Origin of the sequence: Acidovorax benzenivorans (assembly GCF_028680575.1) — a bacterium.
GTDB lineage: Bacteria > Pseudomonadota > Gammaproteobacteria > Burkholderiales > Burkholderiaceae_C > Acidovorax > Acidovorax benzenivorans.
The window spans coordinates 112,429-226,383 of the sequence record NZ_JAPCKI010000005.1 but is presented as its reverse complement, the minus strand read 5'-3'; the positions used below and the strand labels follow the sequence as shown (position 1 = coordinate 226,383).

98 protein-coding genes and 3 pseudogenes (2 of these 101 cut by a window edge) are annotated in these 113,955 nt (G+C 64.1%); 55 read left to right on the top strand and 46 right to left on the bottom strand.

The features are described 5' to 3' along the window. On the bottom strand, positions 1-877 hold the 5' portion of the coding sequence (gene rodA / locus OIN59_RS11285) for a rod shape-determining protein RodA (protein WP_274110296.1). 299 nt of this gene lie to the left of the window's left edge; 877 of the gene's 1,176 nt are visible here — the first part of the coding sequence; the start codon lies at positions 875-877; the stop codon falls past the left edge of the window. Positions 878-906: 29 nt separating this feature from the next. Then, entirely contained in the window at positions 907-3,345 is a 2,439-nt protein-coding gene (locus OIN59_RS11280) for a serine/threonine protein kinase (RefSeq protein WP_274110294.1), read from the bottom strand. Positions 3,346-3,459: 114 nt separating this feature from the next. On the opposite strand from OIN59_RS11280, the gene OIN59_RS11275 reads away from it, so the two are divergent. Beyond that, positions 3,460-4,044, top strand: a complete 585-nt coding sequence (locus OIN59_RS11275) for a YqiA/YcfP family alpha/beta fold hydrolase (protein WP_274110292.1) — start codon at positions 3,460-3,462, stop codon at positions 4,042-4,044. 30 nt (positions 4,045-4,074) lie between these two features. Here OIN59_RS11275 and OIN59_RS11270 read toward each other — a convergent pair whose 3' ends face one another. Beyond that, a complete protein-coding gene (locus OIN59_RS11270; protein ID WP_274110290.1) occupies positions 4,075-5,667 on the bottom strand; it encodes a Wzy polymerase domain-containing protein in 1,593 nt (530 codons plus the stop codon). A gap of 91 nt (positions 5,668-5,758) precedes the next feature. Here OIN59_RS11270 and OIN59_RS11265 point away from each other — a divergent pair, with 91 nt between their 5' ends. The 4 genes from OIN59_RS11265 (at position 5,759) to mtgA (ending at position 10,462) form a co-directional block, all read left to right on the top strand. Then, positions 5,759-7,834: an RNB domain-containing ribonuclease gene (locus tag OIN59_RS11265; RefSeq protein WP_274110288.1), complete on the top strand. Its 2,076-nt coding sequence runs from the start codon at positions 5,759-5,761 to the stop codon at positions 7,832-7,834. A gap of 33 nt (positions 7,835-7,867) precedes the next feature. Beyond that, positions 7,868-8,728, top strand: coding sequence for an energy transducer TonB (locus tag OIN59_RS11260; RefSeq protein ID WP_274110286.1), 861 nt, complete (start codon positions 7,868-7,870; stop codon positions 8,726-8,728). 117 nt (positions 8,729-8,845) lie between these two features. Continuing rightward, positions 8,846-9,709, top strand: coding sequence for a shikimate dehydrogenase (aroE, locus tag OIN59_RS11255; RefSeq protein WP_274110284.1), 864 nt, complete (start codon positions 8,846-8,848; stop codon positions 9,707-9,709). Between the two features lie 18 nt (positions 9,710-9,727). Beyond that, entirely contained in the window at positions 9,728-10,462 is a 735-nt protein-coding gene (gene mtgA / locus OIN59_RS11250; RefSeq protein ID WP_274110282.1) for a monofunctional biosynthetic peptidoglycan transglycosylase, read from the top strand. A gap of 27 nt (positions 10,463-10,489) precedes the next feature. Here mtgA and OIN59_RS11245 read toward each other — a convergent pair whose 3' ends face one another. After that, positions 10,490-11,929, bottom strand: a complete 1,440-nt coding sequence (locus OIN59_RS11245; RefSeq protein ID WP_274110279.1) for a cytochrome P450 — start codon at positions 11,927-11,929, stop codon at positions 10,490-10,492. Between the two features lie 76 nt (positions 11,930-12,005). Between OIN59_RS11245 and OIN59_RS11240 the strand changes: the two genes are divergently transcribed. From OIN59_RS11240 to ruvC, 4 genes are read left to right on the top strand one after another with little or no spacing between them, the layout of a single operon-like run. Next, positions 12,006-12,917, top strand: coding sequence for a helix-turn-helix domain-containing protein (locus OIN59_RS11240; protein ID WP_274110277.1), 912 nt, complete (start codon positions 12,006-12,008; stop codon positions 12,915-12,917). A gap of 54 nt (positions 12,918-12,971) precedes the next feature. Then, positions 12,972-13,736 (top strand): lysophospholipid acyltransferase family protein, encoded by a 765-nt coding sequence (locus tag OIN59_RS11235; RefSeq protein WP_274110275.1) that lies wholly within the window; start codon positions 12,972-12,974, stop codon positions 13,734-13,736. Positions 13,737-13,796: 60 nt separating this feature from the next. Then, positions 13,797-14,789 (top strand): phosphatidate cytidylyltransferase, encoded by a 993-nt coding sequence (locus OIN59_RS11230; protein WP_116750148.1) that lies wholly within the window; start codon positions 13,797-13,799, stop codon positions 14,787-14,789. A 57-nt stretch (positions 14,790-14,846) separates the two neighbouring features. Beyond that, the gene (gene ruvC, locus OIN59_RS11225) at positions 14,847-15,395 is read left to right on the top strand and encodes a crossover junction endodeoxyribonuclease RuvC (protein ID WP_274110272.1); all 549 of its coding nucleotides are present in this window, start codon (positions 14,847-14,849) and stop codon (positions 15,393-15,395) included. Positions 15,396-15,737: 342 nt separating this feature from the next. Here ruvC and OIN59_RS11220 read toward each other — a convergent pair whose 3' ends face one another. Continuing rightward, positions 15,738-16,223 carry a CZB domain-containing protein gene (locus OIN59_RS11220; RefSeq protein ID WP_274110271.1) on the bottom strand — a complete coding sequence of 162 codons (486 nt, stop codon included), beginning with the start codon at positions 16,221-16,223 and terminating at the stop codon, positions 15,738-15,740. Positions 16,224-16,427: 204 nt separating this feature from the next. Here OIN59_RS11220 and OIN59_RS11215 point away from each other — a divergent pair, with 204 nt between their 5' ends. Beyond that, positions 16,428-17,456 carry an LLM class flavin-dependent oxidoreductase gene (locus OIN59_RS11215; RefSeq protein ID WP_274110269.1) on the top strand — a complete coding sequence of 343 codons (1,029 nt, stop codon included), beginning with the start codon at positions 16,428-16,430 and terminating at the stop codon, positions 17,454-17,456. A 15-nt stretch (positions 17,457-17,471) separates the two neighbouring features. Here OIN59_RS11215 and OIN59_RS11210 read toward each other — a convergent pair whose 3' ends face one another. Beyond that, positions 17,472-18,221 carry an SDR family NAD(P)-dependent oxidoreductase gene (locus OIN59_RS11210; RefSeq protein WP_274110267.1) on the bottom strand — a complete coding sequence of 250 codons (750 nt, stop codon included), beginning with the start codon at positions 18,219-18,221 and terminating at the stop codon, positions 17,472-17,474. A 255-nt stretch (positions 18,222-18,476) separates the two neighbouring features. On the opposite strand from OIN59_RS11210, the gene gspF reads away from it, so the two are divergent. The 3 genes from gspF to OIN59_RS11195 all read left to right on the top strand — a co-directional run bounded on the left by gspF (position 18,477) and on the right by OIN59_RS11195 (position 21,541). After that, positions 18,477-19,709 carry a type II secretion system inner membrane protein GspF gene (gene gspF, locus OIN59_RS11205; RefSeq protein ID WP_274110266.1) on the top strand — a complete coding sequence of 411 codons (1,233 nt, stop codon included), beginning with the start codon at positions 18,477-18,479 and terminating at the stop codon, positions 19,707-19,709. A 270-nt stretch (positions 19,710-19,979) separates the two neighbouring features. Further along, positions 19,980-20,906 (top strand): 5'-nucleotidase, encoded by a 927-nt coding sequence (locus OIN59_RS11200; protein WP_274110264.1) that lies wholly within the window; start codon positions 19,980-19,982, stop codon positions 20,904-20,906. A gap of 185 nt (positions 20,907-21,091) precedes the next feature. Next, entirely contained in the window at positions 21,092-21,541 is a 450-nt protein-coding gene (locus OIN59_RS11195) for an EF-hand domain-containing protein (protein WP_407655090.1), read from the top strand. 289 nt (positions 21,542-21,830) lie between these two features. On the opposite strand, the gene OIN59_RS11190 is transcribed toward OIN59_RS11195, so the two are convergent. The 3 genes from OIN59_RS11190 to OIN59_RS11180 all read right to left on the bottom strand — a co-directional run bounded on the left by OIN59_RS11190 (position 21,831) and on the right by OIN59_RS11180 (position 25,528). Continuing rightward, entirely contained in the window at positions 21,831-22,262 is a 432-nt protein-coding gene (locus tag OIN59_RS11190; protein WP_274110262.1) for a hypothetical protein, read from the bottom strand. A 437-nt stretch (positions 22,263-22,699) separates the two neighbouring features. Beyond that, on the bottom strand, positions 22,700-23,200 hold the full coding sequence (locus OIN59_RS11185) for a cyanophycin metabolism-associated DUF1854 family protein (RefSeq protein WP_274110260.1): 501 nt from the start codon (positions 23,198-23,200) through the stop codon (positions 22,700-22,702). Positions 23,201-23,221: 21 nt separating this feature from the next. Further along, a complete protein-coding gene (locus OIN59_RS11180) occupies positions 23,222-25,528 on the bottom strand; it encodes a cyanophycin metabolism-associated ABC transporter (RefSeq protein WP_274110258.1) in 2,307 nt (768 codons plus the stop codon). Positions 25,529-25,765: 237 nt separating this feature from the next. Between OIN59_RS11180 and OIN59_RS11175 the strand changes: the two genes are divergently transcribed. The 3 genes from OIN59_RS11175 to OIN59_RS11165 all read left to right on the top strand — a co-directional run bounded on the left by OIN59_RS11175 (position 25,766) and on the right by OIN59_RS11165 (position 31,138). Continuing rightward, positions 25,766-27,970, top strand: coding sequence for a cyanophycin synthetase (locus tag OIN59_RS11175; RefSeq protein ID WP_274110256.1), 2,205 nt, complete (start codon positions 25,766-25,768; stop codon positions 27,968-27,970). A 94-nt stretch (positions 27,971-28,064) separates the two neighbouring features. After that, positions 28,065-30,644 carry a cyanophycin synthetase gene (cphA, locus tag OIN59_RS11170; RefSeq protein WP_274110254.1) on the top strand — a complete coding sequence of 860 codons (2,580 nt, stop codon included), beginning with the start codon at positions 28,065-28,067 and terminating at the stop codon, positions 30,642-30,644. Further along, the gene (locus OIN59_RS11165; protein WP_274110253.1) at positions 30,641-31,138 is read left to right on the top strand and encodes a CreA family protein; all 498 of its coding nucleotides are present in this window, start codon (positions 30,641-30,643) and stop codon (positions 31,136-31,138) included. The genes cphA and OIN59_RS11165 overlap by 4 nt, the downstream gene beginning before the upstream one ends. 123 nt (positions 31,139-31,261) lie before the next feature. Here OIN59_RS11165 and OIN59_RS11160 read toward each other — a convergent pair whose 3' ends face one another. Both OIN59_RS11160 and OIN59_RS11155 read right to left on the bottom strand, forming a co-directional pair. Further along, positions 31,262-31,909, bottom strand: coding sequence for a DsbA family oxidoreductase (locus OIN59_RS11160; RefSeq protein ID WP_274110250.1), 648 nt, complete (start codon positions 31,907-31,909; stop codon positions 31,262-31,264). Between the two features lie 327 nt (positions 31,910-32,236). Next, positions 32,237-33,208, bottom strand: coding sequence for a helix-turn-helix domain-containing protein (locus OIN59_RS11155; RefSeq protein ID WP_274110248.1), 972 nt, complete (start codon positions 33,206-33,208; stop codon positions 32,237-32,239). A gap of 161 nt (positions 33,209-33,369) precedes the next feature. On the opposite strand from OIN59_RS11155, the gene OIN59_RS11150 reads away from it, so the two are divergent. The 7 genes from OIN59_RS11150 to OIN59_RS11120 are packed head-to-tail and all read left to right on the top strand — an operon-like array spanning position 33,370 to position 40,015. Then, complete coding sequence (locus OIN59_RS11150; RefSeq protein WP_274110246.1) at positions 33,370-34,599, top strand: ABC transporter substrate-binding protein; 1,230 nt, start codon at positions 33,370-33,372, stop codon at positions 34,597-34,599. After that, entirely contained in the window at positions 34,596-35,405 is an 810-nt protein-coding gene (locus OIN59_RS11145) for an ABC transporter ATP-binding protein (protein ID WP_274110244.1), read from the top strand. The genes OIN59_RS11150 and OIN59_RS11145 overlap by 4 nt, the downstream gene beginning before the upstream one ends. Beyond that, on the top strand, positions 35,402-36,121 hold the full coding sequence (locus tag OIN59_RS11140) for an ABC transporter ATP-binding protein (RefSeq protein WP_274110242.1): 720 nt from the start codon (positions 35,402-35,404) through the stop codon (positions 36,119-36,121). The genes OIN59_RS11145 and OIN59_RS11140 overlap by 4 nt, the downstream gene beginning before the upstream one ends. A gap of 3 nt (positions 36,122-36,124) precedes the next feature. Next, positions 36,125-36,994 carry a branched-chain amino acid ABC transporter permease gene (locus OIN59_RS11135; protein WP_274110240.1) on the top strand — a complete coding sequence of 290 codons (870 nt, stop codon included), beginning with the start codon at positions 36,125-36,127 and terminating at the stop codon, positions 36,992-36,994. 3 nt (positions 36,995-36,997) lie between these two features. Next, positions 36,998-37,960, top strand: coding sequence for a branched-chain amino acid ABC transporter permease (locus tag OIN59_RS11130; protein ID WP_274110238.1), 963 nt, complete (start codon positions 36,998-37,000; stop codon positions 37,958-37,960). Then, positions 37,957-39,087 carry a serine hydrolase domain-containing protein gene (locus OIN59_RS11125; RefSeq protein ID WP_274110236.1) on the top strand — a complete coding sequence of 377 codons (1,131 nt, stop codon included), beginning with the start codon at positions 37,957-37,959 and terminating at the stop codon, positions 39,085-39,087. Before OIN59_RS11130 ends, OIN59_RS11125 begins: the two co-directional genes overlap by 4 nt. A 10-nt stretch (positions 39,088-39,097) precedes the next feature. Next, on the top strand, positions 39,098-40,015 hold the full coding sequence (locus tag OIN59_RS11120; protein ID WP_274110234.1) for a 3-hydroxyacyl-CoA dehydrogenase family protein: 918 nt from the start codon (positions 39,098-39,100) through the stop codon (positions 40,013-40,015). A 71-nt stretch (positions 40,016-40,086) separates the two neighbouring features. On the opposite strand, the gene OIN59_RS11115 is transcribed toward OIN59_RS11120, so the two are convergent. Both OIN59_RS11115 and OIN59_RS11110 read right to left on the bottom strand, forming a co-directional pair. Further along, positions 40,087-41,601 carry an AMP-binding protein gene (locus tag OIN59_RS11115; protein WP_274110232.1) on the bottom strand — a complete coding sequence of 505 codons (1,515 nt, stop codon included), beginning with the start codon at positions 41,599-41,601 and terminating at the stop codon, positions 40,087-40,089. Next, positions 41,598-42,764, bottom strand: a complete 1,167-nt coding sequence (locus tag OIN59_RS11110; RefSeq protein WP_274110230.1) for an acetyl-CoA acetyltransferase — start codon at positions 42,762-42,764, stop codon at positions 41,598-41,600. Before OIN59_RS11110 ends, OIN59_RS11115 begins: the two co-directional genes overlap by 4 nt. 251 nt (positions 42,765-43,015) lie before the next feature. On the opposite strand from OIN59_RS11110, the pseudogene OIN59_RS11105 reads away from it, so the two are divergent. Further along, positions 43,016-43,966: pseudogene (locus OIN59_RS11105) on the top strand (YcjF family protein). A gap of 203 nt (positions 43,967-44,169) precedes the next feature. Then, positions 44,170-45,495, top strand: a complete 1,326-nt coding sequence (locus OIN59_RS11100; protein WP_274110228.1) for an SPOR domain-containing protein — start codon at positions 44,170-44,172, stop codon at positions 45,493-45,495. Between the two features lie 109 nt (positions 45,496-45,604). Here the strand turns inward: OIN59_RS11100 and OIN59_RS11095 are convergent, their stop codons facing one another. Together OIN59_RS11095 and OIN59_RS11090 are read right to left on the bottom strand one after the other, a co-directional pair. Further along, positions 45,605-46,387, bottom strand: coding sequence for an alpha/beta fold hydrolase (locus OIN59_RS11095; protein WP_274110226.1), 783 nt, complete (start codon positions 46,385-46,387; stop codon positions 45,605-45,607). Position 46,388: 1 nt separating this feature from the next. After that, positions 46,389-47,393, bottom strand: coding sequence for a M14 family zinc carboxypeptidase (locus tag OIN59_RS11090; RefSeq protein WP_274110224.1), 1,005 nt, complete (start codon positions 47,391-47,393; stop codon positions 46,389-46,391). 185 nt (positions 47,394-47,578) lie between these two features. Between OIN59_RS11090 and OIN59_RS11085 the strand changes: the two genes are divergently transcribed. From OIN59_RS11085 to OIN59_RS11070, 4 genes are all read left to right on the top strand, one after another. Then, the gene (locus OIN59_RS11085) at positions 47,579-47,710 is read left to right on the top strand and encodes a hypothetical protein (RefSeq protein WP_255342784.1); all 132 of its coding nucleotides are present in this window, start codon (positions 47,579-47,581) and stop codon (positions 47,708-47,710) included. Beyond that, on the top strand, positions 47,685-47,843 hold the full coding sequence (locus OIN59_RS11080) for a hypothetical protein (RefSeq protein ID WP_274110219.1): 159 nt from the start codon (positions 47,685-47,687) through the stop codon (positions 47,841-47,843). Before OIN59_RS11085 ends, OIN59_RS11080 begins: the two co-directional genes overlap by 26 nt. Before the next feature lie 7 nt (positions 47,844-47,850). Next, complete coding sequence (trhA, locus tag OIN59_RS11075; protein ID WP_274110217.1) at positions 47,851-48,492, top strand: PAQR family membrane homeostasis protein TrhA; 642 nt, start codon at positions 47,851-47,853, stop codon at positions 48,490-48,492. A 208-nt stretch (positions 48,493-48,700) separates the two neighbouring features. Beyond that, on the top strand, positions 48,701-49,195 hold the full coding sequence (locus OIN59_RS11070; protein WP_274110215.1) for an HU family DNA-binding protein: 495 nt from the start codon (positions 48,701-48,703) through the stop codon (positions 49,193-49,195). A gap of 113 nt (positions 49,196-49,308) precedes the next feature. On the opposite strand, the gene OIN59_RS11065 is transcribed toward OIN59_RS11070, so the two are convergent. From OIN59_RS11065 to OIN59_RS11055, 3 genes are read right to left on the bottom strand one after another with little or no spacing between them, the layout of a single operon-like run. After that, complete coding sequence (locus OIN59_RS11065) at positions 49,309-51,108, bottom strand: feruloyl-CoA synthase (RefSeq protein ID WP_274110212.1); 1,800 nt, start codon at positions 51,106-51,108, stop codon at positions 49,309-49,311. A gap of 48 nt (positions 51,109-51,156) precedes the next feature. After that, a complete protein-coding gene (locus OIN59_RS11060) occupies positions 51,157-52,122 on the bottom strand; it encodes a 3-hydroxyacyl-CoA dehydrogenase NAD-binding domain-containing protein (protein ID WP_274110210.1) in 966 nt (321 codons plus the stop codon). Between the two features lie 10 nt (positions 52,123-52,132). Beyond that, entirely contained in the window at positions 52,133-53,125 is a 993-nt protein-coding gene (locus OIN59_RS11055; protein ID WP_274110575.1) for a Bug family tripartite tricarboxylate transporter substrate binding protein, read from the bottom strand. Positions 53,126-53,263: 138 nt separating this feature from the next. Between OIN59_RS11055 and OIN59_RS11050 the strand changes: the two genes are divergently transcribed. Beyond that, complete coding sequence (locus OIN59_RS11050) at positions 53,264-53,956, top strand: Crp/Fnr family transcriptional regulator (protein WP_274110208.1); 693 nt, start codon at positions 53,264-53,266, stop codon at positions 53,954-53,956. A gap of 59 nt (positions 53,957-54,015) precedes the next feature. On the opposite strand, the gene OIN59_RS11045 is transcribed toward OIN59_RS11050, so the two are convergent. The 4 genes from OIN59_RS11045 to OIN59_RS11030 are packed head-to-tail and all read right to left on the bottom strand — an operon-like array spanning position 54,016 to position 58,507. Further along, on the bottom strand, positions 54,016-54,798 hold the full coding sequence (locus OIN59_RS11045; RefSeq protein ID WP_407655089.1) for an alpha/beta fold hydrolase: 783 nt from the start codon (positions 54,796-54,798) through the stop codon (positions 54,016-54,018). Positions 54,799-54,842: 44 nt separating this feature from the next. After that, on the bottom strand, positions 54,843-56,396 hold the full coding sequence (locus tag OIN59_RS11040) for a benzoate-CoA ligase family protein (protein ID WP_274110203.1): 1,554 nt from the start codon (positions 56,394-56,396) through the stop codon (positions 54,843-54,845). A gap of 43 nt (positions 56,397-56,439) precedes the next feature. Then, a complete protein-coding gene (locus OIN59_RS11035) occupies positions 56,440-57,990 on the bottom strand; it encodes a 3,4-dehydroadipyl-CoA semialdehyde dehydrogenase (RefSeq protein ID WP_274110201.1) in 1,551 nt (516 codons plus the stop codon). A gap of 49 nt (positions 57,991-58,039) precedes the next feature. After that, complete coding sequence (locus tag OIN59_RS11030) at positions 58,040-58,507, bottom strand: 4-hydroxylaminobenzoate lyase (RefSeq protein ID WP_274110199.1); 468 nt, start codon at positions 58,505-58,507, stop codon at positions 58,040-58,042. A 192-nt stretch (positions 58,508-58,699) separates the two neighbouring features. Here OIN59_RS11030 and OIN59_RS11025 point away from each other — a divergent pair, with 192 nt between their 5' ends. The 8 genes from OIN59_RS11025 (at position 58,700) to OIN59_RS10990 (ending at position 69,545) form a co-directional block, all read left to right on the top strand. After that, a complete protein-coding gene (locus tag OIN59_RS11025; protein WP_274110197.1) occupies positions 58,700-59,641 on the top strand; it encodes a helix-turn-helix transcriptional regulator in 942 nt (313 codons plus the stop codon). 260 nt (positions 59,642-59,901) lie between these two features. Beyond that, positions 59,902-61,572, top strand: a complete 1,671-nt coding sequence (boxC, locus tag OIN59_RS11020; protein WP_274110196.1) for a 2,3-epoxybenzoyl-CoA dihydrolase — start codon at positions 59,902-59,904, stop codon at positions 61,570-61,572. A 62-nt stretch (positions 61,573-61,634) separates the two neighbouring features. Continuing rightward, positions 61,635-63,062, top strand: coding sequence for a benzoyl-CoA 2,3-epoxidase subunit BoxB (gene boxB, locus OIN59_RS11015; protein ID WP_274110193.1), 1,428 nt, complete (start codon positions 61,635-61,637; stop codon positions 63,060-63,062). 147 nt (positions 63,063-63,209) lie between these two features. Continuing rightward, positions 63,210-64,487 carry a benzoyl-CoA 2,3-epoxidase subunit BoxA gene (gene boxA / locus OIN59_RS11010; RefSeq protein WP_274110573.1) on the top strand — a complete coding sequence of 426 codons (1,278 nt, stop codon included), beginning with the start codon at positions 63,210-63,212 and terminating at the stop codon, positions 64,485-64,487. 336 nt (positions 64,488-64,823) lie between these two features. Beyond that, positions 64,824-65,624, top strand: coding sequence for a DUF3348 family protein (locus tag OIN59_RS11005; protein ID WP_274110191.1), 801 nt, complete (start codon positions 64,824-64,826; stop codon positions 65,622-65,624). Next, the gene (locus OIN59_RS11000) at positions 65,621-68,293 is read left to right on the top strand and encodes a DUF802 domain-containing protein (protein ID WP_274110189.1); all 2,673 of its coding nucleotides are present in this window, start codon (positions 65,621-65,623) and stop codon (positions 68,291-68,293) included. The genes OIN59_RS11005 and OIN59_RS11000 overlap by 4 nt, the downstream gene beginning before the upstream one ends. Positions 68,294-68,298: 5 nt before the next feature. After that, entirely contained in the window at positions 68,299-68,958 is a 660-nt protein-coding gene (locus tag OIN59_RS10995) for an OmpA family protein (protein ID WP_407655088.1), read from the top strand. Next, positions 68,955-69,545, top strand: a complete 591-nt coding sequence (locus OIN59_RS10990; protein ID WP_274110184.1) for a DUF2894 domain-containing protein — start codon at positions 68,955-68,957, stop codon at positions 69,543-69,545. The genes OIN59_RS10995 and OIN59_RS10990 overlap by 4 nt, the downstream gene beginning before the upstream one ends. A gap of 62 nt (positions 69,546-69,607) precedes the next feature. Here the strand turns inward: OIN59_RS10990 and OIN59_RS10985 are convergent, their stop codons facing one another. Next, positions 69,608-70,144: a peroxiredoxin-like family protein gene (locus OIN59_RS10985; protein WP_274110182.1), complete on the bottom strand. Its 537-nt coding sequence runs from the start codon at positions 70,142-70,144 to the stop codon at positions 69,608-69,610. Between the two features lie 65 nt (positions 70,145-70,209). Between OIN59_RS10985 and OIN59_RS10980 the strand changes: the two genes are divergently transcribed. Next, complete coding sequence (locus tag OIN59_RS10980; protein ID WP_274110180.1) at positions 70,210-70,980, top strand: helix-turn-helix domain-containing protein; 771 nt, start codon at positions 70,210-70,212, stop codon at positions 70,978-70,980. 186 nt (positions 70,981-71,166) lie between these two features. On the opposite strand, the gene OIN59_RS10975 is transcribed toward OIN59_RS10980, so the two are convergent. Genes OIN59_RS10975 through OIN59_RS10965 form a run of 3 tightly spaced genes read right to left on the bottom strand, consistent with a single transcriptional unit; the run spans position 71,167 to position 73,200 of the window. Further along, on the bottom strand, positions 71,167-71,463 hold the full coding sequence (locus tag OIN59_RS10975; RefSeq protein WP_274110178.1) for a YciI family protein: 297 nt from the start codon (positions 71,461-71,463) through the stop codon (positions 71,167-71,169). Positions 71,464-71,509: 46 nt separating this feature from the next. Then, on the bottom strand, positions 71,510-72,106 hold the full coding sequence (locus OIN59_RS10970; RefSeq protein WP_274110176.1) for a TetR/AcrR family transcriptional regulator: 597 nt from the start codon (positions 72,104-72,106) through the stop codon (positions 71,510-71,512). Beyond that, the gene (locus tag OIN59_RS10965) at positions 72,103-73,200 is read right to left on the bottom strand and encodes an alkene reductase (protein WP_274110174.1); all 1,098 of its coding nucleotides are present in this window, start codon (positions 73,198-73,200) and stop codon (positions 72,103-72,105) included. Before OIN59_RS10965 ends, OIN59_RS10970 begins: the two co-directional genes overlap by 4 nt. Before the next feature lie 379 nt (positions 73,201-73,579). On the opposite strand from OIN59_RS10965, the gene OIN59_RS10960 reads away from it, so the two are divergent. Beyond that, positions 73,580-74,188: a Crp/Fnr family transcriptional regulator gene (locus OIN59_RS10960; RefSeq protein ID WP_274110571.1), complete on the top strand. Its 609-nt coding sequence runs from the start codon at positions 73,580-73,582 to the stop codon at positions 74,186-74,188. Between the two features lie 4 nt (positions 74,189-74,192). Here the strand turns inward: OIN59_RS10960 and OIN59_RS10955 are convergent, their stop codons facing one another. The 6 genes from OIN59_RS10955 to OIN59_RS10930 form a co-directional block, all read right to left on the bottom strand. Beyond that, positions 74,193-75,881, bottom strand: coding sequence for an AMP-binding protein (locus OIN59_RS10955; protein WP_274110172.1), 1,689 nt, complete (start codon positions 75,879-75,881; stop codon positions 74,193-74,195). A gap of 23 nt (positions 75,882-75,904) precedes the next feature. Beyond that, complete coding sequence (locus OIN59_RS10950) at positions 75,905-76,666, bottom strand: nitroreductase (RefSeq protein ID WP_274110170.1); 762 nt, start codon at positions 76,664-76,666, stop codon at positions 75,905-75,907. Positions 76,667-77,167: 501 nt separating this feature from the next. Further along, the gene (locus OIN59_RS10945; protein WP_274110168.1) at positions 77,168-77,974 is read right to left on the bottom strand and encodes an oxidoreductase; all 807 of its coding nucleotides are present in this window, start codon (positions 77,972-77,974) and stop codon (positions 77,168-77,170) included. Between the two features lie 35 nt (positions 77,975-78,009). Continuing rightward, complete coding sequence (locus OIN59_RS10940) at positions 78,010-81,087, bottom strand: efflux RND transporter permease subunit (protein ID WP_274110166.1); 3,078 nt, start codon at positions 81,085-81,087, stop codon at positions 78,010-78,012. Continuing rightward, positions 81,084-82,202, bottom strand: a complete 1,119-nt coding sequence (locus OIN59_RS10935; protein WP_274110164.1) for an efflux RND transporter periplasmic adaptor subunit — start codon at positions 82,200-82,202, stop codon at positions 81,084-81,086. Before OIN59_RS10935 ends, OIN59_RS10940 begins: the two co-directional genes overlap by 4 nt. An 83-nt stretch (positions 82,203-82,285) precedes the next feature. Beyond that, positions 82,286-82,849 (bottom strand): TetR/AcrR family transcriptional regulator, encoded by a 564-nt coding sequence (locus tag OIN59_RS10930; protein WP_407655087.1) that lies wholly within the window; start codon positions 82,847-82,849, stop codon positions 82,286-82,288. Between the two features lie 145 nt (positions 82,850-82,994). On the opposite strand from OIN59_RS10930, the gene OIN59_RS10925 reads away from it, so the two are divergent. After that, positions 82,995-83,171, top strand: a complete 177-nt coding sequence (locus OIN59_RS10925) for a hypothetical protein (protein ID WP_274110589.1) — start codon at positions 82,995-82,997, stop codon at positions 83,169-83,171. 78 nt (positions 83,172-83,249) lie between these two features. Here OIN59_RS10925 and OIN59_RS10920 read toward each other — a convergent pair. Then, positions 83,250-83,461: pseudogene (locus OIN59_RS10920) on the bottom strand (IS3 family transposase); the annotation flags it as partial. Positions 83,462-83,623: 162 nt separating this feature from the next. Between OIN59_RS10920 and OIN59_RS10915 the strand changes: the two are divergent. Both OIN59_RS10915 and OIN59_RS10910 read left to right on the top strand, forming a co-directional pair. After that, a complete protein-coding gene (locus OIN59_RS10915) occupies positions 83,624-85,045 on the top strand; it encodes a mannose-1-phosphate guanylyltransferase/mannose-6-phosphate isomerase (protein ID WP_274110569.1) in 1,422 nt (473 codons plus the stop codon). Between the two features lie 158 nt (positions 85,046-85,203). After that, a pseudogene (locus OIN59_RS10910) lies at positions 85,204-85,467 on the top strand (IS3 family transposase); the annotation flags it as partial. Positions 85,468-85,501: 34 nt separating this feature from the next. Here OIN59_RS10910 and OIN59_RS25355 read toward each other — a convergent pair. The 4 genes from OIN59_RS25355 to OIN59_RS10900 all read right to left on the bottom strand — a co-directional run bounded on the left by OIN59_RS25355 (position 85,502) and on the right by OIN59_RS10900 (position 86,815). Further along, positions 85,502-85,597 (bottom strand): IS3 family transposase, encoded by a 96-nt coding sequence (locus OIN59_RS25355; protein WP_407655086.1) that lies wholly within the window; start codon positions 85,595-85,597, stop codon positions 85,502-85,504. A 45-nt stretch (positions 85,598-85,642) separates the two neighbouring features. Further along, complete coding sequence (locus OIN59_RS10905; protein ID WP_274110160.1) at positions 85,643-86,080, bottom strand: IS3 family transposase; 438 nt, start codon at positions 86,078-86,080, stop codon at positions 85,643-85,645. Positions 86,081-86,129: 49 nt separating this feature from the next. After that, on the bottom strand, positions 86,130-86,222 hold the full coding sequence (locus tag OIN59_RS25350; protein WP_407655085.1) for an IS3 family transposase: 93 nt from the start codon (positions 86,220-86,222) through the stop codon (positions 86,130-86,132). A gap of 116 nt (positions 86,223-86,338) precedes the next feature. Then, positions 86,339-86,815 carry a hypothetical protein gene (locus OIN59_RS10900; RefSeq protein WP_274110158.1) on the bottom strand — a complete coding sequence of 159 codons (477 nt, stop codon included), beginning with the start codon at positions 86,813-86,815 and terminating at the stop codon, positions 86,339-86,341. Positions 86,816-87,181: 366 nt separating this feature from the next. On the opposite strand from OIN59_RS10900, the gene OIN59_RS10895 reads away from it, so the two are divergent. The 3 genes from OIN59_RS10895 (at position 87,182) to OIN59_RS10885 (ending at position 90,089) form a co-directional block, all read left to right on the top strand. After that, entirely contained in the window at positions 87,182-88,261 is a 1,080-nt protein-coding gene (locus tag OIN59_RS10895) for a class I SAM-dependent methyltransferase (protein WP_274110156.1), read from the top strand. A gap of 13 nt (positions 88,262-88,274) precedes the next feature. Then, positions 88,275-88,949 (top strand): methyltransferase domain-containing protein, encoded by a 675-nt coding sequence (locus tag OIN59_RS10890; RefSeq protein ID WP_274110154.1) that lies wholly within the window; start codon positions 88,275-88,277, stop codon positions 88,947-88,949. A 168-nt stretch (positions 88,950-89,117) separates the two neighbouring features. Beyond that, positions 89,118-90,089 (top strand): class I SAM-dependent methyltransferase, encoded by a 972-nt coding sequence (locus tag OIN59_RS10885; RefSeq protein WP_274110152.1) that lies wholly within the window; start codon positions 89,118-89,120, stop codon positions 90,087-90,089. On the opposite strand, the gene OIN59_RS10880 is transcribed toward OIN59_RS10885, so the two are convergent. From OIN59_RS10880 to OIN59_RS10860, 5 genes are all read right to left on the bottom strand, one after another. Then, entirely contained in the window at positions 90,037-90,882 is an 846-nt protein-coding gene (locus OIN59_RS10880; RefSeq protein WP_274110150.1) for a class I SAM-dependent methyltransferase, read from the bottom strand. The two genes, OIN59_RS10885 and OIN59_RS10880, sit on opposite strands and share 53 nt — an antisense overlap. Then, positions 90,879-96,101 carry a tetratricopeptide repeat protein gene (locus tag OIN59_RS10875; RefSeq protein ID WP_274110148.1) on the bottom strand — a complete coding sequence of 1,741 codons (5,223 nt, stop codon included), beginning with the start codon at positions 96,099-96,101 and terminating at the stop codon, positions 90,879-90,881. Before OIN59_RS10875 ends, OIN59_RS10880 begins: the two co-directional genes overlap by 4 nt. Beyond that, a complete protein-coding gene (locus OIN59_RS10870) occupies positions 96,098-97,996 on the bottom strand; it encodes a glycosyltransferase (protein ID WP_274110146.1) in 1,899 nt (632 codons plus the stop codon). Before OIN59_RS10870 ends, OIN59_RS10875 begins: the two co-directional genes overlap by 4 nt. Positions 97,997-98,104: 108 nt before the next feature. Further along, positions 98,105-98,953: a FecR family protein gene (locus OIN59_RS10865; RefSeq protein ID WP_274110144.1), complete on the bottom strand. Its 849-nt coding sequence runs from the start codon at positions 98,951-98,953 to the stop codon at positions 98,105-98,107. Between the two features lie 59 nt (positions 98,954-99,012). Beyond that, the gene (locus OIN59_RS10860) at positions 99,013-100,365 is read right to left on the bottom strand and encodes a porin family protein (protein WP_274110142.1); all 1,353 of its coding nucleotides are present in this window, start codon (positions 100,363-100,365) and stop codon (positions 99,013-99,015) included. 16 nt (positions 100,366-100,381) lie between these two features. On the opposite strand from OIN59_RS10860, the gene OIN59_RS10855 reads away from it, so the two are divergent. From OIN59_RS10855 to OIN59_RS10845, 3 genes are all read left to right on the top strand, one after another. Further along, positions 100,382-100,759, top strand: a complete 378-nt coding sequence (locus OIN59_RS10855) for a hypothetical protein (protein WP_274110140.1) — start codon at positions 100,382-100,384, stop codon at positions 100,757-100,759. A gap of 543 nt (positions 100,760-101,302) precedes the next feature. Continuing rightward, positions 101,303-102,235: a CysB family HTH-type transcriptional regulator gene (locus OIN59_RS10850; protein ID WP_274110138.1), complete on the top strand. Its 933-nt coding sequence runs from the start codon at positions 101,303-101,305 to the stop codon at positions 102,233-102,235. A 371-nt stretch (positions 102,236-102,606) separates the two neighbouring features. Further along, a complete protein-coding gene (locus tag OIN59_RS10845; protein WP_274110136.1) occupies positions 102,607-104,025 on the top strand; it encodes an LLM class flavin-dependent oxidoreductase in 1,419 nt (472 codons plus the stop codon). A gap of 122 nt (positions 104,026-104,147) precedes the next feature. On the opposite strand, the gene OIN59_RS10840 is transcribed toward OIN59_RS10845, so the two are convergent. Continuing rightward, positions 104,148-105,779, bottom strand: coding sequence for a rhodanese homology domain-containing protein (locus OIN59_RS10840; RefSeq protein WP_274110134.1), 1,632 nt, complete (start codon positions 105,777-105,779; stop codon positions 104,148-104,150). 35 nt (positions 105,780-105,814) lie between these two features. After that, on the bottom strand, positions 105,815-106,435 hold the full coding sequence (locus OIN59_RS10835) for a cysteine dioxygenase family protein (protein WP_274110132.1): 621 nt from the start codon (positions 106,433-106,435) through the stop codon (positions 105,815-105,817). Between the two features lie 186 nt (positions 106,436-106,621). On the opposite strand from OIN59_RS10835, the gene OIN59_RS10830 reads away from it, so the two are divergent. The 6 genes from OIN59_RS10830 (at position 106,622) to OIN59_RS10805 (ending at position 113,267) form a co-directional block, all read left to right on the top strand. After that, positions 106,622-107,650 (top strand): ABC transporter substrate-binding protein, encoded by a 1,029-nt coding sequence (locus OIN59_RS10830; RefSeq protein WP_274110130.1) that lies wholly within the window; start codon positions 106,622-106,624, stop codon positions 107,648-107,650. A gap of 20 nt (positions 107,651-107,670) precedes the next feature. Further along, the gene (locus OIN59_RS10825) at positions 107,671-108,789 is read left to right on the top strand and encodes an ABC transporter permease (RefSeq protein WP_274110128.1); all 1,119 of its coding nucleotides are present in this window, start codon (positions 107,671-107,673) and stop codon (positions 108,787-108,789) included. After that, positions 108,783-109,607 carry an ABC transporter ATP-binding protein gene (locus OIN59_RS10820; RefSeq protein WP_274110125.1) on the top strand — a complete coding sequence of 275 codons (825 nt, stop codon included), beginning with the start codon at positions 108,783-108,785 and terminating at the stop codon, positions 109,605-109,607. Before OIN59_RS10825 ends, OIN59_RS10820 begins: the two co-directional genes overlap by 7 nt. Before the next feature lie 46 nt (positions 109,608-109,653). Next, the gene (locus OIN59_RS10815; protein ID WP_274110123.1) at positions 109,654-110,862 is read left to right on the top strand and encodes a c-type cytochrome; all 1,209 of its coding nucleotides are present in this window, start codon (positions 109,654-109,656) and stop codon (positions 110,860-110,862) included. 241 nt (positions 110,863-111,103) lie between these two features. Then, positions 111,104-112,213 carry an LLM class flavin-dependent oxidoreductase gene (locus OIN59_RS10810; protein WP_274110121.1) on the top strand — a complete coding sequence of 370 codons (1,110 nt, stop codon included), beginning with the start codon at positions 111,104-111,106 and terminating at the stop codon, positions 112,211-112,213. A 31-nt stretch (positions 112,214-112,244) separates the two neighbouring features. Then, a complete protein-coding gene (locus OIN59_RS10805) occupies positions 112,245-113,267 on the top strand; it encodes an ABC transporter substrate-binding protein (protein ID WP_274110119.1) in 1,023 nt (340 codons plus the stop codon). Between the two features lie 122 nt (positions 113,268-113,389). Here the strand turns inward: OIN59_RS10805 and OIN59_RS10800 are convergent, their stop codons facing one another. Together OIN59_RS10800 and OIN59_RS10795 are read right to left on the bottom strand one after the other, a co-directional pair. Further along, positions 113,390-113,521: a hypothetical protein gene (locus tag OIN59_RS10800; protein ID WP_274110117.1), complete on the bottom strand. Its 132-nt coding sequence runs from the start codon at positions 113,519-113,521 to the stop codon at positions 113,390-113,392. Between the two features lie 87 nt (positions 113,522-113,608). Then, positions 113,609-113,955 carry the final stretch of an ABC transporter substrate-binding protein gene (locus OIN59_RS10795; RefSeq protein WP_274110115.1) on the bottom strand. 691 nt of this gene lie beyond the right edge of the window, so 347 of the gene's 1,038 nt are visible here — the last part of the coding sequence; the start codon falls outside the window, past its right edge — the gene reads right to left on this strand; the stop codon is at positions 113,609-113,611.

The window sequence follows — 113,955 nt, the reverse complement described above, 5'->3', positions numbered from 1 at the left end:
TGCCCGCCAGGCCAAACTCTTCGGAATAGGCGGCAAAGATGAAGTCGGTGGTGCGCTCGGGGATGAACTCCAGGTGGGTCTGCGTGCCCGCCATGAAACCCTTGCCCCACAGGCCGCCCGAGCCAATGGCGATCATGCCCTGGATGATGTGAAAACCCTTGCCCAGCGGGTCGCGGGTGGGGTCCAGCAAGGTGCAGATGCGCTGCTGCTGATAGTCGTGCAGCACCACCCAGCGCACGCCATCCGCACACAGCTGGTCGCCCAGGAGCACCAGGGTGGCGATGCCCACACCGCCGATCAGCACCGGCGGCAGGATCAGCTTCCAGGACAAGCCCGCAAAGAAAATCACCGAGAGCCCCGCCGCCAGCACCAGCAGCGAGGTGCCGAGGTCGGGCTGCTTCATGACCAGGCCCACCGGAACGGCCAGCAGCAGGCCCGCTGCGGCAAAGTCCAGCGGGCGCAGCGTGCCCTCGCGTTTCTGAAACCACCAGGCCAGCATCAGCGGCATGGCGATCTTGAGGATTTCACTGGGCTGGATGACGATGCCCACATTGATCCAGCGTGTAGCCCCCTTTTTGGTGATACCAAACAGCGCTACCGCCACCAGCAGCGCGACCCCGGTAAGGTACAGCGGCACGGCGCAAGCCATGATCTTCTGGGGCGGCACCTGGGCCACCATGAACAGAATGGCCCCCGCAATCAGCATGTTGCGTCCGTGGTCTACAAACCGCGTGCCATGGTCATAGCCCGACGAATACATGGCCAGCAAACCCGCGCAAGCCAGCAGCAACACCAGCAACAGGAGCGGAAGGTCAAAACCCCGAAACAGGGGCGCCAGACGCTGGACGAGCGTGGGCTTTTCAAAAACGACGGCCATCCCCCGATTATCGGGGGGATGCCGGGTGCTCACCCCGCCTGCCGAAAGGCCATCACCGCCTGGTTGCGCAGGGTGCGCAACAAGCCCAGGGCCTTGTCGTCCACCACAATGCCGCCTGGCGTGGCCTGGTCGGCATAGATGAGGGCGAAGGGCTGGCCTTTGATCTGCAGCGGCAGCACCAGGAACGACGGCGCATTGATGTCCTTGCGATACCACTCGGGCAGCCGCGCCTGCATGCGCGGCTCGGTGGCGTCGCTGATCAGGGTGTCGGCACCGCGCAGGCACACGGCGGCAAACAGGTCGCCCTGGGCCTTGAGGGGCACCTTGAGGGCCCGCACTGCCACCTCGCTACCCTCACCCAGGCCAAAGCGGCCCGTCAACATGTCGGTGCGTGCCTCGCGCAGGCAAAACACCATGCGCCGAAAACCTAGCGCGCGGAACATGGTCTCCAGGATCATGCGCAGCACGTCGTTGAGCTGAAAACTCTCGACCATGGCGTTGGTGATGTCCTGAATGCCTGCCGCCAGCACCTCATTGACCTGCGCCACCGACACCGCCCCACCGGCCTGGGATTCGAGCACGGCGGGCAGGGGCTGTGTTTCAGTCACGCGCAACTCGTGAGCGCCCAGGGCGTCATCAGACGCCGCCTGCACGCCCGCGACCGGTGGCAGTTGGAGCAGGCGGGCCGCCGGGGAGCCGGGTGCGACGCGCAGGTCCAGCGCCTCGGCCAGTGCCACCAGCTTGCGGCGCGCACGCAGCGTGGCGTCGGCGATGACCTCGGCCGACAGGGCCAGCGTGCGTGCGTAGCGCGTGCCCACCTGGACCAACTGCCCCTCCAACTGGGCGGGTTCGCAAAACAGCAGGGTGGTGGCCACCTCGTTGGCGGCCATGGCCGCCCAGCGCAGTCGCTCCACCCCCTGCTCAGGTGCGCGCTGCATGGGCGAACCCAGGGGCTTGCGCATGCAGCGCTGCAGACTTTCGGGCAGGCCCCAGACGCGCGCCACGCCCACCCCCAGGTCTTCAAACCCCAGGCCCAGCACCTGGACAGACGCCACCTCTTCGCAGCCCTCCATGCGCCCCGAGGCCACCAGGCTTCGCACCTGCCGGGCCTCTTCAGGAAAGTAGAACTCGCACAGCATGCGACCCAGGTTCTGGAACATCGCGCCGATGAAGGCCTCTTCGGCCGCCTGGCTGGTGCTGCACAACTCCGCCGCGACGGAGCCTGCCATCATGGCGCGCAAAAATTCCTCGCGCATCTGGCTGGCATGGGCCTTGTCCTGCATGTGGTCCAGCAGCACCAGGCTCAGCGCCATGTTGCGCACCGCATTGAAGCCCACCAGGCTCACTGCGCGCGACACGGTGCTGATGGTGCCCCGGCTGGCGTGGGCGTAATGCACGCTGTTGACCAGACGCAGCAGCTTGTTGGTGAGCGCCACGTCCTTCAGGATTTCGTGGGTCAGGTCGCTGATGCTGTCGTCTTCCGAATTGGCCACGCGCTGAATGCGGGCCACCGAATCCGACAAGGCCGGAAAGTCGCTCTTGTGGCGCATGCGTCGCAGCAAAAAGTCCAGTGTGGCGTTGCTGGCGGCCGAGGGGGCGCTGGCCGGTGCAGCCCAGGCACGCAGTGCATCCCGAAAATCCGCCGCCGTGGCATAGCGCTGCGCGGGGTCGCGCGCCATGGCCCGCTGCAAGATGGCGCGCAGGCCATCGTCCACACCCGGCCCCAGGTCAGCGGGCAGCACCAGGTTTTCGTTGGCAACGCGGTACAGCGCCTGCCAGGTGTCCTTCTGGTGGATGAGGGGGTGCCCTGTCAGCATCTCGATGAGCACCAGCGCCGCTGAATACACGTCCATCGCAGGGGTGGATGCGGCACCAGCTGCCGCCTCAGGCGCCATGTAGGCCGGCGTGCCGCTGGCCAGTTGGGCATCTGGCGCGGTCTGCACGGAGGCGGCCATGCCAAAGTCCATCACCCGGGCGTGGCGATGGGCGTCGATCATGATGTTGGACGGTTTGAGGTCGCGGTGCACGATGCCCGCCTGGTGAGCGGCGTGCAGGCCGTCGAGCACATCCACCAACAGGGCCACGGCGTCATGCGGTGTGCAGCGCCCTTGCTGGGTCAGGTGCTCGGCGAGCGTGTGGCCTGGCACGTACTCAAACACGATATAGGGCTGCGAGCCCTGCACGTCGGCCTCGAACACGGGCACGATGTAGGGGTGGGCCAGGCGCCCCACGTGGCGGGCCTCGCGCAGCCACTGCTCCAGCACCGACGGGTCCTGGTCCTGCATGGGGCGCATGAGCTTGATGGCCACCTCGCGCTGCAGGCGCGGGTCCAGCGCCAGCCACACGGTAGCCTGGGCGCCCCGGCCCAGTTGCTTCTTCAACTCAAACCGGCCCAGCGAGGCAGGCGGCTTGTCGCTTGATCCGAGCGCCCATCGTCTGGCAGTGGAAAGCGGGGCAAAATCGGTCATGGTGCAGGTGGCAAAACCAGGCGCCGCACGGTGTGGCGCCCTGGTGCGCACATCTTATGCCTGCGCCAGCCCGGTAAACGCAGTGATTCCCCTGCCCCGATCACTTTCTGCCCCATGACCACCACACACCTGCTGTACCTGCACGGTTTTCGCTCGTCGCCCTCATCAGCCAAGGCCCGCCAGACGGCCACCCATGTGGCAGCGCACCACCCATCCGTCACCTTCTGGTGCCCCCAATTGCCACCATCACCCCAGGCCGCCATGGCGCTGGTGGCACAGGGCATTGCAGATTGGCCTCGCAAATCCATGGCCGTGATCGGCTCGTCGCTGGGCGGGTTCTACGCCAGCTGGGTGGCCCAGCATGCGGGCTGCCCCAGCGTGATGCTCAACCCCGCCGTGGACCCGGCGCGAGACCTGGCCCGCTACATCGGCGAACAGACCACCTGGCACGACCCATCCGAGCGCTTTTACTTTCTGCCCGAGTACATCAGCGAATTGCAGGCCCTGGACATGCGGGGCCGCCCACCCTCGGCCCCAGAGCTCGCCATCATCGCCCAAGGCGACGAAGTGCTGGACTGGCGCGAGATGGCGGGGCGCTACCCCCAGGCGCAGCAGGTGGTGCTGAACGGGGGCGACCACGCGCTGGGCAACTATGGGGACTACCTGCCCTTGGTGGACCAGTTCCTGCGGCTGGCCTGAGCGCGCGGCGGCCGTCCGCCGCGCATCCGGTCAAGGCTTCAGGTGTGACGAAATCCGCCGCCCATGCTCCCGCCAGCGCTCATAGTCCGCCGGGTACGCAGCACGGTATCGCTTGAGGTGAAACGCCGCCTCGTCGTCCAGCCCCAGCATCGTGGCACTTTCGATCAGCGGCTCGATCACCCGGGGCTCCGGCGAGAAGTGCAGCAGTTTGTTGGCCACGGCAAAGACCTGGCCCGCGTTGCTAGGTGAAAGCTCCATGGTGGTCAGCAGCGCAAAATCGACCTGATCGGTGAAAAACGGGGTGTCACCCACCTTGCGTACGGTGTCATGGCGCAGGGACGGTGGCCGGTCAGCCAGCGGCTTGTACAGCTGGCTGACGCGGTAAAAATCCCAGCCCACATAGGCCCCTAGCGCCAGTGCGGCCACGATAACGGCGGCCACCACCCGGCGCGCGCCAAGCGAAGTTGCCCAGCTGGGCAACTGCCAGCGCCACAACAACGCGATGGCCAGCACCGTGACCAGCTGAAACGGCCCGTACCACAGCGGAAACTCCAGAAGGCTGTGCAGACCCACCAGTGCCAGCATGCCCCAGGCCAGTTGCCGCTCCGGATCGGCCTCGCGCCAGGGCTTTTCGCGCAGCACCCATATCACCACCGCGCCACACAAGGCGAGCGCCAAGGGCACACCCAGCTCCACCGCCAAGTGCAAAGGCAGGTTGTGGGCGTTGTCCAGCAGCACACAAAACCGCTCGTCCGGGAACACGGTGATGTAGTGCGCGTAATCCAGCTCGCCCCAGCCCCATCCCGCCCAGGGCTTTTGCGCGATCAAATGCAACACATTGCCCCAGAGCACACGGCGACTGGTGCAGCCTGGCTCCTCGTTGATGATGCGCATGAACAGGCCATCCGACGCAAATCCGGTCGTGTCCAGCAGCCACAGGGGCAGCAGCCACGCAGCCACGCCGTACAGCACCAGGCCAAACACGCCCAACCCCACAGCCAGGCGCCCCCAGGACACGCGCCAGCACAGCATCAGCCCCAGCAGCAACAGCCACTGCACCGCCCCGGTGCGCGACGCGGTGGCCGCGCTGGAAATCGCCAACAACGCCAGCCCCCAGGCCATCAGCAAACCGATCAGCACGCCCCATGCCATCCGCCCTGGTTGCAGCACTGCGTAGGGGGGGCGTTCCAGACGCCCCTGCACCTGTGCCAGGGTCCACAGCAAGGCCCATACGCCCAGGCCCAACAGCGTCGCCTGCTGATTGCGCTGGCGCAGGTTGCCAATGGCCTGCCCCGGGGTGGAGGGCTGCACCCCCGGCAGCCCAGGGTCACCCAGAAAATACTGCAACAACCCGATGACCGCAGCCACCAGCGCCGTCAGCACAAGGCCGGTAGCCAACACCCGACCCGACACCAGGGGTTGCGGAGCCCGGATATCCCCCCTCGGGCCCCGCACATGCGGACCGCCGGAGCGCCCCAGAGCCAGCAGCACCAGCACCGCGCCGCAGCTCCACGACGCCAGCAGGGGCCAGAAGTTGTTAACCGGCGCCTGTGTGAAGCAAAACAGGAAAGGCAGCGCCAGAGCCAGCAGTGTCAGCGGCGTGGCAATGGCGGCAAAGGACATGGGACAAACAGGTAGGGGCAGAAATGGCGCGCCGTGGATCATATGCGCCGCTGTCCGGGAGTCCGATGGCGCCCATGGGACAATCGCCGCCATGCACGCATTGTTTGAAGAAGCCGGCAAATTCATGGCCGGACGTATCCTGTCCGAGGCCGATACATCAGCCCAGGTCGAGCTGGACTCGGGCAAACGGGTCAAGGTCAAGGCCGCCCACATCCTCCTGAAGTTCGAGAAACCCGCGCCATCGGAACTCATCACCCAGGCCCAAGCCGTGGCCGAGTCCATCGAGCTGGACCTGGCATGGGAGTTCGCGCCCGAAGACGAGTTCGGCTTTGCCGACCTGGCGCGGGACTACTTCTCCGACAACGCCACCCTGGTCCAGCAGGCCGGCGCCCTGTTCCGCCTGTACGACGCGCCCCACTACTTCCGCCGCGCGGGCAAGGGCCGCTTCAAAAAGGCCTCCGCCGAGATCCTGCAGCAGGCACTGGCCGCCATCGAGAAGAAAAAGGCCATCCTCGCGCAGATCGACGAATGGGCCGCCCAACTGGGCCGGGGCGAATGCCCACAACCCATCCGCGAGCAGCTCTACAAAATCCTGTTCAAGCCCGACAAGAACGCGCCCGAATACAAGGCCGTGGTCGAGGCCAGCCGCGCCACGCACACCGCGCCGCTCGATCTGCTGCAAAAGGCCGGTGCCATCGACTCCGCCTACCAGTTCCACTGGAAGCGCTTTTTGTTCGAGAACTTCCCCAAGGGCACGGGCTTTCCGGCCGTCACGGCACCCGCCATTGCGGACGAACTGCCGCTGTCCACCGCGCAGGCGTACTCCATCGACGACTCGCAGACCACCGAAATCGACGATGCGTTGTCCGTCCAAGGCCTGGGCACCGGCACCGCGGTGCTGGGCATCCACATCGCCGCACCCGGCCTGGCCATCCAGCCGGGCAGCGCCATTGACCAACTGGGCCGCGCCCGCCTGTCCACGGTCTACATGCCGGGCTACAAGATCACCATGCTGCCCGACGACGTGGTGCAGACCTACACCCTGGACGAAGGCCGCGCCAACCCGGCCGTGTCGTTGTACGTCACCATCGACGAAGCCACGCTGGAATTCAAGGGCACTGAGACCAAGCTCGAGCGCGTGCACGTGGCCGCCAACCTGCGCCACGACCAGCTCGACAGCGTGGTGACCGAAGAATGGCTCAGCAACCCAGCGTTTGAGCACCAAAACGACCCCCAGCGCTTGTCTGACCTGCGCCCGCAGCTATCATTTTTGCACCGCCTGGCCAAAGAGCTGAAAGCCCGCCGCGAGGTGGTGCGCGGCAAGCCCGAAAACTTCAACCGGCCGGACTACAACTTCCGACTGGTCGGCAACAACGGCGCCGAGCCCACGGGTGATGAACAAGTGCAGATCAGCGTGCGCCAGCGCGGCGCGCCACTCGATCTGATCGTGGCCGAGGCCATGATCGTGGCCAACAGCACCTGGGGCAGTTGGATGGCCGAGCTGGGCGTGCCCGGCATCTACCGCAGCCAGGCCAGCATGGCGCCCGGCGTGAAGGTGCGCATGGGCACCAAGGCGCTGCCGCACGCGGGCATTGGCGTCAAAGCCTATTCGTGGGCCACCTCGCCGCTGCGCCGCTACACCGATCTGGTCAACCAGTGGCAAATCATTGCCTGCGCACGCCACGGTGCTACGGCCGCGCTGGCGGCGCCGTTCAAGCCCAAGGACGCCGACCTGTTCTCCATCATCAGCAGCTTTGACGGTGCCTACAGCGCCTACAACGGCTACCAGGCGGGCATGGAACGCTTCTGGACGCTCAAATATGTGGAGCAGAACGGCATCACCGAGCTGAACGCCACGGTCTTCAAGGAAGGCCCGGGCGGCAGCTTCCTCGTTCGCGCAGACGACATTCCGCTGGTGTTCCCCGTGCTGGGCGCACAAAACCTGCCTCGCGGCGCGCGCCTCAAGGTCAAGCTGGGCGAGGTGGACGAAATCACGCTGGACATCCATGGCACCGTGATCGAGCGCCTGGACGACCCGGCAGACACCAGCGACGACGGCCCGGTGGACGATGCCGAGGACGACGACACCGTGGCCGGGCCGATTGCCATTGCGGTGGATGTGAACGAGGCGCCCGCCGAAGCTACGGCGGCAGCTGCTGCCCCGTAGTACCCGCTGATTACCCACTGATAATTTCCGGCGATGAAACTCCCTGCCTTCCTCCGCACCTTCAGCACGCTGCAGCTGGCGCTGGGCGTCTCGGTGGCCGTGCACGCCGCGCTCATCTCGGTGCGCTTCATCGACCCCGAGGGCTTCAACCGCGTGTTCCAGGACACGCCGCTCGAAGTCATCCTGGTCAACGCCAAGTCCAACGAGCGCCCCGACAAGGCCCAGGCGATTGCCCAGGCCAATCTGGCGGGCGGTGGCGATGCCGACAAGGGCCGGGCCACCAGCCCCCTGCCCTATTCGGCGCTGACGACCGTCGGCGACGATTACGAAGAAGCCCAGCGCAAGATGGACGCGATGCAAGAGCAGCAGGCCCAGTTGCTGGCCCAGTTGCGCAAGCAGCTGGCCACGATGCCCGCGCCCGATCCGCGCCAGGCCAGCCAGAGCACCGAACAGGCCAGCGAGCAAGAAAAGCGCCGCCAGCTCGTCAAGCTGCTGGCCGAGATCGAAAAGCGCATCAACGAAGAAAATTCGCGCCCCAAGAAGCGCTACATCAGCCCCGCCACCCGCGAAGAAGCCTACGCCGTGTACTACGACGCGCTGCGCCGCAAGGTGGAGGACAAGGGCACCGAGAACTTCCCGGAGCAAGGCGGCCGCAAGCTGTACGGCGAGCTGACGATGATCGTCACCGTCAACCACGACGGCCGTGTGCTGGGCACCGAGATCGTGCAAGGCTCGGGCAACGGCACGCTGGACCGCCGCGCCGAAGCCATTGCCCGCGCCGCAGGGCCCTTTGGCGCCTTTGATGCCGAGATGCGCAAGAAGGCCGACCAGATCGCCATGGTGGCGCGCTTCAAGTTCACCCGCGACCAGACGTTGGAAACCGTGGTGAAGTAACTGCCCAACGGGTGCGCAGCGAGGCTTTCCATACTGGAACCAAGGGCTCGCCTGCTCACCCCACAGAACTCTCCGCACGGCCGACCGTACCGTAAGCCCCACGCAGCCCTAGCCCCCATGACATCCCCCGCCACCCCTGCCGACCTGTATTGCGTGATGGGCAACCCGGTCGCCCACAGCCGCTCGCCCGCCATCCACGCCCGTTTTGCCGAACTGACGGGTGAACACATTGCCTACGAACGCCGCCTGGTGCCCATGGACGGTTTTGCCCAGGGCGTGCATGCGTTCGCGGCCGAGGGCGGGCGTGGCTGCAACGTCACCGTGCCGTTCAAAACGGAGGCGCCCGGCCTGGCCACGGAGTGCAGCGAACGCGTACAGCTCGCCGGTGCCGCCAACACCCTCACCTTTCGCGCCGACGGCAGCATCTACGCCGACAACACCGACGGCCTAGGCCTGGTGGCCGACATCACGCGCAATGCGGGGGTGTCGCTCGCCGGGCGTGATGTGCTGCTGGTGGGTGCCGGTGGCGCCGCTGCCGGCGTGCTGGGCCCGCTGCTGCTGGCAGGTGCCCGCCACATCACCGTGGCCAACCGCACCTTGTCCAAGGCACAGGCGCTGGTGCAGTCGCACAGTGCGCTGGCCACGCTACAAAATTCAGAGCTACTAGCGCTTGAACCAAAAGCGCTAGCGGGCAATTTCGATGTGATCATCAACGCCACAGCCAGCAGCCTGGCCGGTGCTGGCGTGCCCGTGCCCGCCAGCGTGCTGCGCCCCGGCGCTCTGGCCTACGACATGATGTACGGCCCCGCCGCGCAAGACTTCCTGGACTGGGCACGCCACCACGGCGCCACGCCGCGTGATGGCCTGGGCATGCTGGTAGAACAAGCCGCCGAAGCCTTTTTGCTGTGGCGCGGGGTGCGCCCGCCCTCGGCACAGGTGTTGCGCGAGATGCAGCAACCCACCGCTACCACCGCCGCCTGAGCCCCTGAGGACGCCACGATGAAAGCCGTGCTGCGCTGGCTGGGACTGCTGGTGATCGCCCTAGTGGCGCTGCAGCTGTTTTTTGTGCTGCGCATTGCCGCCATGGTGGTCATCAACCCCCAGTCCACTACCTTCCAGCGCTCCGAGGCGTGGGCGCTGCTGACCAACAAGGGCCATGTGCCCTGGCGCCAACAATGGGTGCCCTACGGCGACATCGCTGACCACCTCAAACGCGCTGTGATCGCCTCGGAGGACGACGGCTTCGTCAACCACGAAGGCGTGGACTGGAACGCCATCGAAAAAGCCTGGGAGCGCAACGCCAAGGCCGAAGCTCTGGCGAGCAAGGCGCAGGCCCGCGCCCCCGAGCGCCCGGTGCGTGCGCCCAAGATCCGGGGCGGCTCCACCATCACCCAGCAGTTGGCCAAAAACCTGCTGCTGTCGGGCGAACGCACCCTGCTGCGCAAGGGCCAGGAGTTCGTGCTCACGCTGGCGCTGGAGCAGTTGCTGAGCAAGCAGCGCATCCTGGAGATCTACCTCAACAACGTGGAATGGGGCGAAGGTGTGTTCGGCGCCGAGGCCGCTGCACAGCACTACTTTCGCAAAAGTGCCTCCCGCCTCAGCGCTGCCGAAGCTGCCCGCTTGGCAGTGATGCTGCCAGCGCCCAAACGCTTTGAGAAAGCCCCCGGATCCGCGTACCTGGCGGGGCGTACGCGCACGATCCTGGGACGCATGGGCGGCGCAGAGCTGCCCTGAGCATCAGCCACAGGTAAGCAGCGCGCCTTATCGCCCCTGCGGCGCCTCGCGCCGCTGCAGCCACAGCGCAGACGCCCCGTCCGGCCGTAGCGTGACCTGCAACCGGGGCGCCCCCACGGCGCCCCCGGCTGGCAGACGCACCGTGTAGCGCTGCAGCAGCATGGCCGCCAGCAGCGTCATCTCCAGCATCGCAAAGTGCTGGCCAATGCACACGCGCGGTCCTAGGCCGAACGGAATCCACGCGCCCCGAGGGATGGGCGGCGCGCCGTCCAGAAACCGCTCGGGCACAAAGCGGTCTGGCTCGGCAAACCAGCGCGCATCGCGGTGCAGTACCCAGGGTGTGATGCGCAGCATGGCGCCCTGGGGCACCTGCACGCCACCCAGCGTGATGGGCGCCGTGGTGCGGCGGCTCATCAGCGCGGCGATCGGGGGATACAGGCGCAGCGCCTCTTTCAGCGTAGCGCCCAGCCAGGGCAGTTGGGCCACATGCTCGGGGCCGGGCGTGCCACCCTGCAGCACGGCATCGACCTCGGCCTGGGCGCGCTGCGCGGCATCGGGGTGCTGGGCCATGAGCAAGGTCCACCACAGCAGCGTGGTGGCGCTGGTTTCGTGCCCGGCTTGAAAGCTGACGATGCACTGGTCGAACACCTCCTGCGGCGACAGGGCCTCGCCCGTTGGCTCATCGCGCAGGGCCAGCAGCATGTGCAGCAGGTCCGAGCGCTCCGGGGCGCCGGGCGTGGGCACCTCGGCCTGGCGGGCATGGATGTGGCGCCAGACCAAACCCTTCAACGACCGGATGGCGCGCCGCTTGGCGGCCTTGCCGGGCAGGGGCAGCCAGTCGGGCAAGGTGAAGGGCATGAACATTTCCCGGAACGCCGTCTCCGACAGCGTCTGCGTGGCCCAGGCGGCCTCGTGCGCATCCTCCTGCGCCGAGGTGCTGAACAGCGTGCGCAGGATCACGTCCATGGTCACATCGGTCCACAGCGTGTCCACGGCCACCAGCGCGCCAGACTGCCCCAGAGGAACGGCAGCGTCGAGCGCGCTGCGAGCGGCGTCGGTCATCAGCTGCGCGTAGCCTGCCACCCGTTTGGGACTGAACGCTGGCATCAGCATGCGGCGCTGGCGCTGCCAGGTGGCGCCTTCGGTCACCAGCACACTCTGGCCAAACACCTGCTCGAACACCGCAATGCCACGCTCCCAGCGGATGAGTGGGTCGGCATGGGTGATGAGCGCCTCGCGCACCAGGTCGGGGTGCATCAGGTCCCATGCGTCTTCATACCCCAGGCGCATGCGGGTGAGGTCGCCGTGCTCCCGCTGCAGCCGGGTGACAAAGCCCAGGTAGTCGGCCCGCATGGCGCGCAGCAGCGGCAGCCCCCACCAGCGGCTGCGCGGGCCGCCGGGCATGGTGGGCGTGGGCTGAACATCGGCTGAGGTGGCAGGCGCAGTGTTGACAGTGGTCGGATTCATGCCCCGCATGCTGCTGCGCCACAGCGCGCGGGTATTGAACGATTGCGACAGCCCCCGTCGCCTACACTCGCGCCCCATGGCAAGCTTGGCCCCCCTCTCCCCACGGCATCCCGCCGGGTTGATCCCCTCCGGCGAGCTGTGGCTACCGCGCCCAGGCCTGACCACCTGCCTGCGTGCAGCCATGGCGCGCAGCACGGTGGGCTACACACTCAGCGACGCACAGCGCATCAACCGCTTTCCTGCATCGCCCCTGTGCAGCCTGAGCTGGTGGTTTGAGGGCCGCAGCGAGGCCCTGGTGGCCGAGCGCTCCGACACCATGCCCACGGAACACAGCCCGCGCGACGCCTACCCCGGCCGCTGGGTGCTGGCAGGCCCGCAGACCCGCCCCACCTCCAGCTTCTGCGCCGAACCCACACACGCCATGATGGTGATGTTCATGCCCGATGCGCTGCACCAGCTCACCGGTGTGGACCCCGGCGCCCTGACCGACCGCATGGTGGATGCACGTTCGGTCCTTGCACCCGACTGGCTGGCCCTGTGCGAGACGGTGCAGAACCTGCCCGACAACGCAGCCCGCTTGCAGTGCCTGGAAGACTTTCTGGAGCCCCGCTGGCAGGCCTGCCGCCCCGCCCAGTCACTGCCCACACAGCGCTACGGCGACTGGGCCGCACACCTGGCGCAGCGGGCCGCCCTGTCTGCCCCCGGCCGCAGCCTGCGCCAACTGGAGCGCCGCATCAAGCGCTGGGCCGGCCTGCCGCTGCGCGAGTTGCGCGGTTTTGGCAAGGCAGAGCAAGCGTTCTTCGACACCATCGCGGCCGATGCAGCACAGGGCTCGGTCAAGTGGGCCGACGTGGCGGCGGGTGCCGGGTTCTCAGACCAGTCGCACCTGTGCCGTGTCACGCGCCGCATCACGGGCTACGCGCCGCAGGCTCTGTACGACGGCATCTATGGCGACGAGGCATTCTGGGCGTATCGCATCTGGGTGTAGCGCCACCCTGGTCCTTGCCAAGCATGCAGGCCCGGCGCCCGTATCATCGCCGCCATGCTTGCCAAGTTGATGAGTTTCCTTCTGTTGGGAATCGTGCGGTTTCTGACCGGCTCCCAGGCCCGCTGGTATGGCTGCCCGCCCAAGGCTGAGCAGCGCATCTATTTCGCCAACCACCAGAGCCACGCCGACATGGTGCTCATCTGGGCCGCGCTGCCCGAGGAGCTGCGCAGCATCACGCGGCCCATTGCCGCCAAGGACTACTGGACCAAGACACCGTTCCGCCAGTGGATCACCACCGCCGTGTTCAACGCCGTGTATGTGGACCGCCAGGCCACGCCAGCACGGCCGATGGCGCCGGTGGCCGCAGAGCCAACGGGGGCACCAGCCGCAGCACCGAGCGAGGCAGACACAGCAGCAGCTGGTGGCCCAGACCCGTCGCCCGAAGCATCGCCGCGCGCTCCTACCCCCGAGGAGTTGCGCTCCGCCCTGCCAGAGTCCGACCCGCTGGCCCCGCTGGTGCGCGCGCTCGAGAGCGGCGACTCCATCGTGATCTTCCCGGAAGGCACGCGCGGCCATGGCGACGAGCCCCAGTCGTTCAAATCCGGCCTGTTCAAGCTGGCGCAGATGTTCCCGCAGGTGGTGCTGGTGCCAGCGTGGATCAACAACGTGCAGCGCGTGATGCCCAAGGGCGAAGTGGTGCCCGTGCCCATCCTGTGCTCGGTAACCTTTGGCGAACCCATTCAGCTCGAGGCGGGCGAAGAGCGCCGCCCGTTCCTCGACCGCGCGCGCCGCGCCGTGATCGCGCTGCGGGAAGTCTGACCATGACGAGCCCAAAGCCCCTACCCTCGCCGACCGCTGCGCCCTGGAGCGCGCGCTGACATGAACCAATTCCTGCGCAACCTCACCGCCACCCAGCAGATCGGGGCCTTGTTCCTGGTCGTGTTCGGCATCTTGTCCATCGTCACCGTGTGGGCCTTTGTGCGCAACCTGCGCGAGCACGCCAGCGACGACCCTGCAGCCGAAGCCCGGGCCCTGGAAGCCAAGCGCTTCTGGGGGCTGCTCAAAACCTCCTGGGTCATGGCCACGGTGTTCTGGATCGGCTGGGTGCTGGGCGAAACGGTGGCCACGGTGCTGTTTGCCATCGTGGGCTTTTTTGCGCTGCGCGAATTCATCACCCTGTCGCCCACGCGCCGGGGCGACCACCGCAGCCTGGTGCTGGCGTTTTTTGTGGTGCTGCCCTTGCAGTTCTGGCTGGTGGGCAGCAAACATTTCGACCTGTTCACCGTGTTCATCCCCGTGTACGTGTTCCTGGCATTACCGGTGGTGAGTGCGCTGGCCAATGACCCGCAGCGGTTTCTGGAGCGCAATGCCAAGCTGCAGTGGGGCATCATGGTCTGCGTGTACGGCATGAGCCATGTGCCTGCGCTGCTGCTGCTCGACTTTCCGGGCTATCGTGACAAGGGTGCGTTTCTGGTGTTCTTTCTGGTGTTTGTGGTGCAGACCTGCATGCTGGTGCAACACCTGCTGGGGCGGCGCTTTCCGCACAAGCCTGTAGCACCGCAGGTGAGCCAGAGTTTTCAGTGGACAAGCTGGCTGGCTGGCGTGGCCGCCGGGGGCCTCGCGGGCGGTCTGCTCACCTTCATCACCCCCTTCAAGCCCGGCCAGGCACTGGGCATGGCACTGCTGGCCTGCGTGGCGGGCAGCCTGGGGCACCTGGTGATGAAGGCCCTCAAACGCGACCGTGGCATCACCAGCTGGGGCATGCAGGGCATGTCCGTCACCGGTGCAGGTGGCCTGCTCGACCGGGTGGACGCACTGTGTTTCGCAGCGCCCGTGTTCTTCCATTCGGCACGCTGGTACTTCGGCTTGTAAGAAATCCGCCCCTTGCGCTAGTTCCACCTGCCCCAATAGCTACAAAAAAGAGAGCAAATGCGCATCCTCGGCATTGACCCCGGCCTACAGACCACCGGCTTTGGCGTGGTGGACATGGACGGCCACAAGCTCAGCTACGTGGCCAGCGGCACCATCCGCACTACCACCATCGCGCTGGGCGACCTGCCCGGGCGTCTGAAGATTTTGTTCGACGGGATCACCGAGGTCGCAGCCCGCTACCAACCCGATGTGGCCTCGGTCGAAATCGTGTTTGTCAATGTCAACCCCCAGTCCACGCTGCTGCTGGGGCAAGCGCGCGGCGCTGCCATCACCGCCCTGGTGGCCAGCAACCTGCCCGTGGCCGAATACACCGCGCTACAAATGAAAAAGGCCGTGGTCGGCCACGGCCGCGCCGCCAAAAGCCAGGTGCAGGAGATGGTGCGGCGGCTACTGCAATTGCCCGGCCTGCCGGGTACCGACGCAGCGGACGGCCTGGGCATGGCCATCACCCATGCACATGCCGGAGCGGCCATGGGCCGATTGGGCGAAGCCGCCACGCTGAACCGGCGGCAGCACGCGATGTACAAGGATGGGCGGAGCTATTGAACGCGCCTGGGTGCCATACAGGCAGCCCGGTGCCGACTCGCACCTCCAGCCAACGTCAGACAAAAAAATACCGCGCCCAAAGGCGCGGTACAGCCCCACCAGGGTATTTGCGACGCCACCCCCTGATTCCGGGGGCGAGCCATGTCTGCAGATGTAAGAGCTGTGTGCCGATGCTGGGCGCGGCCCAGGCACAGAGGCTTCGCGCCAATCCGCAGTCAGATACCGCTAGCGCCAGCGATCGCCCACGCCGCATCGAGGCCTATGCGCCCAGCGCCAGGGGGTTCTGAGCCTCAAGGGCTAACTGGCATGAAGTGGAAGGCCATCACCCGATGATGGCGTGGCTCAGCGCCCCAGCCCGCGCTTGAGCTCCTTGAGCAGCAGCAGTACCTGGTTGGATGCGTGGCGGCAGCTGCCGTTGAGCAGCTGGGCTGCCTTGGGCTGGTCGCCCGACTGGAAGGTCGCCACCACGTCCGCTGCCTGCTGGTGAAAGTATTTGTGCCGAGCCACCAGCATGTCGAACGCGGGGTAGTGCCCCAGGCGCACTCGGCCCGTGCCGTAAAGCCAGCGGCCCAGGTCACAGCGGTCGTCCTGGCAGATGCGCTCGGGCCGCATGACTTCGCTGGAGCGGCCGTTGACCATGTCCTGCAGCTGCAGGCGCCAGCGCTCGTGGCTGGCAATAGCGGCGTCAATGTCGATCTCGGTCATCAGCGTGGCCGCGTACTCGGCATCCAGCACCAGTTCACTGCCGTTGTCTTCCATGGCCCAGGTGGTGTCGGGGCTGGTGGGATCCTGCTCCCGGATCTTGAACAAGCGGCTGAAAAAACCCATGCGTCGTCCCTTTTGCGCGACTGGCCCGCGCAGCGCAAGATGACAGGCAGCGCGGAAATGTCTTGAAACATTTTGTGGCGCCTCTGCCATTTTGGCTACCAAAAAATGGCCCGTTGGTAAAAATGAGCGCGGGCAACCCTGCTGCCACTGCCAGCTCTGCATCCGCCACCTGCGCAAAAGCAGCGGGCACCGGACAATGTGCGCATGACTTCCATCCCCCGCCGTCCTGCCCTGTCCATGCTTGACCTGGTTGCCGTCCGCGAAGGCGGCACCGTGGCCGATGCGCTGCAGATTGCGCTGCGCACCGCTCAGCATGCTGAAAAACTAGGCTTTGCTCGCTACTGGCTGGCCGAGCACCACAACATGGCGGGCATTGCCAGCTCGGCCACCGCCGTGCTGGTAGGCCACATTGCAGGCGGCACCTCACGCATCCGCGTAGGGTCGGGCGGCGTGATGCTGCCTAACCATGCCCCGCTGGTGGTGGCCGAGGCCTTTGGCACGCTGGCCGAGCTGTACCCCGGCCGCATTGACCTGGGCCTGGGCCGTGCACCGGGCACAGACCCCACCACCATGCGTGCGCTGCGCCGCAACCGGGTGGAAACCGAAGAAGACTTTCCGCGCGATGTGGCGGAGCTGCAGCGCCTGCTGGCCCCCGCCGAGCCCGACCAACGCCTGATTGCCATGCCGGGTGCGGGCACCAATGTGCCGATCTGGCTGCTGGGCTCCAGCCTGTTTTCTGCGCAGCTGGCGGCCGAGCGCGGTCTGCCCTATGCGTTTGCCTCACACTTTGCGCCGCGCCTGCTGCACCAGGCCGTTGACCTGTACCGCAACCTGTACCGGCCCTCGGTCGCCTGGCCCAAGCCCTATGTGGCCATCGGCGTGCCGCTGATCGCCGCGCCGACAGATGAGGAGGCCGACTACCTGGCCAGTAGCACCTACCAACGGGTGCTGGGCATCTTGACGGGTGACCGCCGCCGCCTGCTGCCACCCATCGAGAACTACGCTGCGCGCCTGCAGCCGCAAGAGCGCGCAGCGATTGGCGACTTTCTGGCCGCTGCCGTGATTGGCGGGCCGGACACGGTGCGCGCAGGGCTGGCACACCTGAGCGAAGCCACGGGCGCCGACGAACTGATGCTGGTGAGCGATGTGTACGACCCTGTGTTGCGTTTGCGCTCGCTGGACATTGCGGCCCAGGCCCACGCCACGCTCTGCCAGGCTGCTGTGTCGGCCTGAGAACCGGTACGCGCTTCAGCGCGCCAGATAGCCGCCATCCACCGGGTAATACGCGCCGGTCACAAACGACGCCTTGCTGGATGCCAGCCAGGTCACCAGCTCGGCCACCTCCTCGGGCTGCCCCAGGCGGCCCATGGGATGGGCGCCCACCAACATGGCGTTGATGCCAGCATCCTGCTCCAGGCCGCTGATCATGGGCGTGTGGATGAAGGCAGGACCCACGGCGTTGACGCGCACCCCGTGCGCGCTGTACTCGATGGCCGCAGCCTTGGTCAGCCCCACCACCCCATGTTTGGCCGCCGTATAGGCGGGCGCCGTGGCAAAGCCCACCGAACCCAGGATGGACGCCATGTTGATGATGGCGCCGCCACCGTTCTTCAGCATCGCCGCGATCTGGTACTTCATGCCGTAAAACACCCCCGACAGGTTGATGTTGATGACCTGCGCCCAGCCGTCCAGCGGGTAGTCGGCCGTAGGCGCCTGCGGGCCGCCGATGCCCGCGTTGTTGCAGGCCACGTCCAGGCGGCCGTAGTGCGCGACGGTGCGCTGGACCAGCGCCTCGCAGTCCTCAGGCTTACCCACATCGGCAGCCACAAACATCGCATCGCCCCCGGCCGCACGCACCAGCGCTGCGGTCTCCTCGCCCGCCTGCACGTTCACGTCAGACACCACCACCTTGGCACCTTCGCGCGCCCACACCAGCGCAATCGCCCGCCCGATGCCCGACGATGCGCCCGTTACCAATGCCACCTTGTTCTTCAGCATGAAAAACCCCTTGTTCGTCCAGAACGCCTGCAACCCGATGCCACAGATCGTTTTTTATTCTGCGCGCGCAGTGCGTCAGCATCTTGACTTGTGTCATGTCGCGGACAGGGGTTACTGGCTGGCAGCCCTCGGCCTTGGGTAGCGGCTACCATCAGGGGCTGCTGGTCCTACGGCGCACATTCTGTAGCGCATAGTTGCTCGTTGTGGGACCTCCTGACTTCCACGCCAACGCCCTACCACCCTTGCCCGCATCGCATGCCTGCTTTTTCCTTTGAAGCCCTGGACGCCCAGGGCCAGACCCGCAAAGGCCTCATGGAGGCCGACACCGCCAAGGCCGCACGCAGCCTGCTGCGGGCCCAAGCGCTGGTGCCGCTGGCGGTGGAGCTGGTGCAAACGGGCCAGTCGCTGGACGGCAAGTCCGCCAGCCTAGGCCAGCGCCTGTTCACACGGCCGGTGTTCAGTGCAACGGGGCTGGCCATCTGGACGCGGCAGATCGCCGGGCTGGTGTCGTCGGGCCTGCCGCTGGAGCGCGCGCTCACCGCGCTGTCCGAAGAAGCCGACGATGAGCGCCAGCGCCACCTGGTGGCGGCCCTGCGCGCCGAGGTCAATGCGGGCGCCACCTTTGCCCGCGCGCTGTCTCAGCACCCACGCGAGTTCTCTGACATCTACTGCGCCGTGATCGGCGCGGGCGAGCACAGCGGCAACCTGGGCCTGGTGCTGGAGCGCCTGGCCGACGACCTGGAAGAACGGCAGGCACTCAAGGCCAAGCTGGTGGGTGCGGCGCTGTACCCGGCCATCGTGACCCTGGTGGCCATCGTGATCGTGTTGTTCCTGGTGGGTTATGTGGTGCCACAGGTGGCCAGCGTGTTTGCAGGCACCAAGCGGGCGTTGCCGTTCTTGACGGTGGCCATGCTGGGCCTCAGCGCCTTTGTGCGCAGCTATGGCTGGGTGATGCTGATTGCTTCTGTTTTGATAGCTATTGGGGCAAGATGGGCGCTCACTATCGAGCATATTCGCGAGAAATTCGATGCCGCCTGGCTCAATCTGCCCCTGGTGGGCAAACTGGCGCGCGGCTACAACGCGGCACGGTTTGCGGGCACGCTGGCCATGCTGTCTGGGGCCGGGGTGCCCATCCTGAAAGCCTTGCAGGCGGCCGCTGAAACGCTGAGCAACCGCGCGCTGCGTGCCGATGCACTCGACGCCCTGGTGCTGGTACGCGAAGGCGCTCCGCTGGCGTCGGCGCTGGCGCAGAAAAAACGCTTTCCGGGCCTGCTGTCGATGTTTGCGCGCCTGGGCGAGCAAACAGGACAACTGCCGGTGATGCTGCAGCGTGCGGCCCGCCAGCTCTCGGCCGAGGTACAGCGCCGCGCCATGGCCCTCGCCACCATTCTGGAGCCGCTGCTTATCGTGGGCATGGGCCTGATCGTGATGCTGATCGTGCTGGCCGTGCTGCTGCCCATCATCCAGCTCAACCAGTTTGTGAAGTAGAGCGTGCCATGCACTTTCACGCACCCGCGTCGGGCTCACAGGCTGGTGATCGCAAGGCGCGGCGTGCCGCCAAGGCAAGCGCCTTGGCAAGTGCTGCAACGCCGCGAGCGCCAGCCCGTGGGCCCGACCCTATGGGAAAGCCGGGGAAAGGCCCGGCCACGTTGTTGCAGGCCGCTTGCGGTATTCATACCGCCGCGCGGCCTGCGCCTAGTTGCCGGGCCTTTCCCCGGCTTTCGCGGGCACGTAAAAGTGCATGACACGCTCTAACCTATGGCTGTAACGCTCGACGACAAGCTGGTGGTGGCTATCTCCTCGCGCGCGCTGTTCAATTTTGAGGAAGAGAACCGCGTCTTCGAGCATGACAACGACCGCGCCTATGTGGACTTGCAGCGCCAGCGGCTCGATGTGCCCGCTGCGCCGGGCGTGGCGTTTTCGCTGGTGCGCAAGCTGCTGGCATTCAACACCCCCGAGCACCAGCGCGTAGAGGTGGTGCTGCTGTCACGCAATGACCCGGTGAGCGGCATGCGCGTGTTCCGCTCGTGCCATGCCCATGGGCTGCCGACCATTCAGCGCGGCGTGTTTACCCAGGGGCGCGACCCGTTTCGGTACCTGCGGCCGCTGGGTGCACACCTGTTTTTGTCAGCCAACGAGGCCGATGTGCGTGAGGCCCTGCACTTGGGCTACCCCGCAGCGCGGGTGGTGACGGAATCTGTGCAGGCTGGCGACTCCAACCCCAACGAAGTGCGTATTGCCTTTGACGGCGACGCGGTACTGTTTTCGGACGAGGCCGAGCGCGTGTACCAGGCTGAAGGGCTGGCCGCCTTCCAGCAGCACGAGACCGACAAGGCCGCGCAGCCCCTGCCCGACGGCCCGTTCAAACCCCTGCTGGCCGCCTTGCACCGTCTGCAGTCAGCGGGCGAAGCGGGCGGCACCGGCATGCGCATCCGCACGGCCCTGGTCACCGCACGCAGCGCCCCCGCGCACGAGCGCGCCATCCGCACGCTGATGGACTGGAACATTGCGGTGGACGAAGCCATGTTCCTGGGTGGACTGCCCAAAGGGGAGTTTCTGCGCGAGTTCGAGCCCGATTTCTTCTTTGACGACCAGACCGGCCACGTCACATCGGCAGCACGCCATGTGCCTGCGGGCCATGTGAACAGCGGCATCTCCAACCCGGCACGGGTTGGCGGGGGCTGACGGCCAGAGCCCTGGTTGCCCTGGTTTTTTGCAGTGGCCGCCTCCGCCGTACCGCGTGAAGCAACACCGAAAAGTTCTGCAAAGTCTTGCAACGCGTGGTGAAAACCTGCAAGGGTCTGGTTGCAAACCGCCGCCATCGCCCCCCATGTGCCACCATCACAGTTGAGACTTTGAAGGAGAACGCTTTGCGCATTCGCACTCCCTGGGCATCGACAGGGCTCAAAGGGCCCATCTTGGCGACGGTGGCCCTGTTTACCGCCTGTGCAGCCCTGGCCCAGACGCCCCAGACGCCCACACCTGCGCCCGCTTCTGCCTACCTGACGGAAGCGCACGCCGCCACAGAGCCTGCTGCAACGGTGAGCTCTGGCGAACTCAAGGCACAGCGTGAATTCAAGATGCTGGATTTCAACGGCGACGGCAAGCTCAGCCGCTCCGAGGTGAAACTGTTTCCGCGCCTGGCAGCAGCCTTTGACGATGCCGACACCGATGGCGATGGCTTTGTGTCGTATGCAGAAGTGCGGGCCTTCGCCGCCAAGTACCGCGCCGAACGAGATCGTCAGCGTGCAGCGGCACAAGCGGCTGCAACACCCGCAACCCCCGCCGCGCCGCCACCTGCGCCAGAGTCCCGCCCCTGAGGAGCGCCAATGGCAGAGGGAAGACCTGAAGGTCAAAAAAATAGCCAAATCGGCTTTGAGCGCCGGTGGAATATTCGCAATAAGCTATATTTTTAATAGCAAATTATTGCAGTGTGGATCTGAGAGATGTTAGCGGTGTCCACACCCCGCGCACGCTCCACGAACAAAAGACAGCGCCTTCGCGCCCTGGTCCACCACCGCGTGATGTCCCTAAAACCTCGTCATCTGGCCTAGCCACTGTGCAATATGCAGGCACCTTCAGGGCCGGGAGCCCCGCTGGCCCTGTCGCTCAAACGCCGCCGGTGCGCTTGACCTTGGGGTCGGTGTAGGTCAGCGGCTCATTCTTGGCCTGCTGGGCCATGCGCTCCTGCAAGGTCATCTTGTTGACGTCTTGCGCCACCTCCACCGCGCTGCCGCTGGCGCGCCACATCGACTGGATGAACTCCAGCAGCTGCTTGTAAATAGGCTCTTTGGGAGGCTCCGGCGGCTCCTCGACGGTGTCTTTCTTCTTCACCGCCGTCCAGTCCCGGTTGGGCGCCTCGGGCGCCGAGGGTTTGTCCGGCTCGCGCACGATCGCTCCCTCACCCATCCGGTCCATGGACTCGACAGGGTTGGGAGCGTTGATGGGACGCACCGGAGGCGCACCCGAGGCGCCAGTGGAATACAAATCAGCGCCCTGAGGACGCCAGGACGGCGATCGATCGACAGGTGGCATTTGCATGACATTGGCCCGTAGTTAAACAAAAGGTACAGAGGGTCTTTCGGACTCTTCGTACATTCATTACGGCAAAAAGAAGGGGAAATTTAGGTCTTTTTCACCGATTGACTGAAATTTAGGGTTTTCGCCAATAAAAAGCACCCCTTTTGGGGCCGTCCAGCGCCTGGCACGGACCATGGAGGTGCCATACCGCCCCCACATGGATGGAGGAGGATGCCGGGCACACACGCACGCCGCAACAGCACCACTCTGTCAGAAGACAGCGCGATCCGCAGGTCGTTACCAATGGCAGGGGAAGGGGCAGAGATGCACGGCTTTGGCCGTGCACAAGGGATATACGCAAGGGATGCGCAAGAAGAGGGGCACGCCAGCCCCTGATTCCCTGGAGGGTCGCCGGGCAAGGCCCGAGTCATGGACGGAGCCGGTTTGACTCCGAGAGGTCAAAGAAAGCGTTCGAGCAACCGGCGCGAGTGCTTGTCCAGCGCCGTGGTGTCCTTCACACGGAACTGCAAGCCGTCGCCCCCCGCGATCAGCAGCCGGGTGCGCCCGCCCAGGCGGCGGATATCCTCTTCGGCCTTGAGCACCAGGCGGGCTGAACCCCGGTCGGTCTCTACATCCCAGGTACTGGGCGTTGAGAAACTAGAAACAGCATGGATTTTTTGGATAGTGGGCACAAACTCGCGCACTTCCAGCTCTTCTTCGATGAGCTGTCGGGCGGGGCCCGTCACGGCCTCCAGCCGGGGAACCCACAGCAGCTCATGGCCGTCGGCGCCCACCAGGGACAGCCCCTCGCCTGGCGCAGCGATGGGGAAAGCGCGCACAGGGGTCACCCCCTCATGGGCCGTGCCATCGGCCAGGGTCAGGACGAGGCGGCCGTGCGGGTTGCGCGTGAGCTGGAAGGCGGGGGGGGTGGACGACGATGGGGTCAGGGAAGCATTCATGGCAGGGTCGCTCACAGCGTCTCAGGGGTTGCCGGCGGGGTGGGCCGGGTGCAGCAGGCTGCTGTCGATGATGACGCCCGCGGCCTGCGCGTCTTCTTCGGCGCGGCGGGCCTGGGCTTCGTACAGCCGCCAGTAGGCGCCCTGCTTTTCCATCAATTCATCGTGCGGGCCCACTTCCACCACCTCGCCGCGGTCCATGACCACCAGGCGGTCGGCCTTGCGCAGCGTGGACAGGCGGTGGGCAATGGCGATCGTCGTACGGCCTTGCACCAGGTTATCGAGCGCCTTCTGGATTTCCTTTTCGGTCTCGGTGTCCACCGCCGAGGTGGCCTCGTCCAGGATCAGGATGCGCGGGTCGATCAGCAGCGCGCGCGCAATGCTGATGCGCTGGCGCTCGCCGCCCGACAAGCCCTGGCCACGCTCACCTACCAGCGAGTCGTAGCCGTGCGGAAGGCGCAGGATGAATTCGTGTGCGTGGGCGGCGCGGGCGGCGGCCACAATTTCCTCGCGCGTCGCTTCGGGCTTGCCGTAGGCGATGTTCTCGGCAATGGTGCCAAAGAACAGGAAGGGCTCCTGCAGCACCAGGCCGATGTGGCGGCGGTAGTCGGCCACCGCAAAACGGCGGATGTCGATGCCATCGACCTGGATAGAGCCGTCGCTCACGTCATAAAAGCGGCTGATCAGGTTGACCAAGGTGCTCTTGCCCGAGCCGCTGTGGCCCACCAGGCCGATCATCTCGCCGGGGCGGATGTCCAGATCCAGCCCCTTGATGACCGCTCGGCTCCCGTAGCGAAAGCCCACGCCCTGCATGCTGATGGCGCCCCGCACCTTGTCCACCTTGACGGGTTGGGCCGGGTCGGGCACGTTGCTGACGTGGTCCAGGATGTCGAAGATGCGCTTGGCACCAGCGGCTGCCTTTTGCGTGACCGAAACAATGCGGCTCATCGAATCCAGCCGCCCGTAGAACCGCCCGATGTAGGCGATGAAGGCCGTGAGCACACCCACCGTGATCTGGTTGCGGGACACCAGCCAGATGCCAAACGCCCAGACCACCAGCAGCCCGATTTCGGTCAGCAGCGACACGGTGGGCGTGAACAGGCTCCAGGTCTTGTTGAGCTTGTCGTTGACTTCCAGGTTGTGCTGGTTGGCATCGCGAAAGCGCTGGGCCTCGCGCTTTTCTTGGGCAAAGGCCTTCACCACGCGGATGCCGGGGATGGTGTCGGCCAGCACATTGGTGACCTCGGACCACACACGGTCGATCTTTTCAAACCCGGTGCGCAGGCGGTCGCGCACGGTGTGGATCATCCAGCCAATGAACGGCAGCGGCACCAGCGTGACCAGGGCCAGCCAAGGGTTGATGGAGAAAAGGATGGCCGCCGTCATGCAAATCATGAGCACGTCGGTAATGAAGTCGAGCGCGTGCAGCGACAGGAACACGTTGATCCGGTCCGTCTCCGACCCGATGCGCGCCATCAGGTCGCCAGTGCGCTTGCCACCAAAGTAGTCCAGCGACAGGCGCAGCAGGTGCTCGTACGTGGTGGTGCGCAGGTCGGCGCCGATGCGCTCTGACACCAGCGCCAGAATGTAGGTGCGCGCCCACGACAGGCCCCAGGCTGCCAGCGCCGACAGCAGCAGGCCGCTCAGGTACAGCAGCACCAGGCTGGGTTCGATCTGCTTGCCGTTCTGAAACGGGATGAGGATGTCATCCATCAGCGGGATGGTGAGGTAGGGCGGCACCAGGGTGGCGGCCGTGGAGGCCAGCGTCAACCCGAAGCCGGCCGCCAACTGCTTGCGGTAGGGCCGGGCAAAACGCCACAGGCGCAACAGCACCCAGGTGGAGGTCTGCGGTGGCTGGGCACGGGCGCAGGCCGGGCATTCTTCGGTGTCGGGTGGCAGCGGCGTGTGGCAGATGGGGCAGGCGGGCTCATCGGCTTCGTCCTCGGCACCGCTGTCGCCCCGCGCGCTTTGCTGCTCAAACCGCTGCACCAGGCGCAGCGCCTGCGCATGGTGCGCCAGGGTAAAACGCCACTGGGCCAGGCGTTCCTGGGGGTTGTGCAGCTCGAGCGAGCCCACTCCGCCATGGTCGTGTAGCTTGAGTGCCAGGCCCTCCCCCAGGGGCCAACTGCGCCAGGTCGTGGTGCCCGGGTCGCAGGCCAGCAGCCGCTCGGACGTCACCACCACCCACCCCGCCGCAAAGCGCAGTGTGGCGCTCAGGTCAACCGGCAAAGCCGCCAACACGTTCTCTTTGGAAGCGAGCATGGCCCGCAAATCGGCCCCCACAGGGCCAGAAAAGACACCCGAGGCGTCCACAGAATGGTGATGTTGCATTTTTGGTTGGGTTTTCCGCCACCGGCTGCCTGCGGTGGCCGCTCTCGCGAAAGCAAGAATTCTCACCGATACTGCACGCCACGGTGCGACGGCATACTCCTGTAACGTCTGTGGCAGCCATTTGGCTGACACTGCGCGCAGGCTCCGGACTGGCGCACAATCATCGTCCACAAAATTCCCTTTCGTCCCCCTACCGCACAGCCCTTACCAAGGCCGGAACCACAACCGCTGCAATCCATGGCGAAACTCAACGACATCCAACTGCTCCGCATCAACTATCTGCGGGGCCCCAATATCTGGACCTACCGGCCGGTCCTGGAAGTCTGGCTGGACCTGGGCGAACTGGAGGACTATCCCTCCAACACCATTCCCGGCTTCAATGACCGCCTTACGGTGTGGCTGCCAGCGCTGATCGAACACCACTGCGGCGTAGGCGAGCGCGGCGGCTTCCTGCAGCGGCTGCAAGAAGGCACCTGGTGTGGCCATGTGCTGGAGCACATCGTGATCGAACTGCTCAATCTGGCAGGCATGCCCACAGGCTTTGGCCAGACACGCAGCACCAGCCAGCGCGGCGTGTACCGCATGGTGTTCCGCGCCCGCGACGAAAGCGTGGCGCGCGTAGCACTGGCCCAGGGCCATGCCCTGATCATGGCGGCCATCAACGACGAGCCCTTTGACGTGCAGGCTGCAGTGGCCCGCGTGCGCACCGAGGTGGACGACCAGTACCTCGGCCCCAGCACCGCGTGCATCGTCACCGCCGCCACCGACCGGGGCATCCCCCACATTCGCCTGAACGACGGCAATCTGGTGCAGCTGGGCTACGGCGCCCGCCAGCGCCGCATCTGGACGGCAGAGACCGAGTACACCAGTGCAATTGCCGAAGGCATTGCCAGCGACAAGGACCTGACCAAGAGCCTGCTCAAGTCGTGCGGCGTGCCCATCCCCGAGGGCCGCGTGGTCAACAGCCCCGAGGAAGCCTGGGAAGCCGCGCAGGACATCGGCCTGCCCGTGGTGGTCAAGCCCTCTGACGGTAACCACGGCCGGGGCGTGACGCTGGACCTGCGCAAGCAGGAAGACATCGAAGCGGCCTACCACGTGGCCTACCCCGAGGGCAGCGACGTGATGGTCGAGAGCTTCATCCCCGGCGATGAACACCGCCTTCTGGTGGTGGGCGGCAAGGTGGTTGCCGCAGCGCGCGGCGAGCTGGTCACCATCACCGGCAACGGCCGCTCCACCGTCAAGGAACTCATCGACACCCAGCTCAACTCCGACCCGCGCCGGGGCTACGAGGAAGAGTACCCGCTCGAAATCATCGACCTGGCCACCGACACCAAGGTGCTGCTCGAACTCAAGCGCCAGGACCTCGAAGCCGACTCGGTGCCCGCCGCTGGTCGGCAGGTGGTGGTGCAGCGCAATGGCAACGTGGCCGTGGATTGCACGGATGATGTGCACCCCGAGGTGGCCTACATCGCCCAGCTCGCCGCCAGGGTGGTGGGCCTGGATATCGCTGGCATCGACATGGTGGCGCGTGATATTTCCAAGCCCCTGCACACCCAGGGCGGCGCGATTGTCGAAGTCAACGCAGGCCCTGGTCTCTTGATGCACCTGAAACCGGCCGTGGGCGCACCACGCCCCGTGGGCCAGGCGATTGCAGAGCATCTGTTCCCCTCAGAAGACGACGAGGGCCAGGCAGGCCGCATCCCGCTGGTGGGCGTGGCAGGCACGCGCGGCACATCGACCATTGCGCGTGTGGTGGCCTGGCTGCTGCACCTGAGCGGGCACCACACCGGCCTGGCCTGCCGCGAAGGGCTGTTTCTGGACCGCCGCTGCGTGGAGGCCACCGACTGCGCCCACTGGGAGGCCGCACACCGCCTGCTGATGAACAAGATGGTGCAGGCTGCCGTGATCGAAAGCGATGCACGCACCATCCTGCGCGACGGCCTGGCATATGACCGCTGCCAGGTGGGCGTGGTGACCGACATGGACGGCGTGGAAACGCTGGCCGAGTTTGATGTGCACGAACAGGACCAGATGACCAAGGTGATGCGCACCCAGGTGGATGTGGTGCTGGCCGAAGGCGCTGCCGTGCTCAATGCCGCCATCCCCCAGGTGGCCGACCTGGCGCCCCTGTCCGACGGCGACGTGGTGCTGTATGCGCAGGACGGCACGCTGCCCGTCATCGTCGAGCACCGCGCCAAGGACAACGGCCGCGCCGTCTTCGTGAAAAACGGCCGCGTGGTGCTGGCCACGGGCAGCGCCGAGCATGTGCTGGGCGCGCTGTCCGATCTGACCTTTGGCCGCAATGCCGTGGCGCCCGATACCGACGCGCTGCTGGCCGCCATTGGCACGGCCTGGGCGCTGGACATTGCCCCCGACCTGATTGGCGCGGGCATCAAGACCTTCGAGCCCGAGCTGGTCCCCACTGCCGCCCTGCGGTCGTGATGGCCCCTTGCACATTTGCCTTTGTTGTTTGACCCCACATCCCACGACCTGAATAGGGCCTCAGCGCCCTGATGGACCACTGAAAGAGACTTCCATGGATGTATCCCGCACCCGGGCCCTGCGTGGCCCCAACCTCTGGAGCCGCCACATGGCCATCGAGGCCGTGGTGACCTGCGCCGAGAACGAGCGCGCTGTGGGCCAGATGGCCGGGTTCGAAGCCCGCCTGCGGGCCCTGTTCCCCGCCATCGGTGCGCTGCACCCCGAGACCGGCGGCGGCGATGTGTCGCTGGCCCACGTGCTGCAGACCGCAGCGCTGGCGCTGCAGGCGCAGGCCGGTTGCCCCGTGACGTTTGCGCGCACCACTGCCACCACTGACGCGGGCGTGTACCAGGTCGTTGTCGAATACAGCGAAGAAGCCGTGGGCCGCAAGGCGTTTGAGGACGCGCAGCAGCTCATCCAGGCAGCGCTGGGCAACGGCACCTTCGACGCCGAAAAGGCCGTGGCCGACCTGCGCGAGCTGGACGAAGACGAGCGCCTGGGCCCCAGCACGGGCTCCATCGTCGAAGCCGCAGTGGCCCGTGGCATTCCCTACCGCCGGCTCACGCGCGGCAGCCTGGTGCAGTTTGGCTGGGGTTCCAAGCAGCGCCGCATCCAGGCAGCCGAGGTCGACTCGACCAGTGCCGTGGCCGAATCCATCGGCCAGGACAAAGACCTGACCAAGCGCTTGCTGCATGCCGCAGGCGTGCCCGTGCCGCTGGGTAAGCCGGTCGAGAGCGTGGACGAAGCCTGGGAGGTCGCCCTCAAGGTCGGCCTGCCCGTGGTGGTCAAACCGCAAGACGGCAACCAGGGCAAGGGTGTGACGGTCAACATCACCGACCGCGCCCAACTGGAAGAAGCCTACAAAAACGCCGCCGACTATGGCACCGTGATGGTCGAGCGCTTTTTGCCCGGCCACGACTTCCGCCTGCTGGTGGTGGGCGACCAGCTCGTGGCTGCCGCCCGCCGCGAGCCGCCCCAGGTGCTGGGTGACGGCCAGCACACGGTGCGCCAATTGGTGGAAGTGGTGAACCAAGACCCCCGCCGTGGCGAGGGCCATGCCACCTCGCTCACCAAGATCCGCCTGGATGACATTGCCGTGGCCCGCCTGGCCATGCAAGACCTGACCCCCGACTCGGTACCCGCCAAGGGCCAGCGCGTCATCCTGCGCAACAACGCCAACCTGTCCACCGGCGGCACCGCCACCGATGTGACCGACGACGTGCACCCCGACGTGGCCGCCCGCGCCATTGCGGCCGCCCAGATGGTGGGCCTGCACATTTGCGGCGTGGACATGGTGGCCGAGACCGTGCTGCGCCCGCTGGAAGAGCAAGGCGGCGGCTTTGTGGAAGTGAACGCCGCCCCCGGCCTGCGCATGCACCTGGCGCCCAGCTACGGCAAGCCCCGCAACGTGGGTCAGGCCATGGTGGACAAGCTGTTTGCCCATGGCGAAGACGGCCGCATCCCCACCGTGGCTGTGACCGGCACCAACGGCAAAACCACCACCGCCCGCCTGATCGCCCACCTGTTCACCGCCCAGGGCCTGCGCGTAGGCATGACCAACACTGACGGCGTGTACGTGAACGGCCGCCAGATCGACAGCGGCGACTGCAGCGGCCCCAAGAGTGCCCGCAACGTGCTGCTGCACCCCGAGGTGGATGCCGCCGTGTTCGAGACCGCCCGTGGCGGCATCCTGCGCGAAGGCCTGGGCTTCGACCGCTGCCAGGTGGCCGTGGTCACCAACATCGGCGCAGGCGACCACCTGGGCCTGAACTACATCACCACGGTGGAAGACCTGGCCGTGCTCAAGCGCGTGATCGTGCAGAACGTGGCCTCCACGGGCTACGCTGTGCTCAACGCCGCCGACCCCATCGTGGCCGCCATGGCCCCAGCCTGCCCCGGCAAGATCATTTTCTTTGCGCTAGACCGCCACCACCCCGTGATGGCCACCCATCGCGCCCAGGGCCACCGCACCGTGTACGTGGACGGCGACTCCATCGTCGCATCCGAAGGCTCGTGGCGCGAGACTATCCACCTGCGCGATGTGCCCATCACCCGCAACGGCCGGATTGCCTTCCAGGTCGAAAACGTCATGGCCTCCGTGGCCGCCGCCTGGGGCGTGGGCATGCCGTGGCAGACCATTCGGCGCGGCCTGTCGGGCTTTGTGAACGACAGCGACAACGCCCCCGGCCGCTTCAATATCATGGATTACCGGGGTGCCACCGTGATCGCCGACTACGGCCACAACCCCGACGCCATGCGCGCCCTGGTGCAGGCTGTGGACGCCCTGCCTGGCAAGCGCCGCAGCGTAGTCATCAGCGGCGCAGGCGACCGGCGCGACGAAGACATCCGCGAGCAGACCGTAATCCTGGGCGCCGCATTTGACGACGTGATCCTGTACCAGGACGCTGCCCAGCGCGGCCGTGCCGACGGTGAAGTGATGGCCCTGCTGCGCGAAGGCCTGGCCGGTGCGCCCCGCACCACGCATGTGGAAGAGATCCGTGGCGAGTTCATTGCCATCGACACCGCGCTGGGTCGCCTGCAGCCCGGCGACCTGTGCCTGGTGCTGGTGGATCAGGTAGAAGAAGCGCTGGCCCACCTGGCCCAGCGCTGCACCGAAGGCGAGACCACTACATGATGGCTACGCGCACGCTGGCAGCCGCAGCCGTTGTAGCGCTTGCAGCCCTCACGGGCGGCACAGCGCAGGCCGCGTCGGGCGAAAAAATAGGCACTGTGGACACGGCCTTCCAGTGGATCGGCCGCGACCACGACATCATCGTCGAGGCCTATGACGACCCCGGCGTGTCGGGCGTGACCTGCTACGTGTCGCGCGCACGCGTGGGTGGTATCAAAGGCTCGCTGGGCCTGGCCGAAGACCGCGCCGAAGCCTCCATCGCCTGCCGCCAGGTGGGGCCCATCAGCTTTCCCGAGCCCCTGAAGAAGCAGGAAGAAGTGTTCAGCGAACGCATGTCCATTCTGTTCAAGCGCCTGCGCATCGTGCGCATGGTGGACCCGGCCCGCAACACGCTGGTGTACCTGACCTACTCCGAAAAGCTCATCGACGGCTCACCGCAAAACAGCGTGACCGCCGTGCCGGTGGACCGCGCCACCGCCATCCCGCTGCGCAAGTGACGGTAGCCCGGTGTTGCCGAGGCATCACTCAGACATCAAAAAAGGGGCTGCGGCCCCTTTTTTGATCGCACAAGCCGGTAGCGCTAGTGCAATATGCCCGAACAGCTATTAAATAGATAGCATTCAACCCTGCGCCGCAATCTGCCTCAGCGCCTGCTCAAACACCTCCACCGGCTGCCCACCCTGGATCAGGTGGCGCTCGTTGACGATGATCGCCGGCACCGAATGGATGCCGTTTTGCAGATAGAACTGCTCGCGCTCGCGCACCTCGTCGGCGTAGCGGTCTGAGGCCAGCAGCGCACGCGCTTCGGCCACATCCAGCCCCACCTCGCCCACCACACGCACCAGCACCTCGTGGTTGCTGGGGTCCTGACCGTCGGTGAAATACGCCTTGAACAGCGCGTGCTTGAGTTGCGGCTGCAGGCCCTTTTCTTCAGCCCAGTGCAACAGCCGGTGCGCGTCGAAGGTGTTGTACACACGGCTGCGTTTGCCCTTGCCGAAGGTAAACCCCAGGTCGGCCCCACGCGCAGCAATGGCTTCGCGGTTGCGTTCGAGTTGCTCTGGCGTGGAGCCATACTTTTCCTGCAGATGCTCATTGATGTCCTGGCCCTCCGGGCCCATCTGCGGGTTCAACTCGAAAGGCTGAAAGTGCAGATTCAGCACCACTTCGCTCTTCAAGCGATCGGCCGCCTGCTCCAGCGCCTTGAGGCCGATGACGCACCAGGGGCAGGAGACATCGGAGACGAAATCGATTTTGAGGGTGGTGGGCATGGAAAGTAGCTCCTGCGAGGCAAAAAGTGCAAAAGGGGCATATTAGCCTTGGACATGACAATCGTGCCGCAGCCCCACCGCTGTGCACTGCCTGGCAGCGCGGGCCTAGCGGCGGCTGCCAACCCGCCGACCTACCGACCGCGTTGGTACTTGAAAGCTCCGCCCCGCTTCACCCGCGGCCCAACGACGCCCATTCAATTACGGGATCTATTCACTAATGTCAGCGCTTTGGGGAACGCAGCGACTGACCCGAATGATGTGCCAGCGCAGCCTATGAGCTTTTCACCTTCCACCGCCCGGACAGAAAGAGCGAAGAAAGCCAAGCGCTCAGCGCGGACGCACCAAGGTTCTCTGCTCTGCACGCAGCTCTCCTGGCGTTACCCCAAAGCGACGCTTGAAGCGGCGGGAGAAATGCGCAGGGTCGCTGAACCCGGCTTCATACGCCAGTGTCTGGATTGGCACGCCCTTGCGGCGGGGGTCAATCAACAAGCGGCGCGCAAGCTCCAGGCGTTCTTCAAAGATTTTCTGCTCAACAGCCATGCCGGGGCCGCGAAACACCTCGTGCAGGTAGCCCAGCGAAATGCCGCATGCCTGAGCCACGCGCAGGGGACTCAGCTCCGGATCGCTGGCGTGAATGCGAATGTAGTGCAACGCGCGCTGTCGATGGCCGGCTTGCGTGCAGGATTCGGCACTGGCGACGTTGGCATTGCCCGTTTGCAAGAAGAGCCCCAGCAAATCCAGAAACTGGTCTGACAGCGCCGTGAACTCATGGTCGGACCAATTCACCGCGCCTTGCGAGAGATGATCGGCAAACGACCGGATCAAGCTCAGTCCACCGGTCGTGGCAATGTAGTTGTCTAAGGCGTAGAAGGGCTGCAAATCGCGCACACGCAGACGTAGAAGGCTGGCTGGAAAGGCGATGCTGCGCGTGCGATATGGGCTTGGCGGGCGAGTACGGTAGGTGACCGCGTGATTAAACAGATAGGCCTGCCCGCCGAGCAGCTGCAGTGTCTGTCCGCGCTGCTCAACCTCCAGCCCGGAGCCAGGCAGGGTCAGGGTAAAGAACTCCTCGTGCATTTTCGCGACATCTATCGGGCGACGCCACAAGCGCATTCCGCCGTAGCACATGTCGTGAAAAACCAGTGGGCCACGCCGGGTAGAACGCAACTCGCCCTCAAAGTCTTCCCCCGGAATCGGATCGATGAACATGGGGCCGAAGGCGCCCTGCAAGGCGTCTCGCCAGGCTTCGATCCGCTCCGTACCAGGCATGAGGCGGGTATCTACGGCAATGGGCTTCATAGAAGACAGATTTTGCTCTTTGGCCAAAGCGCGTCCAGAGCATCAACCCTGAATACGGACACCTCGTGCTGGGTCAAGCAATCGCCGTGGCTGGGTCAAGGTCACGCGCCGGATTCTTCCTACGATCAACGCTCCTCTCACAAACCGATCAGGAGACAGACATGATGCGCCGAACCTCGCTCGTCCTCCGCCACGCGGCCCACACCGCATTTGCCTTGCTCGCGCTGAGCGCGGCGACCGCTCAGGCCCAGAGCCCTGCAACCCCGATTCGCATTGGCCACACTGCTGCGCTCAGCGGACCGGCCGCGGCGTATGGCCAGCTGGCGCGTACCAACGCCGCCTTCTTCAGGATGGTCAATGAGCAAGGCGGCGTCAACGGACGCACGATCGAACTGGTCGTGGCGGACGATGAATATGTGCCTAACAAGTCCTTCGAAGCCGTGCGCAAGATGGTCGAACAGGACAAGGTGCTGCTGATGTATGGCAGCTTCGGCACACCCACCAACTCCGCGCAGGCGCCCTACCTGAACCGGCAGAAGGTGCCGCATCTTTTTCTCGGCACAGGTGCCGACAAGTGGGGCGACCACAAGTCACTGCCGTGGAGCATGGGCTTTCAGCCTAGCTTCCGCCACGAGGCACAAATTTACGCCAAGCGTATCCTGCAAAACACACCCCAGGCCAAGATCGGCGTGCTTCACCAGAACGACGACTTCGGACGGGACTATCTCAAGGGCGTACAGGACGTTCTGGGCAAGGAAAAGGCCGGACAGCTCGTCAAAGTGGTTTCCTACGAAACCAGCGACGCGACGGTGGACTCGCAAGTGGTCAGCCTGCAAGCCGCAGGGGCTGAGGTGATCGTGCTGGCCGCCATTCCCAAGTTCGCGGGACAGGCGATTCGCAAAGCCTATGACATGAACTGGAACACCACCATGTATGTGGCCTTGGGCGCAGCGAACTTCCCGGCCACCACGGATTCAGCGAAGAACCGCACTGCAGTGACGCTGATCAGCGGTAGCTTTGCCAAGGAGCCGCGAGACGCGACCTGGGATCAGGACTCGGGCATGAAAGCGTACCGTGCGTTCATGGCCAAGTACCTGCCCAACGAGAACGTCAATGACGGCCTTCCTGTCCTGGCCTTCAACACCGGTACGCTGCTCGTGCAGGTTCTCAAGCAGGCGGGCAGCGACTTGAGCCGCGAAAACATCATGCACCAGGCGGAAAACCTCAAGGACGTGGAGTTGCCGACACTGTTGCCCGGCATCCGGGTAAGCACCGCCAAGGACGATCACTACCCGGTCAAGCAGTTGCAACTCATGCGATGGGACGGTGCTGGCTGGAAGCCGTTCGGTGAAATGCTGAGCACCGTGCGCGAAGGCAAGTCCGGCTCATGACGCAAGTCGCTTCGAGTGCGTCGACCACACCTGCCGTTAGCGCGTTGCTGCAAGTGCGTGGCGTCAGCATGCGCTTTGGGGGCATACAGGCCCTGCAGGAAGTCTCTTTCGAAGTGCAAGCGCGCAGCATCTGCGGGATTGTTGGTCCCAATGGTGCTGGCAAGACCACTTTGTTTAACTGCCTTGGCAGTCTATACAGGCCCACGGCGGGTGAGATCGTATTTGCGGGGGTGCCTATTGCGAAACGCCCAGCGCACCGCATCGCAGCACTGGGGTTGGCCCGGACCTTCCAGCACACCGCATTGTTTCCGGCGCTGGATGTGCGCGACAACGTGCGTGTGGGGATGCACAGCGTGACACGTTGCGGCTTCTTGACCGGCGCGCTGCGCCTGCGCCGTGGATGGGTCGAGGAGCGCCGCATCGCAGAGGCCACCGATGCGGTACTGGAAGCCATGTCGCTCACGGCCTTGGCTGGACGCTTGGTGGGCGAGTTGCCCTTCGGTACGCGAAAGCGGGTGGAGCTGGCGCGCGCGCTAGTGTCGCGCCCGCGCATGCTGCTGCTGGACGAGCCTGCCGCGGGCCTCAACCACGAGGAAGTTGATCAATTGCGCGACACCATCCTGCGCATTCGCGACGAGTGGCAGGCAGCGGTGCTGTTGGTGGAGCATCACATGAACCTGGTGATGCGCACATCCGACCAAGTGGTAGCGCTGAACTTCGGCGCCAAAATTGCCGACGGTACGCCTGCCGAGGTCAGCGCCAATGAGGCTGTGATCAGCGCTTACCTTGGAGGGGCGACACCATGAGCGCGTCATGGATGCTGGAAATCCAGAACTTGCACGTCGCCTACGGCGCAGTGAGGGTGCTGGAAAAAATATCACTGAATGTCGCTGCGGGTGAGATCGTCTGCGTGCTGGGTGCCAACGGCGCGGGCAAGACCAGCCTGCTGCGCGCCATATCGAACACTATGGTGCAGCGCAGTGGCCGCATTGCTGTGGCTGGTCAAGACGTGATGAACCGCAGCGCCTCACAGATCGTGCGGCTGGGCGTGGCCCACGTACCAGATGGACGCGGCACCTTCGCCCACCTGAGCGTCGAAGAGAACCTGAGGTTGGGTGCTTTCGCTCGCAAGGGTGGGTTTTCGCAGGACGCGCTGGAGCGCACGCTGGGTTACTTTCCACGCCTGCGAGAACGCTATAGACAACAGGCAGGCACGCTGTCAGGCGGCGAGCAGCAGATGCTGGCCATCGGCCGTGCACTGATGCTCGATCCGCACCTGCTGCTGCTCGATGAACCCTCTTTCGGGCTCGCTCCCCGCATCGTTGGCGACATCTTCGACATCCTGCGGCAGATCAATGCAGCGCACCAGACCAGCGTAGTGCTGGTGGAGCAGAACGCAGCGATGGCACTGAACCTTGCTGCGCGGGCCTATCTGCTGGAGACCGGGCGCATCGTTCTGAGCGGCAGCGCCGTCGAACTGCGTAGCGACCATGCGGTTCGCCGCGCCTACCTTGGAAGTTGATCTATGCACGCATTTCTGCATCAACTCGCCTCGGGCTTTGCTAGCGGCTGTATCTATGCCAGCCTGGCACTGGCCCTGGTGATGATTTACCAGTCCACCCATCACATCAATTTCGCCCAAGGCGAGATGGCGATGTTCTCCACTTACCTGGCGGCCACCGCCATCCAGGCCGGTGTGCCGTACTGGGTGACTTTCTTCGGCGTACTGGCGTTGTCGCTGGTCGGTGGTGCAGCCATCCACCGCGTTTTCATCCGCCCGGTAGAAAAGGCCCCGGTACTGTCCACTGTGGCGATCTCCATCAGCTTGCTGGTGATATTCAACAGCCTGGCCGGATGGATCTGGGGGTTCACCAGCCGCTCCTTCCCCTCGCCATTCGATGGATGGAAGGCCGGAGCGCCCTACCTCAGTGGGCATGAGCTGGGGCTGGTGCTGGTGACGCTGGCAGTGCTCAGCGTGGTGTTCGCGTTCTTCCGCTACACCGTTGTCGGCCTGGCCATGCGCGCCGCTGCGCAGAACCCCATGGCCAGCCAGTTGGTAGGCATCCCCGTGGGGGCGACGCAGGCCCTGGGCTGGGGGCTTGCGGCCGCACTGGGCAGTGTGGCCGGAATGATGGCCGCACCCTTGCTCTACCTCGATCCGCACCTGATGAGCGGGCTATTGCTGTACGCCTTTGCCGGCGCGCTGCTGGGTGGCATCACCAACCCCTGGGGCGCGGCCGTCGGCGGTATCTTGATCGGAATCGCCGAGAACCTCGCTGGCGCCTACCTCGTGGGCACCGAGCTAAAGCTGGTGTTCGCACTGGGCGTCATCCTCCTTGTTCTTCTGGTGCGACCGGCGGGTTTGTTTGGCCGCTCCACCGTCGTTCGGGTCTGAAACATGTTGTCCACTTTGCTGAATTCCTTTGCGGTTCGCCGTTCGCTGGTACTCGCTGCGCTTGTCCTCGCAGCACTGGTCCCGTTCGCCCTGAGCGGCTATCAAGCATTCCAGTTGTCGCATCTGTTGATCATCTTCCTGGCATTGCTGGGACTGAACCTGCTGACAGGCTACGCAGGCCAACTATCGCTCGGTCACGGCGCCTTCATGGCGCTGGGCGCTTACACCGCCGTGGTACTCCTAAACGCATTTGGCCTGCCTTGGTGGGCGGCCGTGCCTAGTGCCGGGCTGTTGTGCTTCGTGGTCGGATTGGCCTTCGGTTGGCCTGCGCTTCGGCTGCAGGGGCCGTATCTTGCGCTCGCCACCTTCGCGCTGGCGTTGGCAGTACCGCAGATCCTCAAACACGCAGCACTGAGCGCCTGGACTGGCGGCGTGCAGGGCGTCAACCTCGCGCCTATTGAGGCGCCGGGATGGTGGCGCTTTGGTCAAGACCATTGGTTCTACCTGGTTTGTCTGAGCATCGCCGTGCTGGGCTTCTGGCTTGTCGATGGCCTGCTGCGCGGTCGTGTGGGCCGCGCTATCGTGGCCATCCGTGAGCAGCCAATTGCCGCCGTGGCAATGGGGGTGAATCGTGCATGGATCACGTCAATCGTGTTCGGCATCAGCGCCGCCGTGACCGGGGTGGCCGGTGCACTGGGCGCCTTCGCTACCCAATTCGTGTCACCAGACAGCTTTCATGTATTTCTATCGATCAGCCTGCTGGTAGGGGCCATCGTCGGAGGATTGGGAATGCGAGCGGGACCGCTGTTCGGGGCTCTCTTTATTCAGTTCATACCCAAGCTGGCAGAGCAAGTATCCAAGGCGGCGCCCTGGGCGGTGTACGGCGTGATCCTGATGCTCATCATCTACGCCGCCCCTGGAGGTTTGTCCGAGCGAGTGCAGTACCTGTGGAGGAAAAAACAATGAGTCCAAACTTTGCAGCGCTGCTCGCACTACTACACGATGGCGTCCGCGAAGGGCGCATCGCGGGCGCGGTGGCGCTGGCAGAGCATGCGGGTCAGACGCTGCACCTGGAAAGCACGGGTTGGCTGGACGCTTCGCGCAGCCAGACCATGCCATTGGACGCGCGCTTCTGGATCGCATCAATGACAAAGCCCGTGACCACGGTGGCCGCACTCACCCTGGTAGAGCAAGGCCACTTGCAGCTCTCGGATGCTGTCACTGCCCATTTGCCAGAGCTACACAATCAGCGGCTGGTCGATGGCAGTGAGCCGCCGTCGCCAATGACTGTGCTGGATCTAATGCGCCATACCACCGGGCTCACCTACGGGTTCATGGGCGGTGACGCGGTACGCAGTGCCTACGTGCAGGCGAAGGCCATAGACTACAGCCAGTCGAATGCCGACATGGTGAGCAAGCTGGCGCGTCTACCGCTGCTGCACGAGCCGGGCACAGTGTTCGAATACAGCATGGCGACCGATGTACTGGGCCGGGTGGTGGAAGCCTGCACCGGACAGCCGCTCGGCGAGGTGATGCGCGAGCGCATCTTCGCCCCCCTGGGCATGGAGAGCACCGGGTTCGAGGTGCGCAGCGACGCTGCCCACCTCATTGCGCGCCCCTTGCCCCACGAATCCTTCGACCTGGCGCCCCCCCCGCAGGGCGCCCGCTGGCAGTCCGGCGGCGCCGGACTCTGGTCTACGGCACGCGACTATGCACACTTTGCCCGCATGCTGCTTGACGACGGCTGTTTCGAGGGTCGACAGGTACTGCAAGCCAGCACGGTGCGCCAGATGCGAAAGAACCATCTACCCGAAGCCGTGCACTATGGCGAGCACACCGAAAACCTGGGCAGCGTGGCGCCGTTGCCGAAGAATGGCCGCGGCTTTGGCCTGGGCCTGTCGGTGCGGCTGCGCGACGCGGCGGGGCAGCCACCGGGCCACGTGGGCGACTTCAGCTGGCCAGGCTTTTCCGGCACCAATTTTTGGTGCGATCCGGCCACGGGCCAAGTTGTCGTGGTGATGATGCAAGCGCCTTCACAGCGCCTGTATTACCGCGATGCGGCTCGCCACGCCGTGTATGCAGAAAAAAGCTAGGAGCAATTCGATGAACGCGTCAGACTCGACAATAGGTGTGATGGGCGGTGGCTTGATGGGCTGCGGCATCACCACAAAGTTCGCCTTGGCTGGCATGGACGTGCGGATTCATGACAACGCACCTGGCGCCCAGGAGCGCGTGAGCGGCAACTGTGCGGCGGTGCTAGCAGAACTGGTCGATGCCCAAGCCGTTACACCGGCACAAGCTAGTGCTGCGCAGGCGCGAATCCGCTTCACACCCACTGTAGAAGCGATGGCCGGGGCAAGGCTGGTGATCGAAGCCATCATCGAATCGCTTCCGGCAAAACGAGCTCTGTATGAGACGCTGGAGCGCTGCGTGTCCTCCTCCACGCGGATCGCCAGCAGCACCAGCGGCTTCATGCCGGATCTGCTGAGTGAGTACATGCAGTGGCCGCAGCGCTTTCTGGTAGCGCATTTCTGGAACCCACCGCACCTCATCCCTCTAGTTGAGGTGGTTCCCAGTGCCCATACCGATGCCGAAGTGTTGAACGACACTGTTGAGCTCCTACGCAACGCAGGCTGCGAGCCAGTGCAACTGGCCAAGGCCCTGCCTGGCTTCATAGGAAACCGCATTCAGTTCGCAATACTGCGCGAAGCGCTGCATCTGCTGCGCGAAGGCGTCGCTGACGCAGAAACGATCGACCGTGTAATGGTGCACTCACTAGGCCGACGCTATCGATGGTTCGGTCCACTCACCGGTGCCGACGGCGGTGGCTTGCAGACATTCCTGCAGATCTCCGAACATCTGATGCCCGAGCTGGCCAAAGGCGAAGGCGTGCTAGACGTGCTACGCGAACACGTCGCGCGCGGCGAGATGGGCCGTTCGACCGGGCGCGGACTTCACACATGGGACGCAAAGCGCGAAGCGCAATACCTTCAGGCTCGGCGCCAAATGATGCTCCCGTAACCGCATTGCGGTCAGCACTGTTCAAATCGCCCGATGACAGGATCCGGGCCATTTCGCCAGCATGTCGAAATCTATCCCGCATCGCCCCTCAATGCCGTCTTGAGAACCTTTCCATAACTGTTCTTTGGCAACCCCTCCACCCACCGGTATTCCTTGGGCCTTTTAAACCGCGCTATGTGCTCCAGGCACAGTGCATCCAGCACCGCATCGTCTACCGCACCGCCCTCCCCTGACACAAGGAAGGCCACCACCACCTCGCCCCATTCGGCATCGCGCTGGCCCACCACGGCCACCTCGCGCACCAGGGGGTGCATCAGCAGCACCTCTTCGACCTCACGCGGGTAAATGTTGCTGCCGCCGGAGATGATCACGTCCTTGGACCGGTCCTTGAGCGTGAGAAAGCCATCGGCATCCAGCGCGCCCATATCGCCGGTGTAGAGCCAGCCGTCGCGCAGGGTCTGCGCCGTGGCGGTGGGGTTGTTCCAGTAGCCGGGCATCACGGTGTCGCCGCGCACCACCACCTCGCCGGTCTCGCCGGTGGGCAGGGGCTGACCCGTGGCATCGACAACGCGCACCTCCACCAGCGACTGCGCCACGCCCACCGACACCATGCGCTCTGCCCAGCGCGGGTGGTTGTGGTCGGCCAGCTGGGCGCGCTGCAGGGCTGTGATGGTCATGGGGCTTTCGCCCTGGCCGTAGATTTGCACAAAGCGGTTGCCCATCACGGCCAGAGCGTTGCGCAGGTCGTCGGCGTACATGGGGCCGCCGCCGTAGACGATGGTCTTGAAGCCCGATACGTCAGCACCCGTGGCACGCACATGGTCCACCAGGCGGTGCACCATGGTGGGTGCTGCAAACAGCGTGAGCTGGCCCACGCTGGCCGCGAGCTGCACCAGTTCGGCAGGCTCAAAGCCGCCCGACAGCGGCACCACATGCCGTTCGCCGCGCAGCACCTGGGCGTAGTTGTAGAGCCCCGCGCCGTGCGACATGGGCGCAGCGTAGACCATGGCGTCACCGGGCTGCACGTCGTCCACATCGGTGAAGTAGCAGGCCGTCATGGCCAGCAAGTTGCGGTGGGTCTGCATCACACCCTTGGGGCGGCCAGTGGTGCCCGAGGTGTAGAACAGCGAGGCCACGTCATGCGGCACGCGGTCGCACACGTCCATGGGCGTGTGGGCGACTGCGGCGCGGTATGCCTCGGAGCCAAAGACCAGCACCGCGTCATGCGGCGCCCCGGCCTCGCGCACGGCGGGTGCCAGCGTTTCAGAGGTCAGCACCACACGCGCGCCGGAGTCAGACAGCACGTAGGCGAGTTCTTTGGCATGCAGCTTGTAGTTGACCGGCACCGACACAGCCCCCGCCCACAGGATGGCGTGCAGGGCCTCCAGGTATTCGGGCGCATTGGCGGCATAGATGGCCACGCGGTCGCCGGGGGCCACGCCACAGCGCGTGCGCAGATGGGCGGCCAGCGCGGCGGTGCGCGCGGCCAGCGTGCCGTAGGTCCACAGCACCTGGTCGCCATGCAGCAGCGCGGGCCGGTGGGCGTGCAGCAAGGCGCTGCGGCGCAGCAGATGGGCGATGTTCATCGGGCGCGCTCCAGAATGCTCACGTAGTTGGCCACGGCCGAGCCGCCCATGTTGAACACGCCCGCCAGCGTGGCGCCCGGCACCTGCAGATCGCCCGCCTCGCCCATGAGCTGCATGGCCGACACCACATGCATTGACACGCCAGTGGCGCCAATCGGATGGCCCTTGGCCTTGAGCCCGCCCGACGCGTTGACGGGCAGGCGGCCGCTGCGCAGCACGGTGCCGTCTTCCAGCAGGCGGTGGCCCTGCCCCACGGGCGCCAGGCCCATGGCTTCGTACGTGAGCAGCTCGGCAATGGTGAAGCAGTCGTGCACCTCGGCCAGCGAGAGGTCGTGCACCGCGCAGCCCGCCTGCTGCAGCGCCTGTTGCCAGGCACGCCGTGGCCCCTCGAAGTCCACCACGCGGCGGCGCGCCATGGGTAGATAGTCGTTGACCTGTGCGCGGGCCTTGAACCGCACGGCGCGTGGAAAGTCACCGGCAGCATCGTCGGCCGCCAGGATGAGCGCGGCCGCACCGTCTGACACCAGCGAGCAGTCGGTCTTGCGCAGGGGCGCGGCAATCATCGGGTTGCGCTCGGACACGGTGTTGCAGAACTCGAAGCCCAGGTCCTTGCGCATGTGCGCCCAGGGGTTGAGCGCACCGTTGGCGTGGTTTTTGGCCGCGATGCGCGCCAGGGTGGCGGAGTGGTCACCATGCGCCGCAAAGTAGTCCTGCGCGATGGCGGCAAAAATGCCCGGAAAGCCGCCCGGCGGGTGGCCCGCCTCGCCCGAGTAACCACAGTCACCCAGGATGCGCGTGGTCTCGGTACCCGTGACGGCGGTCATCTTTTCTGCGCCGATGACGAGGGCTACCTTGGCGCGCCCGGCTTCGATCGCGTCACACGCCGCATAGAGGGCGGCCGAGCCCGACGCGCAGGCGTTCTCCAACCTTGTGGCGGGCTTCCACCGCAGGGCGTCGTCGCACTGCAGGGCCAGCGACGAGGCAAACACGTCGGGCGTAAAGCCTCCGTTGAGGTTGCCCAGCCACACGCCATCCACCACCGTGCCGTCGATGCCCGCGTGCTGCATGGCCTCGCGACCCGCGCGCGTGATGAGGTCTTCGAGCCCCAGGCCTTCCAGCCGACCAAACGGCAAATGCGCCCAACCCACGATAGCTACACCCATATCCATCCTCCATTGACTTGCGCCACAACGGTGCAATGCCCAGCACTGTAGGCAAGCAGCGCGCGCCCGCACAGTCGCCCAACTACCCAAGGGAAAACCCGGATCCGGTGAGCGACACGCCGCAGCCCATCCGTTCAATCCCCCACACGCTGTGGCGTTGAAACCGCATTGCCTAGACTGCACCTGAAGCCACCGCAGAACCCGCCGCACGCGGTGCGCAACCCCTCCCCTTTTTTGCCTGCACGACCACCATGACCCAAGACCAGCAAAAATCCATCCTCACCATCGCCCTTCTGGCCGCGTTTGCCGACGGCAACAAGGACGATGCCTAACGCGAAGAGATCCGCCGCATTGCCCAGTCGCTCTCGGGTGATGGGGGCATGGCCGACCTGCCGCGCATCTACCAGGATGTGCTGCTGCAGCGCACCAGCGTGCAGGCCGCCGTGCAAGGCCTGAGCGAGCCCATGCACCGCCAGCTGGCCTATGAGATGGCTGTGTGCGTGTGTGATGTGGACGGCCGTCAGACGGCGGCAGAGCGCGAGTTCCTGGCCCGCCTCAAAGCGGCCCTGCAGCTGGACGACCCGCAGACGGCAGCGTTTGACCAGCAAGCCGACGCGCTGGTAGATGTGGCCGATAAGGCCGTGCCGATGGCAGCGCCCGTGGCCGCAGCTGCCGCTGCCAGCGCATCGGATGCAGAGCTGGACAAATCCATCCTGAACTATGCGCTGCTCAACGGCGCGCTGGAGCTGCTGCCGCAGTCGTGGGCGTCGATGGCCATCATCCCGCTGCAGGTGAAGATGGTGTACGGCATTGGCAAGGCCCACGGGGTGGAGCTGGACCAGGGCCACATCAAGGAGTTCATCGCCGCTGCAGGCGTGGGCATGACGTCGCAGTACCTAGAGCAGTTTGGCCGCAAGCTGCTGGGCGGCCTGCTGGGCAAGGTGGCGGGCCGCACCATCGGCGGGCTGGGCGGCGCTGCCACGGGCATGGCGTTTTCGTTTGCCACCACCTACGCGCTGGGGCAGGTGGCCAAGCGCTACTACGCCGGTGGCCGGGTCATGAGCACGGCCATGCTGCGCGAGACCTTTCAGGGCCTGCTCACGCCCGCCAAGCAGTTGCAAACGCAGTACCTGCCGCAAATCCAGCAAAAGGCGGCCACGCTGGACGCGGGCCAGATCATGGCCTTGGTGCGGGGAAAATGATGAACGCTATTTAATTGATAGCTGCCAGCGCATATTTGACTGGCGCTTGCGGCCGATTTGACTTAAAAACCGTCCCACAGGCACGCGGCGGCCTGCACGGACGCCCCGCAGCGCACCGCCACGCTGCGCACACCCGTTGCCGCCGCGCAGCGCCTTGCGACACAGCAGGTGGCACACCGGCCGGTGCATGACAGAATCCGAGCATGCTCGACCACACGGATCCTGTCGCCTCCATCATCCCGGCCATGTCGCTCGACTCGCCGTCCGACAACGCCATGGCGGCCATGTCGCGCCTGGCCCTGGGGCCCGTGAATACGGACTACTACCTGAAGGTGTTCGAGCGTTTTGACGACACCGGCCGCACGACCACCACCTGGAACTGGGCCGCCTGCCTGTGTACCCTGAACTGGATGCTGTTTCGCCAGCTGTGGGGCGCCGCGCTGGTCTATGTGGCGGCGGCCGAGGGGCTGGCCCTGATCGTGTTCGGCGTGGGCCGCTCGTTTTTGCACTGGCCCGTGGGCATCGAACTGGGGGTGCTGGGCGCCTTTGCGGTGCTGGCCTTTGCCGTGCCGGGGCTGTATGGCAACGCCATCCTGTACGCCGACATCCGCAAACGCATTGCGCGCGCACTGGCAGCGTCGCGCACCGTGCCCGAGGCCTGTGCGCTGCTCGAAAAGCAGGCCAGCTCGCGCAAGCGGCTGCAGGTGCTGGTGCTGGCGAATGTGGTGCTGGGCCTGGCCGCACTGATCGCCTACCTGGCGCTGTCCCCGTCGGATGTGAAGCCCCTGGCGCTGGAACCCGCCGTCACGGTGGCACAAGCCACGGCAGCCGCCCAGGCGGCGTCTGCCACCAAGCCCGTGGGGACCTTGCCAACGCCTGAGGCCGAAGGGGCGGCCACACCAGCGCCTGCGCCTGTGGCCAAGGTGGCTGCAGAACCACCGCCAGCACCCACCCCCACACAGCCTCCCACGGCTCCTGCCGCTGCAGCCGCCCCTGTGCCTGTGGCATCAGCACCTTTGGCTGTCACGCCCCCCCCTGCTGCCGCTGTGGTCCAAAAATCGGCCGAGCCCTCAGCCCCGACACCATCCGCATCGACCACAGCATCCACCCCGGTCGCCAAAGCGCCTCCCCAAAAGCCTACCGCTCCAGCGGCATCGACTCGCACACCGACGCCCGCCGCCAGCACCGCCGCCCCCGCACGCCGCGATGCCGCCAGCCGCGCAACAACCCCCACCAAGCCCAAGACTTCAGCCAAAGCGGCGTCTGCTGCTGACACGGCAGTGCCCACCGTTGGCACGGCCCCTGGCTACTACATCAACGTGGGCCTGTTTGCCGAAGAGGCCAACGCGCGCAAGACCCAGGCGCGCCTACTCAACGAAGGCCTGCCCGCGTTTCGCCAGGAGCTGAACAACGCCAAGGGCCGCCGTATCCGCGTGCGGGTGGGCCCCTACGCCACCCGCGCCCAGGCCGATGCGGCTGCCGAGGCGATCCACACCATGGCGCTGGACGCCGTGGTGTTCAAGCAATAGCCGCCCTACACGCCGCCGACGGTCTGCCCCCAGCAGCGCTGGGTATGCAGAGTGGTACCGCGAGCAGGTAACGCAGTGCGGGCTGGTCGGCCTGACGCAGTAGCCCCATTTATCCAGCCGTCTCCCCACAACACGACAGCCACTGCAACACGGCGTCGATGACCCACTGCGGGTCGTCCAGCGGCAGGTCATGCCCTGCCCACGGGTGCAACTGAAGCGGCAGGCCCCAGGCCCGCGCAATGGCCTGCGAGCATTGGCTGGACACCAGCTGGTCTTGCTGGCTACCCAGCAGCAACACACTGTCCACAGGCACCATGGCAGGCGCACGGTAACGCGCAGCGGCCACCAGCTGGCGCAGCGCGTTGCGGGCCGACACCGGCCGTTGCCTGCGCACAGCAGCCCACTGCGCCACCACGGTGCTGGGGGTAGATGGGCTGCGGCTGGTGATCTGCCACACCAACTGCTCTGCCGCCTCGGCAGATCGCCACAACCACGCCAGCCGCAGCAACGGCACGACGTTGAGCACACGCAGGCGGTGCCAGAACGGGCTGAACGGCCGCAGGCTGGTATTGATGAGCACGCAGCCCGCCACCTCGTGGGGCGCCACACGCGCCCATTCGGTAGCCACCATCGCGCCGAGCGACATGGCCAGCAGGTGGTAGGGGGGCGCCACGGCACGCCGCGCCAGCTCCACGCGGCAGGCCTGCACCATGTCCTGCACCAACAAGGGTGATGTCAACTGGTGAAACTCGCCATTGCCCGGCAGGTCCAGCGCCAGCACCCGGTCGCCAGGCATCGCCTGCGCAAAGCCCTCGGCAAACGCTCCCCAGTGCGCGGCCTCGCGCGTCAGCCCGCGCAGCAAGATCCATTGGCGTGGTGAGCGCGCTGACATCTCAGTACCACGCCGCCAGTGCATCGGCCCGGCGCTGGGCACGCTGCTCAGGCGCGGGCACCCAACGCGCGTGGCTGCAGGCAGCGCGCGACAGAAAGTCGAGCAGAGACAGGTGCCGCCGCAGCACCCGCTGCTGGCGGTGGTTGATGAGCGGGTTGAAGATGCCGTTGCGCGAGAACAGCTGGCGCGGGTTCTTCTTGATCCACAGCCACGAGCCCATCTCCAGAGTCAGCGGCAAAAAGGTATGTGCAGGCACATCGCGGCAGGCCTGCAGGTACAGGTGGTCCCACAGGTCGCCATGGGCCAGGTACTGCGCGCTCTGCGGCTCGATGATGTACTGGTGGTTGCTGTGCGCCTGCAGAAAGATGTCTTGCAGAGCATGCAGCTCGGCCAAGTGAGGGATGGGCCGGCGGGTGTGGGCAAACGGGAACCACAGCCGGTCCTTCACCCCGAAGCCCGAGTGGCAGTCCAGCGCAATGCTGAATGGCCGGGCCAGCAGCTGCTGGGCCACCACGTCGCACAGCGCCTGGCTCTCGGCCTCCATGGGCTCGCCCAGCCGCCCCCGGTACCAAGGCAGCCCCGCGCTCACGCGCTGCCCACCAATGCCCCAGGGCACTGGGTCCACCGCATCGACGGGTGCGTTGCGCATCAGGTCCACCCCACGCGGGTTGGCGCGCGTAGCAGACCACATGCCCCCGGGGTTGACGATGGGCATGAAGACCAGGCGCACCCGCTCTAGCTGCTGGTGCAAGGTGGTATCCCACTGCAGTCGCATGACCACGTTTTGCAGGTAGGCAATGACCACCTCGGCACCAATGCGCTCCAGCCCATGCACGCCGCCAAAGAACCCGACGGCGGGCACGTCCAGCGCGGGGTTGCCCAGACCGATGGCATAGATGGGAAAGTGCTGGCCCGATGCCACAGACACCTGCTGGACGACCTGCACCTGCAGATGGGGCGCCCCCAGCTCCAGGATCTTTTCCAGCGCCGCAAGCTCGGGCAGCATGTTCAATGGGAGGGAGGTCGGTAGGTGGAGCACGCCAGAGCGCATGCCAAGCGACGAGGATAGCGCTCGCCGCCCTGCGCGAACAGCGGCGCAGCCCGCCTGTGGGGTTTGTGCGAACCGACGCGAAACCGTCACACAAGGGCGCTACCTTGCCTGCAGTCACCACCCTTTGGAAGAGGCGCAACATGCTCTGGAAACTGTTCGGACTGCAGCGACTGCTCGATGAGCTGTTCGATGAACGCGGGTGGCTGAGCCTGGACCTGCCCCGCACCACCGGCTGGGACCACGACGATGTACCCGCCATCGCGCAAGACTGAGGCCCACCGCTGGGCCATGGGCTGGGCGATGCTGGCCTGTGCACTGGCCTGGGGTCTGGTGGAGTTTCTGGCCCTGCAGCGTGCACGCTGGCAGCTGTGGCGCGAGCGGCTGCACACACCGGCCCACCACTAGGGTCGCCATGACCGACCGGCCGCAGGACCCACACGAGGAGGTTGCCAACAGTGCGCTGCATGGCGCCGCGCTGATTGGCGCCTGCCTCGCCGTGCCGCAATTGCTGGGGTCAGCCGCCTCCACGCATGCCGCAGCCACATGGGGTGTGCTGGTGTTCGCTGGCACCATGGCACTGCTGTATGGCGCATCCACTCTGTACCACGCGCTGCCGCCGGGGCGGGCCAAGCAATGGGCGCTGCGGCTGGACCATGCGGCGATCCACCTGTTCATTGCGGGCAGCTTCACCCCGTTTGCGTTGAGTGCGCCCGGCCACACGCACCACATCACCGCCCTGGCGCTGGTGTGGCTGGCGGCTTTGGCGGGTTGCTGGCTCCAGATGCGCACGCGCCGCGCCGCGCCCTGGCTGTCCACGGCCTTGTATGTGGCGATGGGCTGGGTGGCGCTGCTGGCGGCCTTGCCCCTGATGGCCCATGTGCCCGCAGTGAGTGCGGCCTGGTTGGTCATCGGTGGGGCCGCGTACACGGCCGGGGTGGTGTTTTTTGTGATGGACACCGTGGTGCGCTATGCCCACGCCGTGTGGCATGGCTGCGTCATCGCGGGCACGGGCTGCCACGTGATCGCTGTGCTGGGCCTGCAGGCGGCAGCCTAGCCACGCAGACAACAACGGGGCGTCAAGCACGCTCCTGCAACGGCCTCGCGGGCCCTGCGCAAGCAGGTGGCACCGCCCCCCATGCGACGGCTGCAAACACCTGCAGCACGCAGGCCCTATCGCGCCTGGCGTTATCGCACCTAAAATCACGCAGGTCCTCGCCCGCAGAGGCAGGGCCCATCGTCATTCCAATCAACGAAAAAACATCATGGCAACTGCAAAGAAAACCCCCGCTCCCGCAAAGAAGGTGGCCGTCAAGGCCGCAGCACCCGCTGTAAAGAAGGCAGCACCAGCCGCCAAGAAGGCCGCCCCTGCAGCCAAAAAGGCTGCGCCTGCCGCCAAGAAAGCTGCTGCCGCCGCCAAGCCCGTGGCCGCTGCTGCCGCCCTGAAGCCCATCAAGGCTGCTTTCAACAAGACCACGCTGATCGCCCACCTGGCCGAACAGTCGGGCGTGGAGCCCAAGGCCACCAAGGCCGTGCTGGCCGCGCTGGAAGCCGCCATCCTGGGCTCGGTGCACAAGAAGGGCTCTGGCGAATTCACGCTGCCTGGCGTGCTCAAGATCGGCCTGCAGCAAGTGCCCGCCAAGAAGAAGCGTTTTGGCAAGGACCCGTTCACGGGTGAAGAGCGCTGGTTCCCCGCCAAGCCAGCATCGGTCAAGATCAAGACCCGCGCCCTGAAGAAGCTCAAGGACGCAACCGCCTGATGCACCCAGCGCCGCAAGGCGCCTGCGTCAGAACCACAGGGGCCGCAAGGCCCCTGTTTTATTTGTGGGGCACGCGGAGGAGCACAACGACAACCCCAGCATGCCCTGCGCACTCAGACCATGAGGACGCCTGGAGCTATAGGGCTGGCATACAGCGCCTGCACCGCCGCCGCGCGGCGTGAGAGCACCGCCCCCTGGTTGATGTAGCCCTTGTCGGTGATCTCTCCGGCATCTGCATCGGGTGCCGTGTCCATCACCATGGCCCGTGTGGGGCATTGCGAAGACCCAGCGCCCGCGTCGCGGCGCGCACGCATCGCAGCCTGCAGCGCCTGCTCCAGTCGCACCGCATCGGCCGTACCGGCCGCAGACGGAAACACCAGCATGCCCACCTCGTCGCGGTCATGCCCGGTGAGCACGATGTCCTGCACCAGTGGCGCCAGTTGCGACACCAGCTCCACCCGCAACGTGCCCACCGACACCCAGCTGCCGCTGGACAGCTTGAAATCCTCCGCCACACGCCCGTTGAAGACCACGCCTTTGTCTGGCTGCTCCGCGTCCACCAGATAGCCCGCATCGCCGATGCGGTAGAACCCCTCATGATCAAACGCGGCGGCCGTCTCGCGCGGGGCATTGCGGTAGCCAGCGAACACCGACACGCCACGGACCCGCATCTCCAGCTTGCTGCCGTTGGGCACCAGCTTCAGCTCCAGCCCCGGCAAGGGTGCGCCAATGCAGCCCGCACCTTCGAGGTGCCAGTGCGCGGTGGTGACGGCAGGCGCTGTCTCTGTGGACCCCCACGATGTCGTGAGCCACAGCGGCTGCGCGGGGCGCACGCGCCGCGCAACGGCCTGCAAGCGCTGCCAGGTCGATGGCGCCAGCGCCGCCGCTGCGTAGAAGGCCAGCCGCATGCGCGCAAGTACATCGGCGGCCAGGCGGTCGTCGGCCTCCAGATACGGCAGCAGCATGTCAAAGCCCCGAGGCACGTTGAACAGCATGGTGGGCTGCACCTCGCGGAGGTTGCGCACCGTTTTTTCAATGAGCCCCGGCACGGGCCGCCCCTCATCAATGTAAAGCGTGCCGCCATGGCACAGCACCATGTTGAGGTTGTGGTTGCCGCCAAAGGTATGGCTCCAGGGCAGCCAATCCACCAGCACCGGTTTTTCGTGCTCCAGAAAGCGCCACGCCTGAGCCATCATCTGCTGGTTGGCGCAGAGCATGCGGTGGGTGTTGATGACCACCTTGGGCCGACCGGTGGAGCCGGAGGTGAGCAGGTATTTGGCATGATCGTCGGGCAGCAGTGCCTGCATGGCCTGCTGCACCTGGGGCGTTTCTCGCCCGGCGAGCAGATGCTCCCAGGGCAGCGCACCCGGACACGTGGAGGCGTTGCGGCTGAACACTCGCTCGGCATCGCTGTCCCACCCTTGCAGGGCGGCTGCATAGATGTTGGCATCGGACGCATAGACCAGGCTGGGCTCCAGCACCGCCAGCATGCTGTGCAAGCGGCTGTGGTCCTGAGAGCGCGCATACGCGCTCGATAGCGAGCAGGGGGTGATGCCCACATGCATGGCCGCGAGCATGAGCACCGCGTGGTCCACAGCGTTGTCGGACAGGATGGCAATGGGCCGCCCGGCTGGCAACCGCAGGTCCAGCAGCGACTGGGCCACGGCGCCCACCTGACGGCGCAGCTGCGCATAGGTCAGGCTGCGCCAGCCCTCAACGCTGTCGCCACGCTCGGCCAGCGCCAGCGCGTCAGGCGTCTCGCGCGCCCAGCGCTCCAGCCACTCTCCCACGCAGCGCGCATAGGGTTGCAGCACCATCGGAGAGCGCAGTGTGAAAGAACCATCGTCAAACTGGGTGCGCACAGCACGTGCAGGGGCGATCTGGCGCTCGTCATCAAGAAAGGCTGGGTACATGGTGGGTTCTCGGGAGCGATAGAGGGTCAAAACAGGGGGAGCTATGCCTCAGGCCTGCGTATCGGGATCGGGGTCGCTCAGCAGGCCAGACGCCTGCTTGGCGCGCAGCAGCTCAATGAGCAAGGCATCCCGCGCCCGGGCCAGCTCACCGGCCTGCCGTGCGCCCAACGCCTGTGCGACGCCCTCTGTCACCTGGTGCTGCAAGGCCTCGGTCATGGACGGGGTGCCCAGGTCCTGCCACCAGCCTTCGATGGGCCCGCCCAGGTGGGCCAGCACGTGGGCAATGCCACCTTCGCCGCCCGACAGGTGCAGGTTCATGAACGGCCCCATCAGCGCCCACCGCAAGCCGGGGCCCTGGGAGATGGCTGTGTCGATGTCTTCCACCGTGGCCACGCCCTGGTCCACCAGATGAAAGGCCTCGCGCCACAACGCGGCCTGCAGGCGGTTGGCGATGTGCCCCTTGATCTCGCGCCGCACCTGGATGGGGCGCTTGCCAATGCGGGTATAGAACGCCATGGCATCGGCCACCGCTTCAGGTGCGGTGTGCTCGCCGCCGCCCACCTCGACCAGCGGGATCATGTGCGGCGGGTTGAACGGATGGCCCAGCACCACGCGCTCAGGATGCGCGCAATCCCTCTGCATGTCCGTCACCGCCAGGCCCGAGGAGCTGGAAGCCAACAAAACATGCGCAGGGGCCGCAGCATCCATGCGGCGGAACAGGTCCACCTTGAAGTCGAGCCGCTCGGGACCGTTCTCCTGCACAAAGTCGGCCTGCGCCAGGGCATCCTCCAGCTGCGCATGAAAATGCAGGCGCTCCTGGCTGGCTCCCTGGGCCAGTCCCTGCTGCGACAACGCCACCCAGTGCGTGGCGACCGCGTCGCGCAGGCGCTGCTCGGCCCCAGGCGACGGGTCGGTGGCATCCACATCCAGTCCCTGCGCCAGAAAATATGCGGCCCAGCTGGCGCCAATGGTTCCGGTGGCCACCACGGCCACGCGCTTCACGGTGTGTGCCATGCGCGACCTTTCAAGACTCTGCCGTGAAGCCGACCTTCTTCACCAACGGCCCCCAGCGCTCGTATTCGGCCTGTTGCGAGGCCAACATCTCCGCTGGCGTAGAGCCCTTGGCGATGAGCCCCACCACGGCTAGGCTGTCGATGACAGCCTTGTCCTTGATCGCGGTGTTGATGGCCGCATTGGCGGCAGCAACCACGGCCGTTGGAGTGCGGGCAGGCGCATAAAAGCCAAACCACTCCTCGGTCGTGAGTTCTGGAAAGCCCTGCTCTGCAAACGTGGGCACCTCGGGGGAGAACGGAGACCGCGCCTGGCCCGAGGTGGCGATCAGCCGCAGCTTGCCCGCTTTGTGGTTGGGAATGAAGTCTCCACTGGGCGTGACCATCGACGCGATCTGCCCGCCCACCACATCGGTCACACCAGGAATGGACCCACGGTACGGCACATGCTTGAGGTCCACGCCGTGGTTCAAACCGAGCAGAGCGCCAATGAAGTGCGGCGTGGAACCCGCTGCGGGCGAACCGTAGTTGGCCTGCCCGGGATTGGCCTTGGCCCAGGCCAGGAAGTCCTTCACCGTCTTGACGGAGGCAGGCACCAGCGGCCCCACGGCCAGCCCATGGTGCATCACGGCCCCGATAGACACCGGCACAAAGTCCTTGACCGGGTCGTAGCTCAGCCTGCTGTAAATGTGCGGATAGATGGAGGTGCACGAAAACGGCGACAGCGTGAGCACGCTGCCATCGGCGGGCGCACCCTTGAGCGACTCCAGCGCAATGCGGCCGCCCGCGCCGGGCTTGTTTTCAACGACCGCAGAGTTGCGGGTGAAAGGCGAGGCGGCCAGCTTCTCGCCCACCCTGCGCGCCACACTGTCACCCGCGCTGCCCGCAGGAAAACCATAGAAGATCTTGACCTGGTCGACGGCCTGCGCCCAGGCGGCCAGCGGCGACAAGGCCCCCAGCGCAGAGGCGCAACCGACGTGGTGCATGAACTGGCGGCGCGTGTGCATCATCATGTGTCTCCTGTGGATAGAGCAGCCATTATTTTTTGGAGCCCTCACACACTCAGTCATCGCGATGACATTTGGACTCAGGGAATACGCGCACGCGCCTGTACAGCAGCATGGGGCGCAGGAGACACTCTCACCATGTTGGTCAAACTGGCTCCCCCCACCCTTACCGATCTTCTGCTGCGCTCGGCCTGGTTCCCGGCACTGGACAGCACCGCCCAGCAGCGGGTGATGGACGATGTGCGCGAGGTCGAAGTGCCGCAGGGCGGCGCCCTGTGCCGGCGCGGCCATACCCCGGCGCACTGGTACGGCGCCATCGAGGGGCTGCTGAAGTGGACCGTGACCTCTGGGGATGGCCGCGCGGTCACGCTGGGCGGGCTTTCGGCGGGGAGCTGGTTTGGCGAGGGCACCTTGCTGCGTGGCACACCCCGCACGGCCGATGTCATCGCACTGCGGCCCAGCCGCGTCGCGCTGATGCCGGTGGAGACTTTTGAATGGCTGCACGCCACGCAGCGCAGCTTTGACCACTTTCTGCTGCACCAGATCAACGAGCGCATGCACTGGTTTCTGGGCAACTTCACGGCCCACCATCTGCTGGACACCGACAGCCAGGTAGCGCGTGCGCTGGCAGGCCTGTTCCACCCTTGGTTGCATCCGGGCAGTGACACGCACCTGCAGGTGTCGCAAGAGGAAATTGCCAACCTCTCGGGTGTGTCGCGCCAGCGTTGCAACGCGGCGTTGAAGCGGCTGCAGGCCGCAGGCCTGCTGGAGATCGAGTACGGCGGCATCACCGTCACCGACCTGGAAGGCCTGCGGCACCAGGTGGAATAGCGCCCGCGACATCTCCACCGGGGCGCGGGCGAACCACCGACCCACGCCTGCAGCTGCCGCTATCTCTGCGTGCTGTGTGCTTTCATGAAAGCCACCGTGGCGGCAATCACCGCGCCAGACTGGTCACGGTGCGGCGAGTGCGCGCAGTCCGGTAGCTCCAGCAACCGGGTGCCCGGCACCCGTTGGGCGATGCCACGAATCTGCGCCAAGGTGCCGTATTCGTCATCACAGCCCTGAATGGCCAGCACGGGGGCGCGGATCTGGGCGATTTCCGGTTCAATGTTCCAGGCACGAAACGCCGGGGCCAACCAGATGCGGTTCCAGCCCCAGAAGGCCGAATCCACATCGTCGTGGTAACGCGCCAGCTTGTGGCGCAGATCGGTCTGTTCGTAGGCGTCCCGCGCGCGCTCTATGTTTTGCACCGTCACGTCTTCCACCAAGATATGTGGCGCCATCAGCACCAGTCCGCGCACACGCTGCGGCCAGCGTGCGGCGAGCAAGAGGGCGATCGATGCCCCATCGCTGTGGCCGAAGAGCCAGGGCGCCTCCTTCACCCCCAGAGCGTCGAGGAATGCGGGCACGACCTCATGCGCCTGCTGGTGCATGAAGTCCACGCCCCACACCTCGTCCGCAGCCCGGGGGGTAGACCGGCCATAGGCAGGACGAGAGAACACCAGCCCCCGAAGCCCGCCCGCATCGCACAACTGGTGCGGGAAGTCCTTCCACATCGCCACCGAGCCCAGGCCCTCGTGCAGAAACACCGCCAAGGGAGCATCGCTGCGCTCGGGGCCTATCCACTGGTATTCGATCTGTACCGTGCGGTCGCGCCAGACGACAGGCACACGCTCTGTGTAACCGGTTGGGCTTGGCGCAGTGGTGCTTGCGCTCACGCCCGTTGCTCCCGCTCGCGCAGCCGAAAGCGCTGGATCTTTCCGGTGGCCGTCTTGGGCAGCTCCGACAGAAACTCGATCATGCGCGGGTATTTGTAGGGCGCCAGGCGTTCCTTCACAAACACCTTGAGTTCATCCGGCGTGACCGCCTGCCCGTCCTTGAGCACCACAAACGCCTTGGTCTTGGTCAGGCCATCGGCGTCCTGCGTGCCGATCACGGCCGCCTCCAACACGGCGGTGTGCTGCATCAGCGTAGCCTCCACCTCAAACGGCGAGACATAGATGCCACTGACCTTGAGCATGTCGTCGCTACGCCCTGCGTAGGTGTAGTAGCCATCGGCATCGCGCACGTACTTGTCGCCACTTTTGGTCCACGCGCCCTGGAAGGTCTCGCGGGTTTTGGTGCGGTCGTTCCAGTACATCAGCGCGGCACTGGGGCCCTGGATGTAGAGGTCGCCAATCTCGCCCTGCGGCACCTCACGGCCGTCTTCGCCGCGCAGCGATATCTCGTACCCTGGCACCGGTTTTCCCGTGGTGCCGTAGCGCACCTCCCCAGGCCGGTTGGACAGGAAGATGTGCAGCATCTCTGTGGAGCCAATGCCATCGATGATGTCGCAACCAAAATGGTCCTTGAAGCGCTGCGCGATCTCGGCCGGCAGCGCCTCGCCGGCAGACGAGCACATGCGCAGCGCCACCGCACTTCGGGAAGGCAGGTGGGGCGAAGCCAGCATGCCGGCAAAACCGGTGGGAGCCCCAAAAAAAACCGAGGGCTGGTGGCGTGTCCAGCGCTCAAATGTGGCTGCGGGCGTGGGTCGCTCGGCCATCAGCACCACCGTGGCACCCACCGACAAAGGGAAGGTCAGGCTGTTGCCCAGGCCATACGCAAAGTAGAGCTTGGCGGCAGAAAAACACACATCCTTGTCAGTCAGGCCCAGCACCGCCTTGCCATACAGTTCGGCCGTCCACCGCAGGCTGCCCTGCGTGTGCACCGTGCCCTTGGGCTTGCCCGTGGAACCCGAGGAATAAAGCCAGAACCCTGGCTCGTCCGGGCCAGTGCGGGCGGGCGCAGTTAGCGCGGGGGTGCTGGCAATGGCGGCCTGCATGTCCACAGCCCCCGCACCCAGCGGGCCTTGCGGCAGCGACACCACGCAAGCACGCACCTCATGGTGGGGTGCCAGGGCCAGCGCCTCGTTCAGCACCGGCAGCAATGTGCCGGAGACCAGCGCCGCCCGCGCGCGGCAGTGCGTCAGCATGTAGGCATAGTCGTCGGGCTTGAGCAGCGTGTTGACTGCCACCGGCACCACACCGGCGTACAGGCAGCCTAGAAACGCCACGGGCCAGTCGCTGGTGTCCAGCATCAGCAGCAGCACACGCTCCTCGCGCCGCACACCGGCGTTGGCCAGCACGGCCGCCATGCGCCGTGCGCGGTCTTCCAGCGCGCTGTAGCTCAGGGTCCCCTGGTCGTCGATGTAGGCGATGCGGTCACCCCGCGCGCGGTTGAGCGCAAACAGGTGTTCCGCAAAATTGAACGGCTCTGAAAGGCGGGTCATGGGGAGTCTCCGTGTGGATGGCGTTGTTGTTGGGCCCTGGGGTTCAGCAGCCCAGCGCCGCGAGCACTTCAGGGCTGGCCTGTACCGCACTGCGCTGGTGGTAGAAGTCCAGCGCACGCAGGCCGCCCAGCTCAGCGCCACCACCCGCCCGGCCGGGTCCGCCATGCAGCGACATGGGCATGACATTGCCGTGGCCCGTGTGCGCCGAGGCCACCGCAGGCGTGACCACGTGCACGCGGCCGTTGCTGGCAGCCAGCGCTACGGCGGCCTTGGCCAGGGCCTTGTCGTCAGCGCCATAGAGCGAGGTCACCAGCGAGCCCTGGCCACGCTGTGCCAGGGCCAGAGCATGGGGCAGATCGTTGTAGGGCAGCAGGGTGGCGACCGGGCCAAACACCTCCACGTCATGGACGATGGAGGCCCGATCAGCATCGCGCGCGCCCAGCAGCACCGGGCCGATGCATGCGGCCACCGCAGGGTCGGCATCGACCAGCGGCCGGGTTCGGCCGTCGTACAAGACCTCGGTGTGGGCACTCAGTGTGGCAATGCCTGCCTGCACCGCATCGAACTGCGCGCGGCTCACCAGCGAGCCCATGCGCGCCTCTGCGTTGCGGGGGTTGCCCACTACCACTCCGGCCAGCTGGGCGCTGACAGCCTCGGCCACCGCAGCGTACAACGCAGCGGGGACCAGGATGCGGCGGATCGCGGTGCACTTTTGCCCGGACTTGACCGTCATCTCGCGGACGACTTCGCGCACCAGCAAGTCAAAGGCCGCGCTGTCGGGCGCTGCATCGGGCATGAGCAGCGCGGCATTGAGGCTGTCAGCCTCGATGTTGGCGCGCACCGAGCGCTGCGCCACCGCCGGGTGCGCGCGGATGATGCCCGCCGTCTCGGCAGAGCCGGTGAACGACACCACATCAAAGGGTTGCAGTGCGTCCATCAGCCCCGCCGAGCTGCCCGCTATGACCGACAGGGCACCTGGAGGCAACACCCCGGCGTTCACCACGTCCTGCACCATGCGCTGGGTCAGCCACGCCGTGGATGTGCCGGGCTTGACGATGACCGGCATGCCCGACAGCAAGGCGGGTGCGGCTTTCTCCCACAACCCCCAAGCGGGGAAGTTGAATGCGTTGATGCACAGCGCCACCCCAGGCCGGGGCACCTGCAGGTGCTGTGACTGAAAGACCGGTTCCTTGCCCAGCCTGGCCGCATCCCCGTCGCGCAGCACACGCACATCACCCAGCGCATCACCCCATTTGGCGTATTGGCCGAGCGTGAAGATACCGCCGTCAATGTCCACCGCAGAGTCCGTCTTAACGGTGCCCGAGTTGGCTGTGGCGATGTCGTAGTAACTGTCCCGGTGCGCCTGCAGCACCTTGGCCACCGCCCCCAACAGGGCAGCCCGTTCACGATAGGTGGCAGCGCGCAGTGCGCCACCGCCCTGCTCACGGGCAAACGCAAAGGCCGCGGGTAGATTCAGCCCCGTGGCGTCCACCCGCACCAGGGCTGTACCCAGCACAGGGTCGCGCAGCTCGGCGCCAGACCCTGTTCCGTGTTGCCAGCGCCCGGCGACATGGTTGGCGAGCAGTTCAGTCATGCAGTCAATCTTTCAGAACAAAGGGGAAATGGGAGCAGCAACGCTGGCGCTACCGGGTGAAATGGATCTGACCTTCCGGCAACAGGTACAGCACCAGGGCCCTGCCCTGTGCCACGGTGGGGTGATGGGCACTGCCGGGCGGGTAGACGCACCAGCCAGCAGGGTGGCCGTCAAACAACGCATCCCCCTCCAGCGGCATGATCAAATCGATCTCACCCTGTGGATGGGTGTGGTGAGGCCCGGCGATGTCCTGCATGTCCACCACATCCACCGAAAACCGGTGCAAGGCGTCCTCAGGCCTGAACACGCGGCCATAACGAATACCGCCGCCCTCGCGTTCGCACAACCAGCCCTCACGCGCACCCTGAATACACGCCTCCCGCAGGCGTTGGTAGGTCGCACTGGCGGGGCCATGCGCGGTGTTGAGCCAGTTCGCCAGGGCAGCATCCAGGGGTCTGCCATCAAGTTGGGCGGTCAGATCGACCAAGGCTTGGTGAAATGCAGTTTTGTCGGACATGGGCAATGGGTGCAGCTAGAGTCGGGGCCCAATCTGCACCGTTTTTGATCCACCGCCTTGCGCGCATCAAAAACATGCAGTATTTTGCCAATCTATGAACCATAGTTACCTAAAAGATCCATGTCAAGCACTATAGTGCATGCATGGCGTTTTCCCTGAGGAAGGCCAGGGTGCTCCATGAAAAGGATGGGTATGAACGAAACAGAAACGGCGGGGCTGCTGGCACCCGCCTTCGCGCAAGAGGGGGCGCCGCCCACGGGCGAGGAGCCCAAAAACCCCCTCTTGGTGGCACTGGGCGAGCGGGTCCGCAACCTGCGCGCGCAGCGGGGCCTGACCCGCAAGGCGGTGGCGGTGGCCGCCGACGTGTCGGAACGCCACTTGGCGAATTTGGAGTACGGCACTGGCAATGCCTCCATCCTGGTGCTGCAGCAGGTGGCCCATGCACTTCACTGCTCTCTGGCGGAGCTGGTGGGCGATTTCACGACGCTGTCGCCCGAATGGCTGCTGATCCGGGAACTGCTGGAGCATCGCAGCGAGTCCGAGCTGCGCCGCGCCCGTATGGCGCTGCACGAGCTGCTGAGTGGTGGCCACAACGACACCGCGAGGCACGGCCGTATCGCGCTGGTGGGCTTACGGGGAGCTGGCAAGTCCACATTGGGGCCGCTGCTGGCGCGCGAACTGGATGTTCCATTCATCGAACTGAGCCGCGCCATTGAAGCACTGGCCGGGTGCAGCGTGCGCGAGATCCACGATCTGTACGGCACCACCGCCTACCGCCGCTACGAGCGCAGGGCGCTGGAGGAAACCATACAGATCCACAGTGAGGTGGTCATCGCCACGCCCGGCGGCATCGTGTCGGACCCCGCCACTTTCAACGAATTGCTGGCCCACTGCACCACCGTGTGGCTGCGAGCCACCCCCGAGGAGCACATGGGGCGCGTGGTGGCCCAGGGCGATATGCGCCCGATGGCCGCCAGCAAAGAGGCCATGGACGACCTCAAGCGCATCCTGGACGGGCGCGCAGCCTTCTACTCCAAGGCCGAAATCACGGTGGATACCTCAGGCCAGACGCCCGAGCAAAGCCTGCAAACATTGAGTGCCAGTGTGCGCAAGGCCATGGCCCGCGCGGCATAACACTCCGCACCAGGGCGCGCGCTGACACCGCCGCCCCTGCACACACTCTGCCCCCGCGCTGCACAACGCCTGTCACCACGGCGGGCAGTGTGCCCCCCCTTCCAGCGCTCTTCCCTACGCCCCGACGCGGCGCTTTCGAGCGCTGTCTGCAGCAATGCCATCGGCATAAAAATGCATTGACACGCCACAAAACATGCACCATGATGCACATCAGTTGCAAAAACAAGCACTATATTGCATTAATTCTCCACGGAGACCTTATGGCAGATTCCACTCACGCCCTTGAACGCGTTGACTACCGCACCAACCCCACGCAATACCGCCACTGGACTTTGTCGGTCGAGGGCGCCGTTGCGCGGCTATCACTCGACATTGCGGAGGACGGCGGCATCCGTCCTGGCTACAAGCTCAAGCTCAACAGCTATGACCTGGGGGTGGACATTGAGCTGCACGACGCGCTCAACCGCATCCGCTTCGAGCACCCCGACGTGCGCAGCGTCATCGTCACCAGTGACAAGGACCGCATCTTTTGCTCGGGCGCCAACATCTTCATGCTGGGGGTCTCCAGCCACGCCTGGAAGGTCAACTTCTGCAAGTTCACCAACGAGACGCGCAACGGCATTGAAGACTCCTCCAAGCACTCCGGCATCAAGTTCATTGCGGCAGTGAACGGCGCCTGCGCGGGCGGTGGCTATGAGCTGGCGCTGGCATGCGACGAAATCATCCTGGTCGATGACCGTTCGTCTGCCGTATCGCTGCCCGAAGTGCCCCTGCTGGGCGTACTGCCGGGCACGGGTGGGCTGACACGCGTCACGGACAAGCGCCACGTGCGCCACGATCTGGCCGATATCTTCTGCACCAGCGTGGAGGGCGTGCGCGGCCAGCGCGCGGTGGACTGGCGCCTGGTGGACCGTATCGCCAAGCCTGCGCAATTTGCCGCCGCGGTGCAAGAGCGTGCAGCAGCCTTGGCGCACACCAGCACCCGCCCCAGCGCCGCGCAAGGCATTGCTCTGCCACGCGTGGAGCGGCAGGACCATGCCGACGGCATGCGTTACCAGCACGTGGCGGTGGACATCGATCGCGTGCGGCGCACGGCCACTTTGTGCATCCAAGCGCCCAAAGGGCCACAACCCACAGACACTGCAGCCATTGAAGCAGCGGGCGCCGCCTGGTGGCCGCTGGCCCTGGCCCGCGAGCTGGACGACGCCATCCTGAACCTGCGCACCAACGAACTGGACATTGGCACCTGGTTGCTGAAAACAGAGGGGGACGCGCAGGCAGTGCTTGCCAACGATGCCACCTTGCTGGCCCACCAGGACCACTGGCTGGTACGCGAAACGGTGGGTGCGCTGCGCCGCACGTTCGCACGGCTTGATGTGTCTTCGCGCAGCCTGTTTGCGCTGTTGGAGACGGGTTCTGCGTTTGCGGGCTCACTGGCCGAACTGGCCTTTGCCGCAGACCGCACCTACATGCTTGCCCTGCCCGACGACGCGGAGCGCGCGCCCCACCTCACGCTCAATGAATTCAACTTCGGCCTGCTGCCCATGGTGAACGACCAGAGCCGCTTGCAGCGCCGCTTCTACGAAGACGCCACGCCCATGGAGGCTGCCCGCGCAGCCGTCGGCAAGCCGCTGGATGCCGATGCGGCCCTGGCGCTGGGCCTGGTGACCGCAGCCCCGGACGATATCGACTGGGATGACGAGATCCGCATCGCCATCGAAGAGCGCGCCGCCATGTCACCCGACTCGCTTACCGGCCTGGAAGCCAACCTGCGCTTTGCCAGCAAGGAGAACATGAACACCCGCATCTTCGGCCGCCTGACCGCCTGGCAAAACTGGATATTCAATCGCCCGAACGCCGTGGGTGAAAAAGGTGCGCTCAAGGTCTATGGCACTGGCCAGAAAGCCGGCTTCGATCTGAACCGCGTCTAGCCCCAACCCCGACCGTTCGGGCCGAACGGGTAGTCGGTTTTCCATCCAACGAGGAGACATTCATGAGCACCATCAACTACAGCGAGAAGATCCCCAACAACGTGAACCTGGGCGAAGACCGCACGCTGCAGCGCGCGCTCGAAGGCTGGCAGCCCAACTTCATCAACTGGTGGGACGATGTGGGCCCCGAGGGCTCCACCAACCACGAGGTCTACCTGCGCACCGCCGTGAGCGTGGACCCGAATGGCTGGGCACAGTTTGGCCACGTGAAGATGCGCGACTACCGCTGGGGCATCTTTCTGAACCCTGGCGATGCCAACCGTGAAATCCACTTTGGCGACCACAAGGGCGAGAAGGCCTGGCAGGACGTGCCTGGCGAGCACCGCGCCAACCTGCGCCGCATCATCGTGACCCAGGGCGACACCGAGCCCGCCTCGGTCGAGCAGCAGCGCCACCTGGGCCTGACAGCGCCCAGCATGTACGACCTGCGCAACCTGTTCCAGATCAATGTGGAAGAAGGCCGCCACCTGTGGGCCATGGTGTACCTGCTGCACAAGCACTTTGGTCGCGACGGTCGCGAGGAGGCCGAAGCCCTCCTGCAGCGCCAGTCCGGCGACGAGAACAACCCGCGCATCCTGGGCGCCTTCAATGAAAAAACGCCGGACTGGCTGGCATTTTTCATGTTCACCTATTTCACCGACCGCGACGGAAAGTTCCAGCTCTCGGCATTGGCAGAGAGCGCCTTTGACCCGCTGGCGCGCACCACCAAGTTCATGCTGACCGAAGAGGCCCATCACATGTTCGTGGGCGAAAGCGGTATTTCGCGTGTGCTGTCGCGCACCGCGCAGGTGATGAACGACCTCAAGACCGACGACCCTGCCAAGGTGCGCGCGGCCGGGGCCATCGACCTGCCCACCATCCAGCGCTACCTCAACTTCCACTACAGCGTGACCATCGACCTGTTCGGCGCTGACCAGTCGAGCAACGCCGCCACGTTCTACAGCTCGGGGCTCAAGGGCCGCTACGAAGAAGGCAAACGCACGGACGACCATGTGCTCAAAGGCCAGACCTACAAGGTGCTGGAGGTCAGGGATGGTCAGCTGCTAGAGAAGGACGTCCCCATGCTCAACGCGCTCAACGAAGTGCTGCGCGACGACTTCATCAAGGACTCCATGGCGGGTGTTGGGCGATGGAACAAGGTGCTGGAGAAGGCTGGCATCCCCACCCGCCTGGTGGTGCCTCACAAGGCCTTCAATCGCCAGATCGGTGCCCTGGCGGGCATCAAGATGTCGCCCGACGGCCGCGTGGTGAGCGAGGCGGAATGGACCGCACGCAAGGCCGAGTGGCTGCCCACGCCCGAAGACTTCGCGTTTGTGGCGTCGTTGATGGGCCGTGTGGTCGATCCGGGCAAGTTCGCTGGCTGGATTGCCCCCCCTGTCATGGGCATCAACCGCCAGCCTGTGGATTTCGAATACGTGCGGTTCAATTGATCGCTGCCGAGCCGCCAGCGCCAGCCTCGCACTGAGGCAACACGGCGCCTGCGGCCAGGCAAGGCGGTTCTGCTCTGCATTGACAGAGGGCAGCCAACGTATGCAAGGTCACAGCACCAGTCGACAGACATTGCCCGAAAAATGATTATGGAAACCCACACGCTGATCGACAACGGCATCCTGAAGCAACATCTGATAGACCCGGAGATCTGCATTCGCTGCAACACCTGCGAGGCCACCTGTCCGGTCAACGCGATCACACACGACGACAACAACTACGTGGTGCGAGCCGATGTGTGCAACGGCTGCATGGCCTGCATATCGCCTTGCCCCACGGGCTCTATCGACAACTGGCGTGCGGTGCCAGTGGCCCGTGCCTACACCATTGACGAACAGTTCAGCTGGGAAGAACTGCCGGGCGAGCTCGCCCCCCATGAACTGGTCGCAGCAGGCGGAGAGCCCGCCACAGAGGCGACGACGCTGCAGCAAGCCCCCGAAGCGCCTGCAGAACCAGGCACACAGGTATTCCGCTCCGCACAGTACGGAGCCACGGTGCCGCCCTGGTCTGCCGCTCATCCTTATACGAACCTGTTTCCGCCCAAAAGCCCGACCACCGCCACCGTGGTCGGCAACTTCAATTGCACCGAGGCTGGCTTTGAGAGTGAGACCCACCACGTGGTGCTCGACTTCGGCAGCATGCCCTTTCCCGTGCTGGAGGGGCAATCGATAGGCATCATCCCACCGGGCACCGATGCACTGGGCAAGCCGCACCACGCTCGCCAATACTCGGTCGCCAGCCCACGCAACGGCGAGCGGCCCGGCTACAACAACCTGGCTTTGACGGTGAAGCGCGTGACCGTGGACCACGACGGCAACCCCGTGCGTGGCGTGGCATCCAACTATGTCTGCGACCTGAAGGTGGGCGACAAGGTGCAGGTGGTGGGGCCGTTCGGCAGCAGCTTCCTCATGCCCAACCACCCACGATCGCACATCGTGATGATCTGCACCGGCACGGGCAGCGCCCCCATGCGCGCCATGACCGAGTGGCGGCGACGCTTGCGCAACAGCGGCAAGTTTGAGGGCGGCAAGCTCATGCTGTTCTTCGGCGCCCGCACGCAGCAGGAGCTGCCCTACTTCGGGCCCTTGCAAAGCCTGCCCAAGGACTTCATCGACATCAACCTGGCTTTCTCCCGCACGCCCGGGCAGCCCAAGCGCTATGTGCAAGACCTGATGCGCGAGCGCGACGCCGACCTGCTGGCCCTGCTGCGCGATGACAACAGCCACTTCTACGTCTGCGGCCTCAAGGGCATGGAAGAAGGCGTGGTGATGGCACTGCGTGACATCGCACAGGAGGCGGGGCTGAGCTGGGAGGCCCTGGGGGCGGCACTGCAGCGCGAGGGGCGGCTGCATCTGGAGACGTACTGAGGCTGAAGCGTGAATCGCACCAGCTAGATGGCCCCAGCCGTCTTTTGGCCTGAAATCGCGGCGTTGGTGGCTGCAGCCGGCCCGATGGCCTGTTGGAGAAACGACATCCTGTTGAGCCCCCTCGCAACAGGCAATTGGCAATAGGCGGGGCCTTTGTGAGGCGCCGTTCTGCGCCCTTCTCATGTGTAACAGCTGCAACGCCAGGCGCTGACCAATGGGCTGCTCTTCCGTTCCTGCGAAAATAGCGGGCTTTGCCTAAAGGGGACCCGTTCCCCGATGCACGCGCCGCCGGCCCCCCCGCTCGGCAGTGCCTACCCAGTGCATAGCCTCCACGGGATGACCCAACACCACCGACTCAACAGCTCACCCCTTGTGGTCCTGCTCCAGCAATGGACGCGGGAAGCCAGTGAGCGAACGACGCATCCCTCATCAGCCTCCAAGGCACCCGATGTGGCGGAGCAGCTGAGCCAGTGGCTGGGAACCGTGGATGCCGTACAGCTCAGCCGGGCGCTGCACGCGATCGAGTCCCTGCCATCGCAGGCGGCCGCCGCACAGTGCCCAGCGTTGGCGCTGAATGTGGCCGCACTGACAGGCCTTGTGCAACAGGCACGGGTCGACCTCGAAGCACTGCTGACCACCAAACCTGCAGCGCCCAAGCCGCAGCGGGCTCGTGCTGACAACACGCCCGTGGAGCTGCCCGACCCGATGGTAGATACCGATTTCGCCACACATGCACCACGCTATCTGGACCTGCAAAAGCAAATAGAGCTGCGGCTGCAGGCCCTGAGGACGCAGGTGCGCCAGACCATCGCACAAGGCACCGCCACATTGCGCCAAGTCGCAGCGCTGGACGCCGTCATGGAGCGCATGCTGGCACCGCGTGAGCAACGGCTGTGGGCCTTGCTCCCTGCGCACCTGGAGCGCCGTCTGGCACACCGCCACCGGCAACACCAGCACAGGCTGATGGTGCAGGCGCTGGCAGATGAGCCAGCGCGCTGGCGGCAGGCCGGTGGCTGGCTGTGGGCCTTTGAGCGCGACATGCAGGCCCTGCTGATGGCAGAGCTACAAGCGCGCATGGAACCGATCACGGGGCTGCTGGAAGCAGCCCAGAACGACACAACAGGACAACGAGAATGAACAAGAGTGTGATGGCAGCCATCTTCGCCACGGGCTTGGCGGCCGTAGGCTGGGTGGGCTGGGGTTTTGTGGGCACCAGCCCGCTGGCGCTGGTGATGACGATGGTGATCGCCGCCACCTACCTGCTGGGAGCCTGGGAACTGATGCGTTATCGCGCTGCCACCGCTTCGCTGGCGCTTGCACTGGAGGCCGCCCACACCGAGCCCCCCGCATTGGACGCGTGGCTGGAGACCCTGCTCCCCGCACTGCGCCACCCGGTTCGCCAACGCATCGATGGAGAGCGTGTGGCCCTGCCTGGCCCCGCACTCACGCCCTACCTGGTGGGGCTGCTGGTCATGCTGGGCATGCTCGGCACGTTCGTTGGCATGGTGGTGACATTCCACGGTGCCGTGTTTGCTCTGGAAGCGTCGGGCAACCTGGAGTCCATCCGCAACGCGCTGGCCGCGCCCATCAAGGGGCTGGGTCTGTCGTTCGGCACATCCGTCGCGGGTGTCGCCACATCTGCCGCGCTGGGGCTGTTGTCGGCCCTGAGCCGCAGAGAACGGCTGCAGGCAGTACGCCAGCTGGATGCACGCATCCCCACGCTGTTCCGTACGTTCTCGTCAGCCCAGCGGCGCGAAGACACCTTGCAGGCCCTGCAAGCGCAGGCACAGGCACTGCCGCTGATTGCCGACCGCCTGCAAGCCATGATGGACGGACTGGAGCGCCGCCACAGCCAGCTCAACGACCAACTGTTGGCGCAGCAGCAGGGCTTTCACAGCGAGGCCTCCGCCGCCTACACCCGATTGGCGCAGGCCGTGGGCATGTCGCTGCAAGACAGCCTGAGTGCAAGCGCCCAGCAGGCCACTGCCGCCATGCGACCTGTGGTGGAGCAGGCCATGGCGACGCTGGCACAGGAATCCCAGCGCACCCACGAGCGACTGCGAGAGCACACTGGCAACCAGCTGCAAACCCTCAGTGCCCAGTGGGAGGGCACGGCGCGCAAGGTGGCCGACACATGGGCCCAGGCGCTCGACCAACAGACGCACACGCAGGGTGCGCTGGCAACTCAGTTTGAAGGGGCATTGCAGCAGCTCACGCAGGCTTTCGACGAACGCTCGAAAGCCCTGTTGGCCTCCCTGCAGGCATCGGCCGCACAGCAACAGACCACCCAGGCAGAGTCAGACCAGCTACGACTGCAAGGCTGGGAGCACTCCATGCAAGACATGGCCCACACCCTGGCCGCCGAATGGCAGCGCGTGGGCACACACACGCTCACCCAGCAGCAGGACATGGGCCAGGCCCTGGAGCGCACCACACAGCACATGGACCAGCAACTGCAAGCGACCACCCAGGCCTTTGCAAAGCAAGCTCAAGCCCTGGTCACCACGCTGCAAGCAACGGTGACCGAAGCGCAGGGTGCACAGCGCGCCGCCGACGAACAGCGGCTGACAGGCTGGGCCCAGTCCATGCATGAGATGGCCCAGAAGCTCAGTGCCGAATGGCAAAGCGCAGGCACACAGACCGCCGCACAGCAACAGGCAACCGGCGCTGCACTGGCCAGTGCAGCCCAGCAGATCGAGCACCACCTGCAGTCTGCAAACAACGCCTTTGAAGAACGCTCCAGCGCGTTGCTGGCTGCGTTGCAACATACCGTGGCCGAAGCCCACCAGGCGCAACGCGAGGCTGACGCGCAGCGGCTGGCGGGCTGGAGCCAGTCCATGGAGGGCCTGACGCACACGCTCAGCGACGAATGGCGGCGCGCTGGCGCGCAGACCACGGAGCAGCAACGTGCCGTGGTGCAGGCTCTAGAGAACACTGCCTCACAAGTGAGCGAACGACTGAACGCCCAGGTGGACCGCACATTGGGCAGCGCCACCGCGCTGATGGAGCAATCCGACGCACTGCTGCGCACGCGCATCGACACCGAAGCCCAGTGGGTGCAAGCCCAAGGCCAACGCATGGAGGCACTGACCCACGTGTGGCGCGAGGAGCTAGCCGCCCTGCGCGATGCCGAAGCCGCACGCGGCCAGGCGGCCGTGGACCGGCTGGACACCCTGCAAGCCGCCGTGGCAGAGCACCTGGCCACACTGGGCGCTGCGCTGGAGGCCCCGCTCACGCGCCTGCTGCAAACAGCGTCGGACGTGCCACAAGCGGCTGCCGAGGTCATCACCCAGCTACGCCAGGAAATGACGCGCCTGGGTGAGCGCGACAACGCCGCACTGACCGAGCGCACCGCGATGACGCAGCAGTTGGGCAGCCTGCTGCAATCCGTGAACGAAGCTGCCGTGCAGCAACGCGCGGCCATCGATGCCCTGGTGGAGTCCGCCGCCCAGGTGCTAGAGCAAGCTGGCCAGCAATTTGCCCAGGCTCTGGGCACACAGGCGGGCAAAGTGGACGAGGTGGCCGCACAGGTGGCCGCCAGCGCCATCGAGTTGTCCAGCCTGGGCGAATCCTTTCACCACGGTGTGGGCCTGTTCAGCGCCAGCAACGACAAGCTCATGGAGAGCCTGCAAAGCATTGAGGGTGCCCTCCGCGAGTCCATGGGCCGCAGCGACGAGCAATTGGCCTACTACGTGGTCCAGGCCCGCGAGGTGATTGACTTGAGCATCAGCGCGCAACAAGGCATCGTGGAAGACCTGCGCCGACTGCATGGCAGGGCCACGGCAGAACAAGGGGTGCCCGCGTGATCGGCATGGATGACACCCTGGACGATGCCACCGACCAGACAGCTCCGGTATGGGCCGTCTTCGGCGATCTGATGGCGGGGCTACTGGGGGCGTTTGTACTGATACTCGTGGGTGTGCTGGTAGTGCAAATTGACCTGGTGGCCAGCCTGCAGCAGGAGGTGCAAAAGCGCCAGATGGAAGAGAAGAGGCGCATGGCACTCGAAAAGGCATTGGCCATTCCGCTGGCCAGCGGGCGCGTGACAGTGAACAACGGACGCATTGGCATCAGCGGCAGCGTACTGTTTGCCACCGGCTCGGACGAACTCCGTGCTGAGGGACGGCAACTGCTCAAGAGCCTGGTTCAGCCTTTGGGGGTTTACTTGCGCGAGCGCGACGAAATGCTGATGGTCAGCGGCTTCACCGACAACACCGCGCTGCTGCGTGGCAGCCAGAAGCGTTTTGCGGACAACCTGGAGCTATCAGCCCAGCGGGCACTCACCGTGACCCGGGCCCTGATTGACGAAGGCATGCCATCGTCCCAGGTGTTCGCCGCAGCCTTTGGCGCCGAACAACCCGTGGCTGACAACAGCGACGAAAAAGGCCGGGCACAAAACCGGCGGGTGGAGATGGCGCCGGTCCCCAAGGCAGCCAACACCCCACCCTCCGAGTCTCCCCGCGCGCCATGACCGATCCCCGCTTGGAGGCCCTGCGTGCAGTGGGCGCGCACCACAACGACCCCGCGCGTTTTCACTACCTGGAGGTACTGGCACGCCGCCTGCCTGGCCAGCCAGCGGCCGTGCAGCGGCTGTTGGCGCACAAGCTTGAGGCTGCACTGGCGAGCTACCCCCAGAGCGTGCTCCCCCCTGCTTCACCACGGGGCAATCAACGTCTCGCCCCCGCAGAATCAGCGCTGGCACGGTTGAACCGAACCCTGGCTCCCCCTCGGCACAGCGCTGCCACGGACAATCCCTTTGCGATGGAGAGCGCCTCATTGCCCGCCCTCAAAAGCGTGCACCAGTTCAGCAAGGTCTGGTCCCACATCGCTGCCGAGCAACAGGTGGTGCAAGCCCTGCATCGGGGGCCCGAGAATGCCGGGCCGCTGAACGCGCACAAGCTGATGCTGCGTTCACTCAACCTGATGCGCACCCTGTCGCCCGACTATCTGCGCCACTTCATGGCGCAGATGGACACCTTGCTGTGGCTGGACCAGGCGAGCCACAAGGCTCCCAGTCCGCCCCCCCGGTCAGTGCGAAAGACGCGAAACAGGCCCTAGTCCACTGAATCATCGCGTCCTGTGCGCCTTTGGTCTCGATTGGTCTTCGCAGGCCTGGCGGATCAGACCACACCGGTGTATTCGCCACGCCCCGGATAGTCATTCCTGATCACGAAATCCAAGGCCTGGAGCATTTCTGCAAAACTGGGACGCACGAATGGCATCGACTGGACGGACAGAAAGTAGATCGAGTTATCCGGCCTGATCAGGAACACGCCTGGCTCGGAGAACAAGGCTGGCTCCTCAATACCGATGGAAGTTTTCCCACGGCCCGCTGACAGGTAGAGGCCCCAGTTGCGGGCGACTTCCAGTGGGAGACCCCATCCTAGGCGCAGGTTGGCAGCGCCGATTTTTTCGGCCATCAGCTGTGCTCTCTCGCGGGTGTCCGAGCTGACCGCGATGGTGGCGACACCACGTTCTGCGAACGATGGGGTGAGCCGCTCCAACTCCTTGAGGTAGGTGGCGCAAATCGGGCAATGCAGTCCCCGATAGAAGCTGATCAACGTGAAGCGCTCCGGGCGCTCGGCGGCCAGGCGAAATGGCTCTCCAGTGAGGGTTTGCACTTCCAGTGCGGGGGCCTGTTGGCGTGGCACAAGCATGGTTTCATTCCTTTCAGTGAATGGGGTACTTGCTGAGAATCCCTGAATATTCCACACTACAGGTCATGGAAAATTCCAAAATCCTGACCAAAAGTTCGTCGCCGAGAAAAATGGACCGCCTTGCAGCGTTCCTGGACTATTTCAAGCTGAGTGTGTTGGTCCTGGACCCTGAGCAGCCGGTGCAGGGGCCGAGTCTGTGGCTGTACGAGCCGTCGCAGGGCGGAGGGCGAATCGCTTTGCGCATGGCGCCACTGTCGCAACTTCCTGCCAATCTGCGCGCCATCGTGGCGATCGAATTTGAGAACGCCGCCAACCCTCTCATGGCAGCAATCCCGGATGAAATCTCCGTGGCACTCGACGATGCCCCTGCACTGCGCGCAACCACGCAGGCGTTTTTGTCGGAGGTTGAAAGCAACCGCTGCGGCAAACTCGCGGCCCTGGATCGGCTCGCCGAAGTGATGGTCTTAATGATGCTGCGCCAAGTGATTGACGCAGGTGACCGTCAGCCTGGCTTGTTTGCAGCCCTTGCTCATCCAAACCTTCATCGGGCATTGGTATCGATGCACGACCATCCCGCGAAAGCCTGGACCGTCGAGCGATTGGCTGAGGCTGCGGCGATGTCGCGCACGCAGTTCATGACCACGTTTCGCCGGATCGTTGGCACGACGCCAATGGGTTACCTCGGTGCTTGGCGTCTGACGCTGGCCTGCCGGCAGCTGAAGGCTGGCGACTCCGTGAAGGCCGTTGCACGCCGGGTCGGATTTAGCAGCGCGGAAGGCTTTTCGCGGGCGTATTCACGCGCATATGGCCATTCTCCGAAAGCTCGCCGCGACTGACTGCCTGTGTCCTCCACAAGAGTCGTCCCGACGAAGGTCGGTTGTCACGGGAACCCCGGCTAAGGGTCGCATCCCGGACGATCATGGGGCCGCTTGTGGAATTGCAGCGGGCGCGTCTGGTCCCACTCGTTCATGGCCTCCCCTCGCTGCTCAGGCGTCAGGACAGGTTGCGCTGGCTCGATCAAACTAGGCGGCACGTCCCATCAGCTCAGCCAATCCCTCAGCCACTAGCGACGGGGCAATGCTGATGATCTCAGGCTCCACAACCCGATACTTCACAAACGGGTCCTCCTTTACCCTGGCCGCCACCTCGGCCTTGTTGAGCTTGATGGTCAGCAGCGCACCGCCTTGTGCGCTCTCCAGAGACCCGGCGAGCAGGAACACCCCGTCGCTGATCCCCTTCTCAATCCACTCCTTGTGCTCAACCATCCATTGCGCAGCTTGCGAACGATTTGGCCCGAATTTGAGCAAGACAATGTGCATGAGAACTCTCTCCTGTTCGCAGTGATCTGAAAGTGAGAACCTGGGTCTACTTTGGGGGCACCGCTTGGGCCGCTGTATCCAGCACCCAGGCCTCTATCTGCTTGACCTCGCAGCGAATGAAAGCCTCGTCATGGAAGGCGTTTGCCAATGACGCAATGCCTTGGCTACGCGCTAAAAGGTGCATGGCCAGCACATCGGCATCCTTGACCCGACCCAGTTCTACAAACTGCTGCGCCAGCCAGCGTCGGAACTGGCCAAAGATCATTCCCGCCTCGCCCTGTGAGGGGTGTTCGAGTTTTGCCAGTTCGGCGCACAGCGTTCCCACAGGGCAACCGAAGCGTTGAATGTCCTTGCGGTTGTCGATTAGCATCTGTACGAAGCATTTCAGCCGTCCGACGGGAGTGCGCCCTTTGAGCGCCCACATGTCTAACATCCCTTGCGTCCTGGTCGCTCTGAGAGCGATAACTTCTTTGAGGATGTCATCCTTCGTTTTGAAGTGGTAGTAAAAGTTGCCTCGCGAGATACCCACTGCATCGGCAATGTCGGCAAACGAGGTGTTCTCGAAGCCGCGTTGATAGAACAAAAGATCGGCTTTCTCGACGATCTCCTGCCGTGTACTTGGCTTGGGCACTGCGGATTTCATGCTGCTGCCGCGGTGGATCGCGCTTGTTCAGTGGCCGATGGATAGTCCGTGTATCCGCGCTCGTCTCCGCCATAAAACGTTTCGTGATCGGGAACAGCGAGTGGCAGATCTCGACGCAGCCGCGTGACCAAGTCCGGGTTGGCAATAAAAGGTTTTCCGAAGGCGATCAGATCCGCCGAACCTTGCTCAATGGCCGCCATGGCTCGGGCTCTGTCGTAACCGTTGTTGGCAACATAGGTGCCACCAAAGCGACGCCGTAATTCACCATAGTCCACCGCCGGGGCGGCGGCAAACATATCGCCCTCCAGCACATGGAGATACGCGAGATCGTATTTTGAGAGCTCTTGCGCGTAATACCCAAAGCTTGCAGCCGGGTCACTGTCGCGCATGTCGTTGAATCGGTTTTCAGGACTGAACCGCACACCAATACGTCCCGTCAGCCAGATCTCGCTGACGGCATCAACAATCTCCAGAAGAAATGTCAAGCGCCGTGCGGGCGATCCTCCATACCGGTCACCCCGCCGGTTACTCCCATCTCGCAGGAACTGATCAATCAGATATCCGTTTGCAGCGTGGATCTCGACACCGTCGAAGCCCGCAGCTTTTGCCACTTGGGCGGCGTTCTTGAACTGTTCCACCACTTGCAAGACCTCCGCCGTAGCCAGCGCTCGTGGCGTCACAAAGGACTGCATCCCACCATGGGTGACTGCCAGACCCTCGGGCCTGATTGCGGAGGGGGCGACAGGCAGATCCCCATCCATCTGAAGACTGGGGTGCGAGATACGGCCACAGTGCTGTAGCTGGACAAAGATGCGCCCGCCCTTGGCATGGACTGCATCGGTAACTTGCCGCCATCCTTTCACCTGCTTGTCTGTGTAGATCCCGGGTGTTCCCGGATAGCCAACCCCTTGAGCAGATACAGGTGCAGATTCAGAGATCACAAGGCCCGCATCGCCGCGCTGGCCGTAGTGGATTGCCATGAGAGATGACGGCACACCCTCGGGCGCCGCTCGGTTGCGCGTCATTGGTGCCATGACGACCCGGTTGCCGAGCAACATGTCGCTCAACATAAAAGGGGCAAAAAGCTCATGCATGCGAGACTCCCAATTTTTAGGTCAACTGCCCTATTATCGTAGGACAGTTGACCTATCCATGTCAACATGCGCATGCTTGCTCGATTCAAGGCTGTATCGACGCATGGGCGCCACGCGTGATCGGCATGACCAACATGCCGAAGGCAAAATTGGCACGGAAAGCCCACAAAACCAAGAGGGCTCAGTGGATGAACTGCAAGTTGGTATTGAGCAGCCGCCCGCAGTTCTTCCACCACCAGACTGGCGTGCGCTGCGTTCTTCTGCAGAATGCGTGCAGCGCCCCTACGCCTCGAAAAACCCAATGAACCAAGACCCACTTGACTCGTTCCTCGCCCAATCGTCATGGACGACCACACTGACTGATGAAGAGGCCAGGCGCGTGCGCAAGACAATTACCGTGCGCAGTTTCACCGCTGGAAGCACAGTGTTTGCTCGCAGTGCTCCGCCAGCCCACTGGGCTGGAGTGATGGAAGGAATGCTAAAGCTCGACAACATCACCGAAGAAGGCCGAGTCAGCACCTTTGCGGGCGTGCCTTCGGGTGCCTGGTTCGGCGAGGGCTCAGTGCTCAAGGACGAGCCCCGGCCCTATGCGGTGACGGCGCTGACCGACAGTGTGGTGGCGCTGCTGCCGCGCAGCGAGTTCTTGCGGCTGCTGCACGAAAGCCATCCCTTCGCACTGTGGCTCATCGGCCAGCTCAACGCGCGCCTGGCCCACTACGTGGCGCAGGTACAGACCGACCGGCTGGGCGACACCACGGCGCAGGTGGCCTACAGTCTGTCGGGGTTGTTCAACGATGCGTTGTTCCCCAACACCGCACGGCGCATCACGCTGTCGCAGGAGGAACTGGGACGCCTGTCGGGCGTGTCGCGCCAGGTGACCAACCGAGCGTTGCAGGAGCTACAGGAACGGGACGCGATCCGCCTGGGCTATGGGTCGATCGAGGTGATCGACCTGAAGGTTCTACAAGCGATAGCGCGGGAAGGCTGAGGCCTCAGGCGGCAGGTTCGGCGGGCAACTGCGCCAGCTGCGTAATCGCCTCGCGGCTGCCCGCGATCTCGCGCAGGCGAAACTTCTGAATCTTGCCCGTGGCCGTGCGGGGCAGCGTCTCGAACACGATCTGGCGCGGACATTTGAAGCGCGCCAGGTGGCTGCGGCAGAAGTCGATGAGTTCCTCGGCACTCACACTGCCCACGGCATCGGGCTTGAGCTCCACGAAGGCGCAAGGCACCTCGCCCCACCGCTCGTCGGGCTGCGCCACCACGGCGGCCAGCAGCACGGCGGTGTGGCGGTGCAGCACGTCCTCTACTTCCACCGACGAGATGTTCTCGCCGCCCGAGATGATCACGTCTTTGGAGCGGTCGGTGATCTGCACATAGCCGTCGGGGTGCAGCACCGCGATGTCGCCGGTGTGGAACCAGCCGTCCGCAAAGGCCTTGGCCGTGGCCCCGGGGTTCTTGAGGTAGCCCTTCATCACCGTGTTGCCGCGCAGCATGATCTCGCCCGCAGTCACGCCATCCGCCGGCACGGGCTGCAAGGTCTCAGGGTGCAGCACGCGCAACTGCTCCAGAGCGGCGGCGCGCATGCCCTGGCGCGCCTGCAACTGCGCGCGCCCGGCCTCCGGCAAGGCCGCCCACCCGGGCTGGCGCACACAGCTCACGGGCGTACCCGAGACCTCGGTGATGCCGTACACATGGTCCACATCAAAGCCCATGGCTGCGATGGCCTGCAGGATAGCGGCGGGTGGTGGCGAGCCCGCCGTGAGCACGCGCACCGGGCGCGGCAGCGCGATGCGCTCGTGCGCTGGCGCGTTCGCCAGCATGGCCAGCACCGTGGGCGCAGCGCAGAAATGGTCCACGCCATGCGCAGCAATGGCCTCGAAGATGGCCTTGGCCGTGACCTTGCGCAGACACACGTGCGTGCCCGCCGCCGCCGTAATGGCCCAGGTGAAACACCAGCCGTTGGCGTGGAACATGGGCAGCGTCCACAGGTACACCGGGCGGCGCGGCATCGCCCAATCGGTCATCTGCAGCAGGCTCATGAGGTAGGCACCACGGTGGCTGGGCACCACGCCCTTGGGGTCGCCGGTGGTGCCCGAGGTGTAGTTCAGCGCGATGGGGTCCCATTCGTCCTCGGGCCACAGGCCTTCGAAAGTCGAATCACCCTCGGCCAACAGGGCTTCGTAATCGAGCACACCGAAGGCTGACTGTGCAGGCAAGCCCGCATCGTGAATGGCGACCACCAGCGGCGGGTGGTCCAGGCCCGCGACGGCCTGCGCCGCGAGCGCCGCGAATTCGCTGTCCACCATCAGGATGCGCGCCTCGCCGTGGCACAGGATGAAGGCGATGCCCTCGGCATCGAGTCGGCAGTTGATGGCGTTGATGACCGCGCCACACAGCGGGATACCCAGGTGCGCCTCCAGCATCGCGGGCGTGTTGGGCGCGAGGATGGCCACGGTGTCGCCACGTTGCACGCCGCGCTGTATCAGGGCACTGGCCAGGCGGTAGGCACGCTCGCGCGTCTGCGCCCAGGTTTGCGTAGTGCTGCCATGCACCACGGCAATGCCTTCGGGGTGCACCTGCGCGCTGCGGTCCAGAAATCCGAGCGGCGTGAGCGGCAGGTGGTTGGCCGAGGTGCGGCCCAGGCCGTGCTGGTAGGGGTTGTCGCGTGTGGTGTGGTGCATGTCTGTCTCTGTAGTGGCGTGGTTCATTCGTGGTAGGTGGTGAACGACCCGACGCTCTCGCGCTCCGTCACCAGCGTGTTCTCGATGCAGGCCGGGTCGGCGTGCCCCAGACTCATGCCGCAGACCACCATCTCGGTATCAGGGATGCCCAGCTCGGCGTGGATGACCTGGTGGAATTTGGTGAACGCTACCTGCGGGCAGGTATCGAGCCCGCGTGCACGGGCCGCCACCATCAGGCTCTGCAAGAACATGCCGTAGTCCATCAGGCTGCCGGCCTGGAGCACCCGATTCACCGTGAAGATCAGCCCCACAGGTGCATCAAAAAAGCGGTAGTTGCGGCCGTGCTGCGCGTGCATGCGCGCCTTGTCGCCTTTTGCGATACCGAGCAGGCCATACAAATCCCAGCCCACCTTGCGGCGCCTGTCCACATAGGGCGGGAGCCATTCGAGCGGGTAGTAGTGGTAGGGCTCGACGAGGGTCGCAGTCACATCATCATCGTTGTCCACGGCGGCGATGACGGCGGTCAGCCGCTCTTTCGCCGCGCCCGTGAGCACATGCACACGCCAGGGCTGCGTATTCATGCCCGAGGCCGCATAGCGCGCCAGGTCGAGAATGGCATGTACCTCTTCGGGAGAGACCGGCGTGGGCAGGAATGCACGGATGCTGCGCCGTGAGACGATGGCCCAATCCACCGCCTGCTGCAACTCTGTTGGGGGCAGAGGTGCTGTCGATTTCAGCCTGGCGGAGTGTGTGGGTGACGATGAATGGGACGGTGACGAGATCATTCCGACATGCTAGGCAAGCATGCCGCTCATGACTGTCGACGCAATGACATTTGGTTATGCGAAAGGCACGTGAGCATTCCTGAAGGCGCTGGACCGCACCACGAATCAGGTGAGAAAACACACAGACCGCCCCAAGCCAAAGGCTGAGAATTTCCTCAGCGCAAGAATGCGACCATTCAACAAAGAGCCCCGTACACCCCAACCTCCAGCAATGCAAGGTTCATGGTGTCGTTCATTGGAGGGGATGGCAACTCGCCGGACATCATGGCGTCGAGAATCTCCCAGCCACTCTTCCCTGCGATCTGCTCCACCCGCGCGAGGCCGGACACCCCACCACCTTCGCGCATGCGTTGGATCGCTTCGGACTGCTGACGGGCCTAGACTCGAGGCTGCTGATGGTTATTCATGATTGTCTCCAGTTGAGCCACTCGGGAGTCCACTGGTGGCCGCCCCTTGGGCCCCGGGACCACCAGTGGTTGCCAAGGGGTATCGGTTGACCCGTCACACCAGCCCGAATGACTTCCGCAGGCCCTTCTCGACCGGGCCCGCCGGCATGAAGCGTCGCAGCTTAGCCAGCAGCGACGCCTCGCCCTTGGGCGTGTGGCGCATCTTCCAGGCCCCGAGCGCGGCACGGACGATGGTGTCGGCCACACCCTGGGGCGGGGGCGCCTTCTGCACGTTGCTCTGGATCGCTTTCGACACGATCTCCAGCTCCTGGCTGTAGTCAGCGATCCGGGCCACCGTTTGGGGCGCGTTCAGATCCAGGTTGGTCTTGGTGAAGGAGGGCTCGACCAGAGAGACGCGAATGCCGAACTGGCGCACTTCGTGGTCCAGCGTCTCGGCCAGCCCTTCGACCGCATGTTTGGACGCAGAGTAGAGCGCCATGTAGGGCGCGGGCAGAAAGCCGAGCACCGAACTCACATTGACGATGCGGCCGGAACGCTGCCCGCGCATGTGCGGCAACACTGCCTTGATCACGCGCAAGACGCCGAAGAGGTTCGTGTCAAACAGCGTCTCAGCCTCCTCCACAGATGTTTCTTCCGCAGCGCCCAACAGAGTCACCCCCGCGCTGTTGACCAGCACGTCGATGCGTTGGGCTTGCGCGATGATAGTCTGGATGCCGCTTTCAACGGACATTTCGTCGCGGATGTCCATCTCAACGAGCGTCACGTTGGGAATGGCGTGTGCTTTAGCCGTGTTGCGAACGGTGCCGAAGACCCGGCAGCCCTGCTGGGCAAATTGTGTGGCGGCAGCACGACCGATGCCCGAGGACACGCCGGTAACAACGACAACTTTGGATTTCGACATGGCAGTTCCTTTGATAGTGAGATTCGCAAGGGGGATCAGATAGATGCGGGGGCTGAGCGAACGGGCCGGATGCCGAACCAGATCGAATACATCGCGGGCAGGAACACGAGCGTCAGTACCGTGCCGGCCAGCGTGCCGCCGATCAAGGTGTAGGCCAACGTTCCCCAGAACACGGAGTGCGTCAGCGGGATGAACGCCAGGATCGCGGCCAGGGCGGTGAGGATCACCGGGCGGGCACGTTGCACGGTGGCTTCCACCACGGCGCGGAAGGGATCCAACCCGGCTGCTTCGTTTTCTCGGATCTGCCCGATCAGGATCAGCGTGTTGCGCATCAAGATGCCCGAGAGCGCAATCAAGCCCACCAGTGCATTGATACCGAAGGGCTGCTGGAAAAGGAGAAGCGTGGGCACCACACCGATCAGGCCCAGCGGGCTGGTCAGGAAGACCATGACCATCCCTGAGATGGAGCGAACCTGCAGGATGATGATGAGCAGGGTGGCTGCCAGCATGATCGGGAAGATCGGCAGCATGGCGACGGCGGCCTTGCCCGCTTCTTCGATGGAGCCAGCCTCCACGATGCGGTAGCCGCCCGGCAACTTGTCCATGATGGGTTTGAGCTGCTGGGTGATGGCGGTGGACACGTCTGGCGGCTGCAGGCCCTCGGCAATGTCGCCTCGCACCGTGATCGTTGGCGTGCGGTCGCTTCGGCGCAGGATGGGGTCTTCCATGCGCACATCGACCTTGCCCACCTGCGACAGCGGGATGCGCTGTCCCGACGATCCCACCAGCGAGAAGCCCGAGATCTTCGCCGGGTCGAGACGGATGTCACCGGCGGCCCGGCCCATCACTTGTACCGAGCGGATATCCTCGCGCACCTCTGTCAACGGCGCTCCGCTCAGCAGGAACTGCAGTTGCAGTGCCACGGAACTGGAGCTGAGCCCCACGGCATGCAGGCGGTCCTGGTCGAGAGTGAAATGCAAGGTCGGAACACGCGCTCCCCAGTCCGTATTGACCGTTCGCATCATCGGGCTGGCATGCAGGACGGCCTCGACCTCGGCGGAGATCTCGCGCAGCTTGTCCAGATCGGGGCCCATGACGCGGTAAGCCACGGGGAAGGGCGAAGGCGGACCAAACACGATCTGCGTGACACGCACCCGCGCCTCAGGCACCAACCCATCGGCCACGGCATGACGCAGTCTGAATTTGAGTTCTTCTCGTTCCTGGTCATTGCCCGTGAGCACCACAATCTTGGCAAATGACGGATCAGGCAATTCGGGTGACATAGCCAGGAAGAAGCGCGGAGCACCCTGGCCGATGTAAGCGGTCACGACCTTGGCCTCATCCTGCTTGGCCAGCCAGGCTTCGACCTTGGCCGTCGCCGCGCTGGTTTGTTCAATGGACGTGCCATAGGGCATCTGCACCTCGACCAGCACTTCCGGCCGGTCGGACGTGGGGAAGAACTGCTTCTTGACCACCGCCATCCCCAGCACCGACACCACAAACAGGATGACGACGGAGGCTGCAACAATCCATTTGCGCGCAATGACGCGGCCAAGCAGTTGGCGGAACTGGTTGTAGCGCGGTGTGTCGTAAATGGCGTCGTGCCCGCCTTCGACCTTTTTGAGGTCAGGCAACAGCTTGACGCCCAGGTAAGGTGTAAAAACCACCGCCACCACCCACGACGCAATCAATGCAATGCCTACGATCCAGAACATGTTGCTGGTGTATTCACCCGCCGTGGAGCGTGCGAAACCATTCGGCATGAAGCCAATGGCAGTGACCAGGGTGCCGGAAAGCATGGGGGCTGCCGTATGGCTCCAGGCGTAGGCCGAGGCCGCCACACGGCTGTAGCCTTCTTCCATCTTCACCACCATCATTTCGATGGCGATGATGGCGTCGTCCACCAGCAGGCCCAGGGCCAGAATGAGTGAACCCAGCGTGATGCGATCGAAGTTCTTGCCAGAGGCGGCCATGATCACGAACACCGCCGCCAGCGTCAACGGCACGGCGGCTGCCACGACGATGCCCACACGCCAGCCCATGCTGACAAAGCAGACCACCATCACGACGAGCAAGGCGACAAAAAACTTGACCATGAACTCATCCACTGCCGAGCTGATGTTGACGGCCTGGTCGGTCACCTTGGTCAGCGTCATGCCCATGGGGAGTTCTGCATTGATCTTGGTGACCTCGGCCTCCAGCGCTTTGCCCAGATCGAGCCCGTTCCAGTCGTCACGCATCACCACGCCCAGCAGCAGGGCTGGCTCGCCACCGTTGCGCACCAGGAATGTGGAGGGGTCTTCGTAGCCGCGCTCGACGGTCGCCACATCCGACAATTTCAGCGTCCGCCCCTGCGCGACGATGGGGGTCTGCCGAATCTTCTCCAGGGTGTTGAGCGCGCCATCCACACGCAGAAAAACCTGTGGTCCCTTCGTTTCGATGGAACCTGCGGGCGTCAGCACGTTCTGGCTGTTGAGCGCGGCAAAAATGTCCTGCGGTGACACGCCCAGCGTGGCCAACCGGTCGTGGGAGAACGAGACGTAGATCCGCTCGGGTTGTTCCCCGATGATGTTGACCTTCTTGACGCCCGCCACATGCAGCAGTTGCTGGCGCAACACTTCCGCGTCGCGCACCAGCAGTCTTTGTGGCTCACCCTTGGCCTTGAGGGCGAAAAGCGCAAAGGTCACGTCCGCATATTCGTCGTTGACCATGGGACCAATGACGCCGGCGGGCAGTTTCCTGGCCTCGTCACTGATCTTCTTGCGTGCCTGGTAGAACTCTTCCTGCACCTGCGACGGCGGTGCGCTGTCGAGCAGCGACACCATGGTGAAGGCCAGGCCGGGGCGGGTGAAGGTTTCTGTGCGGTCGTACCAGCGCAATTCCTGCATGCGCTTTTCCAGGGGTTCTGCAACCTGATCCTGCATCTCCTGGGCCGTGGCGCCAGGCCACGCCGTGATGATCGTCATCTGCTTGATCGTGAAAGGCGGGTCTTCAGCGCGCCCGAGCTTGGCGAAAGCAAGAATGCCAGCCGCAGAGATCAGGAAGATCAGGAACAGGGTGATGGCGCGCTCGCGCACTGCGAGCGCCGACAGGTTGAAACGGCCTTGACTCACGGACGCGCTCCCTCAGTCGCAGCTGCAGCGGCTGCAAGATCCGCCAGTCGGACCTGTTCGCCCTCGCGCAACAGATGCGCCCCCAGTGCGACGATTCGCGCCCCCGGCTTGATCTGGCCCGTCACGTAAGCCCCCGCATCGTCCAGACGCTGCACAGCCACCGGTTGCCAGGAAACCTTGGCCGGTTCGCCACGTATGACCCACACGCCTGGGCCCTTGCCCGCATCGAACAAAGCGCCGATGGGTACCTGCAAGCCCGCCACCGCAGAGGATTTTTCGCCTGGAATGCGAACCACCACCGTGGTGCCCAGTGGCGCGTTGGCCAAATCCCCTTCGAGCACATAGCGGGCCTCGAAGGTGCGCGTCACCCGGTCTGCCGAGCTGGAAAGCTGTCGCAGCTTGGCCGATACGGCGGCCCTCTCCTTGCCAAACAAGGTGGCTTGTGCCTGCGACCCGATTGCGGGGCGCAAAGTCTCTGGCAGCTGGATGAGCGCCTCGCGGCGGCCTGCATGGGCCAGGCGGACCACCGGTTGTCCGGCACTCACCACCTGGCCAGGTTCGACCAGCGTTTCCACAACGATACCGTCGCCGTCTGCCACCAGCTCCGCATAACGGCTCGCGTTACGGGATACATCCGCCTGGGCTTCGGCTGCGCTGAGCTGCGCCTGGGCCGCGTCTGCTGCAGCCTTCACCTGGTCATAGGCTGCGGCAGAGATGGCGCCTGTGCCGCGCAGGTCGCGGTACCGCGCTTCATCGTCCGCCGTCTGGCGTGCGCGGGCACGCGCAGCGGCCACGGCCTCCTGCTGCGCATGGGCGACCAACTTCAGATCGACTGCATCGATGCGCATGAGCGGCTGGCCGCGTTTGACGGTTTGCCCTGCGTCCACCAGCCGCTCCAACACCTTGCCCGAGACGCGAAAGCCCAGGTCGCTCTGCACCCGGGCCGCTACGGTACCCGTGAACGCCCTGGAGGCAGCAGCGGCCTCCTGAACAATGGCTGCGCGCACCAGCGGCGCGTCGGTGCGCGGATCGGAAGAAGCCTTTTCACCGCAAGCGACCAGCGCCAACGGCAAGGCAGAAACGAGAAACAGAGCGGCGAAGCGAAGCCGAGGCATGAAAGTCCCTTGTGCAAATAGATCGGGGCTTTCATTGTTATTCTTGTGACCAAATTAGTCAATAGTCACGCATAAACCTCTGCTCATGGGGATAGACTGCGCAAGACCAGGCTGGACAGCTGAGCTGGCGCCTCGTTGGCGTAGTCCAAGCTGTGCTGCAGAATCAGTGGATTGAGGTAAGGGCGCATCACAAGATGGATCGCTGCAGCGGTTTCGTCCAGCGGCGTCTTGCGCTCAAAGTCACCGGTTTGCCGCCCCTCCTGCAAGACATCCCGCAACAGCGCCTGCAAACGCTCCTCATAAACGACCGTGGACTGCCAGCGTTCGGCCGCCGCAGACGTTGCTATCTCGTAGAGCTTTCTGTCCTGGGAAAAAAGACGCAGGCTCGATTCGACGATGACCTTGAACATGCGCCGCAGCTTCTCGGGCGGCCGCTCGACCTGGGCCACAGCGGCCCGCACCTCGCTCTCGATATCGCTCAGACAGTTCGCGCAAATCATCTCGCCGATGGCCTGCTTGGATTCGAAGAACTTGTAGATGTAGGCCTTGGAAAACCCGATCTCCTTGGCCAGATCCGAAACGGTGGTTTTTTCATAGCCGTAGCGGCTGAAGTGCTCGGTGGCAGCCGTAACGATCTGGTTTCGCATTTCATGGTCCGCAGGGCCCCTGCCGACGGTGGTGGGATGGCTTGTTTTGATCATGGGCACAGCTTACGCCAGTCTTGATTACTAGACAATAAGTGACCATTTGGTATTATGGTCACATACCAACCCCACCGTGACTGGAAGATCCATGCTGCCCAACCGCACCCTCGCCGCCCTTCTTGTGGTCAGCCTGTTGCCGCCAACTGAAACGGCGCCATGGATGAAATTTCTGGTTTCCCCGCAGGCGCTGCGCGAGGAGCTACTGCCCCGATATGGCTGGCATTTCGTCCCCCAGCACACGCACCTGCCCCATGCACTGCAGTGATTCGTGCCTTGCCATCCACAGATTGCCCAGCGCAAACAGCGTGACGATCTGCACTGTGTTCTTCTTGAGCCCTCGGCAGTGCTCGACAGCTGCTGCCTTCTGCGCTTGTGAGTACTTCGGTTCTATGCCTTCATAGCCCACCGGAAAGTCGAGGCGCCTCCGGCACTCGAGATACCAGCCCTCAAGGAATTCTTCGTTGGATAACCCAGCTGCCGGATGGTGGGACTGACTCACTTACCCAGCTTGATGTAGAGCTCAACGGCTCGGATTCTGTCTTCGTAGGAATACATGAACTACCTCCTGGTAGCCCCAGTTTTCGCCCCCCTTCTTGGATAGGCGCAGATTTCACACCGGTACTCACTGGGGCGCTGTTCGCGGGCGACTGAAGGCTCCCTGCAGGCAAACAAAGTATGCTCCGCGCTGAATTGAATCACCTTCTTCGCGCACCTCAAATGCCATCGGATCCTCCTTACCCACTCCACCCTGTGATTCTGTCGGGTGGAAGTGGTACGCGCCTGTGGCCGCTCTCTCGCGCAGAACACCCGAAACAGCTGCTGGCCCTTTCAAGCGATGAGACACTGCTGCAGGCCACGGCGCGCAGAGCAGCCGCACTGCCCAATGCGCAGCCAGCTATCGTCATTACCGGCGAGGAGCATCGATTCCTCGTCCGTGATCAGTTGGCAACCTCCGGCTGTGCTCCGGCATGCATGTATCTGGAGCCGGAAGGCCGTAACACAGCGCCAGCCATCACTTTGGCTGCGCTCCACTTGGCAGCAACCGACCCCGATGTACTCATGCTGGTGTTGCCTGCAGATCACATGATTGCCGACCACACCGCTTTTGCGGTGGCAGTAACCACCGCCCAAACCGCTGCGAGCCAAGGGTGGCTGTGTACTTTCGGCGTTTCCCCTTCATACCCGGAAACCGGGTACGGATACATCCACGTGGGCACGCCCCTACCCAACGCACCGCAGGTATCACATGTCAGCCGCTTCGTCGAGAAACCCGACCTCCCACTGGCCCGCCGCCTCATCGATGAAGGCGGGCACCTATGGAACAGCGGCATCTTCCTGTTTACCGCACGAGCCTTCCTGAACGAACTCCGGAAACACAGGCCGGACATCTTGGCTACAGCAACTGCGGCCTGGCAAGGCCGCACCAAAGACATGGGATTCCTACGGCCCCAGGGAGATATTTTCAGAGCCTGCGCCAACCTTTCCATCGACTATGCCGTCATGCAGGCCACCGCAAGAGCTGCGGTGGTAGCTACAGATTTTTCCTGGAGTGACGTAGGCAGCTGGGATGCTGTATGGCGCGCCACCTCCAAGGACGCCAACAACAACAGCGTGTCTGGAGATGTCATACTGGCCAACACACGCAACAGCTATGTGCGTGCTGAGCATCGGCTGGTCGCCGTCGTCGGGATGGACAACGTCACTGTTGTAGAGACTGCCGACGCAGTGCTGGTCATGAACAAGGACCGTGCACAAGACATTCGTGCCGTGGTGGAGCAGTTGCGCACCTCCGGCCGGAACGAACTGATCCGTCAGTTGCGAGTTCACAGGCCATGGGGGTGGTACGAATCTACCGATCGTGGTGACCGCTTTCAGGTCAAGCGGATCACGGTCAACCCCGGCAAAAAACTGTCGCTGCAGATGCATCACCATCGTGCAGAACATTGGGTAGTCGTCAGTGGTACCGCACTCGTCACCATCGACGGAATGACACAAATGCTCACTGAGAACCAATCGGCGTTTGTACCGTTGGGCTTGAAGCATCAGCTGGAAAATCCTGGGCACATCCCCCTGCAATTGATCGAAGTGCAGTCGGGTAGCTACTTGGGCGAAGACGACATCATCCGCTTTGAGGATTAGGAATCCCAAACCATGCAGCAGGCAGAGCAATCCCCATTTGTCTACGGCAACAAAACCGACCATGCGTTCACGGTGCTTGTGTACGGCAACTGCCAAGCGCCTGCTGTTGCCGCAGGATGGGGGTGCGGACGAAAACTTGGACTACCAGGAGGTAGTTCATGTATTCCTGCGAAGACAGAATCCGAGCCGTTGAGCTCTACATCAAGCTGGGCAAGTGCGTCAGGCCCACCATCCGGCAGCCGGGTTATCCAACGAAGAATTCTTTGAAGGGCTGGTACAACGAGTCCCAGCTCAAGCTCGACTTACCCGCTGGCTACGCAGGCCGGGAACCGAAGTTCTCGCAGGCCCAGAAGGCGGCGGCCATTGAGCACTACCTCACCCATGATCGATGCATCGCTGTGAATCGCCCCGGGTTTGAACTGCCCCCCAGAAGTTGGACGGTCACGATTCCGCCGATCAGGCGGTCCTTCTCAACCTGTATTCCACCGGACTGAGCCCCTGCAGCCGGAGTTTGATGCGCTCGTGGTTGTAGTAGTGGACGTAATCATGCACACCCGCTTCGAGCGTATCAATACTATCGGGCCTTTCGAGATGGAATTACTCGGCTTTCAGGGTGCCGAAGAAGCTTTCAATCGCCGCGTTGTCGAAGCAGTTGCCCTTGCGGCTCATGCTTTGCATGACTCCGCGTCGCACGAGCATTGCTCGGTAGGGCTGCATCTTGTAGTGCCAACCTTGGTCGGAATGCACGATCAGGCCGGCGACGCAATTGGTCCGCGAGAGCGCGGCATCAAGCATGCTGGAAACCATCTCGAAGACCGGCCTCCTTGCCATGCGGTACGCGACGATCTCGCCGTTGTATAGGTCCATGCAGGCCGACAGGTAGAGCTTTTGGCCGCTTACATTGAACTCGGTGACATCGGTCGCCCATTTCTGGTTCGGCGCGGTCGCGCAGAAGTCTCGCAGCAGAACGTTGGGTACGTGCGCATCGCTCGTGCCCGGGACATGCCAGGAGCGCTTCTTCGCCCGGATCAGCACGTAGCCCCATCTTTTGCATCAGACGCTGCACGCACTTGTGGTTGACCGGTTATGCCATTGAATTGCACAGCGCTGCCGTGATCCGCCGGTATCCGTAGCGACCCTTGTGCTCGTCATAGACAGTGCGAATTCTGGCTTCCATGGCGCTTTGCTGGTCGGCACACTGGGCCGCCTGGCACTGGTAGTGGAACGTGCTGCGCGCCAAGCCTGCTACCTGCAACAGATCCGCCAATTTATGGTGTTGCCTCAACCCGGCAATCAGACGCGCTTTGTCGGCGCAGCTGACCTCTTCGATCGGATCAAGGCCTGCAATTTTTTTAGGTACGCGACCTCCGCGCGCAGTCGGTCGTTCTCTTCCCGCAGGGCTTTCTCCGCATCGGCAACGACCGTGCTCGACGGTGCGGCAGAGCGTCGTTCTGGCTTCATCTTGGGCTGTTCTTCATTCCTGGTCTCGCACGCCTGCAGGCGGCTTTGATCGAGATTGCGTCGCCAGACCACGATCTGGTTGGGATTGCGGATGTCATAGAGCGCCGCGACCTGACGACTGGAAAGCTGTTCGCGATCCTGATGAGCCAGCACCTGCAACTTGAACTGCGCACCGTACGCGCTGCGCTTGGGGCGCAAACCGTCGATGCCGTGCAGGCGGTAGTGGCTCACCCACGTGCGAACCTTCTCCTCGGGAACCGACAGCTTGTCCCTCACGTGCAGCCGTCGGATCCTGCCAATCATGTCCATGCATGTCCATGGTGATCACTCCTCGAACCCCGCTGCTTAAATAAACAGCAGGGTAGGTTGAACACCTGGCTCACTTTTACTTCGGCACTACCTACAAAACTGGCTCAGTTTCCGGTCGGCGCCAACAGATGAGACAAAAGCAGGCGGGTGCAACACAACTCCCATAGAACTTTGGCAAAGGCGGTAGGTGGACATCGCCGGACAAGAACCTGCAGCAGCGGCAGCCTTAAGATTGTATGCAGCAGCCCTGCCAAAGCCATCCAGGTGCGGCGGGACTTGAACACCGATTGGAACGGATGGATATCTGGCTCCGTATCGAAATATAGAAGCAACGGCATTGCACAACGGAGTGGACGAAAATAGGTTATGAACATCTACCAAGCAGACATCCAGTTGGCAGCCGCCAGGTACTTGCGCTGGATGCCAGACAGCGTTGTTGTCACTGAAGACGAAATTACTGTTGCCGGTTGGGCACTATCGGTCTGGGACGGGCAGGACCTGCAGCGCTTTCTTATCAATGGTGTGGATTTCGACCAAGTCGAATGGCCAGTGACTTCAACCGACTTGCTCGTTCCTTTTTCTGAAATACCTGGCGCTTCTGCGTCGCGCTTTCGGTGCAGACACCGTCGCACTGATGGCAAGAACCTGTTTCCAGATGGTTTTGCCCGCCTCAACGTCACAGGCCAGTTTGGCGAACATCGGCTTTCCTACCGTACCGCGTGGTATGTCGGAGATCCAGCACTTGAGCAAGCAGTCCCTTCCCCCGCCCAGATAGAGCGAGTGATAGGGTCTGGCAACATCCAGGCTTTCCTGCTGGGCGGAGCCACCATAGTCAAACGATTTGAACAGTTGCTACTCGAGCGATTTGGTCGTCCACTGAGGTCTTTCAAATCTATTCTGGACTGGGGCTGTGGTGCTGGCAGACTGAGCCGCTATTTGTCACTCTTGTCCCCAGCCGTAACCGGTATCGATATAGACGCAGACAACATCGCCAGTTGCACCAAGAAGCTGCCAGGCGCTCGTTTTCAACAGGTTGATCTGATGCCCCCAACATCATTGCAATCAGAAGCCTTCGACCTGGTCATTGGACTCTCTGTACTGACTCACTTGGATGAACCAGTACAAGACGCTTGGCTTGAAGAGTTGCGTCGAATCACGCATCCAGAAGCATTGCTTTTGCTTTCTGTGCAGGGCCTTCCCCAGATCGCGCTATACGGAACTCCGTCGCAAATGCAACTTGAGGCGCACCGCAAAGGGTTCCTCGATGTAGGGCCCAACAGTCAGTTGCAGGCCGTTGTTGACGACACCTCCTATTACCGCAACGTGATTCATTCGCCAGACTACATCATGACTCGATGGTCCCGATGGTTTGACGTGCTGGACATTGTCGAGGGCATGGCAGGCAATCAGGACCTCGTACTGCTCAGGCGGCGTGCCGAATATTGAGCGGAGCTTATCCATGCATCCGAGCGCAATGCGCAATGGTGAGCTGTTTTTCTCCACCTACCTGAAGTCGGCTTCAGAAGCGCTCATATTCGACATCGGCTCCCAGGACATCAATGGATCGCTCCGACAACTGGCGCCACCAGGATCCCGATATCTGGGACTGGACTTTCTGCAGGGTCCAGGTGTTGATCTGGTGCTTAAAGACCCCTATAGACTCCCTTTTGCGGATCGCGTCGCAGACGTGGTGGTGAGCAGTTCGTGCTTCGAACACATCGAGATGTTCTGGCTGATGTTCAATGAAGTCTTGCGAGTCCTTAAACCGGAAGGTCTGTTCTACCTGAACGCACCGTCCAACGGTGAATATCACCGATACCCAGTGGATTGTTGGAGGTTCTACCCCGACGCAGGGGAAGCCCTTGTACGTTGGGCTCGCAGGTCGGGCTACAGCCCTGCTCTGCTTGAATCATTCACGACTTATCAACGCTTGGACATCTGGAACGATTTCATTGCCGTATTCGTCAGGGACGCGGAACACGCACAACGCCACACCTCACGCATGATTGACGGTGCGGGGCCCCTCATGAATGCTCGCATCTATGGAAACCCCGACATTCTCTGCCATCAAGCTGCATCTGAGGACGGGGACAAGCTCCGGCGACTCACAGGTCATTCGAAGCCGGTGGAATGAATTGTCCAAAGCTAAACAGCCACAGGATCGCTCCCCGTGCTCAGCAAGCACAGCGGCATCTTTGCCTCAAAGAATCTCCGGCAGAAAAGTGACGTGTGTCTCTTAAAAACGTCGCCACACATCTGTTGATGCATCCATTCGGAACCTCTCGCGCAGGTACATCTACCCATGCCACATCGTCATACTTCGCGGGATATCGACCACCAATTGGCGGAGCACCTGGATTCTGTCTGGGGCGATCCCGCAACCTGGGTTGCGAACGGTTTGCAGTGGATGCATCTTCCCATGGTCAGCGACTACATGCATGCGCAGATCTCTGGCGACCCTTGCGTTACGCCACTCGAGTGGTTTTTCTCGGTGGTGCAAACCCAACACCCCATTCCCGTCGGCAGGGCACTGGTCTTGGGGTGCGGGCAGGGTCACGTTGAGCGCCAGATCGCCAAGTACGGCTGGGCACGCGAAATCCTGGCCACAGACCTTTCGGCCAAGGTACTCGAAGTCGCACGGGCGAATGCCGCCGCAGCTGGCGCATCCATAAAGTATGTCCAGGCCGATATGAATTGCCTGCCCGTGGGGCATCCAGGCTTTGAGCTGGGGAGCTTTGACGTCGTTCTGGGTGTCTCGTGCGTACATCACTGCGCCGACTTAGAGCACCTATACGCGAGCATCCTCAAGCTGCTGGCTCCGTCAGGCTGGTTGTTTCTGGACGAATACGTAGGACCAGATCGCTTCCAGTATCCGAATAGCCAGGTGCGGCTCATGAACCAACTCCTGGACATCCTCCCAGAACGGCTGCGAAAAACGATGGATGACCGAATCAAAGGCAATCTCTGGCGCCCCTCCGTGAAAGAAGTCGTTGAAGTGGACCCCAGTGAAGCCATAAGGTCTTGCGACATCCTGCCGCTGCTAGACCGCCACTTCGATATTCACGAGCACCGGCCTTACGGAGGAGCGCTTCTGCGCGTGGTATTGGCAGACATCGCACAGAACTTCAAAGACAAAGCTTCGGAGGCCTATCTCCACAGCCTGCTACAGGCCGAAGATGATCTGTTTCGGGCAGGACGACTGCAGCGGGATCTCGCCTGCGTCATTGCCCGCGTGCCGACTGCAGCCAGCACGTCATCCACTGGGGATCATTGACCCCTATTGCAAACAGGCCGCGAGGCGCAGCCAAAGCATAATCTGCAGACAAGTTCGAGTACGCATGGCGAATCGAGACCGACCGGCCGCCCAATATCCTGCTTGACGGATCAAGCCCTGTCACCACAGTCAAACCGGTCGGCGCAGTGGGGAGCGTCACGATATGCAGATCGGGCCGCAAACTCCGCAAGCAAGGCACAATTTTCCATCCGTCAGCAGTGTAGAAGCCCGTGCGGTGCTCGCGCGCCGCGGTCGCGGAGTTCAACGGCAGGGTGTCGTGCAGCAGCAGGACCGAGCCAGGAGCAGCATGCCTTTCCGCTGCAACGAAATCTTCGAGGACAGCTTCAAAACGGTGGTCGCCATCAATGAACGCAAGATCGAACCCCCCGGACTCCAGCCCACTGTCCACCGGCACATTTTTGAAAAAATCCGAGCTGATTTGACGATACATGCGTCCAGGGCCCCTACAACGGCGGAGCGGGTCTCCGATGGGGGCAGGGTCCACACCGATCACTCGCGTTGCAGGCAAAGCCTGGGCCAGAGAATCGCCCTTCTCCACACCGATCTCGAGATAAATCCTGGGGACCAGATGCGTATGGAACCAACTGAGCCAGAACCGATAGTCAGGTCCGGGCCAGCGTAACTTTGCAAGCGCAACGTGCACGCCGGGCAAGTTGGGCTCTTGGACCAGCGCATCCCACAGGCACTCCTGTGCAGCGAGGAACGCCCCTTGTGAAACCAAGCGAGTGCTCTGCCGCAACGCCTTGAATTCAAGTGGATGGCGGTTACTCATAGAGGTTCCGGTGGTATCTCACTCATGACGTTCCGAAGCACGCGACTGAAGCGCTCTGGGTCATATCGGGCGCAGCATTGGTCCCATGCCGCGACCTGCTGACGGATCCACAACTCGTCATCCCGCAGCAGGCGGGCAATACCGAGCGCGAACATCTCCTCATTGCGCGCTGACTGGATATCTATCCCCTGGTTCCAACCCAGTTGTCGCGCCAGAACTGCAGATGCAACCACGGGTACTCCCTGGGCCGCAGCCTCGATCACCTTGGCAGGAACTCCTCCGGCAAATCGCACCGGAGCAACAAACACGCGCGCACTGTCATACAACGGCTCTAACGCTGGTACAGGCCCCAACAAGTGCACATCCGCACAGGCCATTTCGCTCACCCGGTCGGACCGATTGATGCCCACCACAGTCAACACCGGTGGCTCGGGCAGCATAGCCCGCAACCGGGGCATGACCCTCTCAATGAACCAGATCAGGCCATCTTCGTTCGGAGTGTCTGGATGCAAGGCCCCGACAAAAAGCAGTCCACTGCGTCCATGCAGGCCAGGGGCCGACCGCCGCGCCGCGATGGCGTGGCTGAGCGTGACAACACGATGGCCAGCGGCGCTGAAGCAACGGGCGTCGCGCTCCGAAACAACCAGTACCTGGCTGGCTCCTCTGGCAAGCTCTATCTCTTTGGTGAGTCTTGCGTTTGCCCGCGCGCGCGACAGCGGCCTTCCCTTGACCGCAGCTTCAGCAATTTCTCGCAAAGCAAACAAGGCCTCTGCGTCGTAGACCAGTCTCATGCCAGTGAAAAGATCGGGGCGGCGCCGGCGCAACGGCAGCAGCGACTGGAGATTGGGCGGACGACTCACCACCAATACGTCGTACACCCCACGACGTTGCTCCAGAAAGACCTCCAGGCGACCCATGCCGTACCCCAACATGACCTCCACACTGGAGGGTAACGATGCATAGACATCGCGCCAATCGTCTTCGGCCTGCCACAACGGGAAAAAAGTCACCGGCCAGTCTTTCAGCGACTGCAGCATCAGCCTGGCACGTGGCAATCCCCCACCCTTGACCATGTGAGGAACTTCGTTGTCGATGATGAGGATGCGCGGACGACGAGGGAGGTCTTGCGGTGATGCCCACCGGTCGCCATCCAGTGACTGGGCAAAAGCCGACGGCTGATCTCCAAGCCACTCCTGATGGAGGGACAAGAAGCGCTTCTGGTTATCACGCATCTGGCGAGGAGCCTCCTCACCCAATGCACTTCCCCACTCGAGATGCTCCACCAGCACTGCTGGCTCATACACCACCCTAAACCCCGCCTTCCAGACCCGCAGACAGAAGTCAGTATCCTCGTAGTACGCGGGTGTGAAGCATTCATCAAATCCCCCAAGCATGCGCCAGAGCATGCGGGGTACAGCCAAGAAAACGCCCGACACATAGTCGGTGGAGCGACTGGCCATGGCCGCTGGGCAAAACGGATCTTCCTCGCGGCCAATCCCGAGCGTGGATCCGTCACGAAATATCCTGTTCCCCGCTTCCTGAAGCCCGCCGCTGGTAAGCACAATGCGGCCCCCTACTGCGCCGATGGAGGGCTCCGCATCCAATCGGGCACAGGCTGCCGCCAAAGCGCCCCGTTGCAAAATTGCATCACTGTTGAGAAACACCAGGTGGCGCCCTTCAGCCACGACTGCCGCCTGGTTGGCAGCCAGCAAGAACCCCCGGTTCCCTTCATTCGAGATGACATGGGCACCGCGCACGCGCTTGAGTAAAGTAGCTGTTTCATCGCTGGACGCGTTGTCAACAATGATGGTTTCGAAGGTCGCCCCCTGCTGGTCTGCGAGTGCTTGCAGGGTTTTTCGAGTCAGCCCTGCCTGGTTGTACAGAACTACAACGACTGAGATATCTGGCGCAGAGCCCTCTGGAACCTCGGGCAAATCAATGATTGCATCTTCTTTGTCTAGCCACGCCCGGAGTGATCGCTGGGACCAGGACCGGACATGCGCCTTTGAATCAGCGCAAGCCACAGTTTCATCCAGCTGCTCCAGAAAGCCCCAACAGGCATGTTCGATTTGCCGCGCTATGCGCCGACCATCCACCAATGGCGAGTTCATCATGCGTGAGCGCAAGGTCTTGCGATAGTTGGCAAGCGCCTGAAGGTCCGAGGCAAGAGCTACTGCCGTCGCCACAAACGCGCTGCTGCTGTCAGCCACCCACTCGTTCAACTCTAGCGCTGCTAGCACAGACAAAGCCTGGCGCGCACCAGGCCAGTGCCCTTTCCGGCTGACGACCGGCACCCCCATCCACAAGGGGTCGAGCAGGCTCAGGCCTCCATTGCCGGGAAAGCTGTCCAGCACAACGTCGATCTGCTGCAACCAAGCCAAAAGGCCCTCATAACTTCGGGACGGCTCGAACACCACACGTGATTCACCTACGCCTTTTGCCCGGAAGGTCGCAAGAATGGAATCGCGCTGCGGTCGGTCATGGAACGTCTCGCCAATGAAATGAATCTGCGCCCGTGGCATGGCCAAGAGCACCGCGGCCCAGGCATCCAGGGTCGAAGGAGTCAAGCGCAGACCGCGCGCCGTAACCCCAAAGGTGACGAACCCTTGGTGCGATGCGGGAAGGGGCGTGACGTCAAGGGCATGTGCTGGCGGGTCCCAGCTCCATTGACCGCCGTCGATGCGCCACAACGCCTCTTCATAGCAGGCGTCCTGCCCCACGGGTGCCGCATGCACATCCGTCAGCAAAACATCAAACAGACCTCCGGCAGTGCCCCAGGCGCCGAGCCATCCCACCTGCAAGGGCGCAAGGCGACGGGCATACAACTCCAACAAGCCCAGTTGGCCCTCAAACGGATGCAGGCCTCCGGCATCAATGACCACATCAACGCGGTTGGCCATGCAGGAGTGGGCCAGGTTCTCAAGAATCAAAGCCTCCTGATGAACATGTCGAGGCAAAGGCGGGAGTGCATGATTGGTGAAGACAAAGACCTCTGTCTCCTCCGGATCGTGCCCGGCCAACACGCGGCGCAATAGGCTCTGATGCAATTGCCCTGCGATGTAGGCGATCCGCACGCGTGCACCTTTGCGGGCACGAGAACCAACGGCGCGAATCCTGCTGTTCAGGCCAACCCGAAGCTTGAGTGCCCTGTACCAATCACGCGCTGCCAACGCGAGGCTTGCCGTCGTGCTCTCCTCGGACAAAGACGCGCTGTACAGGCCCGCTGTGGCGATCCATGGGTCCAAGGGAAACCGGTCTGCGGCCACGGCAACAAGGCGCTGCAGATAGCCATGCCCGTGGCGCACAACGGCATCCGCAACCCCGTCACGCATGGCGGCCTGGCACTCCCCCGGCGCAAGCAGGCTCAAGGCGTCACGCGCGCCAGCGGTTTCCAGGCCCACGAGGCGCACCAGCAAAGCCGCCGTCTCACCAACACACTGGCGCGCACTCAAGAGCCGACGGCAAATACTCAGTGCACCCTCTCGCCCCCTGGGCCAGCGATGTCCGCCCTCGGCCAGGCCCCTTGCTTTTTTAAGGAGACCTGCTGGATGGCCCGGTTGCTGGCGCAGCAGTTCCTCAATCACATCAAGGCTGCGAATGAACTCTCCGGCCCTTAGCCAAACTTCCGCCAGCTCCAGCAAAGACACCGGGTCTTCCGGCGCCAAAGAACGTGCACGCAAAAATGCCAACTGCGCCTGGCCGAAGCGGTTGTCTGAGATTTGGATCCACCCGAGCTGCCTCAGGCTGTCTAGGCGGTCTGGCTCCAGCGTCAACGCCATTTCAATCGCGCTTTCGGCTTCGCTCAATCGACGTTGCCGAAAACGCACGTCGGCAAGTGCACGCCACACCTCTGCATTTTCAGGGGCTTGCGCCACAGCCTCCTGCACAAAAGCACTGGCGTCAGCCAGATCACCGACTGCTGCAAGAACGAAAGCTGCCTGGACCTTGGCCATGACATCGCCGGGAACTAGCGCCAACAAGCGCCGCACGGTCTCACGCGCGGTTTGCAACTCCTGCTGCTCAAGTGCCATCCAGCCCAGCATGCGAAGGGCTTCCACGCAGCTGTCGTCCAGCCGCAGAGCCCGCGCAAGAGCCCTTCGCGCTGGCAGATGGCGCCCCTCTTGACGATGGGCGACAGACAAGAGCCGCCAGAGGTCGCTTTGTCTCGGCTCAGCGCGAAGCAAACCAAGGATATGTCTGCGAGCCTCTCGTGTTCGCTTCAGGTCCAGCAGCACTTGCGCTTTCAGTGCCTGGGCCAGCTGCGCTACCTGCAGCGCCGGCCGCTGGCAAAGCACCTGTTCGACAAGCCAAAGTGAGGCCTCACCGTTGGCCTCGATAGACTGGATCTGCGCGCGACGCAATAGTGCGTCCACATTCGTCACGTCACGCTGCTGGACCTCGTTGTAGCAACGGTCTGCCTCGGCTAAATCGCCAGCGAGGTGGTGGAGCTTTCCGAGCAGGTGCCAAGCATCTGGCTGATCTGGAAAGGCGTCGACCCAGGCTTTCGCCAAAGCGATTGCCTGCGGGCGCTGTCCCTGCTCCCAGCAAAGGTTCGCGAGTTCCGCTGTCAACCCGGGGTCATAGGGTCGCCTATCCAAGCCTTGGTGAAGCGTCCGCAAGGCCAGATCTCTCTGGGCCAACGCGACCTGACTCTGGGCGAGGTGGACATGGAGCCTGCTCTGTTCTGGAGCATCTTCCGAAAAGGCAGCAATAGCCTCCTCATACAACTGCACCGCATCCAAAAAATTGCCCAGCCGCTGCTCCAGCCAACCCGTCTGGAGAAGCCGCTGCGGCTGACGGGCCGCCAGCAACGCCTTCTGCGCCCACGCCAAGGCCTCGCTCAGCTCTCCACGATCGTGAAGCACCCAGGCCAGGGAGAAGGCGGCCTCGTCCAGACTGCCATCCAAAAGACAGGCCCGGCGCAACGCCTCTGCAGCCCAACGGGGCTCACCCTTTCGTTGATGCAGAAGGCCCACATACCAATGCAAAGGCGCATACGTCGGGCTCTGCTGCAACGCAGACTGCAACACATCGCGGGCCGCATTCCATTGGCCAGCATCCAACAAAAAAAAACCGAGCGCTGCAGCGGCATGCACAGAGGGGTGAGCATCAAAGGCTTGCCTGGCCAGTGCCAGTGCGATCGGCTTGTCGCCTTGCCCAAATGCTTGCCAAGCCCGGCTGACGGGGTCAGGCGCCAGTGCCGTCAGATCGCCACTCACCCCTGTTCACCTGCAGGAGCGCCCGCAGGTCTTTCACCAACGACTGTGAACAAGGAGACTTCCCGGTCTTCCGCAGGCTGCTTTTGCGTGTGATAGATCACTTTGCACTCCGTAAAACCCAACAAACCCAGCGCAGACACAAAGAACTGGGGCGTGAACTGCCACCAGGTATCCACCTGCGCGACGCCGACATGCGGCATCAACATGCACAGCGGCTCATTGCCCATGGACGGATTGTGCAGTTCCGTGACCACCATGGTCTGCAGGGTACGGGCGGCAACACTCTGCAACATATCAAACGGGCGCCTGCAATGCAGAAGCACAGACGCAAGCACTCCGATGTCGAAGGGACCAACCGCGTCTGGCAGGTTGTAGGGATCGCCCTCCAACATCCTTACCCGAGAAGCGTTTCGGCGATGCACAAACCAAAACGAGTTTCTTACGCCCTCAATCTTGCTCGAAAATTCGCTGCGCCAACCTTGCGTGTCAAATTTCTCGAACGGCACGATGTCCCAGAGGTGGGACATCGGAGGCTCCAGACAAGTGACTTGGGCACCTGCCGCCTCCATGTAAAAAGACAGATAGCCACTCGCAGGGCCGATCTCCAGCACAGACCGTCCGGTGAAGCACACTTGCCCCAGATAGTCATAAGGATCTGGGCGCAAGTCCCATGCACCAATGATTTCATTGCCGTCATCGAGATCGTAGGAGTGATAGAAGAAGCAGTCCTCCAAACCTGGGGCACGCGGCTGCACTTCGCGCAGCATTGCGATATCCACGGACGCCAGCGCATCAGAGCCCGCATACTCGGCGGCGTAGTCTGGTGCGGGTTCGTTGAAGCGCGTTGGATGGGTCGCTCCGTCTGCCATGCGACTGGCGTGCAGCGCCAACAGGCTAAGGAGCTGGCCCACGATGAGCGGGGTCGATGCTGCATGGGTCAGTGCCTTGGCTTGCGCGCTCTCCCGCTGGACAGCACTGGCCACCGGATCGTAAAGCCGCCTAAGTGCCTGCACCCACACCTCGGTAGGTGCCTCGGGCGGTAGTACCAAACCGCCCTCACCGACCACCTCGGGCAGCGCGCCTCGGTTGCTGGCCAGCACAGGCAACGCGTTGATCTGGGCTTCCACCGCCGTGCGGCCAAACGACTCCTCCCACACCGACGGCATGAGCAGCAAGCGCGAGCGGGCAAAGGCTTCTCGCATGTCACGGGTCGGACCATGCCATTCGATGTTGCCCAGCCGGGCAGCCCTGTTCAGGCAGTATTGGCGCCAGTTCGGCTCCAGACCCCAGCTTTCCATCACCAGGAACGGGATCTCAGGACATGCTTCAGCCAGCGCGAACATGATCTCGACACCTTTGATGGGCGTCGGATTGACATACAGCACCTTGTCCCCCGTGTGGGGAGCGAGATATCTCTCGGGCGCCAACAGTGGCGGCACCACAGCGCAGTCGATGCCATACAGAGCACGCCAGCGCTGCGCAGTGAAGTCGGAGTTGGCCAGATACAGCAGCGACGGGTCGGGCGCCAGATTGCCCGCCAACTGGTGGGTCTCTACGTTGTGCAGATACACAGCCGTCGGCCGTCCGGTCGAGAGACTCGCCAAAAGCATGGGCGCCAAGGTCGTGCCGCTTTGCACAACAATGCAGTCGGCACCCCATGCAGCGGCCGCCATGGGCAGTGCTGCCTCGGGTTCATCGGCGCGAAGGACGAGATAGCCCAGGCTGTCGTCCCCGCTGGCTGAAGGGGAAGACGGAGCACCTGCGAGCCGACCACACAACACCGCCGCCTCCGCACCCAAGGCCTTGATGGCGAGGCAGAGGTCGTGCGTTGCAGTCTGCAGCCCTCCTGTGATGTCCGGCAAATGGGGATAGTTGGAAACAAACAGGACGCGCATGGTCCCCTGACTTTATGGGAGGCAGAAATGACGACCGTGGCCTTTGACGGCAACCACAGGCCCCGGCGGCTGACAACAGCAATCACGGTGGCCAAAGCCACCTAAAACCTAAGACTGGTTTGGGACCAGACCCCCAGTCAAAATATTTCTCAGAGTATTGGAAGGGATACTGCCCGTATTCGTGTCCACAACATTCTTCAGTCGATCATTGGCAAGGGTGCCGCCTGGATTGCTGGTCCCGCCAGGAGCATTCCCCGTGCTCATCAACTGACCAGCAGGGGCGCCACCAGGCTGCTGATTGCCAGAATTGTTGTTCGCCGTCGACTCCAATCGGTTTAATTGGCTATTGAGCTGATTCACCGGAATCCGCTGTGGGGAACTGGGGGACTGGTTATTACCGAAACTAGTCCCAAAGCCGGCGCGGGTGACAGTTTGGGTGTTGCCATTTGTGTCGGTCGCCGTCATTCCCTGACCAAACAAAAACGTACCGCTTGTGTTCTGTCCGTTTGTCTCGACCATCGTAATGCCTCCCGAGATCTCTACCCGGCCGTGAGGGGTCGTGATCGTCGTCGCATGGGTCTTGCTGATCTGCCCCCCGACCACGCGCAACAGCCCCTTGGCCAGGCCCAGCTGGATCTGGCCCTGACGGGTGGCGGGGTCAAACTGGAAAGTCTCGATCACCAGTTCGGAATCCGGGCCCAGCGTGATCGCGGACTGGTCCAGGAAAAGAACGTGCAATTGACCATTGGGGCCCGTGCTCAGCCGCTGGCCAGGCTCCACATCGTTGCCCACCATCAGTATCTTCTGGTTGCTGGTCACGGGCGCATTGGGCGTCACCGCAGAGACGACGCCAGCACGCGCCTGCGTGTCAACCGGAGTCTGCGCCACGGCTGCGGGCAATGCGGCGCTGGTCAAGGCGGCTGCAATCCACCAGTCCTTGGAAATTGGCGGGCTCATTTCGGGCTCCTAGAAGATTCTGTTCGGTTCATGAAAGCGGGAAAACTACAGCGCATGGCTCAAAAGCGATAAGCCACCGCTCCGTAAAGGGAAGAGTTCCGGTTGCGGTAGTTGGGCAAATTGGCGCTGGTCTTCATGTGCTCCAGTTGCAGCAGCAGCGACCAAGAGTCGGCCAGCGGGATGACATTGCCGATGCCAATGCGCCACTCCGTGTCCCTGCGCGACGTGGCGGGGTCCACGGCAGGGTCAGTCGCGCCATAGCTGCGCCGCTGCACGCCGCCCCAGACGGTTGTTGTCCAATAACCGCCGCTCTGGGTCAGCGGGTTCGCATAACTAGCCGAGTAGGCCAGCCTCATTTCATAGCCGTCATGGTCGTAGTAGGCCCTGTCCGTGCGGTGAAACCTGCCGCGCAGTTCACCCGTCAGCACGCGCCCGGGGCCGAGTTCCCGGCTCAGGCGCACACGCAGCAGATTGTCTGGCCCTCCAAGGGCCTTCGCATCCGGCACATCAATGCGGCTGGCATAGCTGTAGTCCCGGTACTCATAACCGCCATCCACCAGCGTGCGTTCGTCGATACGGTACTCGGCATCGAGCCCCAACCCGTGATTGCTCAGGTACCGATGCCCCTGCGCACTGAGTGCCCCCAGGATCAGATGAGGACGCAGCGCCAAACCCTGCATGTTGGCTGGCGACGGTTTGAACCGGATACCGCTGGTGACTTCTGCCAGGGCAAGGTTGTAGGGCTGAGCCTGATTGACCCGCAGCTGGCTCCCCGAGGACGAACTGAAGTCAATCACCTGTGCCACCAGGGAGCTCACCACGGTCGCTTCATTCTGGGTGCCCAGGTCGTAGCGGTGGTCCAGACGCAGCATCAGTTGCAGGTCGGTATCGGACTTGGGCTTGAAGGCGTCCGCGACCGCAACCGGCACCCCACCAGCCAACACCGTACCCTGGCTGGTACGCCCCGCAGGATTGGTTTGGGCCCGTGCTCCTAGCACCACCAAGCCGTCCAGTTGCGACACCTGGCCACGCTTGGTCACATCACGCAGCAAGTTCTCTGCAAAGGCCCGTTGTTCACCCGCCAGCCGACTGTCGTCCAGCGCCTGGCGCAACAAACTCTCTGACATGCTGTAGGAACCCAGGCGGTAGTACAGAGCGGCCAATTCCAGACGAATCGAGGCCGGTGCTGCCGGATCCAGCAACAGGCGCTCCATCGCTGCAATGCCGCCCTCGTAGTTGCCCGCCTGCACAAGCAATTGCGCGTAGCGCATGCCCACCCCCATGTCGCCAGGAGCCCCCATGACCTGGCGGAACGCTTCATCGACCTGGCGATCGAGCGGCACATTAGAGGGAGCTTGCGCAAATGCCGCCGTGCACGCCAAGGAGCCCACCGCAGCGAGGGTCCAAGGCACCAGCCGGAGAGTTCCTATGTCCAACAAATGCCTCAATTTGGGCTCCTCGGTTCAAGTTCTTTTGCAATTGCCGCTCGAATATACACAACTGGTTGCAGATTCCAACGTTTTTAGAAGCGCGCGTCACAGAGGGGGCGCGTGCAAGCCACGCGGCTTGGGAAACGGGCCGCAAGGATCACAGAGGATTCTTGTCTACACACAACTGCACACTTCCGGCAGCAAACAGCGGCCGCAGGCAACCCGAGGCATCGCCCACCCAGGGATAGGTGCTGGCGCGGATCAGGCGCTGCATCCATATCCGATGGGTTCCATCGTGCCCACGGGCTTGCCGGGCACGATGCGCACGGACTCCCCTTTGCTCGCCACGTCGCTGAGCACGACCGCTATCGCGTGATTTGCCGTGTACACCAAACGCAAGGTCGAGAAGGTGACGACACAGGTCACCAACACACCACCGACCACCAGAAACCATCCCATCGCACGCGTCAACATAGCCCACGAAGGCGGTCGAGCGAGGGGCTGCAGATTCGCCTCCCGCCCCCACAGCAATGCACAAGCACATAGCCAAAACAGCTAAGTCAAAGCATATAGCTATTAACCATTTCTTCTTATATAGATTGCACCTTACATTTCTTTTGGTTCTTACTTTACGAATACGGGGCCAGAGACGCTGGGAGGGGAATTGAAACTTGGCCTCCACGCGCCGCGACCGCAAAGTCGACGTGATCACCAGCCTAGTTGCGCACTACTACGGGAGTTCGGTGGCCAAAGTTGGTCACTACCGCGAACGTTGTGTGCGGCTCGATGCAAATGAAATACGCAGTTCGTGCCAGTTATTTGCGAATTCCGACGCAAGGCTTGCCCCTCTTCATTCGCACAACCGCGAGGTCGTCCCCGTAGTCAAGTAACTCAGTACGGAAAAAAGAAAAGAAAGAGCATGAACTTCCAACAATTGCGATCCGTCCGCGAGGCGATGCGCTGCGGTTTCAATTTGACAGAGGTGGCGGCGTTGCTTTACACCTCGCAGCCAGGCGTAAGCCGACAGATCCGTGAGCTGGAGGAGGAGTTGGGTGTCGAGATCTTTGTACGTGCTGGCAAGCGACTCACCGGCCTTACCCCCCCTGGCCAAGTGGTGCTACCGATTGTGGAGCGGCTGCTCCAGGACGCCGACAACCTCAAACGTGCCGGGCTGGACTACAGCTCTAGTCATGAAGGGCGACTCGCAATTGCCGCCACTCATTCACAGGCGCGCTATGCGTTGCCATATGTGGTGCGAGACTTCCGCGCAATGTTCCCTCAGGTGTCACTGCACTTGCACCAGGGGTCCCCGAAGCAGGTCGCTGAGATGCTCCTCAGCGGCGAGGCAGATATCGGCGTGGCTACAGAAGCGCTGTCGCACTACGAAGCGCTCGTGACGCTACCGTGCTATCGATGGACACACAGCATCGTGGTGCCTCCTGGTCACCCATTGCTGGACCTGACCGAGCCGGTGACGCTGCAGCAACTGGCGGAGTACCCGATCATTACCTATGAACTAGGGTATACGGGGCGCTCCCATATCGACGAGGCCTTTGCGCGCCGGGGTATGCGTCCAGACATAGTTCTTTCAGCTATGGACGCAGACGTAATAAAGACCTACGTGGAACTCGGAATGGGCGTTGGCATAGTTGCATCTATTGCGGTGGATCCAGAGCGGGATCGTCACCTGCGCATGCTGGATGCACGCCATTTGTTCGAGGTCAACGTCACCCGCCTGGGCGTACGCAGGGGCACCTGGCTACGAGGATACGCATACAGCTTCATCGAAACCTTTGCGCCCACCCTCACCCGCGAGGCCGTGGAACGCGCTGTGCGCGAGCAGCCATCCTAGGAATGAGGTGATATCCGCAGGTGAGCGTTCATCGCGGCGGAGGCACGGGGGTCATATGGATATCTGTTTTGATTCCTTCTGCGCATGAGGTCACGCTCCTAAGCTCCTAGCACGAACAGCAAAGGCGCCGCCCACGCGCCCCAATCTGAAGGAGAAACGCAGGGGATGGATGCGCATGAAAAAGAGAGAAAACGGTAGTAACCACTTGGCTGCATTGCAAGACCTGCAGATTGAGCAGACCGGAGAGGAGGCGCTTGGCGGGCAAAGCGCCGATCAAGGTCGCACCGTTGTGGGACCGCAGGCTCAACCTCGCACTGCATACCTGACGCCATTCGCCACCTTTCAACCTTCTATTCGCAACAGTCCGCACCATGACCCAACACCATCTCCCATCCACCGTCGACAACCCCACAACCCCGCGCCAGTTGGTCTTTGGTTTCGTCCTTCATGGCGTGGGGGCGGGCTGGGGCGACTGGCGCCACCCCAACGCGGTGGTCGATGCCAGCGTGAACTTTGGCTTCTACAAAGAGCAGGCGCAAGTGGCCGAGAAGGCGCGGTTTGACTTTCTGTTTGTGGCCGACAGCGTGCACATCACCGAGCGCTCCAGCCCTCACTACCTCAACCGGTTTGAGCCGCTCACCATCCTGTCGGCCCTGGCTGGAGCCACCTCGCACATCGGCCTGGTGGCCACGGTGACGGCCAGCTACAGCGAGCCCTTCACGGTGGCGCGCCAGTTTGCATCGCTGGACCACATCAGCGGCGGCCGTGCGGGCTGGAACGTGGTCACCTCGTGGCTGGACGGCAGCGCCCGCAACTACAGCCGCAAAGAGCACTACGACCACGATGTGCGCTACCGCCTGGCGCAAGAGCACCTGGATGTGGTCCAGGGCCTGTGGGATTCGTGGGAGGACGACGCCCTGGTGCGCGACAAGGCCACGGGTCAGTTCCTCGATCCCGCCAAGCTGCACCGGCTGGACCACCAGGGCGAGTTCTTTTCGGTGGAAGGGCCGCTGAACATCAGCCGTTCGCGCCAGGGGCAGCCGGTGATCTTTCAGGCCGGCGCATCCGAAGACGGCAAGCGCTTTGCCGCGCAGCGCGCCGATGCCATCTTCTTCCATGCCGACACGCTGGAAGAAGCCCAGGCCTACTACCGCGATGTGAAGGCCCGCGTGGCCGCCGAGGGGCGCGACCCGGCCAAGGTGTTCCTGCTGCCCGGCATTCGCCCCATCGTGGGCCGCACGGCAGAAGAGGCCGAGCGCAAGTACCAGGAGCTGGCGGCGCTCGTGCCCATCGAGAACGCCATCGCGGCACTGGCACGGCCGTTCAACGACCACGACTTCTCCCAATACCCGCTGGATGCGCCTTTCCCCGACCTGGGCGAGCTGGGCCGCAACAGCCAGCAAAGTGCCAGCGACAAGATCAAGCAGCACGCCAAGGCCCACGGCCTGACGCTGCGCGAAGTGGCCCTGTGGCACGCGCGCCCCAAGCGCACCTTTGTGGGCACGGCAGAACAGGTGGCGGACGAGATCCAGCGCTGGTTTGAACAGGGCGGGGCGGATGGCTTCAACTTCTTTGAAGCCCTGCCCAACACTTCGCTCAAAGACTTTGCCGAACTGGTGGTACCCGTGCTGCAAGCGCGCGGCATCTACCGCAAGGAGTACACGGCCCCGACCTTCCGTGGCAACCTGGGCTTGCCTGTGCCTGCCAACCGTTACACCGTTGCGCGTGCGAAGTCGGGTACGGTGACTGGCAAGGTTGCAGAGCGTTTGCCCGAAGCAGTGGCTGCATAGTGCACAGGGGGCATGCGTCCCCAAGCCCCGCTGAAACACAAAAGGCCCGGAGTGAAAGCTCCGGGCCTTTTGTCTTGTCAACGCCGTGGCGGTGCAGGGTATCCGGCCATCCGGGCGATCGTTCAGATCACCCGAAAACCGTGCGTGCCATCGCGCCCCAGTTGTTCCACCAGTCCAAACTCCCAATCCAGATACGCCTGCATCGCCTCACGTGGGCTGTCCGTGCCTTCGTAGGGGCGGCGGTAGCGGTCGATGCGCGGCGAGGCCAGGCGGGTTTCGCCTTGTTCCAGCGGCAAGCCCTGGGCAATCCAGGCCAGGGTGCCACCCTCTAGCACCTGCACCGTGGCACCGGTGATGCTGGCCACATCCACCGCCGCATAGCGGGCCAGCAGGCTGCTGCCGCAGGTCAGCACATAGTGCGGCGCTTTGGGGATGGCTTGCAGCGCCTGCGCCAGTTGCGACCGCAGCACAAACCACGCACCAGAGATGTGGCGCAGGGTGTAGTTGGCGCTGGTGGTCATGTCCAGCACCACGGTCTGGCCCGGGGCCTCGCGCTGCAGGCGGGCTGCCAGGTCGGCGGGTGTGATCCACTGCGCGGGCTCCAGCAGCTCAGGCACAGGCTGCGGGGCTGGGCGCGTGTCGTGAAAGTCCGCAGTCTGCAGGCCGTCCAGCACCCACACATCCCAGCCCATCTGCGCCAGCCACGAAGCGCTCATGTTGGCGCGCACGCCGTCGTCGTCCACCACCACCAGGCGGGCGCCGCGCACGGGGGCGGTGTGGTCAGTCTCTTGCACCAGTTGCCCGCCGGGCGCGTTGCGAAAACCCGGAACACGGCCACGGGCGAACTCCTCGGGCGTGCGCACATCCAGCAAATACGTGGTGCGCTCGGCCTGCAGGGCAAAGGCGTGCAGGTGCTCGGTGCGGGCGCGTTTCACTCCGGCACGGTCGGCCACCTTGCGGGCGCCTTGCGCTGCGGCGGCGCGCTGCTCGGGTGTGTTGTGCGCAGGCTGGGTGTCAAAGCGGCGGCCGGCGCCGCGCTCCAGCTCCTGCCCGGCCAGCAGCCAGCCAATGGTGCCGTTGCGCAAAGCCGCCACGGGGTTGGGAAGGCCTGCGTTGATGAGCGACTGCGTGCCGATGATGCTGCGTGTGCGCCCTGCGCAGTTGACGATGATCTGCGTCTCAGGCCGGGGTGCCAGTGCCCGTGCGCGCAGCACCAGCTCCGCCCCTGGCACGCTCACGCCGGTGGGGATGTTCATGGTCTGGTATTCGTCAAACCGGCGCGCGTCCAGCACCACCACGTCGGCCTTCTGGTCGATGAGGGCCTTCACTTCTTGCGCAGGCAGTGAGGGCGTGTGGCGCTCTGCCTCTACCAGCTCGCCAAACGATTTGCTGGGCACGTTCACGTCGATAAAGACCTCGCCCCCGGCATCGCGCCAGCCTTGCAGGCCCCCGGCCAGCAGCGCCACATCGGTGTAACCCAGGCGCTGCAGGGTGCGTGCTGCCGGTTCTGCAAGGCCTTCACCATCGTCATACACCACGATGGCCGTGCTGCGCCGGGGGATGCGGGCGTAGACCTCGATCTCCAGCTTGCCTGCGGGGAAGTTGGCGGCAAACAGCGGGTGGGCCTGGGCAAAGGGATGTTCTTCGCGCACGTCGATCAGCGCAATCTCCTGCTGGGCGAGCAGGGCGTTGCGTACGTCGTCATAGCTTTTTTGCGGCAAGGGGCTCAACTCGGGTGATGGTGCTTGGGTCATGGATGGCGTCGATGAAAAATGGGGATCGGGTGGATTCACTGCGCACGCAGCGCAGCGTTGCGCTCGCCGGATAGATCCCACAGGTTGGGCAGCTCGGTATTGCTGTAGCCCGAAACAAAGGGCTTGCGCGTGCCGTCTTCGAGGTACACCGACCGCTCCACCGCGCCAATGTTGGCGCCATACACATGGATGCTGATGGAGGTCTGGTTGGCCAGCGCGTTGCTCACGCGGTGCACATCGCCAATGCGGGGCGACACCGCCTCGACCTGGCCCGGCATCAGGCGGCTGGGCTCACCGTGCGGCGCCCATTGGCCCTCTGCGGTTTTGGCGAAGTGCTGGCCCACCTCGGCGCCGCGCAGCATGCCAATCAGGCCCCACACCGTGTGGTCGTGGATGGGGGTGGCCTGGCCTGGCCCCCACACAAAGCTCACCACCGAAAACCGCCCCAGCGCATCGGCGTGCAGCAGGTACTGCTGGTAGCGGTCGGGGTGGGGCTTGGCATAGGCCGTAGGCAGCCAGTCGTCGTGTGCCACCAGGCGGCCCAGCAGGGCGCCGCCGCGCTCCAGTACCTCGGGCTCGGTGGGGTTGCGCTGCAGCAGCGCGGACAGCTCCTGCACAAATTCGCGCAGGCGGGCGATGGATGGGGATGTACTCATGTTCGCATTGCACCGCAATTGGGCTTTTTGCGCTGCTGAAACTTTTGCATATCGATGCGTGATTTTGTTCGTTCGCTTGCGCGACGGTTGGCTTTGCAATAGCGCCACGGGCATGGTTTCACCCCTGCCTTAACGCATCACCGCATCACGGGTTTTTACGGTTCACCAGATTCACAGGAGATTCGCATGGGCAAGGAGCAAGGGTTGGCAGGGGCATCGGCCGGTTGGTCGCGGCGGCGGGTGCTGCGCACGGCAGCAGGCGCAGGGGTGGCGGGTGCTGCGGCTGTGGCGGGCAGCAGTGTGCTGGCGCAGGGCAGCAAGCTGCGCCCGCTCACGCTGGCGTGGAACGCCAACGCCGTGTGCCTGTCTGCCGTGCCCGTGGCCATTGAGCGCGGCTTTTTTGAGAAGCAGGGGCTCAAGGTCGAGCTGGTGAACTTTGCAGGCTCTACCGACCAGTTGCTCGAAACCATTGCCACCGGCAAGGCCGATGCCGCCGTGGGCATGGTGCACCGCTGGATCAAACCGCTGGAGTCTGGCCTGGATGTGAAGCTGGTGGGCAGCAGCCACGGCGGCTGCTCGCGCCTGGTGGGCTATGGCCCGGCGGGCATCACCAGCATCGCCAAGCTCAAAGGCAAGACGATTGCGGTGTCTGACCTCAACAGCCCTGGCAAGAACTTTTTCTCGGTGCTGCTGACCAAGGCCGGACTGGACCCGGAGAAAGACGTGAGCTGGCGCCAGTTCCCCGGCGACATGCTGGGCCTGGCGGTAGAGAAGGGCGAGGCCCACGCCATTGCCGATGGCGACCCCAACCTGTTTCTGATTGAACGGCGCACCAAGGGCCTGGTGGAGCTGGCGACCAACCTCTCAGGCGAATACGCGGCCAAGACCTGCTGCGTGGTGGGCGTGGGCGGCAAGCTCATCCGCTCCGACAAACCCCTGGTGGCCTCCTTGGTGCGCGCCATCAACCAGGGCTCGGAGTTTGTGGCCGACTACCCCAACGAAACAGCCCGCATCTACAGCCCCTATTCCAAGGTGCCGGTGGACGACTTGCGCGCCGTGCTGGGTACCCTCACGCACCGCAACCACCCCAGCGGCGTGGCGCTGCAAAAAGAGGTGGAGTTCTACGCCCGCGACTTCAAGCTGGTGGGCGTGCTCAAGCCCAGCACCGATGCCGCGCGCTTTGCGCAGCATGTGACGGTGGACGTACTGGCCTGACCGCGCGCAGGAGTTGCACCATGGCACACAGCACCACCCTCACACCCACGGGCTTGCCCGTGGCAGTTCCTTCCACGTCCTCTTCATCTTCCTCTTCATCCCCGTCCTCCTCGTCACGGCCATCTCTTCCTGCTTCAGCACGCACCGCGCCCAAGGCCGCGCCCTTGGCCAAGGCGCCCCCCGTCCGCCTGGGGTGGACGGGCTGGTTTGCCGCACTGGCCTGGACGGTGTTGGGCGCCATCACCTGGTTCTGGCCCAACCTGCCCGTAGGTTTTAGCGACTGGGCCTATACGCAGGAATTTGCCGTGGCGGCCTGGGGCGTTGCCGCCGTGCTGTGGCTGGCAGTCGCCTGGCCGCAATGGCTGGGGAGCCAGGCTGCACGCTTGCGCAGCGCAGGCCCCTGGCTCGGCGCCATTGCCGTCGGCCTGGCGGTGTGGGAGGTCTACACCGCCAAACTGGGCACGCTGCCACCGCCCTTCTTTGCCCCGCCGCAAAGCCTGGCCGAGGTGTATGTGACGGACTGGGCGCGGCTGCTCGACAGCGCGTGGAACTCGCTCAAGCTGCTGGCGCTGGGCATTGCGATTGGCGCCAGCGTGGGCTTCGTCGTAGGCGTGCTCATGGGCTGGTCGCGCAGTGCCAATTACTGGATTCACCCCGTGCTGCGGGTGCTGGGTCCGGTGCCCACCACGGCGCTGCTGCCCATCTCGTTTTACTTTTTCCCATCGAGCTGGTCCACGGCCATCTTTCTGATTGCGCTGGGCACGGCCTTCCCGGTGGCCATCCTCACCTGGTCGGGCGTGGCGAGTGTGCACAAGAACTATTACGACGTGGCGCGCACCATGGGGGCATCGCAGTGGTTCCTGGTGCTGCGCGTGGCGATTCCGGCATCGCTGCCGCAGGTGTTTGTGGGCCTGTTCATGGGGTTGGGCGCGGCGTTCTCCACCCTGGTGGTGGCCGAGATGCTGGGCGTCAAATCGGGCCTGGGCTGGTACCTCACCTGGGCGCAGGGCTGGGCCAGCTACCCCAACATGTATGGCGCGCTCATCATCATGGCGCTGCTGTTTTCAGGCGTGATCTCGCTGCTGTTTGTGCTGCGTGACCGGGTGCTGTCTTGGCAAAAGGGGATTGTGAAATGGTGACCTCCACCCACGCCCTTGCGGCCCCCACAGCGCCAACGGAGGCAGCTCAGGCGGCCTCTGCCAAGGGCGCACGCATTGATGTGCGCAATGTCAGCCACTGGTTTGACCTGCCCGGCGGCGCCCTGCAGGTGATTGACGAGCTGGACCTGGCCATTGAGCCCGGCGAGTTTGTCGCCCTGCTGGGCCCCAGCGGCTGCGGAAAATCCACCCTGCTGCGGCTGGTGGCGGGGCTGGAGCCCGCCACGGCGGGCGAGCTGCTGCAAGACGGTGCACCCATTACCCAGCCTGACCCATCGCGCATCGTGGTGTTCCAAGACCCCACGCTGTTCCCCTGGCGTACCGTGTGGGACAACGTGGTGCTGGGCCTGCAGGCGCGGGGCTTGCTCAAAACCCACCGCCACCGCGTGGACCAGGCCCTGCAACTGGTGGGGCTGGAGGCCTTTGGCAAGGCCTTCCCGCACCAGCTCTCGGGCGGCATGGCGCAGCGCGTGGCGCTGGCGCGCGCCCTGGTCAACGACCCCAGCCTGCTGGTGCTGGACGAACCCCTGGGCAAGCTCGACTCGCTCACCCGCCTTGCCATGCAGACCGAGCTGGTGGAGCTGTGGCAGCGCACCGGCTTCTCGGCCCTGTTGGTCACGCACGATGTGGAGGAAGCCCTGTTCATGGCGCAGCGCGTGGTGGTGCTGTCCGAGCGGCCTGCCACCATCCAGCAGGTGCTGGTGAACGACCTGCCCTACCCCCGCCACCGGGGCCACCCGCGCCTGGCCGAGCTGCGGCACCAGGCCCTGGCCCTGCTGGGGCTGGACGCCAGCTGGTGACGGCAGCGGTGGACCTTGCTGCAGCCCCCAGCGTGGGCACTGCGTGATGGCCTGGACTGTACCCGCTGACTGGCTGGACACCGTGCTGGCCCTGGCCCAGCGCAGCCAGCAAGCCGTGCAAGCAGCACTGCACGCCGTGGGTTGGCTGCCCGACGTGCACGGCCAGCCCGCGTGGCCCTGGGCCCAGCGCCTGGCGGCCGAAGTGCTGGCGCAAGAACCCCAGCTGGCCCGCCAAGCGACGGCGTTGCTGGCCTATGTGCTGGGCCTGGGTGTGCTGGCCTTGCTGGCACTGCGCTGGCGGTGGGCGCGCTGGGCCCTGGCCCCTGCCCTGTTGCTGGTTGCCACAGCTGCCCCGTGGTCGGCCTTGGCCTTGTTGCAAGCCCCGGCGGTGCCCACCAGTTGGCACCGCTCGCCCACCGGCTTCACGGTGCAGTCCATCACGCAGGGCGCGCACATCTACCAGCAGCAGTGCGTGCGCTGCCACGGTGCCAATGGCAAGGGCGAGGGGCCCGATGCCGCCCGCCTGCCCATGTGGCCGCCCACGCTGAATGGATCGCTGCTGTGGAAGCGACTGGAGGGCGAACTGTTCTGGCGCGTGCGCCACGGCATGCAAGGCGCTGCGGGCGCGCAGACCATGCCCGCCTTCGCCCATCTGACGGACGAGCAGATATGGCAGGTGCTGGACTACCTGCAGGCCCATGCGGCAGGCCAGTTGCTGCGCGACACCGGTGCCTGGGCCCAGCCCGTGCGCATGCCCCAGGCCCGGGTGCACTGCCGCAACACGGGCGCCACCAGCGTGCGCCAGCTGCAAGGGCAGCGCTTGCGCGTGGTGCTGGGCGGAACGGCCACTGCGCTGCCGCCAGACGACCCGCGCCTGGTCACCGTATGGGCGCCCGCCCTGCCGGTGACCGACGGTGGCGCGACAGACATCGCCGAATGCACGATCGAAGAACCCCAGGCCCTGCCCGTGCTGGCGTGGGTGTTGGGGCAGACTACAGATGCCGGGCAAGACGTGCCGCAGGCCGTGCAGGGCGCGCAACTGTTGACAGACCGCAGTGGCTGGCTGCGTGCCCGCTCTGCGCCTGGGCAAGGCGACTGGTCTGAAGACGATCTGGTCTGCCGCTCGTCTACGCCGAGCAGCGCAGCCCCAGGGCCTGCACCGGCAGGGCCCACGGCTGATGGGCTGGAATCACTCATCCGCCGCATGGACTCCGAGCCCGTGCGCCTACGGCGGGGAGGCTATCCCCATGGGTAGGTTTTTTGGCGGGGGGCGGGAATAAAAACGCCTCCACCGCTGATTGACAAAGCGCTGCAAGCTATAGAGGTGACAGCTTTTTCTGTGAGACGGCCGCCACAGAAAGACGCTGCGCAGCAGATACGGAAAACGCATATGTCCCACCGTTTTTCTTCGTTGGCGCAGGCAGTTCGCACTCCTATCCTGAGGGCATCTATTCATCGGTGTCCATGGGCATGGCACCACACCCCAAGGAGTTTTCATGAGCGTCCAGTTCATCGGCATGATCCAGCCGCACGAAGTGTCTGAAACCATCTCCCGCAAGGGCCCGGCGGTAGACCCCGCCTATGTGCGCGTGTTTGCGCAGGCGCATGAACACGCAGGCTTTGACCGCATCCTGGTGCCTGCCAGCTCCTCCAGCCCCGACACGCTGCTCACCGTGACCTACGCGGCATCTGTCACCGACAAGGTGAAGTTCCTGCTGGCGCACCGCCCCGGCTTTGTGGCCCCCACACTGGCTGCGCGCCAACTGGCCACGCTGGACCATTACACCAACGGCCGCCTGGCTGTGCACTACATCAGCGGCGGCTCTGACGAAGACCAGCAGCGCGATGGCGACTTTTTGAACCACGACGAGCGCTATGCGCGCACCGACGAATACCTCACCGTCTTGCGCCGCGTGTGGGCCGAAGACAAACCCTTTGACCACGAAGGCACCTACTACCGGGCCAAAGGTGTTGTGTCGGAAGTAAAGCCCCTGCAAGGCCAGCGTGTGCCTATCTACTTTGGCGGTGCCTCGGCGCCCGCTCTGCAGGTGGCGGGCAAACATGCCGACGTGTATGCGCTGTGGGGCGAATCTCTGGCGCAGGCGGGGGACTTGGTGCGCCGTGTGCGCGCCGAGGCCACGCTCAACGGCCGTCATGTGGACTTCAGCATCTCGTTCCGGCCCATCCTGGGCAAGACCGAGGACGAAGCGTGGGCCAAGGCCGAGCGCATTCTGGAAGACACGCGCCAGCTGCGCGTGCAGCAAGGCTACTCGCGCGGCGTCGGCCCGCAGCAAAGCGAAGGCGCGCAGCGACTGCTGGCCGATGCCGCCAAGGGCGACCGCGTGGACGAACGCCTGTGGACCGCCATTGCGCGTGAACTGGGCGGTCGATCCAACTCCACATCGTTGGTAGGCACGCCAGAGCAGGTGGCCAACGCACTGCTCAAGTATTACGACCTGGGCATCACCACCTTCCTTATCCGGGGCTTTGACCCGCTGCTGGACACCATCGAATACGGCCGCGAGCTGCTTCCCCTGGTGCGCGCCAAGGTGGCCGAACGCGAAGCCGAACGAGCTGCCCAGTCTGCCGAACGCAAGGCCGCGTGATATCCAGGAACCGACTACTGATGTGCAACCCATGCAACCCGCGAACCCTATGAACCCCGTGATACCGATACGCGCCAACCACAGCAATCGCCGCCGCTGGCTGCAGCAAATGGGCGCTGTATCGCTGGGCATGGCAGGCACCTTGGTGGGTACCGCCAGTTGGGCCCAATCCAGCGGCCAGGCCGCCCTGGTGCTGGGCGACCAGGCCGGTGGCCTGCGCGCATTGTTCGAGGCAGCGCGCACGCTGGAGGGCGCGCCCTTCGCCTGGCGCTGGGCCAACTTCCAGGGCGCGGCCCCGCTTTTTGAAGCGCATCGCAGCGGCGCGGTAGACACCGCCGTAGCGGGCGACCTGCCCGTCCTGGCCGCTGCCGTGGGCAAGACCCCGCTCAAGATCGTGGCCACCCGCGTCGGCCAACCCGACTCGTTGGGCATCGTGGTGCAAGGCGACTCGCCCCTGCGCAGCGTGGCCGACCTGCGGGGCAAGACGGTCATCGTCTCGTCCGCACGCGGCAGCATCTCGCAATACCAGCTCTACGGAGCGTTGGAAGAGGCGGGGGTCAAGCGCGAAGAAGTCACCGTGAAGTTCGTGCTGCCGACGGACGCAGCCGCCGCCTTTGCCTCCAAGCAGATCGACGCCTGGGCCATCTTCGACCCGTACTACACCATCGCCCTGCAACAAGGTGGCCGCATCCTCCGTGACGGGCGCGGCATCAACACTGCGCTAGGCTTCATCACCGCCACCGAAGCGGCGCTGACCAATCCTGGCAAACGCGTCGCCATCGCCCAGTACCTAGACCGCCTCGCCCGCGCCGGCGACTGGGCCTTGGCCAACCGCGAGGCCTATGCACAGGTCTATACGCAGCTCACACGGCTGCCTATCGAGGCCTCGCGCATCATCACGGGGCGCGCCGCCATTGCTGCACGCCCTGTCACGCAGGCTGATATCACAGCTCTGCAAACTGTGGCGGACCGCTCCGCCCGCGATGGCATCCTGCCCGCACGAGTGGATGTGGCGGCGATCACCGATACGGGGGCATGGCGAGCAGCTGCGTGATCAAGTTGCAGCCTCATATCTAAAAAAAAATGGCTACAGCGCTTAATGAATGTGCCTCAATAGCTATTTAAATGATAGCAATTGCTACACAGGTACCCGGCTGCAGACAGCTGCCCCGTCGCTCAGGCCTTTTGAGCGGAGCTGCTGGCGTGCACGCCCATTGCGACCAGTAAGGTGGTGATGGGCAGTCCTGGCGGGGGATGGCGCTTGGCGTTGTACCGCTCCAGCGCGAATCGGATGAAGGTCTCGGGCATGCGCCGCAGCGAGGCTGCTTTCAGCGCGCCTCGGTGGGGCTGCCTGATAGCGCCGCTGCGCGGCTACTGGGAGAGCTACCCAGGCTCTTATGGAGCCCGTTCCACCTGCGCAGTCATCGGAGCTGCCAGCGCGGTCCTGAAGCTCTTGTCCCAGAGCGGCGCCACCTGCGCGGGCCCGTCCAGCACGCCCAGCTGTACGAAAGTGTCAGCCACAGCCTGGTGGCCTGCCACCACCCTGTCGTCCACGGCGCGCAGGTCGTAGTCGGTGCTGCGGTTGTTCCACAGCTCGATCAGGTCGCCCACGGCCACGCGGGTTTCTGCCGACTGGGCCTGGGCATAGGCCAGGTAGTTGCTGTTGGCCCACTGGTAGGCGCGGCGCAGGCGTTGCAGGTAGTCGCTAATGGCGGCGTGCTTGAGCGGGTCGTCCACCGCAC

Excerpts from the sequence above, each read along its gene's own strand:
- OIN59_RS11120 (WP_274110234.1), top strand. The coding sequence starts at position 39,098 with ATGAACGCGTCAGACTCGACAATAGGTGTGATGGGCGGTGGCTTGATG.
- OIN59_RS10935 (WP_274110164.1), bottom strand. The coding sequence starts at position 82,202 with ATGCCTCGGCTTCGCTTCGCCGCTCTGTTTCTCGTTTCTGCCTTGCCG.
- OIN59_RS11115 (WP_274110232.1), bottom strand. The coding sequence starts at position 41,601 with ATGAACATCGCCCATCTGCTGCGCCGCAGCGCCTTGCTGCACGCCCAC.
- OIN59_RS10900 (WP_274110158.1), bottom strand. The coding sequence starts at position 86,815 with ATGGACATGATTGGCAGGATCCGACGGCTGCACGTGAGGGACAAGCTG.
- ruvC (WP_274110272.1), top strand. The coding sequence starts at position 14,847 with ATGCGCATCCTCGGCATTGACCCCGGCCTACAGACCACCGGCTTTGGC.
- OIN59_RS11095 (WP_274110226.1), bottom strand. The coding sequence starts at position 46,387 with ATGTCAGCGCGCTCACCACGCCAATGGATCTTGCTGCGCGGGCTGACG.
- OIN59_RS11090 (WP_274110224.1), bottom strand. The coding sequence starts at position 47,393 with ATGCTGCCCGAGCTTGCGGCGCTGGAAAAGATCCTGGAGCTGGGGGCG.
- OIN59_RS10810 (WP_274110121.1), top strand. The coding sequence starts at position 111,104 with ATGAGCGTCCAGTTCATCGGCATGATCCAGCCGCACGAAGTGTCTGAA.
- OIN59_RS10855 (WP_274110140.1), top strand. The coding sequence starts at position 100,382 with ATGTCCAACAAATGCCTCAATTTGGGCTCCTCGGTTCAAGTTCTTTTG.
- OIN59_RS25350 (WP_407655085.1), bottom strand. The coding sequence starts at position 86,222 with ATGGAAGCCAGAATTCGCACTGTCTATGACGAGCACAAGGGTCGCTAC.
- OIN59_RS11190 (WP_274110262.1), bottom strand. The coding sequence starts at position 22,262 with ATGCAAATGCCACCTGTCGATCGATCGCCGTCCTGGCGTCCTCAGGGC.
- OIN59_RS11080 (WP_274110219.1), top strand. The coding sequence starts at position 47,685 with ATGTACCCGCCATCGCGCAAGACTGAGGCCCACCGCTGGGCCATGGGC.
- OIN59_RS10865 (WP_274110144.1), bottom strand. The coding sequence starts at position 98,953 with ATGAGCCCGCCAATTTCCAAGGACTGGTGGATTGCAGCCGCCTTGACC.
- OIN59_RS10990 (WP_274110184.1), top strand. The coding sequence starts at position 68,955 with ATGACCGATCCCCGCTTGGAGGCCCTGCGTGCAGTGGGCGCGCACCAC.
- OIN59_RS11185 (WP_274110260.1), bottom strand. The coding sequence starts at position 23,200 with ATGAATGCTTCCCTGACCCCATCGTCGTCCACCCCCCCCGCCTTCCAG.
- OIN59_RS11065 (WP_274110212.1), bottom strand. The coding sequence starts at position 51,108 with ATGTACCCAGCCTTTCTTGATGACGAGCGCCAGATCGCCCCTGCACGT.
- boxA (WP_274110573.1), top strand. The coding sequence starts at position 63,210 with ATGGAAACCCACACGCTGATCGACAACGGCATCCTGAAGCAACATCTG.
- OIN59_RS10805 (WP_274110119.1), top strand. The coding sequence starts at position 112,245 with ATGCAACCCGCGAACCCTATGAACCCCGTGATACCGATACGCGCCAAC.
- OIN59_RS11215 (WP_274110269.1), top strand. The coding sequence starts at position 16,428 with ATGACTTCCATCCCCCGCCGTCCTGCCCTGTCCATGCTTGACCTGGTT.
- aroE (WP_274110284.1), top strand. The coding sequence starts at position 8,846 with ATGACATCCCCCGCCACCCCTGCCGACCTGTATTGCGTGATGGGCAAC.
- OIN59_RS10950 (WP_274110170.1), bottom strand. The coding sequence starts at position 76,666 with ATGATCTCGTCACCGTCCCATTCATCGTCACCCACACACTCCGCCAGG.
- OIN59_RS11175 (WP_274110256.1), top strand. The coding sequence starts at position 25,766 with ATGGCGAAACTCAACGACATCCAACTGCTCCGCATCAACTATCTGCGG.
- boxC (WP_274110196.1), top strand. The coding sequence starts at position 59,902 with ATGGCAGATTCCACTCACGCCCTTGAACGCGTTGACTACCGCACCAAC.
- OIN59_RS11235 (WP_274110275.1), top strand. The coding sequence starts at position 12,972 with ATGCTTGCCAAGTTGATGAGTTTCCTTCTGTTGGGAATCGTGCGGTTT.
- OIN59_RS11200 (WP_274110264.1), top strand. The coding sequence starts at position 19,980 with ATGGCTGTAACGCTCGACGACAAGCTGGTGGTGGCTATCTCCTCGCGC.
- OIN59_RS10840 (WP_274110134.1), bottom strand. The coding sequence starts at position 105,779 with ATGACCCAAGCACCATCACCCGAGTTGAGCCCCTTGCCGCAAAAAAGC.
- trhA (WP_274110217.1), top strand. The coding sequence starts at position 47,851 with ATGACCGACCGGCCGCAGGACCCACACGAGGAGGTTGCCAACAGTGCG.
- OIN59_RS11275 (WP_274110292.1), top strand. The coding sequence starts at position 3,460 with ATGACCACCACACACCTGCTGTACCTGCACGGTTTTCGCTCGTCGCCC.
- OIN59_RS11180 (WP_274110258.1), bottom strand. The coding sequence starts at position 25,528 with ATGCAACATCACCATTCTGTGGACGCCTCGGGTGTCTTTTCTGGCCCT.
- OIN59_RS11005 (WP_274110191.1), top strand. The coding sequence starts at position 64,824 with ATGACCCAACACCACCGACTCAACAGCTCACCCCTTGTGGTCCTGCTC.
- OIN59_RS11160 (WP_274110250.1), bottom strand. The coding sequence starts at position 31,909 with ATGCCCACCACCCTCAAAATCGATTTCGTCTCCGATGTCTCCTGCCCC.
- OIN59_RS10895 (WP_274110156.1), top strand. The coding sequence starts at position 87,182 with ATGAACATCTACCAAGCAGACATCCAGTTGGCAGCCGCCAGGTACTTG.
- OIN59_RS10975 (WP_274110178.1), bottom strand. The coding sequence starts at position 71,463 with ATGCACATTGTCTTGCTCAAATTCGGGCCAAATCGTTCGCAAGCTGCG.
- gspF (WP_274110266.1), top strand. The coding sequence starts at position 18,477 with ATGCCTGCTTTTTCCTTTGAAGCCCTGGACGCCCAGGGCCAGACCCGC.
- OIN59_RS10930 (WP_407655087.1), bottom strand. The coding sequence starts at position 82,849 with ATGCGAAACCAGATCGTTACGGCTGCCACCGAGCACTTCAGCCGCTAC.
- mtgA (WP_274110282.1), top strand. The coding sequence starts at position 9,728 with ATGAAAGCCGTGCTGCGCTGGCTGGGACTGCTGGTGATCGCCCTAGTG.
- OIN59_RS11000 (WP_274110189.1), top strand. The coding sequence starts at position 65,621 with ATGAACAAGAGTGTGATGGCAGCCATCTTCGCCACGGGCTTGGCGGCC.
- OIN59_RS10955 (WP_274110172.1), bottom strand. The coding sequence starts at position 75,881 with ATGCACCACACCACACGCGACAACCCCTACCAGCACGGCCTGGGCCGC.
- OIN59_RS11125 (WP_274110236.1), top strand. The coding sequence starts at position 37,957 with ATGAGTCCAAACTTTGCAGCGCTGCTCGCACTACTACACGATGGCGTC.
- OIN59_RS10835 (WP_274110132.1), bottom strand. The coding sequence starts at position 106,435 with ATGAGTACATCCCCATCCATCGCCCGCCTGCGCGAATTTGTGCAGGAG.
- cphA (WP_274110254.1), top strand. The coding sequence starts at position 28,065 with ATGGATGTATCCCGCACCCGGGCCCTGCGTGGCCCCAACCTCTGGAGC.
- OIN59_RS10970 (WP_274110176.1), bottom strand. The coding sequence starts at position 72,106 with ATGAAATCCGCAGTGCCCAAGCCAAGTACACGGCAGGAGATCGTCGAG.
- OIN59_RS11060 (WP_274110210.1), bottom strand. The coding sequence starts at position 52,122 with ATGGCACACACCGTGAAGCGCGTGGCCGTGGTGGCCACCGGAACCATT.
- OIN59_RS10825 (WP_274110128.1), top strand. The coding sequence starts at position 107,671 with ATGGCACACAGCACCACCCTCACACCCACGGGCTTGCCCGTGGCAGTT.
- OIN59_RS10820 (WP_274110125.1), top strand. The coding sequence starts at position 108,783 with ATGGTGACCTCCACCCACGCCCTTGCGGCCCCCACAGCGCCAACGGAG.
- OIN59_RS11145 (WP_274110244.1), top strand. The coding sequence starts at position 34,596 with ATGACGCAAGTCGCTTCGAGTGCGTCGACCACACCTGCCGTTAGCGCG.
- OIN59_RS11140 (WP_274110242.1), top strand. The coding sequence starts at position 35,402 with ATGAGCGCGTCATGGATGCTGGAAATCCAGAACTTGCACGTCGCCTAC.
- OIN59_RS11240 (WP_274110277.1), top strand. The coding sequence starts at position 12,006 with ATGGCAAGCTTGGCCCCCCTCTCCCCACGGCATCCCGCCGGGTTGATC.
- OIN59_RS10925 (WP_274110589.1), top strand. The coding sequence starts at position 82,995 with ATGCTGCCCAACCGCACCCTCGCCGCCCTTCTTGTGGTCAGCCTGTTG.
- OIN59_RS11155 (WP_274110248.1), bottom strand. The coding sequence starts at position 33,208 with ATGAAGCCCATTGCCGTAGATACCCGCCTCATGCCTGGTACGGAGCGG.
- OIN59_RS10965 (WP_274110174.1), bottom strand. The coding sequence starts at position 73,200 with ATGCATGAGCTTTTTGCCCCTTTTATGTTGAGCGACATGTTGCTCGGC.
- OIN59_RS11220 (WP_274110271.1), bottom strand. The coding sequence starts at position 16,223 with ATGGGTTTTTTCAGCCGCTTGTTCAAGATCCGGGAGCAGGATCCCACC.
- OIN59_RS11035 (WP_274110201.1), bottom strand. The coding sequence starts at position 57,990 with ATGACTGAACTGCTCGCCAACCATGTCGCCGGGCGCTGGCAACACGGA.
- OIN59_RS11040 (WP_274110203.1), bottom strand. The coding sequence starts at position 56,396 with ATGACCCGCCTTTCAGAGCCGTTCAATTTTGCGGAACACCTGTTTGCG.
- OIN59_RS11130 (WP_274110238.1), top strand. The coding sequence starts at position 36,998 with ATGTTGTCCACTTTGCTGAATTCCTTTGCGGTTCGCCGTTCGCTGGTA.
- OIN59_RS11070 (WP_274110215.1), top strand. The coding sequence starts at position 48,701 with ATGGCAACTGCAAAGAAAACCCCCGCTCCCGCAAAGAAGGTGGCCGTC.
- OIN59_RS10890 (WP_274110154.1), top strand. The coding sequence starts at position 88,275 with ATGCATCCGAGCGCAATGCGCAATGGTGAGCTGTTTTTCTCCACCTAC.
- boxB (WP_274110193.1), top strand. The coding sequence starts at position 61,635 with ATGAGCACCATCAACTACAGCGAGAAGATCCCCAACAACGTGAACCTG.
- OIN59_RS11165 (WP_274110253.1), top strand. The coding sequence starts at position 30,641 with ATGATGGCTACGCGCACGCTGGCAGCCGCAGCCGTTGTAGCGCTTGCA.
- OIN59_RS11100 (WP_274110228.1), top strand. The coding sequence starts at position 44,170 with ATGCTCGACCACACGGATCCTGTCGCCTCCATCATCCCGGCCATGTCG.
- OIN59_RS11210 (WP_274110267.1), bottom strand. The coding sequence starts at position 18,221 with ATGCTGAAGAACAAGGTGGCATTGGTAACGGGCGCATCGTCGGGCATC.
- OIN59_RS11110 (WP_274110230.1), bottom strand. The coding sequence starts at position 42,764 with ATGGGTGTAGCTATCGTGGGTTGGGCGCATTTGCCGTTTGGTCGGCTG.
- OIN59_RS11265 (WP_274110288.1), top strand. The coding sequence starts at position 5,759 with ATGCACGCATTGTTTGAAGAAGCCGGCAAATTCATGGCCGGACGTATC.
- OIN59_RS10995 (WP_407655088.1), top strand. The coding sequence starts at position 68,299 with ATGGATGACACCCTGGACGATGCCACCGACCAGACAGCTCCGGTATGG.
- OIN59_RS10985 (WP_274110182.1), bottom strand. The coding sequence starts at position 70,144 with ATGCTTGTGCCACGCCAACAGGCCCCCGCACTGGAAGTGCAAACCCTC.
- OIN59_RS10945 (WP_274110168.1), bottom strand. The coding sequence starts at position 77,974 with ATGTCGAAATCCAAAGTTGTCGTTGTTACCGGCGTGTCCTCGGGCATC.
- OIN59_RS11050 (WP_274110208.1), top strand. The coding sequence starts at position 53,264 with ATGTTGGTCAAACTGGCTCCCCCCACCCTTACCGATCTTCTGCTGCGC.
- OIN59_RS11260 (WP_274110286.1), top strand. The coding sequence starts at position 7,868 with ATGAAACTCCCTGCCTTCCTCCGCACCTTCAGCACGCTGCAGCTGGCG.
- OIN59_RS10880 (WP_274110150.1), bottom strand. The coding sequence starts at position 90,882 with ATGAGTAACCGCCATCCACTTGAATTCAAGGCGTTGCGGCAGAGCACT.
- OIN59_RS10885 (WP_274110152.1), top strand. The coding sequence starts at position 89,118 with ATGCCACATCGTCATACTTCGCGGGATATCGACCACCAATTGGCGGAG.
- OIN59_RS11230 (WP_116750148.1), top strand. The coding sequence starts at position 13,797 with ATGAACCAATTCCTGCGCAACCTCACCGCCACCCAGCAGATCGGGGCC.
- OIN59_RS10830 (WP_274110130.1), top strand. The coding sequence starts at position 106,622 with ATGGGCAAGGAGCAAGGGTTGGCAGGGGCATCGGCCGGTTGGTCGCGG.
- OIN59_RS10915 (WP_274110569.1), top strand. The coding sequence starts at position 83,624 with ATGCCATCGGATCCTCCTTACCCACTCCACCCTGTGATTCTGTCGGGT.
- OIN59_RS11030 (WP_274110199.1), bottom strand. The coding sequence starts at position 58,507 with ATGTCCGACAAAACTGCATTTCACCAAGCCTTGGTCGATCTGACCGCC.
- OIN59_RS11085 (WP_255342784.1), top strand. The coding sequence starts at position 47,579 with ATGCTCTGGAAACTGTTCGGACTGCAGCGACTGCTCGATGAGCTGTTC.
- OIN59_RS11025 (WP_274110197.1), top strand. The coding sequence starts at position 58,700 with ATGAACGAAACAGAAACGGCGGGGCTGCTGGCACCCGCCTTCGCGCAA.
- OIN59_RS10980 (WP_274110180.1), top strand. The coding sequence starts at position 70,210 with ATGGAAAATTCCAAAATCCTGACCAAAAGTTCGTCGCCGAGAAAAATG.
- OIN59_RS10850 (WP_274110138.1), top strand. The coding sequence starts at position 101,303 with ATGAACTTCCAACAATTGCGATCCGTCCGCGAGGCGATGCGCTGCGGT.
- OIN59_RS11150 (WP_274110246.1), top strand. The coding sequence starts at position 33,370 with ATGATGCGCCGAACCTCGCTCGTCCTCCGCCACGCGGCCCACACCGCA.
- OIN59_RS11270 (WP_274110290.1), bottom strand. The coding sequence starts at position 5,667 with ATGTCCTTTGCCGCCATTGCCACGCCGCTGACACTGCTGGCTCTGGCG.
- OIN59_RS11280 (WP_274110294.1), bottom strand. The coding sequence starts at position 3,345 with ATGACCGATTTTGCCCCGCTTTCCACTGCCAGACGATGGGCGCTCGGA.
- OIN59_RS10815 (WP_274110123.1), top strand. The coding sequence starts at position 109,654 with ATGGCCTGGACTGTACCCGCTGACTGGCTGGACACCGTGCTGGCCCTG.
- OIN59_RS10800 (WP_274110117.1), bottom strand. The coding sequence starts at position 113,521 with ATGCCCGAGACCTTCATCCGATTCGCGCTGGAGCGGTACAACGCCAAG.
- OIN59_RS11245 (WP_274110279.1), bottom strand. The coding sequence starts at position 11,929 with ATGAATCCGACCACTGTCAACACTGCGCCTGCCACCTCAGCCGATGTT.
- OIN59_RS10845 (WP_274110136.1), top strand. The coding sequence starts at position 102,607 with ATGACCCAACACCATCTCCCATCCACCGTCGACAACCCCACAACCCCG.
- OIN59_RS11055 (WP_274110575.1), bottom strand. The coding sequence starts at position 53,125 with ATGCACACGCGCCGCCAGTTCATGCACCACGTCGGTTGCGCCTCTGCG.
- OIN59_RS10870 (WP_274110146.1), bottom strand. The coding sequence starts at position 97,996 with ATGCGCGTCCTGTTTGTTTCCAACTATCCCCATTTGCCGGACATCACA.
- OIN59_RS11135 (WP_274110240.1), top strand. The coding sequence starts at position 36,125 with ATGCACGCATTTCTGCATCAACTCGCCTCGGGCTTTGCTAGCGGCTGT.